The sequence below is a fragment of the Terasakiella sediminum genome (genome assembly GCF_033100395.1).
Taxonomy (GTDB): Bacteria; Pseudomonadota; Alphaproteobacteria; order Rhodospirillales; family Terasakiellaceae; genus Terasakiella.
This window is the reverse complement of sequence record NZ_JAWLVJ010000008.1, coordinates 56123-171465: the sequence shown is the minus strand read 5'-3', so window position 1 is coordinate 171465 and position 115343 is coordinate 56123. Positions and strand designations below refer to the sequence as shown.

Annotated in this window: 108 protein-coding genes, 1 tRNA gene and 1 riboswitch (2 of these 110 running past the window's edge); of the genes, 42 read left to right on the top strand and 67 right to left on the bottom strand. The window is 49.2% G+C overall.

Annotation, left to right across the window (positions count from 1 at the left end; genetic code table 11):
* The 4 genes in view from RYZ26_RS08460 to RYZ26_RS08445 are tightly spaced (at most 31 nt apart) and all read right to left on the bottom strand, a layout consistent with a single transcriptional unit that may run on beyond the window.
* Positions 1-430, bottom strand: partial view of a sensor histidine kinase gene (locus RYZ26_RS08460; protein ID WP_317682754.1) — the 5' end (the start) only. The gene continues 578 nt to the left of window position 1, outside the view; 430 of the gene's 1008 nt are visible here — the first part of the coding sequence; the start codon lies at positions 428-430; its stop codon lies beyond the left edge, outside the window.
* On the bottom strand, positions 430-1458 hold the full coding sequence (locus RYZ26_RS08455; protein WP_317682753.1) for an adenylate/guanylate cyclase domain-containing protein: 1029 nt from the start codon (positions 1456-1458) through the stop codon (positions 430-432). Before RYZ26_RS08455 ends, RYZ26_RS08460 begins: the two co-directional genes overlap by 1 nt.
* Before the next feature lie 31 nt (positions 1459-1489).
* On the bottom strand, positions 1490-1876 hold the full coding sequence (locus RYZ26_RS08450; RefSeq protein ID WP_317682752.1) for a DUF1987 domain-containing protein: 387 nt from the start codon (positions 1874-1876) through the stop codon (positions 1490-1492).
* A gap of 14 nt (positions 1877-1890) precedes the next feature.
* On the bottom strand, positions 1891-2445 hold the full coding sequence (locus tag RYZ26_RS08445; protein WP_317682751.1) for a SiaB family protein kinase: 555 nt from the start codon (positions 2443-2445) through the stop codon (positions 1891-1893).
* Between the two features lie 209 nt (positions 2446-2654).
* Here RYZ26_RS08445 and RYZ26_RS08440 point away from each other — a divergent pair, with 209 nt between their 5' ends.
* Complete coding sequence (locus RYZ26_RS08440; protein ID WP_317682750.1) at positions 2655-9563, top strand: transporter substrate-binding domain-containing protein; 6909 nt, start codon at positions 2655-2657, stop codon at positions 9561-9563.
* Here the strand turns inward: RYZ26_RS08440 and RYZ26_RS08435 are convergent.
* The 5 genes from RYZ26_RS08435 to RYZ26_RS08415 form a co-directional block, all read right to left on the bottom strand.
* Positions 9560-9949: a bacteriohemerythrin gene (locus RYZ26_RS08435; protein ID WP_317682749.1), complete on the bottom strand. Its 390-nt coding sequence runs from the start codon at positions 9947-9949 to the stop codon at positions 9560-9562. The genes RYZ26_RS08440 and RYZ26_RS08435 overlap by 4 nt on opposite strands.
* Positions 9950-9961: 12 nt before the next feature.
* Positions 9962-11233, bottom strand: coding sequence for an EAL domain-containing protein (locus RYZ26_RS08430; RefSeq protein ID WP_317682748.1), 1272 nt, complete (start codon positions 11231-11233; stop codon positions 9962-9964).
* 3 nt (positions 11234-11236) lie between these two features.
* Entirely contained in the window at positions 11237-12469 is a 1233-nt protein-coding gene (locus RYZ26_RS08425) for a hypothetical protein (protein ID WP_317682747.1), read from the bottom strand.
* A 38-nt stretch (positions 12470-12507) separates the two neighbouring features.
* Positions 12508-12873, bottom strand: a complete 366-nt coding sequence (locus tag RYZ26_RS08420; RefSeq protein ID WP_317682746.1) for a response regulator — start codon at positions 12871-12873, stop codon at positions 12508-12510.
* Positions 12874-12956: 83 nt separating this feature from the next.
* Positions 12957-16973 (bottom strand): PAS domain S-box protein, encoded by a 4017-nt coding sequence (locus RYZ26_RS08415; RefSeq protein WP_317682745.1) that lies wholly within the window; start codon positions 16971-16973, stop codon positions 12957-12959.
* A 236-nt stretch (positions 16974-17209) separates the two neighbouring features.
* Here RYZ26_RS08415 and RYZ26_RS08410 point away from each other — a divergent pair, with 236 nt between their 5' ends.
* Positions 17210-18463 carry a diguanylate cyclase gene (locus tag RYZ26_RS08410; protein WP_317682744.1) on the top strand — a complete coding sequence of 418 codons (1254 nt, stop codon included), beginning with the start codon at positions 17210-17212 and terminating at the stop codon, positions 18461-18463.
* A 27-nt stretch (positions 18464-18490) separates the two neighbouring features.
* Here the strand turns inward: RYZ26_RS08410 and RYZ26_RS08405 are convergent, their stop codons facing one another.
* The 3 genes from RYZ26_RS08405 to RYZ26_RS08395 all read right to left on the bottom strand — a co-directional run bounded on the left by RYZ26_RS08405 (position 18491) and on the right by RYZ26_RS08395 (position 19756).
* Entirely contained in the window at positions 18491-18934 is a 444-nt protein-coding gene (locus tag RYZ26_RS08405) for a group III truncated hemoglobin (RefSeq protein WP_317682743.1), read from the bottom strand.
* A complete protein-coding gene (locus RYZ26_RS08400) occupies positions 18931-19395 on the bottom strand; it encodes an RrF2 family transcriptional regulator (RefSeq protein WP_317682742.1) in 465 nt (154 codons plus the stop codon). The genes RYZ26_RS08405 and RYZ26_RS08400 overlap by 4 nt, the downstream gene beginning before the upstream one ends.
* Positions 19396-19510: 115 nt before the next feature.
* Positions 19511-19756 carry a hypothetical protein gene (locus RYZ26_RS08395; RefSeq protein WP_317682741.1) on the bottom strand — a complete coding sequence of 82 codons (246 nt, stop codon included), beginning with the start codon at positions 19754-19756 and terminating at the stop codon, positions 19511-19513.
* Positions 19757-20115: 359 nt separating this feature from the next.
* Here RYZ26_RS08395 and RYZ26_RS08390 point away from each other — a divergent pair, with 359 nt between their 5' ends.
* The 4 genes from RYZ26_RS08390 (at position 20116) to RYZ26_RS08375 (ending at position 22599) form a co-directional block, all read left to right on the top strand.
* A complete protein-coding gene (locus RYZ26_RS08390) occupies positions 20116-20967 on the top strand; it encodes a LysR family transcriptional regulator (protein ID WP_317682740.1) in 852 nt (283 codons plus the stop codon).
* A 121-nt stretch (positions 20968-21088) separates the two neighbouring features.
* Positions 21089-21361, top strand: coding sequence for a hypothetical protein (locus RYZ26_RS08385; protein WP_317682739.1), 273 nt, complete (start codon positions 21089-21091; stop codon positions 21359-21361).
* Positions 21362-21438: 77 nt separating this feature from the next.
* Entirely contained in the window at positions 21439-22035 is a 597-nt protein-coding gene (locus tag RYZ26_RS08380; RefSeq protein ID WP_317682738.1) for a hypothetical protein, read from the top strand.
* 12 nt (positions 22036-22047) lie between these two features.
* The gene (locus RYZ26_RS08375) at positions 22048-22599 is read left to right on the top strand and encodes a GNAT family N-acetyltransferase (protein ID WP_317682737.1); all 552 of its coding nucleotides are present in this window, start codon (positions 22048-22050) and stop codon (positions 22597-22599) included.
* Positions 22600-22863: 264 nt separating this feature from the next.
* Here the strand turns inward: RYZ26_RS08375 and RYZ26_RS08370 are convergent, their stop codons facing one another.
* From RYZ26_RS08370 to RYZ26_RS08340, 7 genes are all read right to left on the bottom strand, one after another.
* Positions 22864-24051 (bottom strand): cation:proton antiporter domain-containing protein, encoded by a 1188-nt coding sequence (locus tag RYZ26_RS08370; RefSeq protein WP_317682736.1) that lies wholly within the window; start codon positions 24049-24051, stop codon positions 22864-22866.
* A 9-nt stretch (positions 24052-24060) separates the two neighbouring features.
* A complete protein-coding gene (locus tag RYZ26_RS08365) occupies positions 24061-24897 on the bottom strand; it encodes a mechanosensitive ion channel family protein (protein ID WP_317682735.1) in 837 nt (278 codons plus the stop codon).
* A gap of 3 nt (positions 24898-24900) precedes the next feature.
* On the bottom strand, positions 24901-25860 hold the full coding sequence (locus RYZ26_RS08360) for a CorA family divalent cation transporter (RefSeq protein ID WP_317682734.1): 960 nt from the start codon (positions 25858-25860) through the stop codon (positions 24901-24903).
* Positions 25861-25926: 66 nt separating this feature from the next.
* On the bottom strand, positions 25927-26205 hold the full coding sequence (locus RYZ26_RS08355; protein WP_317682733.1) for a hypothetical protein: 279 nt from the start codon (positions 26203-26205) through the stop codon (positions 25927-25929).
* Between the two features lie 11 nt (positions 26206-26216).
* Positions 26217-27254, bottom strand: coding sequence for a succinylglutamate desuccinylase/aspartoacylase family protein (locus RYZ26_RS08350; RefSeq protein ID WP_317682732.1), 1038 nt, complete (start codon positions 27252-27254; stop codon positions 26217-26219).
* Entirely contained in the window at positions 27255-28688 is a 1434-nt protein-coding gene (gene rimK, locus RYZ26_RS08345; protein ID WP_317682731.1) for a 30S ribosomal protein S6--L-glutamate ligase, read from the bottom strand. It lies immediately after the preceding gene.
* A 441-nt stretch (positions 28689-29129) separates the two neighbouring features.
* Positions 29130-29204 (bottom strand) — tRNA-Thr (locus tag RYZ26_RS08340).
* 118 nt (positions 29205-29322) lie between these two features.
* Between RYZ26_RS08340 and RYZ26_RS08335 the strand changes: the two genes are divergently transcribed.
* From RYZ26_RS08335 to RYZ26_RS08310, 6 genes are all read left to right on the top strand, one after another.
* A complete protein-coding gene (locus RYZ26_RS08335; RefSeq protein ID WP_317682730.1) occupies positions 29323-29481 on the top strand; it encodes a hypothetical protein in 159 nt (52 codons plus the stop codon).
* A gap of 98 nt (positions 29482-29579) precedes the next feature.
* Complete coding sequence (gene dcd, locus RYZ26_RS08330) at positions 29580-30134, top strand: dCTP deaminase (protein WP_317682729.1); 555 nt, start codon at positions 29580-29582, stop codon at positions 30132-30134.
* 12 nt (positions 30135-30146) lie between these two features.
* The gene (murA, locus tag RYZ26_RS08325) at positions 30147-31442 is read left to right on the top strand and encodes a UDP-N-acetylglucosamine 1-carboxyvinyltransferase (protein WP_317682728.1); all 1296 of its coding nucleotides are present in this window, start codon (positions 30147-30149) and stop codon (positions 31440-31442) included.
* Between the two features lie 14 nt (positions 31443-31456).
* Positions 31457-32125 (top strand): ATP phosphoribosyltransferase, encoded by a 669-nt coding sequence (gene hisG / locus RYZ26_RS08320; RefSeq protein ID WP_317682727.1) that lies wholly within the window; start codon positions 31457-31459, stop codon positions 32123-32125.
* Complete coding sequence (hisD, locus tag RYZ26_RS08315; RefSeq protein WP_317682726.1) at positions 32109-33407, top strand: histidinol dehydrogenase; 1299 nt, start codon at positions 32109-32111, stop codon at positions 33405-33407. The genes hisG and hisD overlap by 17 nt, the downstream gene beginning before the upstream one ends.
* A 182-nt stretch (positions 33408-33589) precedes the next feature.
* The gene (locus RYZ26_RS08310; protein WP_317682725.1) at positions 33590-34660 is read left to right on the top strand and encodes a hypothetical protein; all 1071 of its coding nucleotides are present in this window, start codon (positions 33590-33592) and stop codon (positions 34658-34660) included.
* Here RYZ26_RS08310 and RYZ26_RS08305 read toward each other — a convergent pair.
* From RYZ26_RS08305 to urtA (RYZ26_RS08225), 17 genes are all read right to left on the bottom strand, one after another.
* Positions 34636-35973: a class I SAM-dependent methyltransferase gene (locus RYZ26_RS08305; protein ID WP_317682724.1), complete on the bottom strand. Its 1338-nt coding sequence runs from the start codon at positions 35971-35973 to the stop codon at positions 34636-34638. The two genes, RYZ26_RS08310 and RYZ26_RS08305, sit on opposite strands and share 25 nt — an antisense overlap.
* 9 nt (positions 35974-35982) lie before the next feature.
* On the bottom strand, positions 35983-36882 hold the full coding sequence (locus tag RYZ26_RS08300) for a tyrosine-type recombinase/integrase (RefSeq protein ID WP_317682723.1): 900 nt from the start codon (positions 36880-36882) through the stop codon (positions 35983-35985).
* 248 nt (positions 36883-37130) lie between these two features.
* On the bottom strand, positions 37131-38888 hold the full coding sequence (locus RYZ26_RS08295; protein WP_317682722.1) for an HlyD family type I secretion periplasmic adaptor subunit: 1758 nt from the start codon (positions 38886-38888) through the stop codon (positions 37131-37133).
* Positions 38888-41110, bottom strand: coding sequence for a peptidase domain-containing ABC transporter (locus RYZ26_RS08290; protein WP_317682721.1), 2223 nt, complete (start codon positions 41108-41110; stop codon positions 38888-38890). The genes RYZ26_RS08295 and RYZ26_RS08290 overlap by 1 nt, the downstream gene beginning before the upstream one ends.
* Before the next feature lie 99 nt (positions 41111-41209).
* Positions 41210-42448, bottom strand: a complete 1239-nt coding sequence (locus tag RYZ26_RS08285) for a hypothetical protein (protein WP_317682720.1) — start codon at positions 42446-42448, stop codon at positions 41210-41212.
* Positions 42449-42659: 211 nt separating this feature from the next.
* Positions 42660-43277: an urease accessory protein UreG gene (ureG, locus tag RYZ26_RS08280; RefSeq protein WP_317682719.1), complete on the bottom strand. Its 618-nt coding sequence runs from the start codon at positions 43275-43277 to the stop codon at positions 42660-42662.
* Positions 43274-43966 (bottom strand): urease accessory protein UreF, encoded by a 693-nt coding sequence (locus RYZ26_RS08275; RefSeq protein ID WP_317682718.1) that lies wholly within the window; start codon positions 43964-43966, stop codon positions 43274-43276. Before RYZ26_RS08275 ends, ureG begins: the two co-directional genes overlap by 4 nt.
* On the bottom strand, positions 43953-44417 hold the full coding sequence (locus RYZ26_RS08270) for an urease accessory protein UreE (RefSeq protein WP_317682717.1): 465 nt from the start codon (positions 44415-44417) through the stop codon (positions 43953-43955). Before RYZ26_RS08270 ends, RYZ26_RS08275 begins: the two co-directional genes overlap by 14 nt.
* Before the next feature lie 145 nt (positions 44418-44562).
* Complete coding sequence (gene ureC / locus RYZ26_RS08265; RefSeq protein ID WP_317682716.1) at positions 44563-46272, bottom strand: urease subunit alpha; 1710 nt, start codon at positions 46270-46272, stop codon at positions 44563-44565.
* 3 nt (positions 46273-46275) lie between these two features.
* Positions 46276-46587, bottom strand: a complete 312-nt coding sequence (locus RYZ26_RS08260) for an urease subunit beta (protein ID WP_317682715.1) — start codon at positions 46585-46587, stop codon at positions 46276-46278.
* A gap of 13 nt (positions 46588-46600) precedes the next feature.
* Positions 46601-46903, bottom strand: coding sequence for an urease subunit gamma (locus RYZ26_RS08255; protein ID WP_317682714.1), 303 nt, complete (start codon positions 46901-46903; stop codon positions 46601-46603).
* Between the two features lie 12 nt (positions 46904-46915).
* A complete protein-coding gene (locus RYZ26_RS08250) occupies positions 46916-47782 on the bottom strand; it encodes an urease accessory protein UreD (RefSeq protein WP_317682713.1) in 867 nt (288 codons plus the stop codon).
* A 193-nt stretch (positions 47783-47975) separates the two neighbouring features.
* Complete coding sequence (urtE, locus tag RYZ26_RS08245) at positions 47976-48671, bottom strand: urea ABC transporter ATP-binding subunit UrtE (RefSeq protein ID WP_317682712.1); 696 nt, start codon at positions 48669-48671, stop codon at positions 47976-47978.
* A 3-nt stretch (positions 48672-48674) separates the two neighbouring features.
* Entirely contained in the window at positions 48675-49454 is a 780-nt protein-coding gene (gene urtD, locus RYZ26_RS08240) for an urea ABC transporter ATP-binding protein UrtD (RefSeq protein ID WP_317682711.1), read from the bottom strand.
* 8 nt (positions 49455-49462) lie between these two features.
* Positions 49463-50623 carry an urea ABC transporter permease subunit UrtC gene (gene urtC / locus RYZ26_RS08235; protein WP_317682710.1) on the bottom strand — a complete coding sequence of 387 codons (1161 nt, stop codon included), beginning with the start codon at positions 50621-50623 and terminating at the stop codon, positions 49463-49465.
* Positions 50624-50626: 3 nt separating this feature from the next.
* The gene (gene urtB, locus RYZ26_RS08230; RefSeq protein ID WP_317682709.1) at positions 50627-52240 is read right to left on the bottom strand and encodes an urea ABC transporter permease subunit UrtB; all 1614 of its coding nucleotides are present in this window, start codon (positions 52238-52240) and stop codon (positions 50627-50629) included.
* A 103-nt stretch (positions 52241-52343) separates the two neighbouring features.
* On the bottom strand, positions 52344-53636 hold the full coding sequence (gene urtA / locus RYZ26_RS08225; protein WP_317682708.1) for an urea ABC transporter substrate-binding protein: 1293 nt from the start codon (positions 53634-53636) through the stop codon (positions 52344-52346).
* Positions 53637-54070: 434 nt separating this feature from the next.
* Between urtA (RYZ26_RS08225) and RYZ26_RS08220 the strand changes: the two genes are divergently transcribed.
* Entirely contained in the window at positions 54071-54790 is a 720-nt protein-coding gene (locus RYZ26_RS08220) for a response regulator transcription factor (RefSeq protein ID WP_317682707.1), read from the top strand.
* A 45-nt stretch (positions 54791-54835) separates the two neighbouring features.
* On the opposite strand, the gene RYZ26_RS08215 is transcribed toward RYZ26_RS08220, so the two are convergent.
* The 3 genes from RYZ26_RS08215 to RYZ26_RS08205 all read right to left on the bottom strand — a co-directional run bounded on the left by RYZ26_RS08215 (position 54836) and on the right by RYZ26_RS08205 (position 59628).
* Entirely contained in the window at positions 54836-57508 is a 2673-nt protein-coding gene (locus tag RYZ26_RS08215; protein WP_317682706.1) for a hybrid sensor histidine kinase/response regulator, read from the bottom strand.
* On the bottom strand, positions 57505-58812 hold the full coding sequence (gene urtA, locus RYZ26_RS08210) for an urea ABC transporter substrate-binding protein (protein ID WP_317682705.1): 1308 nt from the start codon (positions 58810-58812) through the stop codon (positions 57505-57507). Before urtA (RYZ26_RS08210) ends, RYZ26_RS08215 begins: the two co-directional genes overlap by 4 nt.
* 105 nt (positions 58813-58917) lie before the next feature.
* Positions 58918-59628, bottom strand: coding sequence for an SDR family NAD(P)-dependent oxidoreductase (locus tag RYZ26_RS08205; RefSeq protein WP_317682704.1), 711 nt, complete (start codon positions 59626-59628; stop codon positions 58918-58920).
* 141 nt (positions 59629-59769) lie between these two features.
* On the opposite strand from RYZ26_RS08205, the gene RYZ26_RS08200 reads away from it, so the two are divergent.
* The 7 genes from RYZ26_RS08200 to RYZ26_RS08170 all read left to right on the top strand — a co-directional run bounded on the left by RYZ26_RS08200 (position 59770) and on the right by RYZ26_RS08170 (position 67118).
* Entirely contained in the window at positions 59770-60357 is a 588-nt protein-coding gene (locus RYZ26_RS08200; RefSeq protein ID WP_317682703.1) for a hypothetical protein, read from the top strand.
* Positions 60354-61691, top strand: coding sequence for an ABC1 kinase family protein (locus RYZ26_RS08195; RefSeq protein WP_317682702.1), 1338 nt, complete (start codon positions 60354-60356; stop codon positions 61689-61691). The genes RYZ26_RS08200 and RYZ26_RS08195 overlap by 4 nt, the downstream gene beginning before the upstream one ends.
* 47 nt (positions 61692-61738) lie before the next feature.
* On the top strand, positions 61739-62182 hold the full coding sequence (locus RYZ26_RS08190; RefSeq protein ID WP_317682701.1) for a Crp/Fnr family transcriptional regulator: 444 nt from the start codon (positions 61739-61741) through the stop codon (positions 62180-62182).
* 1 nt (position 62183) lies between these two features.
* The gene (locus RYZ26_RS08185; protein ID WP_317682700.1) at positions 62184-62513 is read left to right on the top strand and encodes a DMT family transporter; all 330 of its coding nucleotides are present in this window, start codon (positions 62184-62186) and stop codon (positions 62511-62513) included.
* Between the two features lie 131 nt (positions 62514-62644).
* Positions 62645-63448, top strand: coding sequence for a GNAT family N-acetyltransferase (locus RYZ26_RS08180; RefSeq protein WP_317682699.1), 804 nt, complete (start codon positions 62645-62647; stop codon positions 63446-63448).
* The gene (locus tag RYZ26_RS08175; protein ID WP_317682698.1) at positions 63445-64275 is read left to right on the top strand and encodes a lysophospholipid acyltransferase family protein; all 831 of its coding nucleotides are present in this window, start codon (positions 63445-63447) and stop codon (positions 64273-64275) included. The genes RYZ26_RS08180 and RYZ26_RS08175 overlap by 4 nt, the downstream gene beginning before the upstream one ends.
* An 83-nt stretch (positions 64276-64358) precedes the next feature.
* Positions 64359-67118, top strand: coding sequence for a response regulator (locus RYZ26_RS08170; protein WP_317682697.1), 2760 nt, complete (start codon positions 64359-64361; stop codon positions 67116-67118).
* Here the strand turns inward: RYZ26_RS08170 and RYZ26_RS08165 are convergent.
* Complete coding sequence (locus tag RYZ26_RS08165) at positions 67100-68071, bottom strand: sensor domain-containing diguanylate cyclase (RefSeq protein WP_317682696.1); 972 nt, start codon at positions 68069-68071, stop codon at positions 67100-67102. The genes RYZ26_RS08170 and RYZ26_RS08165 overlap by 19 nt on opposite strands.
* A gap of 259 nt (positions 68072-68330) precedes the next feature.
* On the opposite strand from RYZ26_RS08165, the gene RYZ26_RS08160 reads away from it, so the two are divergent.
* Genes RYZ26_RS08160 through RYZ26_RS08150 form a run of 3 tightly spaced genes read left to right on the top strand, consistent with a single transcriptional unit; the run spans position 68331 to position 70326 of the window.
* Positions 68331-68594, top strand: coding sequence for a sulfurtransferase TusA family protein (locus RYZ26_RS08160; protein ID WP_317682695.1), 264 nt, complete (start codon positions 68331-68333; stop codon positions 68592-68594).
* A complete protein-coding gene (locus RYZ26_RS08155; protein WP_317682694.1) occupies positions 68591-69850 on the top strand; it encodes a hypothetical protein in 1260 nt (419 codons plus the stop codon). The genes RYZ26_RS08160 and RYZ26_RS08155 overlap by 4 nt, the downstream gene beginning before the upstream one ends.
* Positions 69847-70326 (top strand): hemerythrin domain-containing protein, encoded by a 480-nt coding sequence (locus RYZ26_RS08150; RefSeq protein ID WP_317682693.1) that lies wholly within the window; start codon positions 69847-69849, stop codon positions 70324-70326. The genes RYZ26_RS08155 and RYZ26_RS08150 overlap by 4 nt, the downstream gene beginning before the upstream one ends.
* Here the strand turns inward: RYZ26_RS08150 and RYZ26_RS08145 are convergent, their stop codons facing one another.
* Complete coding sequence (locus RYZ26_RS08145) at positions 70327-71256, bottom strand: exopolyphosphatase (protein WP_317682692.1); 930 nt, start codon at positions 71254-71256, stop codon at positions 70327-70329. It lies immediately after the preceding gene.
* A 108-nt stretch (positions 71257-71364) separates the two neighbouring features.
* Positions 71365-73062 (bottom strand): hypothetical protein, encoded by a 1698-nt coding sequence (locus RYZ26_RS08140; protein ID WP_317682691.1) that lies wholly within the window; start codon positions 73060-73062, stop codon positions 71365-71367.
* 234 nt (positions 73063-73296) lie between these two features.
* Here RYZ26_RS08140 and RYZ26_RS08135 point away from each other — a divergent pair, with 234 nt between their 5' ends.
* A complete protein-coding gene (locus RYZ26_RS08135) occupies positions 73297-75363 on the top strand; it encodes a HAMP domain-containing methyl-accepting chemotaxis protein (RefSeq protein ID WP_317682690.1) in 2067 nt (688 codons plus the stop codon).
* Between the two features lie 3 nt (positions 75364-75366).
* On the opposite strand, the gene RYZ26_RS08130 is transcribed toward RYZ26_RS08135, so the two are convergent.
* From RYZ26_RS08130 to RYZ26_RS08105, 6 genes are all read right to left on the bottom strand, one after another.
* The gene (locus RYZ26_RS08130; RefSeq protein WP_317682689.1) at positions 75367-76536 is read right to left on the bottom strand and encodes an HD-GYP domain-containing protein; all 1170 of its coding nucleotides are present in this window, start codon (positions 76534-76536) and stop codon (positions 75367-75369) included.
* A gap of 135 nt (positions 76537-76671) precedes the next feature.
* Positions 76672-77286 (bottom strand): hypothetical protein, encoded by a 615-nt coding sequence (locus RYZ26_RS08125; RefSeq protein WP_317682688.1) that lies wholly within the window; start codon positions 77284-77286, stop codon positions 76672-76674.
* 36 nt (positions 77287-77322) lie between these two features.
* On the bottom strand, positions 77323-77871 hold the full coding sequence (locus RYZ26_RS08120; RefSeq protein ID WP_317682687.1) for a YceI family protein: 549 nt from the start codon (positions 77869-77871) through the stop codon (positions 77323-77325).
* A complete protein-coding gene (locus RYZ26_RS08115) occupies positions 77871-78428 on the bottom strand; it encodes a cytochrome b (RefSeq protein ID WP_317682686.1) in 558 nt (185 codons plus the stop codon). Before RYZ26_RS08115 ends, RYZ26_RS08120 begins: the two co-directional genes overlap by 1 nt.
* Before the next feature lie 24 nt (positions 78429-78452).
* Complete coding sequence (locus tag RYZ26_RS08110; RefSeq protein ID WP_317682685.1) at positions 78453-79025, bottom strand: YceI family protein; 573 nt, start codon at positions 79023-79025, stop codon at positions 78453-78455.
* A 137-nt stretch (positions 79026-79162) separates the two neighbouring features.
* Complete coding sequence (locus tag RYZ26_RS08105) at positions 79163-79738, bottom strand: YceI family protein (RefSeq protein ID WP_317682684.1); 576 nt, start codon at positions 79736-79738, stop codon at positions 79163-79165.
* A 127-nt stretch (positions 79739-79865) separates the two neighbouring features.
* Positions 79866-80072, top strand: a riboswitch (cobalamin riboswitch).
* Positions 80073-80170: 98 nt separating this feature from the next.
* Here RYZ26_RS08105 and RYZ26_RS08100 point away from each other — a divergent pair.
* The 8 genes from RYZ26_RS08100 to RYZ26_RS08065 all read left to right on the top strand — a co-directional run bounded on the left by RYZ26_RS08100 (position 80171) and on the right by RYZ26_RS08065 (position 86544).
* On the top strand, positions 80171-80962 hold the full coding sequence (locus RYZ26_RS08100) for a DUF4198 domain-containing protein (RefSeq protein WP_317682683.1): 792 nt from the start codon (positions 80171-80173) through the stop codon (positions 80960-80962).
* 15 nt (positions 80963-80977) lie between these two features.
* Positions 80978-81598: a cobalt transporter CbiM gene (gene cbiM, locus RYZ26_RS08095; RefSeq protein WP_317682682.1), complete on the top strand. Its 621-nt coding sequence runs from the start codon at positions 80978-80980 to the stop codon at positions 81596-81598.
* 3 nt (positions 81599-81601) lie between these two features.
* Complete coding sequence (locus RYZ26_RS08090) at positions 81602-82177, top strand: cobalt ABC transporter permease (protein ID WP_317682681.1); 576 nt, start codon at positions 81602-81604, stop codon at positions 82175-82177.
* A complete protein-coding gene (gene cbiQ / locus RYZ26_RS08085) occupies positions 82174-82962 on the top strand; it encodes a cobalt ECF transporter T component CbiQ (RefSeq protein ID WP_317682680.1) in 789 nt (262 codons plus the stop codon). The genes RYZ26_RS08090 and cbiQ overlap by 4 nt, the downstream gene beginning before the upstream one ends.
* Entirely contained in the window at positions 82955-83632 is a 678-nt protein-coding gene (locus RYZ26_RS08080; RefSeq protein WP_317682679.1) for an energy-coupling factor ABC transporter ATP-binding protein, read from the top strand. Before cbiQ ends, RYZ26_RS08080 begins: the two co-directional genes overlap by 8 nt.
* 181 nt (positions 83633-83813) lie before the next feature.
* On the top strand, positions 83814-85511 hold the full coding sequence (locus RYZ26_RS08075) for a hypothetical protein (protein ID WP_317682678.1): 1698 nt from the start codon (positions 83814-83816) through the stop codon (positions 85509-85511).
* A 2-nt stretch (positions 85512-85513) separates the two neighbouring features.
* Entirely contained in the window at positions 85514-86260 is a 747-nt protein-coding gene (locus RYZ26_RS08070) for a competence/damage-inducible protein A (protein ID WP_317682676.1), read from the top strand.
* Positions 86257-86544: a hypothetical protein gene (locus tag RYZ26_RS08065; protein ID WP_317682675.1), complete on the top strand. Its 288-nt coding sequence runs from the start codon at positions 86257-86259 to the stop codon at positions 86542-86544. The genes RYZ26_RS08070 and RYZ26_RS08065 overlap by 4 nt, the downstream gene beginning before the upstream one ends.
* Here the strand turns inward: RYZ26_RS08065 and RYZ26_RS08060 are convergent.
* From RYZ26_RS08060 to RYZ26_RS08050, 3 genes are read right to left on the bottom strand one after another with little or no spacing between them, the layout of a single operon-like run.
* Entirely contained in the window at positions 86538-86729 is a 192-nt protein-coding gene (locus RYZ26_RS08060) for a hypothetical protein (RefSeq protein WP_317682674.1), read from the bottom strand. The genes RYZ26_RS08065 and RYZ26_RS08060 overlap by 7 nt on opposite strands.
* Positions 86726-87361 carry a 5,6-dimethylbenzimidazole synthase gene (bluB, locus tag RYZ26_RS08055; RefSeq protein WP_317682673.1) on the bottom strand — a complete coding sequence of 212 codons (636 nt, stop codon included), beginning with the start codon at positions 87359-87361 and terminating at the stop codon, positions 86726-86728. The genes RYZ26_RS08060 and bluB overlap by 4 nt, the downstream gene beginning before the upstream one ends.
* Positions 87362-87420: 59 nt before the next feature.
* The gene (locus RYZ26_RS08050) at positions 87421-90744 is read right to left on the bottom strand and encodes an EAL domain-containing protein (RefSeq protein WP_317682672.1); all 3324 of its coding nucleotides are present in this window, start codon (positions 90742-90744) and stop codon (positions 87421-87423) included.
* 243 nt (positions 90745-90987) lie between these two features.
* On the opposite strand from RYZ26_RS08050, the gene RYZ26_RS08045 reads away from it, so the two are divergent.
* Positions 90988-91146, top strand: a complete 159-nt coding sequence (locus RYZ26_RS08045; RefSeq protein WP_317682671.1) for a hypothetical protein — start codon at positions 90988-90990, stop codon at positions 91144-91146.
* A 4-nt stretch (positions 91147-91150) separates the two neighbouring features.
* Here the strand turns inward: RYZ26_RS08045 and RYZ26_RS08040 are convergent, their stop codons facing one another.
* The 4 genes from RYZ26_RS08040 to RYZ26_RS08025 form a co-directional block, all read right to left on the bottom strand.
* Entirely contained in the window at positions 91151-91624 is a 474-nt protein-coding gene (locus RYZ26_RS08040; RefSeq protein WP_317682670.1) for a MarR family winged helix-turn-helix transcriptional regulator, read from the bottom strand.
* Between the two features lie 83 nt (positions 91625-91707).
* Positions 91708-92319 (bottom strand): phenylacetic acid degradation protein PaaY, encoded by a 612-nt coding sequence (locus tag RYZ26_RS08035; RefSeq protein ID WP_317682669.1) that lies wholly within the window; start codon positions 92317-92319, stop codon positions 91708-91710.
* Positions 92320-92424: 105 nt separating this feature from the next.
* The gene (gene paaN, locus RYZ26_RS08030) at positions 92425-94083 is read right to left on the bottom strand and encodes a phenylacetic acid degradation protein PaaN (RefSeq protein ID WP_317682668.1); all 1659 of its coding nucleotides are present in this window, start codon (positions 94081-94083) and stop codon (positions 92425-92427) included.
* Positions 94084-94124: 41 nt separating this feature from the next.
* Positions 94125-94574 carry a flavodoxin domain-containing protein gene (locus RYZ26_RS08025; protein ID WP_317682667.1) on the bottom strand — a complete coding sequence of 150 codons (450 nt, stop codon included), beginning with the start codon at positions 94572-94574 and terminating at the stop codon, positions 94125-94127.
* Between the two features lie 224 nt (positions 94575-94798).
* Here RYZ26_RS08025 and RYZ26_RS08020 point away from each other — a divergent pair, with 224 nt between their 5' ends.
* The 7 genes from RYZ26_RS08020 to paaK all read left to right on the top strand — a co-directional run bounded on the left by RYZ26_RS08020 (position 94799) and on the right by paaK (position 101745).
* Complete coding sequence (locus RYZ26_RS08020; protein ID WP_317682666.1) at positions 94799-95566, top strand: Phenylacetic acid catabolic protein; 768 nt, start codon at positions 94799-94801, stop codon at positions 95564-95566.
* 67 nt (positions 95567-95633) lie between these two features.
* Entirely contained in the window at positions 95634-96437 is an 804-nt protein-coding gene (locus tag RYZ26_RS08015) for an enoyl-CoA hydratase-related protein (protein ID WP_317682665.1), read from the top strand.
* Positions 96438-96440: 3 nt separating this feature from the next.
* Positions 96441-97232 carry a 2-(1,2-epoxy-1,2-dihydrophenyl)acetyl-CoA isomerase PaaG gene (gene paaG, locus RYZ26_RS08010; RefSeq protein ID WP_317682664.1) on the top strand — a complete coding sequence of 264 codons (792 nt, stop codon included), beginning with the start codon at positions 96441-96443 and terminating at the stop codon, positions 97230-97232.
* Positions 97233-98774 carry a 3-hydroxyacyl-CoA dehydrogenase gene (locus RYZ26_RS08005; RefSeq protein WP_317682663.1) on the top strand — a complete coding sequence of 514 codons (1542 nt, stop codon included), beginning with the start codon at positions 97233-97235 and terminating at the stop codon, positions 98772-98774.
* Entirely contained in the window at positions 98767-99204 is a 438-nt protein-coding gene (paaI, locus tag RYZ26_RS08000; protein ID WP_317682662.1) for a hydroxyphenylacetyl-CoA thioesterase PaaI, read from the top strand. The genes RYZ26_RS08005 and paaI overlap by 8 nt, the downstream gene beginning before the upstream one ends.
* Positions 99197-100390: a 3-oxoadipyl-CoA thiolase gene (gene pcaF, locus RYZ26_RS07995; RefSeq protein ID WP_317682661.1), complete on the top strand. Its 1194-nt coding sequence runs from the start codon at positions 99197-99199 to the stop codon at positions 100388-100390. Before paaI ends, pcaF begins: the two co-directional genes overlap by 8 nt.
* Positions 100391-100440: 50 nt before the next feature.
* Complete coding sequence (gene paaK, locus RYZ26_RS07990; RefSeq protein ID WP_317682660.1) at positions 100441-101745, top strand: phenylacetate--CoA ligase PaaK; 1305 nt, start codon at positions 100441-100443, stop codon at positions 101743-101745.
* A 101-nt stretch (positions 101746-101846) separates the two neighbouring features.
* On the opposite strand, the gene RYZ26_RS07985 is transcribed toward paaK, so the two are convergent.
* From RYZ26_RS07985 to RYZ26_RS07945, 9 genes are all read right to left on the bottom strand, one after another.
* Positions 101847-102686 (bottom strand): formylglycine-generating enzyme family protein, encoded by an 840-nt coding sequence (locus RYZ26_RS07985; protein ID WP_317682659.1) that lies wholly within the window; start codon positions 102684-102686, stop codon positions 101847-101849.
* A gap of 155 nt (positions 102687-102841) precedes the next feature.
* Positions 102842-103414 (bottom strand): hemerythrin domain-containing protein, encoded by a 573-nt coding sequence (locus RYZ26_RS07980; RefSeq protein WP_317682658.1) that lies wholly within the window; start codon positions 103412-103414, stop codon positions 102842-102844.
* Between the two features lie 63 nt (positions 103415-103477).
* Complete coding sequence (locus tag RYZ26_RS07975) at positions 103478-104182, bottom strand: ABC transporter ATP-binding protein (RefSeq protein WP_317682657.1); 705 nt, start codon at positions 104180-104182, stop codon at positions 103478-103480.
* Positions 104183-104186: 4 nt separating this feature from the next.
* Positions 104187-104942, bottom strand: a complete 756-nt coding sequence (locus RYZ26_RS07970) for an ABC transporter ATP-binding protein (protein WP_317682656.1) — start codon at positions 104940-104942, stop codon at positions 104187-104189.
* On the bottom strand, positions 104939-105874 hold the full coding sequence (locus RYZ26_RS07965; protein WP_317682655.1) for a branched-chain amino acid ABC transporter permease: 936 nt from the start codon (positions 105872-105874) through the stop codon (positions 104939-104941). Before RYZ26_RS07965 ends, RYZ26_RS07970 begins: the two co-directional genes overlap by 4 nt.
* On the bottom strand, positions 105874-106749 hold the full coding sequence (locus RYZ26_RS07960; protein ID WP_317682654.1) for a branched-chain amino acid ABC transporter permease: 876 nt from the start codon (positions 106747-106749) through the stop codon (positions 105874-105876). Before RYZ26_RS07960 ends, RYZ26_RS07965 begins: the two co-directional genes overlap by 1 nt.
* A 118-nt stretch (positions 106750-106867) precedes the next feature.
* Positions 106868-108037 (bottom strand): ABC transporter substrate-binding protein, encoded by a 1170-nt coding sequence (locus tag RYZ26_RS07955; RefSeq protein WP_317682653.1) that lies wholly within the window; start codon positions 108035-108037, stop codon positions 106868-106870.
* 175 nt (positions 108038-108212) lie between these two features.
* The gene (locus RYZ26_RS07950) at positions 108213-108614 is read right to left on the bottom strand and encodes a hypothetical protein (protein WP_317682652.1); all 402 of its coding nucleotides are present in this window, start codon (positions 108612-108614) and stop codon (positions 108213-108215) included.
* Positions 108615-108644: 30 nt separating this feature from the next.
* Entirely contained in the window at positions 108645-109472 is an 828-nt protein-coding gene (locus RYZ26_RS07945) for a Phenylacetic acid catabolic protein (protein ID WP_317682651.1), read from the bottom strand.
* 370 nt (positions 109473-109842) lie between these two features.
* On the opposite strand from RYZ26_RS07945, the gene paaX reads away from it, so the two are divergent.
* Both paaX and RYZ26_RS07935 read left to right on the top strand, forming a co-directional pair.
* Positions 109843-110814 (top strand): phenylacetic acid degradation operon negative regulatory protein PaaX, encoded by a 972-nt coding sequence (gene paaX, locus RYZ26_RS07940; protein WP_317682650.1) that lies wholly within the window; start codon positions 109843-109845, stop codon positions 110812-110814.
* Positions 110811-112082 (top strand): FAD-dependent oxidoreductase, encoded by a 1272-nt coding sequence (locus RYZ26_RS07935; RefSeq protein WP_317682649.1) that lies wholly within the window; start codon positions 110811-110813, stop codon positions 112080-112082. The genes paaX and RYZ26_RS07935 overlap by 4 nt, the downstream gene beginning before the upstream one ends.
* An 88-nt stretch (positions 112083-112170) precedes the next feature.
* Here the strand turns inward: RYZ26_RS07935 and RYZ26_RS07930 are convergent, their stop codons facing one another.
* The 3 genes in view from RYZ26_RS07930 to RYZ26_RS07920 are tightly spaced (at most 5 nt apart) and all read right to left on the bottom strand, a layout consistent with a single transcriptional unit that may run on beyond the window.
* Positions 112171-114888, bottom strand: a complete 2718-nt coding sequence (locus RYZ26_RS07930; protein ID WP_317682648.1) for a sensor histidine kinase — start codon at positions 114886-114888, stop codon at positions 112171-112173.
* Between the two features lie 5 nt (positions 114889-114893).
* The gene (locus tag RYZ26_RS07925) at positions 114894-115133 is read right to left on the bottom strand and encodes a hypothetical protein (RefSeq protein ID WP_317682647.1); all 240 of its coding nucleotides are present in this window, start codon (positions 115131-115133) and stop codon (positions 114894-114896) included.
* On the bottom strand, positions 115133-115343 hold the 3' portion of the coding sequence (locus RYZ26_RS07920) for a cupin domain-containing protein (RefSeq protein WP_317682646.1). The gene runs 209 nt beyond the window's last position; the window shows 211 of its 420 coding nt (coding positions 210-420); its start codon lies beyond the right edge, outside the window — the gene reads right to left on this strand; it ends in the stop codon at positions 115133-115135. Before RYZ26_RS07920 ends, RYZ26_RS07925 begins: the two co-directional genes overlap by 1 nt.

The window sequence follows — 115343 nt, the reverse complement described above, 5'->3', positions numbered from 1 at the left end:
TCTCTTTCGCGCTTTCCATATATTTCGCCACATCGGATTTACGTGCCTTGGCGTTCTTGATCAGGTTTTCCAGATGGGCCGTTTCTTCTTCAAAGGCACTTGCTGATGTCAGAATGATCCCCAATGGCGTATTTAACTCATGCGCAACACCGCTGACCAACTGCCCGAGGGACGCCAATTTTTCTGCGCGCACCAGTTCCTGCTGGCGGCGTTCCAGTTCTTCTTTCTGCTGGGTGATCTGGTCCTTTGCCGCACGCAGTTTCTGCTCATTGCGATCAGAGTGTTTGATCAACCGCTGGGTCGATTTGGACAGTTTTTTATATTCGGCAAGCAATTCTTTAAACGGGCTCAGGTCCTGATCAATTTCCGCAATCGCTTGTTCGGCCTTTTCAATGACGTCTTTTTCTTTTTTAAAGAGGTCAAAATCCATCAGCTTGATTTCACCTGCATGATCAGGGTTTCCAGCTCTTTCACCACCTCGTCCTTTTCCTCTGCCGGGATTTTGTCGATATCCAACAGGCAGGTCAGGCCACGGCGTTCTTTATGGATAAAGCGGCGGTCCTTGTCGATATCATCATAGATCCCCTTGACCGCATAGGTGCGCACTTCACGCTGAATGCCTTTGACGTGGATGGGTTCACGTTCTTCCGCATCCACAATGTCTTTCACCAAGGCATATGTTTCAGCCGACAGCAAAATGCCATCGGTATCACTGGATTGTTCCAGACGCGCGGCCAGATTTACCTCGCCGCCGATGATGGTGTAATCCATGCGGTGGTCACTGCCAAAATTCCCGACATTGCAATAGCCTGTGTTGATCCCGATGCGCATGCGAAATGGTTTGGCAAAACCTTTGTTGATCCACATGTCTTTCAGGTCTTCCATCTTGCGCTGCATGGCAATGGCCATGCGCACACAAGCCTTGGCATCTTCGATCACTCCGTTGGATTGCGGGTCCCCCACAAACAGCAACATAGCATCACCAATAAACTTATCGATAGTCGCGCCATGTTCCAGCGCGATGGTCGTCATGGCGGTAAAGTATTTATTGAGCAGATAATTCAAGTCTTCGGGCTGAAGATTTTCGCTGGTTGCAGTGAAGTCTTTTAAATCACTAAAAAACACCGTCAGTTTTTTACGATCTGTTTTAAGGCGAACTTCTCGGTCCCCGGAAAAGATAGAGTCATAAATCTGCGGAGAAAGATATTTCGACAGGTTCTGCGAGAGATTTTCCAGCGTCTTGTTTTTATCATCCAGATTATTGGCGAGTTTGTTAAGCTCTGCCTCGTTACGATCACTTAAACGCACCAGACGTTTGGTAGATTTAAAAAGTTTTTCATAGTCTTTCAGCAGCGCCTGATAAGGGGCCTTGGCATCATCTGGCAAGTCATCGGTTTCCAACAGCGCTTTGGCGGCATCAATGATGGCCTTCTCTTTCTTGAAAATTTCAAATGCCATATCAGCCCCCTAAAGCCGAGCGACCGTTAAATCAGACGGCGACTTCCACCAGCTCGAAGGATGCATGTTCCAGGTCTTCGCCGTATTCTTCGCCCAGTTCCAGCATATTATCATCATCTTCTTCGTAAGCCCATTTAATGGACACCTGATTACCCGCTTCGCAGGTTTCGTCAAACAGTTCAAACAAAGCCATCAGAATTTTAGCTGTGGAGCTATTAAAGTAAATCAGTTCAAAGGTAAAAGTGATGTCCTGGCCGGATTGCGCTTCAAAATGGCTTTCCAGTTTTTCCATCACGGGACCGTAAAATTCATTTACATCCTCTGGGTAGGATTCACCGCGTAAAAAGAAAACGTTCTTTTCAAAATCAAAATCTACTTCCGGAGAGCGTTCTGTCGATGCCAGTTTAATGTTTTCCATTTTTCTAATTCTTCTTATACGTAAGCTTTGATACTAAAATAACTGCGTTTCTCTTCAACCGGGATGAAATCAAACTCAAAACCCTTTTTAGCCCGCCTGGCGATATCAATAAAACCGACGCCGGCGCCTTTACTGCCTTCTGGCGTTTCCCCTTTCAGGGTATCTTTATAAAGTTGCTTTAATTCATCTGAATCAAGTTGCTGGATATGGGTCAGATTTTTCCCAAGACGGGCCACATCTTTTTCTTCGATCAGGTTGGAACAGGACACAAAGAACACATCATCCTTGCACCCCACCGTCAGCACCCCAAAGCGCAATTCACGTTTGGAATCACCGGACATGAATTCTTCTTTTTCCGCTGAATATCGAATGACATTTTGCACCTGTTCAACAAACAGCGAGAACACGCTGCGCGCCACCGTTTTATCAGCTTCTTCCAGCTGCAATTTCATTCGGATCGCCTGTCCGATCCCGCTTAAGACATCTTCGGTCAGATAGCCGCTGTAACAGAATAAAATCCCTTTTTCTGCAAGCAGGTTTCTAAATTCGTACATTTCAGATGCAAGCATTATGTACGTCCCTCCTGTTGAAAACGATCAGCCGAATGAGAATCATCTTAAGCCATTCTTATTTATTAGAAAGTTAATGTGACATGATTTTCAACCTTGTGAAAGAATTTTTCTTAACCATAACTTGTTATTAGATACGTTTTTTCTGTGACTTTGAATTGAATCCAAGATAATCTTTTTTGTCCAATCGTTATTCAGGGTTGCTATAGATGACACAAGGTCCGGGTCGAATTCTTTTTGCGTTTGTCTTTTTGCTGGTGTCGTTTCTTTCGACGCTCTCACATGCACAAGAACCCCTTAAGATTGCAATAACTGACAACTATCCGCCTTATAGCGTGATCGGTCCGACGGGTCGTCCCTTCGGCCTGTTTGTCGATATGTGGAAAGAATGGTCCCGCGCCACCGGAACACCTGTTGAATTTGTCATCAGCAGTTGGCCTGACACCATTGAAAACGTGCGTTCAGGCAAGGCAGATATTCATTCCGGCCTTTATCACAATGATCAACGTGCCCAGTTCCTGGATTTTTCAGACCCGATTCATATTGGCCGAACCTCCCTTCATTTCAGCGACCCGGATATAGCGCCCCTTACCCTTGACAAAATGCAAAGCATGACGGTTGGCGCGGTCTCCGGAACCTATCAGCAACGCTTCTTACGTGAACGTTTTCCCCATGTAAAAGTACGCGAATTTCCTGATGCTGGTGCAATGGTTACCAGCGTCATGAAAAATGAAATTGATGCGGTGATTTCAGAATCGGTTGCGATTGAAGCCAGTCTCGCCCGAATGGGCCTGCGCGGTGTCATTCAGGAAGGCGCAGAAACGCTTTTTAAAAACTTTGTCCTGGCAGGCGTTCAAAAAGGACGCAAAGACATTGTTCGTAAAATCAACAACGGCTTTCGCCGCGTTGATCGCAGCCGCCTGGCACAGATTGAAAAACGCTGGCTGACCAATCCGGCTGACTATTTCTATTCCAGCCAGACCCAGACCATTGATCTGTCGGCAGAAGAAGAAGCCTGGCTGCAGGAAAATCCGGTGACCCGCATTGCAGTGACCACCTTTATCGAACCTGTCGATATCACAAATGATCAAGGGCACTACACTGGCCTGAATGCGGACCTGCTGAAGATTATGCAAGAACGCACGGGCCTGACCATCGTGCCGGAATTCTTTGATCAATGGCCCCGATTGGTGGAAAAAACCCTGAATGGCGAAGTCGATGGCGCCATGAGTTTTTCCATCACGCCGGAACGGGCCAAGAAGATCAATTACACCAACGCCTATGCCTATGACCCGGTCGTTGTCATCACCCAAGACGGTGAAGAACGCATCAAAAAATGGAAAGATTTGAACGGCCTGAAACTATCGGCCGGGGAAGGCCTGGCTTATGTGGACGCACTAAAAGCTGATTTTGCAGATAATTTAAGACTGGTTGCCAATGAACGGGCAGGTCTGAATATGGTCAGAGACGGTCTGGTGGACGCCCATATTTCCACCATGATCTTTTTTGGCAATGAACAGAAAGCTACTTTCATCCCGGGACTGAAGATCGCTGCCAGCCGCGCCGAAGAAGGCGGGGCGTTGCGCTTTGGCATTCACAAGAACAAACCTGTTTTGTTCAGCATCATGAAAAAAGGCCTGGCGGCCATTACACAGGATGAACTGACCGCCCTTCGTGAAAAATGGTTGCGTCCGCGCGACCAAAGCGCCCCCAGTGCCGTGTTGCTCAATAGCGAAGAAACCCAATGGCTGAAAACCCATCCCATCACCCGCATTGCCGTGCTGAAAAACTGGGCGCCTTATGACATGCGCGATGAGTCCGGGCGTCACAAAGGCATGCATGCCGATATCCTGCGCCTGATCAACCGCCATTTGGGCACCAATCTGGTCGCCTGGCCGTTTGATACCTGGAAAGAAGCTTATCAAAAAGCTCTGACAGCCGAAGCAGATGGCATTTTGGGGCTCAGCTGGACCAAGGCGCGTGAGACGGATTTCTATTTCTCCACCGCTTATCATTATAAGCCTGCTGATTTTGTCATGCGCGCATCGGATGAGCCCATCAATGAATGGGAAAAGCTGGATGGCAAAACCATCCATGTCCGCGCCAAGGCCTCCCTGATTGACAAGATCAAGGCCGAACTGCCCAACGCCGTCATCAAGCAATTTTCGTCTGAAGAAGCGGCATTGAAAGCTCTGGCAAAGGGCGAAGGTGATGGTTACCTCGCCTGGGTCGGGGTTAGTGAGGCTTTCCTGCGCGACAATGGTCTGCGCATCACCGCCCAAATCGATGACCGCCAGGGGGAATTCACACTAGGTGTAGCGAAAACCAAACCGATCGTCGCCAGCATCGTCCAGAAAGGGTTGAATTCCATCACCCAAAGCGAATGGGTGGAACTTAAAGAAAAATGGCTTATGCCACCCCAAAAGGATGAACTTGGCTTAACAGAAGAAGAGCGCAACTGGTTGGCGGAAAACCCTTCCGTCGAAATCGCCACCATGGAAGCCTGGCCGCCCATCAGTTTTATTGGGCGCAATGGAGAGATTGAAGGCATCAACGCCATTTTGGTTGATACGTTAAATGAAAAATTGAACGGCCTTCTGACCCTGAAACCGGGCCCCTTCAAAGACAATTTCCAGAAGGTCAAAAATAAAGAACTACCTGCCCTTTTAGACATCACGCCCACCGCTGAACGCCAAGCCCACTTTCATTTTACTGAGGCCTATTTCAAGATCCCGCATGTGTATATTGCGCGCGACGATGCGGATTATATCGCCGGGGAAAGTGATTTAAAAGGCAAGGTCATGGCCCTGGAAGAAGGCTTTGGCAACGTCAAATGGTTCAAAGAAAATGTACCCGGCCTGACGATCAAGGAATATCCCGACACGAGCCTTGCTCTGGGTGCAGTGTCGCGCGGGGAAGCGGACGTCTATGCCGGGAACCGTGCCGTCGGTGTGGATATTTTGGAGCGTGAATTTATCAACAACGTCAAAATCCATGGTCGCGTTGGTCGTCCGGTCACAACTTTGGCCATTGGCGTGCGCAAAGACTGGCCGATCCTGCGCGACATTCTGGATAAAGCCCTTGCCAATATCAGTCTGGATGAAAAGTCCAGTATTCATCAGAAATGGATGGCAAAAGCACCGAATTCAGTGCGTGTTACAAACCGCCTGACCCTGAGTGCCGAAGAAAAAGAGTATCAGCGCAAAAACCCCGTCATCCGCGTTCATAATGAAATGGACTGGCCGCCCTTTGACTTTAATCAGGAAGGTCGCCCGACCGGATTTTCAGTTGATTATATGCGCCTGATTGCAGAGAAAACCGGATTTGAAATTGAACATGTGACAGGACCGAGTTGGAGCGAGTTTTTAGGCATGATGCGAGATGGTTCGCTCGACGTCATGGTCAATATCGTGAAAACGCCGGAGCGTGAAAAATACATCAGTTATACCGATCCATACGTCAACAACCCTCCAATGGTGATCACTCGCACCGGATCGGATGTCCAAACATTTGATAACCTCTTTGGCCGCACAGTTTGTGTGCCCAAAGGCTATTTCTATCAAGAAATTATCGAAACCCAGTTTCCAGCCATTTCCCTTGTGCTGACCAAGGATCAAAGTGACTGTTTAAAACAGGTGTCCGCTGGACATGTGGACGCAACCATCGGCGGGCTGGCTGTGCAGGATTATCTGATTAAAAAACTTTTCCTCAGCAACCTTGCTATCGTTTCCACAATCGAATACCCGGCCTTTAGCAACGATCTGCGCATCGGTATCCGCAAAGACCTGCCGATGCTGCAACAGATTTTGCAACGTGCCGTCCAGGATGTGCGCGAAGAAGAAGTCGCCTCCATTCGGGAAAAATGGTTCTCCACCCAAGGGCCTGTCGCCAAATCGGCTAAAACTCAAACAGATGTGATGCAGATCGTTCTGATCGTAGGCGGTATCTCCATCGGGTTGATCGTTTTGTTGATGATCATCCGCACGTTGATCAACCGTCTGGTCAAACGCGAAGTTACAGCCGCCTATCAGTCCCAGGAAGTCCGTGGCACCGGGCTGCTTCTTGTCGCCGTCTTTTTAAGTGTTGTTGTCATTGGGGCCTGGGTGACGGCTGGTAAAACCAACGTTGATTTCCGCAATAACCTGCGGGACCAGTTGGAGACCGTGCGTGACACTACTCTTGAGGCCATCCGCACTTGGGTGGAAAGTGAAAAACGCCACCTGAAAATCATCACCACGGATCAGATGATCGTCGCAAGCGTGGCCGATCTGGTTAAACTGCCACCTGATGCGGAAACCCTGCGCACCAGCGATGCCGTAAGCTTTATCCGTTACTGGTTTAGCAGCCACGAAAACACAGCCCATTCTCACGATTTCGCTGTGCTCTCCCTCAACGGGGTCGTGCTGGCTTCTTCCAAGGATGAGACTTTGGGCAAGCCCCATGTTCTCCAGAAAATGAAGCCCGAACTGGTATCAAAAGCTGCCGCCGGCGCCGAACAGTTTGTTGCACCGTTCCAAACACCGCACATGAACCACGCAAAACCAAATGGGCATAATCAGTCTCATAATATGGGCTATTACCTGATGCCGATATTGGGCAAAGACAAGAAAGTCCTCGCGCTGCTGGCCATGCCTTATAATCCGCATCATGACCTGACCGGGCTGACCCAACTGGGACGTCTGGGCGAAACCGGGGAAACCTACCTGTTTGATAGCGATGGCTTGATGACAACGGACAGCCGCTATACTCAGGACCTGATCGATCTGAGCCTGATTGAAGCGGGACAATCCGCCATTCTAAACCTTCCTTTAAGAGATCCTCTGCATCGCCTGGTTGTTGGGGAGGTGCGTAGCGAAGAAGAACGCAGCAAATTGCCGCTTACCTTGATGGCGGAAGAAGCCTTATCAGGCAAAAGCGGATCAAACATCGAAGGCTATCGCGATTATCGCGGCGTGCACGTTTTGGGAGCCTGGAGCTGGATTCCAGAATATGGTCTTGGGATTGCCACCGAACAGGATGAAGCCGAAGCCATGGCGACGTTTTGGACGCTGCGTAACACCATGTTGATCGTACTGGGCGTGGCCGTCGTCAGTGCCTTGGGGCTAACTGGCCTGTCCGTCTGGATCGGCCAAAGCGCCAACCGCTCTTTGCGCAAGGCCCGCGATAACCTGGAAATTGAAGTGCGCGAACGCACACGGGAATTGAACTTCCAAAAGTTTGCCATGGACCGCCACGCAATTGTCAGTGCCACTGACCCCAATGGCAAAATCACCTATGTGAACGACAAATTTGTGGAAATTTCCGGCTATGATCGTGACACCTTAATCGGGGCAAATCATCGTCTATTGAAGTCCGGCAAACATACCGAGCTGTTCTATACCGAAATGTGGAACACCATTTCATCCGGTGAAGTCTGGCATGGGGAGCTGTGTAACCGCTGCAAAGATGGTCAACTGGTCTGGATGGCGGCTTCCATCATTCCGTTCACCAACGAAGAGGATGAGATTGAACGTTATATCTCCATCCGCACGGATATTACGGAACGAAAAGCTGCTGAACAAAAAATCATGGACAGTGAAAAACGTATCCGCAGCATCATTGAAAATGCGGTAGATGGCATCATTGTCATGGGTCAGGACGGGATCGTTCAGGGCTTCAGCCCAGCAGCCGAAGAAATCTTTGGCTATAATTCTGGCGAAGTGGTCGGCCAAAACATCAAAATGCTAATGCCAGAACCAGATAGAAGTGCCCATGACGGGTATCTGGCGGCCTATTCCCCGGATCGCATCAGTTCGACGGTAGGCAGAAACCGGGAAACCATTGGCCTACGTAAAGATGGTTCGACCTTCCCAATGGATCTGGCTGTCGGTTCCAGCCTGATCCGGGACGAATATATCTTCACCGGGATCGTAAGGGATATCACCACACGCAAAGAAGCCGAAGCCGCATTGAATGAATCCGAAGAACGCAACCGCCTGCTGCTGACATCGGCTGGATCCGGTATCTTCGGGGTGGATACAAACGGTATCATCACCTTTGTGAACCCGCGCTGTATTGAAATGCTGGGCTATAGCGAAGATGAATTGCTGGGTGTGAAAGCCCATCCATTGTTCCATCACACCTATCCCGATGGCAGCCATTATCCGGTTGAAAACTGCTGGATGTATAAATCCTTCACCGAAGGCCAATCATATCGCATTGATGACGAGATGCTCTGGTGCAAGGACGGCAGCCCCATCCCGATTGAATATAACAGCACGCCCGTCTTCAGGGATGGCGAAATCGTTGGGGCCGTGATTGCCTTTAACGATATCTCTGAACGTCTGGAAGCCCAGCGTGAACGTGATGACGCTTTGGAAGTCATTTCCAGCAGTATCAATTATGCCTCCAACATCCAGCGTGCAGTTCTGACAGGCGAAGATATGATTCAGGCGACCATGCAGGATTATTTCGTCCTGTGGGAACCGCGTGACGTGGTTGGTGGCGATATTTACTGGTGTCATATGTGGGGTGGCATGCCGATTGTCATTGCAGCGGATTGCACAGGCCATGGGGTGCCAGGGGCCTTTATGACACTGATTTCCACAGGTGCCCTTGATCGCGCCATGGCAGAGATTGAACCAGGCAATGTGGGACAATTGATCCAGCGCATGCACCAGGTTATTCAGTTTACTCTGAACCAACATGGCAAACAGGGAGAGTCCGATGACGGGCTGGAACTGGGTATTTGCTGTCTGGATACCATTGATAATCAGATTGTGTACGCAGGCGCACGTTTCTCGCTATTTATGGTGCAAGATGGTGAAATCACCGAGTTTAAAGGCACCAAAAGCGGCATTGGCTATCGCAACATCCCACAAGACCAAGAATTTGCCGAAAACCGCATCGCGTTAGAAGGGGCGCAACAATCCTTCTATATGTCCACAGATGGTTTCTTCGATCAAATCGGGGGCCTGCGCCGTCGTATGTTTGGCAAAAAACGCTTCAAGCAGATTTTGCTGGACGCACAAGGCAAACCAATGGCGGAACAAAGAGACATGCTCCACCAGGGTCTGAAAGATTATCAAGGCGATGAGACCCGCCGCGATGATGTGACGATGATCGGGTTTATTCCTTAAGAGCAGGTGGCAAAAGTCTCCTGATCATCAATCATCATGTGGGGCAATAGACGTTCTTCCACCCAATTCAGAAGGATGCGGCCTTTTTCAGACTGAAAACCCAGTGCTTCTTTTTTCCAGACATCCAGAAGCTCTTCTGCGAGGGTCTGATGTTCACGCGCGTGATGCTGCCACCCGGTCGCACCTGCATTTTTGAAGTAAGCTTCTTCATCATCAAAATGTTTTTGGGTGTAGGCCAGCAACTCATCAAAGAAAATCTTGGTGTCTTCAGACTGGTCAATCACCGCATTAAAAAGCTTTTCCGCCAGAATAAGGAGGCGCTTGTGCTGTTCATCGATCATTGCGTTATCGATCACGTAGTCTTCCTGCCAATCAAAAATAGACATAGCGTCCACTCCTTACGTTTTAGCTTTTAGCAGCTGTTTATAAAGATCCAGTGGCTTGACGAGGAAATCATCAATCCCCCAGCCCTCCAGTTCTTCTTCAATGGGGCGACACCCAATAAAATCAAACCCGGCACAGATTGCGGCGACACTCAAACTTACGGTTTGCAGGCCCAACGCATGAGTTTGTAAGCTGGGAACTTGTGATGTCTTGAAAATGAATTTTTCCATATCAGCAATGATATCAATCTCGTCGCGGGTTTCATGAGTCAGATCAACACCGACAGAAACCAGCCCGCCCACACCAAAATCACCAATTTGGTTAAAAGACAGCGGCACCTGCACATATAACCCCTTGCAGTAAGGACGCAAGCGGTTCATGCAGATACACAGATTTTCAAATGTCACCCCATCAGGGATACATTTGATCTCCATTGATACCCGTTCACGCCAGACGGGCGTCAGTTCCCTATAGACCTGCAGAAACTGGGAAAAGCCTTCTTCTTCCATGATGGTATCAAAATGCACAGGCACGAGGATGGAAGCCATGGCATCATGTTCAATAACCCGCACCACCTGATCAACCGCATGGCGCACGGTAACCGCATCAAGCGCATGTTCCATATCATGTCGGCTAAACCGTTCGGACAGGTCTGCCTCATCCAGAATGTCGCCATTTTCCAAATGCCATCTGGGGATACATTCAAAGGTCATGACGAAATTGCGCCGGATATGCCAGATGGGCAGAAAATCAAACGACGCTGTCCCGATCAGAGACACATCTTCCATCTCTTCCAGGAAGATTTCCCCGCTCTCTTCAGCTACGGGCGTGGCAGGGACAGACCGTTCTTCCTGTTGCCCACCGCTGGCTTCAATGCCTGTTTCCCCAATCGCATCGACCTGTAGCAGGTTGATCTTTGATTGGCCCAGTGGTCCGCCCATCATATGGACTGCGATGGTGTTCTTGAGCTTTTCCGCCAGTTCATAAGAGGTATACGCGTGATCACGATGGGCAATCACGATGTAAGAGGACGGATCAAACCCGAAAATCTGGTCATCTTTCCCCAAAATATTCTGAGCTTCACCATTCACAATCGCATTTAAGCTTTCACAGACCTCTTCCCAGATATTTTCGGCAAAACCCTGAAGCTGATCAAAGCGCAGCAACACCACCCCGTTGGCATTATTTGCCAGGGCATCACGTAACATCAGGCTCAAAAGTTTCCAGTAGTCTTTCTTCAAAGGCCCATCGCCATCCTGACCCAGATATTCAATAACCTGTTTCATCGCTTACTCCTTTTCAGAAGTATATTTGGCAACATAAGGATTGCGGATGCTGTAATATTTAACATCGCGCGCACCTTCCTGCACATCCGTGATCGCATAACCATCCACATAGTCAATCCCGGCACAGATGGCTGCCGTTGTCAGGCTGATGGAACGCACCCCATGCACATAGGTGTGCAAACCCGCCTTGCTGGCACTTTCCGCAAAACTTTCCAATTCGGGGATGATGCGCGCTTCAGACCTGCGATCATCATAAAGATCCACCCCGACCGCATGTAGACCAATATGTCTAAAGCCCGTAAAATCGCGATGGAGTGAGCCATATCGTGCCATCACCGCCCGGGAAAAGGGCTTCAGGCTCTGGATCAAATCCTGCAGGCGTGATTGGGGGATGCCATCGGGCAGATGGGTCAATTCCACCACAATCTTATTGCGATAAGGCGCAAGATTCTTCTGACATTGCGCCAACAAGTTCGTCCGCCTGCCTGTTGAAGCCAGTGATTCAAAATGGATCGGCACCGTCAGAAGGGCCGGATTTTTAACCTTTTCCAACTGGACCGCCTCTTTATAAATCCGTTTCATGGTCAAGAGGTCAAGCGCAGCCAGGGCTTCGGGATTATCATCATCATCCAGCGTATTGTAGCTGGAGAAAAATCGCCCATCCCCAATGGCACGCACCGGGATGCAGAAATAAGACGAAATGATCTTGTTTTTCACAAACCAAAGCGGACGGAAGATAAAGTCCACATCGTCATTTATATATTCTGACTTTTCTGTTTTTTCTTCCTTGATCGGGGCGCGCGTCACCTTTTCTTCCCCGTTGTCAATCAGCATGGATGGATCAGCATTTTTATCCCAGGAAAAGCCACCATTTTCCCCGGTGGTCGCCATGGACACCTTGATGGCCTGTTTCTGATCTGGCGAGCCTAACAGACGCTGGGTGATTTCCTGTGCGATCAGATTGATCTTGATCCGCGCACGGGCCTGATCCAGTTCAGCAAAAGCGATCAGATAGCGGACCTCATCCCACAAGCAGTGCACATCATTGTGCTGCAGGCGGTGCTGAACCACGTCTTTGGTGGTGGCATAAATCTGACGCTGCGCACGTTCCCATCGATCCCCGACTTTTTCTTTCACGGGCGTAAGATCAAGCACAAACACACGGCCCTTGCTGGTCGCACTGCGATCCGCCAGAAAATTTTCAAATCGTTTTTGGGTTTCGTTGAGTTCATTCATGGGAAAGCTCCCGTGTTAGGCAGTAAACTGAATACTGCTTAGCCAAGGCATTCTTTAACAGCCGAAAGCAGGTCGGTTGCGGAAAACGGTTTTGCGATCACTTTGTCCGCGCCATATTCCCCGGCCAATTTCAGAAAATCCAGGTTCCGCGTTCGCCCACCACCGGAAATGGCGATGATCTTCAAATCGGGTGCTTCCTGTTTCAGTTCGATAATAGTTTCGACCCCTTCTTTGTGGGGCATGATGATATCGGTGATGATCAGATCAACGGGAGTCGCATGAAAGACGGCCAAACCTTTTTCACCATCTTCGGCTTCCAGAATATTGAAGCCTTCAGATTCCAGAACTTCACGAATGGTGAAGCGTGCCAGCTCTTCATCATCGATTACAAGAATTGTGGTCACTGTCTATATCTCCCTAGATTTTTGTTTTTTTATTAACCATAAGTGTACATTTTAATTTTTTGATTTTATATAGCTTTTTCGACTTACCCCCTGCAAATGGGTAAATAGATCTCAAAGGTGCTGCCCTTGCCATACTTACTGTTCGCAATTATAACGCCTTTATGGGCTGTGACGATCCCATGCACCATCGCAAGCCCCATGCCCGTTCCCTCACCTACAGGTTTGGTCGTAAAAAACGGATCAAAGATACGCCGAAGGGTTTTTTCCTCCATTCCTTCCCCGTTGTCCTTGAAGGAAAGCTGAACATAACGTTCATTGCGGTCCAAACCTTCAAATTTCTTTTGTTTAACTTGCCGATCAAAAAACACCTTTAAATTGATATATAACCTTCCGTTTCTCCCATTTAAAGAGTCGGCTGAATTTTTTGCAAGATTAATAAAGACAGATTGAAGCTGCGCACTATTGCCATGAACCAAAATTTCTTCTTCCGGGATTTTAACAATAATTTCCACGCTGGACGGGATCGTCTGTTTCAACAGATCATGGGTCTGATGCATCAGATCAACAATATCAAGATTTTCAAACGTCACTTCTTCCGTTCTGGAGAATTTCATCAAACGCGCGACCAGATCCTGTGCCTTCTGGCCTGCATCAATGATCTTGCCCATGCGTTTTTCAATTGGACTATCCGGTTCTGCCTGCGTTTTGGTCAGATCCGCAAGCGCGAGGATAGGCAGCAACATATTGTTAAAATCATGAGCGATGCCGCCTGCCATGTTACCCAGTGATTCAGATTTCTGAGCCTGCCACAACTGACGTTCCACTTCTTTTTGTTCTGTCACATCCGTACAAACGCCCTGGAAATGGGTAATTTCACCATTCCCATTACGTCTGACCCAAGTACGATCATCAATCCAGCGCACCGACCCATCCGGGCGTACAATACGATACATCTGGCTGAAGGCATTCATATTGTTTACAACATGGTCTGCGACCTCTCGACCCACACGTTCCAGGTCGCTGGGTTCAATGATTTCAGCGAATTTAATTTTACCACTTTCAAGCTGCTGTTTGCTATAGCCCCATTCGCTGACATTTTCAGACACATATTCCACCGTCCAGTTTTCATCATTTCGCCAGCAAAAGGCGACCGACGGACTTTGGTTCATGATATTTTCAAGTTCCACACGGGCAGCTGTTTCTTCGTCCAGTTCCTGCAAGGCACGCACCTGAATGGTAATATCCATTACGCTGAAAGGAACATTCTTTAAAACATCAAAATCATTGGGCAGAGGGGCAGATAAAATGGCTTCAATCGGATCGCCCATCATATTCTGATACTGGGTGCGCGCTTCCACCTTGGACTTGCCCTCCCACAAACATGTAAGCGTTTTGATAAAAGCATCCTTTGAATTGTCTTTGAAGATAAGATGGAAATCACGCAAGGCATGATCCACATCATCAAAACCAAACAGTTCGACGGTATTCTCATTCACATTGTTGATATGCACACAGGACAAGAAACGATCCACATCATCCGGGTTTTTTCTTAGATATTCATTCAGGTCACTGACACCCTGGGTTCGAAGCCGTTTCAATTCCAGATAAATGTCAGAATAGTCCACATCCCAAAGTGAGATCTGCGCATTGTCAAACAGCTCTTTATATTTGCGGGTATTATTCAGAACTTCCTGGGTTTTCTTGCGCACATCACGTTCAATACGTTTACGACTGATCACCCGCCAGAGATAGTCGGTCAGAATTTCAATAGACGTCACATCCTCATCAGAATAATCCGTTGCTTTATTCCCGGCCCCCAACAAAACGCGTACTTTGTCACCTTCGACAATCGGGAAAGAAATCAACCGTTTCAAATAAGCATGACCTTCGGGTAGCCCTTTCTTCCTGGGATAGCTTTCATAGTCATTAATGATAATATGGGTTCTGCGTCTAAACGCATCTGCCCAGACCCCCGCCTCTCTGATGGGATAATGGGTTTCCAGCTCATCCACATGACAATAAGTCTCCAGTGTCCGTTTTGACCAGGTGACGAGTTCGATGGTTTCCTGATCGTCATTGACGAAATGCAGGAACGAAATATGGCTGTTGGTCAGTTTTTCCACCCAGGCCAAACCAAACTGAAGAATTTCTGTTTCCGTACTGTCATGGATCAGTTCTGAAATTTCACGGATGGCCTGATTACGATTTTCGTCCAACACTTTGGTGGAAACATCCTTGATACTGACCGGGATACTCTTGAAATTCTCCTCATGTTCAGGGATGGGAATATCAATCTGAACCGTAATTAACCTGCCATCAATGGTCTTTTGTTCGGCAACCGCATAGAACGTAGGCTCTTTATTCCAGATGGCAGCCACTTCATCAATAAAGACCTGGACGGAATCTTCAACAAAGGTTTCGGAAATGGAATTATAGAAATGTTCCTTATCCTTGGCGTTAAAGATATTCAGAACTTCGCCATTTACATCATTAATGGTGACCATAGTAGACAGTTGGGCCGCCACATCCATATTCTTTAGCAGATAGTCTTTGATATCGCGGATGCCGAGCCCGCGCAAACGTTCCAGTTCCTGATAAAGGTCATAGAAATTCTCGTCCATCAGGCCAATTTGCGCTTTGTTGAACAGATATTTGAATTTTTTTGAACTGACATCACGCTGCGTAAAAGCTTCTTTCAGTTTGTTTTCTGCATCTTTCTTGATCGAAATATCACGCGCCAGGCCCAAAGCCAGCCATTTGCCGTCTTGACGCATGGATGAAAGCGACAGTTCCACATCAATCTCGCGACCATCTTTATGATTGGCCTTTAATTCAATGGTGCGATTAACCAAGTCCCCTTCGCCGGTTTCCAGGAAATGGGACATTGCGTTACGTGCTGTCGCGACTTCATCAGCAGGGGTCAGGATATCGTGCGGGTCGCGGCCATAAACTTCTTCAAAACTATATCCAAAAATACGTGCCGCTGCCGGGTTCCAGAAAACGATTTTGCCTTTTTCATTCAGCAAAATAATACCATCCAGCGTATTATCTGCAATCAGGGCTGTTCTTTTATTGGCAGCGATCAGTTTTCTATCGCGTTCAATGTCCTGAGTGATATTACGCGAGATGCCGATCAATCCGCTCACTTGCTCATTATCATCCAGAATAGGCGTCAGCTTGGTCTGAAAAACCTGCACGCTCCCTCTGACATCAAAGTCATAGGAATATTGCACTGGCTTCTTGGTTTTGATGGCACGTTCATCATGGGCCATAATCACATCAGCCACACCCACAGAAAACAAATCTTGAGGCGTACGCCCGATCACATCATTCACATCATCCCGTATAAAGGCATAGCCTGCCTGATTAATGAAGGTATATTTACTGTTTAAATCACGTGAAAAGATGATGTCATTGGCATTATGCACAATGGGTTCCATCAGTTCGTTATCGCTTTCGATTTTCAGGATCAGCGGATTGGTAATGTGCAAAAAAGCAAAACTGCCAACAATGATAATAAAGACGGATACCAGCAAAAACTGCACCGCATGGGCGATAAAGGGCTTCTGTATTTCCGCCATATCAATTTTCGCAACCAGCCCTAGGTTCAGGATATTGATCGGGGTATAAGCCGCCAGAACTTCCACACCGCGATAGTCATGGCCGATCATAGTCCCTGTTCTGGCCTTGATCGCCTGATGCATAGGTTCCGCATAAGGAGTGCCCCATTGAACATCATCCGGGTTATCTGCAATGGTATTTACATGACGCATCAGATATCGAATTTTATCACCAACCCGATAAGCGATGGTAAATTCCCCGGTTTCCCCAAATTCAGAAAAACTACTATGGGCTTCCCGAAATTTGATCAGCGTGCGTTCGGTGATTTTCTGTAAATCAAGATCTCTGGTTTCCAGCTGTTCATGGCGCGCAATGGTTTCAATGATTCGGCTGCGCGTGGTGACAAGCTGGCTCAGACGCGCCGATTCAGATTCAATGCTGGAATGATACCAGGTATAAAGCGCCACACCGATGATGGTTGAAGCGGTCAACATCATCAGGGAGGCCAGGAACACAATTGTTTTTACTGTGTAACTCATGGTTTTACACTTACCTGAAAATCAAGAGACTCACACGCTATCATAAAACCCTTATAAAGTCTTGATTTAGCGCAAATTTCATAGCCTCACCTCCCCAATATGGTCCAGACGCACCTACAAGAAATATCTTCATGTGCAAAGATGGTTTTCTCACATTAAATCAAAAATAGATTCCCAATCAGTTACTTTCAGGGGTATCCTTGTGGTGCAGGTCCTCTGCGCGAAGGGTGTGGGACATGAAACACAGATTCTCAATTTCGAAGCTGCTGATCGCGACCTTTATTGCGATCTCCCTGGTCTCTGTTTTCATGATCACCGGTTTTACTACTTACATTCAGACCAATTCGATCCGCGAAATCGCCAAACATGATGCCCATAAACGGGCCGAGCTTGTTTTTGAAAGCCTGTATGCCACCATGCGCGAAGGCTGGACACGTGAAAACATTGATGAAACCATCACCCGCTTTAACACAAAATTGCCGGATATGAACCTGAAACTGGTGCGATCAAAGGCGGTCTCAGATTTATATGGCGAAGATGAAGTTTCCGCCCATGCACGCGCAAAAGACGATTTGATCAAAAAAGTCTTTGCAACCAAAGTGGAACATATCGAAGAACTGGATGATCAGCTGCGTTTCATCTTTCCTGTGATTGCACAGCCTGAATGTCTGGGCTGTCATGCCAATGTGGAAATTGGCGACGTCAACGGCATTATCGAAATCACTTTCCCTACCTCCAGCATCGGGGTACCGCTTGAGTTTGCCATGCAGACCCTGACCATGGTCTTTGGGCTGATCTTCATTACCGTACTGCTGATCACCCTTTTCTGCATTCGAAACCTGCTGGTCACCCCCATCACCCGACTGGCCCGACATATGCAGAACCTGCGGATGAGCCTGCCCGGTGTAGAGCAAAAAAAATCCTTCATCACCGAAGTCGAAATTCTACGCGACAGCTTTACTGATTTGATGGCACACCTGAAAAAGGCCCATCAGGAATTGGAAGATCTGACCACCAAAGACCCACTGACAGGTCTTGCCAACCGCCGCCTGTTTGATGAAGTCTTGACGTCTGAAATTGAACGTGCGCAACGCTATGAACACAGCTTTTCCCTGATCATGATTGATCTGGACAAGTTTAAACCCATTAACGATACTTATGGTCATGACGCCGGGGATTATGTCTTGAAAGACGTCAGCCGGATTTTGAAAGAAAACCTGCGCAAAACCGATTTGCTTGCCCGGGTCGGCGGGGATGAATTCCAGATCATCGCGCCAGAAATCGATATAGATCAGGTCAACGCCCTCGCACAAAAAATCAGCGACAAGATCGCAACCACCCCCATCACCTATAAAGATATCCCCCTGAATGTGGCCTGCAGCGTAGGCTGTGCCAGCTATGGCCCGGATGGCAAAAGTGCGGGGCAGCTGCATCGCTGTGCAGACAAACGCATGTATGATGATAAACAACGACGAAACGCCGCCAGATAAGCTGTTCTCATCGTCTGCTTCCTGATGTCACGCCGACATCCGTTCCTGAGCTTCCAGGAATTCCAGATATTTTTTGACTTCTTCCATATCAAACGGGCGATCAAACATGCCGATCTGCAAACTTTCGGCAATCCGTTCTGCGGCCATGACAAAGTCCTGCTTGCCTGCTTCGGGGCAGACCTCATCCACAGCCTGATAAAACAGTTTCAACCAGATGATAAAGTCTGCGCGTGTTACTGATTTTGCCAGCATCTGATGCTTCAACATGGGACGGCCATTAAAGCGATTGGTCTTAAGAATAATGGAGGACCAGAAGTCACACATGATCCCCAGATGCTTCGGCCAATCCGTGATCTTTTCAGCAAAGATAGGCCCCAATGTTTCATCGGCACGCACCAAATCATAGAAATGATGAACCAGGTTTTTGATATCTTCTTCGCTAACTGCTGAATTTATGTATTTCATATTCATGATTGTAACTCTTTCTCAGGCTTGGCAAGGGTAATCCCCAAGCGGGCCAGCAATTGATCCTGATTTTGTACGATATCGGCCAATGTATATTGGTCCAGCACGGCGAGGAATGCGTTCAAAGCCTCGCCCAGCATGCCCGTCAGGCGGCAAAGACCATCGATCTGACACTGGCTTTTGTTGGGATCAAAACATTCCGCGATGTTAAACCCTTCTTCCACACTGCGCACCACTTCCCCGATGGAAATATCACGTGCCGGGCGGGCCAGAAGCACGCCACCACCACGTCCGCGCCGGCTTTCAATCCAGTTTTCCTTCGCCAGATGATGAATGATCTTGCGCAAATGTTCCTTGGACAAACCATAGCGTTTGGAGATTTCATCAATGGTGCTGATTTCATCGGGTTTGGTCGCCAGATAAATCAGGACACGCAGCGAGTAATCGGTGAATTTGGACAAATGCATGGTGACATGCCTCAGATTATAAATTTCAGCAAGGCCCAAATATATAACGGAGCCGGAGCCAAAACCCACATTAAAATCCACGGCAGCAAAATCTTGCCAGACCGTTTTGATAAATCTATAGCCATACGATTTCTCCCAACCATGTTGTTAAATGATCAGAAAACTGAAACGCACTGAAGAGAAACAGAACAACCAGGCCTGTGCGAAAAGCAAATTTGGCACTCATTTGGATAGACCGCCCCATTTCATCATTCTGCACTTCCTGATCCTTTGACCAACGATGCGCATCATGGATGAAAGTCAACATCACCGCAAACCAGACCACCACCAGCATTTTCACCCCGAAAAACAGATATTCCATAACCGAAACCTCTGGAAGAAATTAAAGATGTACTTTATATACATATTTAAAAATGGATTGTAAATACATTTTTAAAATCCTAACCTACAACAATTTCATCCAAACCCGAATAAACTGCCAATCATGGAGACCATTGTCTTCAAGATCATGAGCATCACTCCAGCAGCGACACAAACTTGCCGCTGCGGCCAGAGACTGTATGAAAAAAAATGCCGCAAACATGAAAAGCAGCATCGCCAGATTCATTTCTCATAAAAGGATATCTCAGCAGCAAGGATCGTTCATGATGATAAGTTGTTTGTTCTTTTGTCTACGTAAAGCTAGATTAGATAGTTGGGCCAACTTGCATCGGTACTCACATGGACATCACACTTGCGAAAACCTTTCTTGCAATCACCGAACTTGGAAACTTTGCCAAGGCGGCTGATCAGCTGTATGTGACGCAATCCACGATCAGCACCCGTGTTAAGCAACTGGAAGACCTGTTGGGGCAGTCTTTGTTTATTCGGTCCAAAGCCGGGGCAACGCTTACACCAGCAGGAGCACAATTCAAACCGTTTGCAGAGAAGATGCTGCTGACGTGGGAACAAGCCTGCCAGGAAGTTGCGCTGCCTACCTCTTTTGAAGCCCGGCTAAGTGTTGGGGTGCAGTTTACACTGTGGGAACGTCTCATGGTCAAGTGGTTGCCATGGATGAAAAAGGCCGTGCCGGATTATGCCATTCTCGCTGATGTTGGATCATCGGAATGGTTAATGCAGCAGTTGGTCAATGGATTGCTTGATCTCGTCATTACCTACACGCCACAAAACCGTAGCGGTTTGGTAATTGAAAAACTGATGGAAGAACGTTTGGTTCTGGTTTCCGATTCCGTTCAAAAATATGGTCCAGATGATAAGAACTACATCTATGTAGACTGGGGACCGGAATACAAAATGGATCACGCATCTGAATTTCCAACCAGTGATATGTCGCCTGTTGCAACAAATTATGGTCCCCTTGCCCTACAATATCTTCTGACAAATGGCGGATCAGCATACCTGCCCATGCGTATGGTTCGGCCATTTGTTGCCGACGAGCGGCTGCATATCATTGATAAAACACCTGTTTTCGGTAGAGCCGTCTATACGGTCTATATGGAAAATGACGACAGCTCCCGTTTTGAAAAAGCCTTGGAAGGCTTACAGCACGTCGCCAGCCTTGAAGAAGAATAGCCATTCTTTAAATTCGATTTTTTCGAAGTGAACCTTCAATATTATTCGCTTTTCAAAACAATTTTAGAAGCAGTAAATGGAGATACAGCCCAATAATGGGCCTTCTTAAATGGAGAAATGAATGAAGACTGGTTTGTCTGCAATGGCTCTTGGTGTTGCAATGATGTTTGGAGCCATTTCTGCGAATGCAGCAGATTTAATCAACGAAGACGAAATCCCATATGCCATCCTTGTAGACGGTGAAATGGAGCTGACTGTTGAAGCTGGATCAGATCTGATGGCCTTTTGCAAACGCTGTACTGTGCAATTGGTAGATTCATTCGAACCACCAGTATCAGCAGATGAAGACTCAACTGTCATCATCAGTCAAGGCAGACTGGTTGTCGAAAAATAGCAACCTTTTCAACAAAACATGAAAACCGTGGGCGGCTTAGAAAATGGGTCGCTCACACCTCCCCTAAAGGTGTCGAAATGTCTTCAATTACAAAATCAAACGACTTCACAACCGCCGTTATTGCGCAAATCCACGCGGATTCAAAATTCAAATGTGGTCGAAGTTATTCTGATATGTTGATTTGGACACGCCTCTGTCGCCCTTTGACAAACTCAGAAATTTTTGCCCTTTTACCAGTAGTCGTACGCACCGTATGGAGCGATGAAGACGCTTCACGCGCACTTTATCAACGTGGTGCGCAGAAGCTGGATACATTCAATCAACAAAACCTAGCGGCAAACCTTGTCTGCTTTCGTCGAACCGACCTACAAAATGATGAAATCACAGAACTTAAGACCCAGCTGGCTGAGCTCTCTCATCAATTCAATTGTTTATCCTATTCTGTTTTTGAGATGATGGATCGCTTAAGCCATCTGGAAAATGAAAACTTTGATCTCAAATCTGAACTGGCTTCAAAAGGTGTGATCTCGAATGCCGCTTCTGTAGAATTTTTGCCCCCCGTTCAAGAAGCAAAAGGACACTTCATCCCGACCCGATTTGGTGAGCCCAAACCACTGACCTGCCAACTCTTCCGCGACACGGAAGATGCCGCACATCCATTATTTATCTTGTAAGGATTTATGGAAATGACACAGATCGTTTCTATTCAATATCAACATGCTGCAACCGATGACATCGGTGACCTGCTCATGCTCGAAGACCTGTGCTTTGGAAGAAAGAAAAGTTACCGCAAACTGCTGAAACGTTTTTTCCAGGCGCAAGTCGCGCGGTGCATTGTTGCCAAGCTGAATGATCGCGTCATCGGCTACGCCTTGACAGTGTTTTCGCCTAATATGAAAACAGCAACCGTCAATGCTCTGTGTGTCCATCCTGTTCACAGAAATCAGGGGATTGGTGAAACTCTTTTGAACTGGGCTGAAATGGACGCCGTTCAAATTGGTGCATCCCAGATCGGAATTGAAATTCAATATGAAAACGACTCTGTACGACATCTTTTGTCTGAAAACGGGTACAGCGAATGTACTGACCCGCTTGTCCTCATCCCAGAGCATACGGATGGTGTCAAAATGCGGAAACGCCTTGCGTCCAGTGACTTTGACAGTGCCATCACAAGCAATGCTGGTGAAACTGAGATGACGGCTCGAAATGCAGATCATTTCGATATTACTTCTCACTAACAGAGGCTTTGACTGGTACGTCCAAAATGTACCAGTCACCCTTCATTTTGTAAGAGATAATAATTCTCATCTCCAGAACGTCTCAAGGCGGCTATTGTCCGTCATAACAACCATGATTTATGGAAAGTGCAACGACAACTTGTGTCATCATTGCATCTAGAAATGCTGTAGCTGGTATTGGGCTAGGTCTTACAATTGCGAAAGCGATTGCCCATAGCATTGGGGGCGATGTCTATTTCAATGATGTTGATGAAGGTTGCGAAGCTATTCTTCACTTGCCGACAAATGAGGACTAACATCAGGACAATATCTTTCCGATAGATATTTTACACCAATGATCCAAGCCGGACTTGCCAAAAGTGTACAGGCAATAATCAGGGTGACAAGTTGATTACCGAAAGTATTAATTACACCACTTTTAAAACCCAATTCGCCAAGTACAAAGCTGAATTCCCCGATCTGGGCCAGCAATGCACCACCATAGAGACTATCTTTCCAAGAGCGTTTAAACAGTCTCAGAATAAAGGTATTCAAAGCCGTATTAAGGAACAGCGCCAGGAAAGCCACCCCCAAGACCGTTCCCGCATTTGCAATGAAGAATGGAATATCAACCAGCAGCCCCACTGATACAAAAAACATGGCAATAAAGATCACCTTAAAGCCAAGGAGACTGTGTTCCACCCAATTGGTGTCTTTGGTTGCATGAATAAACATGCCGCCTACAAAGGCACCCAATGCGGTTGAAAGTTCAAACAGACCGGAAATCAGGGCCAAGCCGAAACAGACGAACAGAGCCATCAGGACCTGCAATTCATGGTTTTTGCGGATGATGTTGCCAAAGGGCAGAGATAAATTCTTCTTGGTCACAACAAAGACTGCGAAACCAACAAGAATGACTGCCCCGATGCCCTGTAAAACCAGATGACTTTCTCCTTCGCCACTACCTGCCAAATAGCCGACAATCAGGATCATAGGCACAACCAAAACATCCTGTGCCAACAGAATTGCCAACACATCCTGCCCTGTTTTGGATTGAAGTTCCCCCCAGTCTTCCAGCAATTTCAGTATCACAGCGGTACTGCTCAACGCGACAACGAAACCCAACAGCACGCTGCGGTTTAAAGGCCAGTCAAATATCTCCCCGATTCCGACGAGAACCAGAACTGTAATGGTAATCTGGGCCAAAGTTCCAATCCCGGCCAGCAACAGATTTGACTTGATCTTGGCAGGTGAAATTTCCATCCCGATAAAAAACAACAACAAGACAACACCAATTGCCCCCAACCGCGTCAGCATTTCAGGGTCAGTGACCAAAGCAAAACCCGCAGGCCCGATAGCAATCCCGGCAATCAGATAACCAATAATTACGGGCTGTTTACTCAATACCCCGATCAAAGAAATCCCCAGCAGAATCAGTAGGATCGTCAAAAACAGAGGGAGAGCTGGGTCCATGTGCATGGCTTATTCTTTCTTTTTGGCATGCCAATCAGCAATGTAATCAGCAGCAGATTCTTTTATGACATTCTCAATCCGCATCGCTGCATTCACAGGGACAAAACATGTAAGCTCTATTTGGATATGGGCATCTTTGAGAAAGGTTACGTGACAATCTGTGAAATTTTCAGGCAAGGTAATGTCTGCCCGTTTCTCAATCAGGGCTTTGTAACGTTTGGCAACTTCACTGAACTCTTCGATCTCAGATGCAAGCTGTGTCATCAAACGCTTTTTCAGTTCACCTGTCGGGACTTCCGGTTGGAGCGTGATGTCGAAGGAATGGTATGTGTAACGTTTATTGAACCGCTCATTCTTCACTGTGGAGGCAAGAAAAATGCTGTTGGGAATGATGATTGTACGTCCTGTGAACTCGTACTGCTTCGCATGAGTTCCAAGTTCTTCCAACGTGGTGGTCATTATATCCTGATCGACGACTTCGCCTCGTAATCCGTTTACTTCAATCCAGTCACCGACCCGGATTAGACCGCCTGTTGATTTCAGGATATAGCCGCTTACGCAAAGGATCAATTCCTTGGTTGCCAGTATGATCGCAACGGCAAATGCGGTTAAGGACAAAGCAAAGGTGCGAAGTGATGGTGCCCAGACAAAAATCAGAGCAATAAGAACGATAAAGAACAATCCATTTTTGACATTCGACTTAAAGCGACGTTTGGTTTCAGCTTCAAATTTCGTCCGACTATCAACCCATCGGTTTGACAGAAACCGCAGGACCAACATAGCCGCGACAAATACCAAGGATGCAAATAATTGATTGCCTGATATTTGGTCTAGAAGTTCCTGCATTTCCTATATCCACTTCAACAGTTTCATTATGCCAAAGGTGATGGCACCAACGCCCACTGACATCAGACAAATAAATAAAAACCCATATTGGCTATTGGCAAAGGGCATGCCGCCCACGTTGGCCCCCATCAATCCGGCAAACAAACTCAGTGGCAACAAGATGGTCGCAACAAGTGTAAGGCGGAACATACTGCTGTTCATTTGTTCTGAATGGGCACTTTTAATTTCTTCCTGCAAGACAGAAGCCCGTTGCCGCAGGTGTTCAAGTTCACCGACCATCGAGCTAATACGTTCAGCTTGGTTCTTTAACAGGGAACGTTCTTTCTTTTTCAGCCATTTGACATTGGCTTCCCATAATTCCTGCAGAACACTGGATTGAGGAATAAGATATTTCTGGAACCCGATCAAGGTGCGACGTAACTCAGAAAGCTGTTCCTGTTGGGCTTGAATGTCTCCACTGACAGATACTTCTTCTATTCCGGTAATTTCTTCGGCAAGTTCTTCCACTTCTTTGGAAAGTTGGTCATTCATGTGTTTTATAAGTCTGGCCAACAGCCCAGAGACCGTTGTCCCCTTAATCCCTTTACTCACATCAGATCGTAGCCTTGTAGCAGATTTCATCTCACGTGTATGAAAAGTGACCAGAGTATTGTGAAACAAAACAGCCCGAAGATTCACCATATCTTCCGGGGTCGCGGACTTGGTTAAATTCACATCGCGAAGGCTGACATAGACATGATCGTCAAAGACATCAATTCGCGGACGCTGTGATGATTGACCTAAAGCTTCTGTGACAGACAGGTCTGGTTTTAGCTGTTCCAGAATGCGAGAGGTATTCGCCTTGTCTTGTGGGTCCAAATCAATCCACAAGATTTCACCAGCATGAGCAGCAACGTCAATATCATCAAAAATAAGCTGGCGTGACGCGCCTGTCGGGGAAATAGCGTAAGCAAAATCAGACATGGGCAATGCCTATCAAAAGTAATCCTGATTTATGATACAGGAGATTTTAGATTCACAAACTGATAACTACTGCTCAGGATCAATTTTCTTCTTTTGAAACAGCTTCTTGGTCCGTTTTTCACCAATTGCCCGACCCGACTTACATGCCTCAAACAGATAGGGCAACATCGCTATTCTGTTTTCTTCCGGAATGATAAAAAGCTGATTGCGAACGACGCGAACGCATTCAGGAAATTCTTTTTGTTTTTCTGACAGAAAGTTCTTCACATTATCTGCAAAAACTATCGATGGAGATACGATGCTAAAGAACACAATCAAAATCAGAAATCGCCAGAACATCTCCATCACTTTCTCTTTTAAATTATCTCATCTTCGTCAAATAAGGGGTCGGCTTCTACATCTTCTTCCATGCTAGAAAGTTTTTCTTCGGCCAACTGCGTCTTCTTGATAATCGCGATATGGAACAAGGCATCACCGGGATTCACGATTGGCAGATTGGTTCTGCCGATTATCACCCCCGTCAGTTCTGAAAGAATTTCTTCTTCGTTATTTCCAAATGGGTCGGCAATAAAGCCAAGCAAATCACCTTTTTTAACCACATCGCCAATTGATTTTACACCTCTGAAAATGCCGCCCATTGGTGAACGAACCCATTTGCTTTTCTGAGACATGATGGACCTGGCAGGTTGAGACTTTTTACTTTTAGCAATCATCCCAATATGGCCCATCACGTTTAGAATACCGCGGACCCCCACTCGAACAGCATATTCATCAAAACGAAGTGCTTCACCGGATTCATATAGTAGAACATTCACGCCGACCTTTGCAGCTGCGTCTCTCAATGAATTTTCCCGCAAAGGAGCTTCCAATGCGACAGGTGCACCAAAAACTCTCGCCAGTTCTGTTATCTCCTCAGAACCACTGTTAAAACGGATTTGAGGAAGATTGACCCGATGTGTTGCTGCAGAGTGCAGATCAATACCGTAATCACACCTTTCTACAATCTCTTTCATAAAAACATGGGCAAGCTGACCTGCCAGTGATCCATTCGCCGCCCCTGGAAAACATCTGTTTAAGTCTCGACGATCCGGCAAATAGCGCGAATGACTGACAAAGCCGAAAGTATTAACGACAGGAACGCACAACAGCGTTCCCTTCATGTGGCTTAATTTGTGGCTACCCAACAAACGGCGAACGATTTCAACGCCAATAATCTCATCCCCATGTACCACCGCACTGACAAACAGTGTCGGTCCATCTCTGCGACCATGAATAATCTGCACAGGAATGTTTGACGGCATATGATTGCTGAATGTACCGACTGAAATATCAATCGTTTTTCTCTCACCTGCGGCAATGAAATGACCGCCAATTTCAAACGGCTTTCGCATCATTTACAATCGCTTCGGCTTAAAAACTTTGGGTGGACGGGCATTCTTCTCGATATGTTCAACAATCATACCCGCAACATCTTTCTTGGTTGCTTCTTCAATACCTTGAAGCCCTGGTGAAGAGTTTACTTCCAGCACCTTCGGTCCGTCATCAGAACGAAGAATATCAACACCAGCCATGGAAAGGCCAAGAACCTTGGCAGCCTTCACCGCAGTGGCGCGTTCCTCCCTGGTCAGCTTAATGAGTTTGGCTTTACCGCCCTGGTGCAAGTTTGCCCGGAAATCACCATCCGTACTTCTTCGTTCCATAGCAGCAACAACCTTGCCCCCAACAACAAAACATCGAATGTCCGTGCCCGCTGCTTCTTTTACAAACTCCTGGACCAGAATATTCGCTTTTAGTCCTTGGAAAGCATCAATAACAGATTCAGCCGCTTTTTTGGTTTCTGCCAGAACAACGCCTTTACCTTGTGTACCTTCCAGAAGCTTCACAACAAGCGGGGCACCACCAGCAAATTTAATCAGTTCATCCGTCGCCTTGGCTGAGTTGGCAAAGCCTGTGCTTGGCATGCCAATACCTGCACGGGCCAAAATCTGGTGAGAATAGAGTTTATCCCGTGAAGCCGTGATAGACGCACCTGAATTCAAACTATAAACCCCCATTGCCTCAAATTGTCGAACCACAGCCGTCCCATAAAACGTAATGGAAGCACCAATCCGGGGAATCACGACATCAAAGTTTTCCAGAGACTTCCCTTTATAGTGAATTTCTGGCCTGTGAGACGTGATGTTGATATAGCACTTGGTCGTGTTAATCACCTCAACCATATGGTCTTTAGCTTCCGCAGCTTCAATCAATCGACGAGATGAATAATTGTCTGGCTCTCTGGTCAGTAAAGCAATTTTGAGGTTTTTGCGGTGCTCTTTAGTGCGTGGCAGCTTGTCATAAAGGTCAGGTGAGAGAATACCCTGAACACAGGATGAATTTGGATCAACAATGATATTGTCTTTAAGGGCGGTTCGGCCAAACAACATGCGATATTGCATCGACTCCCGGTTTGTCAGGGAAATTTCAATCGGCCATTCCTGACCACCAATTTTAACAGGGGTACGAATGATATATCGGAGTTCGGTTTCGCCATTCGAACTTGTAACTTCACGTTGCTCTACCAATTCAGCAGAACAGAATACTGTAATATCAGGACGCTCTGGAACGGGGTGAACACCAAAACGTACACGCTCTTTACCACGAACTTTGTATGGTTCAATCATAAACGAGTGGATCGATGAGGTTTTAGCCCCCGTATCGACCTTTGCTTTTACGGCTGGCAACCCCAAACCAGGTAATTCCAACCATTCTTCCCAACCGACAACCAGCTCTTTATCCTGAACAGCTTCCTGAATTTCCACAGGAATTTGATCATTGTTATTTGCCATAGCATTCATCCATAAAACTTTTATCTCTGCCATTTGCCCACTATTGAGCCTGTTTGCAAACAAAAAATCGGATTGCTTGCTTTTTTATACCCAATGAGTCATTCAACCATTTTTCGATGATAGCACCTTCAGGAAAACAACAACTTGAGTCTTACCCCGCATTTACACTAACTAAAGATTGCGTTCCAGCCTTCATCCTCCAAGGATATCAGAAAGGCCCAAAATGCGTAAGGCCGACTGGACTTGTTCTTTTATTTGTAGACGGTCATAGACACTCTCCCAGAAGTCCCCGCAATATTCCCCGCAGTCGGTCAATATTCGCAAGTTAAATTTTCAGCACGCCTTGGAATGAGGAGAGAGGAGAAAGCTTAACCCGCCAACAAATCATTGATTTAAAATATAAAAATAGCCCCGTAAGGACTATCCTTAGGAGCTTAAAAATGGTGCTGCCGAGAAGATTTGAACTTCCGACCTCTCCCTTACCAAGGGAGTGCTCTACCCCTGAGCTACGGCAGCACATCACGATTGTGTGGGCGCAGCTTATCGCATAGCCATTCGGATCGTTCAAGTTCTTTTTTTGCAAAAATGCACTTTCTCTTGACCCGAATTTCCCAATCAGGCACCTATTATAGCCATGACAAAAGAAATGCCAAATCAAACCAAACAGCGCGCCGATGAAAAGCAGAAAAAACAGGACCGTCTGGCCGAAGCCTTGCGTGCGAATCTGAAACGTCGCAAAACCCAATCACGTGCGCGTAAATCATCGGCAGAAGACAAGCCGAAAGAGGCATAAAATAACGCCTGCTTTTCTTCCCTTGAGCCTTTGTGCAGATTGCTTTAAAAGAGCTTTCGAAATTTCACACACTCGCATCAATTGGGGGAAGACCCGACATGTCCGTATTGCCTGATAAATGGATCCGTGAACGCGCACTCAAAGACGGGATGATTGAACCGTTTGTCGATGGGTTGAACCGCGACGGTGTCATTTCCTATGGCTTGTCTTCCTATGGCTATGATGCGCGCGTTTCCAGCGATTTTAAAATCTTCTCCAACGTTGATGCCGCGACCGTTGATCCCAAAAATTTTGATGATGACTGTTTCATCACCCGGGACCAGGACTGCGTCATCATTCCGCCCAACAGCTTTGCGCTTGCCCATACGGTTGAATATTTCCGCATCCCACGCGACACATTGGTCATTTGTCTGGGCAAATCCACTTATGCGCGTTGCGGCATCATCGTAAATGTCACGCCGCTGGAACCGGAATGGGAAGGTCATGTGACGCTGGAATTTTCAAACACTACCCCGCTGCCTGCGAAAATCTATGCCAATGAGGGCGCCTGCCAGTTCATCTTCTTAAAAGCCGATGAAGTGTGCGAAACCTCTTACGCTGATCGCAAGGGCAAATATATGGGTCAACGCGGCGTTACCCTGCCGAAACTTTAAGGAACAAAAATAATGGACAGAATTCACATTCGTGGTGGCGTTCCGCTACGAGGGTCCATCCGCATTGGCGGTGCCAAAAACGCTGCACTGCCCCTCATGGCTGCGTGCCTGTTGAGCGAAGAAACACTGACACTTTCCAATCTGCCCCATCTGGTGGACATCACCACCATGACACACCTGCTTGCAGAATTGGGCGTGGAAGTCGGCATGAACGGTCATGCGCCCAACGGCGGACATATCGGTCGTGTGTTTGAACTGACAGCCCATGATGTGGGCAAGACTGTTGCCCCTTATGATGTGGTACGCAAGATGCGCGCATCCGTTCTGGTGTTAGGTCCATTACTGGCGCGTTACGGCAAAGGCAAAGTGTCCCTGCCCGGTGGCTGTGCCATTGGCACCCGCCCGGTTGATATTCACCTCTCAGCCCTAGAACAGATGGGCGCGAAAATTGATCTGAAAGAAGGTTATATTGTTGCCGAAGCCCCCGAAGGCCTGCAAGGCACGCACATTACCTTCCCGATGGTTTCGGTTGGGGCGACAGAAAACCTGTTAATGGCAGCCACCTTGGCAAAGGGCGAAACAGTGCTTTCCAATTCAGCGCGCGAACCGGAAATCACCGATCTTGCCAACTGTTTGGTTGCCATGGGCGCGAAGATCGAAGGCATCGGAAGCGATACCTTGCGTGTTCAAGGTGTTGAAAAACTCCATGCTGCTGAATATTCCGTTCTGCCGGATCGTATTGAGACTGGGTCTTACGCGGTGGCTGCCGCCATTACGGGCGGTGACATCACACTGACCGGCACGCGCATGGACCTGATCGAATCTGTGGCTGAGATGATGATGAAATGCGGTGTCAAATTTGAAGAAGTTGAAGACGGCATCCGTGTCTGGCGCGATGGGCCGCTTAAAGGGGTGGATGTGATGACCGAACCTTATCCGGCCTTCCCCACTGACATGCAGGCCCAGATCATGGTGATGATGACGCTGGCTGATGGGGCTTCCATGATCACCGAATCGATCTTTGAAAATCGCTTCATGCATGTACCGGAACTGTCACGCATGGGCGCAGATGTGAACGTCCATGGCCGTTCTGCCATCGTGCGGGGCGTGGAAAAGCTCTCTGGTGCCCCCGTTATGGCAACTGATTTGCGTGCATCCATGTCTTTGGTGCTGGCAGGGCTTGCAGCAGAGGGTGAAACCATAGTAAACCGCGTCTATCATTTGGACCGGGGTTATGAAGCTTTGGAACAAAAACTTTCAGCATGCGGTGCGATTATTGAACGTGAAAAAGGCGCACCCGCAGAATAAGTGGATAAAGACACATGTCTGAACAAGAAAAACTCGTTATTGCTCTGCCCAAGGGTCGCATTCTTGAAGAAGTAATGCCCCTGGTGCAAAAAGCCGGGATCGAACCTGAGCCTGCCTTTTTTGATTCCAAATCCCGCCTGCTGAAATTCGCCACCAACCATGATCATATCGAGATTGTGCGCGTACGTTCGTTTGATGTTGCCACCTTCGTTGCTTTTGGTGCCGCACAAATCGGCGTGTGCGGCGGTGATGTTCTGCTGGAATTTGACTACCCGGAAATTTACGCCCCGCTTGATCTGGATATCGGATACTGCCGCATCTGCGTGGCAGAACCGAAAGACCTGTCTGAAGGCGATGATCCCAGCCGCTGGTCCCACGTGCGTGTCGCGACCAAATACCCCAACATCACCAGCAAGTATTTTGCAAAACGCGGCGTGCAGGCTGAATGTATTAAACTGAACGGTGCGATGGAACTGGCCCCGAACATGGGTCTGTGTTCGCGCATTGTCGATCTGGTTTCCACAGGCTCCACACTGAAAGCCAATGGGCTGGTCGAGGTCGAACAGATTTGTGAAATCACATCGCGTCTGGCGGTCAACCGCACCGCGCTCAAGACCCGCTCAGAAGAGATTAAAAACTGGATCGAAAAATTCCGCGAGGCCGTCAATGACGTTTCGTCTTAAAACCACACAGGCTGATTTCGAAGCCCAATTCACTGCGCTCCTTTCTGCAAAACGCGAAGATGCACCGGACGTGAACAAAATCGTTGAAGATATCCTGATGGATGTCAAAAAACGCGGTGATAAGGCCGTGGTCGAATATACCAACAAGTTCGACCGCATGGATATTTCTACAGATGCGCTTGCCATCACCGCAGATGAAATGGATGCGGAAATCGCTAAAGTTTCTGAGGACGCCATGGACGCGCTAAAGGTTGCCTCAGACCGCATCAAGGCTTTCCATGCCAAGCAACTGCCGGAAGATCTGGACTACACAGACGAAGCAGGCGTGCGTCTCGGCTATCGTTGGAAACCTGTACAGGCCGCAGGCCTTTATGTCCCCGGCGGCACAGCTGCCTACCCATCCTCCGTTCTGATGAACGCCATCCCGGCCAAGGTCGCGGGCGTAGACCGTCTGGTCATGGTCGTCCCCACACCGGATGGGGTGTTGAACCCGCTGGTCATGGCCGCTGCACGTCTTTCCGGTGTAGATGAAATTTACCGCATTGGCGGGGCACAGGCTGTGGGCGCACTGGCTTACGGGACTGAAACCATCAAGCCGGTTGATATCATCGTTGGCCCGGGCAATGCTTTCGTGGCCGCAGCGAAACGTCAGGTCTTCGGCACCGTCGGCATTGATATGATCGCCGGCCCTTCTGAAATTCTGGTCATTGCGGATAATAAAAATGATCCGGCATGGATTGCTGCTGATCTTTTAAGTCAGGCAGAACACGATACAGCCGCCCAATCCATCCTGATTACGGATGATGCCGATTACGCCGAAGCGGTCGAAAAAGCGGTCGAAGCTCACCTGGAAACGCTGCCTCGCGCCGATATTGCACGTAAAAGCTGGGACGACCACGGCGCCTTCATCGTGGTCAAAGACTGGGTCGAAGCTGTTCAACTGACAGACCGTATCGCCCCGGAACACCTGGAACTGGCCGTCGATAACCCCGATGCGCTTGAACAGCAAATCCGCAACGCCGGTGCCGTCTTCATGGGGCGCTACACCCCAGAAGCCATCGGCGATTATGTCGCAGGCCCCAACCACGTCCTGCCCACCGCGCGCTCTGCGCGCTTCTCCTCGGGCCTTGGTGTGCTCAACTTCATGAAACGCAACAGCCTTATTCAGTGTGATGCGGCAAGTTTGAATAATATTGGTCCAGCTGCGGTGACACTGGCCAAGGAAGAAGGGCTGGATGCGCACGGGTTGTCTGTGGCAATCAGGCTGAATGTAGAGCGGTAAATACTAAGTTTCAGATTCAAGAAAGTCCCTGCTCATTCAATATGAGTAGTTTTTTTGTTATCACACACCGTACTTACGTGACTTATCGCTCCAAACACAACTAAAAATTATTGCACCTTAAGAATTCACATAATAGTATGTTATCAAGTTTAGAATGTAATTAGATGTGATAACTACGAATTATGATGATCGATAAAGGCGCTGAACTCTTTTATTTATTATTGGTTTTAAGCAGCATTCTTCTTTTAGGAGGATTTTGGAAAAGATTCCAATCCTCAGCAGATAATTTATTTGATAAATCTCGTTGGCAGCGAATAACGCCACTTGTTATAAAAATTGCTCAAATAGCACTAATTAAGTTTTCTAAATTTCCGCATTTTACATATACAGTTACGCCAAGAGATTTAATGGCCACCCCCTTTGGGGAAACAATGATTATCAAGAATATCTGTCGAGTTGCTCTCTTCCTATTCTTGATTTACGGTTGTTACACTGCAATGATCTTGTTCTTTACTAGAGCTGTAGACCCTAGTTTAATTTCATCTGGTAAATTGGTGCCTTTGGAGTTTCTTCAGGATTGGAAAGAAAGAGTCTTTTTCTCTTCAATACTGATATCAATAAATGTCGTGACAGATACAATTTCACTAGCATTTACTTTGTCAAATTTTTCTTATGCGAGATCACATTTTCTAAGAAAGAACAATCTTAACGCAGCAGGAAGAATTGTATGGGATGGCATAATTGCAACGACCTGCTTTATAGGTTCTCAATTAGTTTCAAACTCTCTTTATCCAATGTCAGTTCATGGTGTTGAGGGCCCAAATTTTGATACTATATTTTCGCTAGAAACTGTTTTTAAACCATATGCCATCGTAAAAAATGTAACGGATCACGGAATTGAATTTTTTGATTTTACTGTTTGCGGGCAATTATTCCTAACTGGCACAGTATTTATGCCAACGATCCTTCTTTTTCTGATTGTCCTTATACTTCTTATAATTAACGTGATTGCTAAATGTATTATGTTTTTATCGGCGAACTTTTCAAACTGCAACGATGCAGACAGAAAAGCTGAGAGAGCAATGATTCTCCCTGATCAGTTAGCAGGAAGGGAATGGAGAAAGGACAATCATGAAGCAAAGAGAATTGTTATGTGTAAAAAACGAGCAGCAAAAGTATCAGGAACTTTTGCATTGCAGTTTTTTTCCGCTCTTTCAGTTCTCTTAGTTTATGATTTATTTTTTAAATCATGATGTGTCATTTTTTTGAAAACGAACTGGCATACATCGTTTGACCGAATATGGCGATGAAATACTGTCTGGAAACTTGATAAATAAAGATGCCAAATTCGTAGATTTCGTTTAACAAGATCATCAAGGGTTTCGGGGTCAAACTGCTCATCATTTGGTTCAAGGTCTTGCAGTAACTTCTCTTCTACAAGTGAGTAACAAGAATCAAATTTTTCTATGAGGTTGGCATCCCACGATTTTAATGTTTGGATATAATTTTCACCATTGTGAATATGTACCGCATAAGGTTGTAAGCCGTTCTTTGCTGCGGCAGATAATATCTCAGCTACTTCCGGAATGTACCCGTTAGGAAAAATATGCTTATCAATCCATTTATGAGGCAAGTTCGGTTCATGGGTAACCATACTGTGTATAAGTGCTATTCCATCATTTTTTAATAATCGGCTAATGTTTTTGAAATAGTCCGAATATCCCAATTTTCCAACGTGCTCTAGCATTCCCACGCTGCATATTCGATCAAAACATTTTTCTTTACTCATAACGTAGTTTCGAAAATCTTGCTCTTGAAAGTTTAATCTATCAGATATGTCTTTATCTAATTTTTCCTTCCATTCATTCGCATATTTGATCTGATGTTTTGCAATAGAAATTCCAGTGATTGTTGCTTTAGTTTCTTCCGCAATCTTGATAGCTGTCGCCCCCCATCCGCAACCAATATCTAAAATCTGTGCATTATAACTTTTTGGTATCTCAAGCCGCTTAATAATTGTTTCTAACTTATATTGTTGTGCTTCATCTAATGTCATATTTTGATTTTTAAAAAAAGCACATGAATAGAGCATGCTTTGACCAATAACTAACTCATAGAACTTATCTACGAAGTTGTAATGGTGCCTTACTTTTAATTTAGATGATTTTTGATATAGGCTTTGGCTAAGATAAAATATTGGCTTTGCGAGCACTGAGAATAATTTTTGTCCAAAACCATTATTAAATTTTGATTTAGTTGATACAAAGATAATAAAATCAGACAACGCTTGGTCCTCGCAAGACCAATTTCCATTTATATATTCTTCACATCCATAATAATCAGGATCTATTATAATTCTAATTAGGGAGCTTAATTTGGGTGGCGTAATTTTAAATGCAGGTTTTCCTCTACCTATAGTCCGTTGTTCATCAGGGAAATTTAAAGTAATTGCTTCTTGGTCAAAATATCTTTCTAATATTCTTGAAACCAACTGTTTTTCCCAATTACTCCAATGGACTTTTTTTCCTTCAAACTTCCATGTTCTATTTAAATCAATCTGATTCATAATTCGTAGTTATGACGTCTTCTTCAATCCCTCCCTTACATTTCCATCCAGCAATGCAGCTTTAAGGCTGTTCTCAGACACATGGGTGTAAATCTCTGTCGTCGATAAACTCGCATGACCCAACAATCTCTGGACGAAGCGGATGTCTACGCCGTTTTCTAACAGGAGGGTTGCGGCGCTGTGGCGGAACATGTGGGGGGTGAGGCGTTGGGTGAGGCCGATTTCTTTGGTGAACTGGTGGAGTTTGCGGCGGATATAGTCAGGCCTCACACCATTGCCGTTTGCGGTGACCAGTAATCTGGCGGACACTTGGGGAATTTTGTCTCGGCGGGTCAGGTAAAAATCCAGCAGGCCCTGCAGCTCATCGCTCAGGATGAAGGCGGTGCGTTCCCTGGCGCCTTTGCCGGAGACCCGGATGGTGCAGGCGCCAAAATCGATATCTTCCAGCTTGATGTTGCAAAGCTCGCTAATGCGCATACCCGTGGCGATCAACAGTTCGAGCGCAAGGCGCAGGGTTTGGCGATCCATACTATGGGCTGGGTCCGTGCGATCCAAGGCACCAAAAACCTGTTTGAGATGGTTCTGGCCGATGTTTCTTGGTAGACGTTTAGGCAGCTTGATCGACAATTTAAGTCCATGAAAAGGCGTCACCTCAATCACCCCTTCTTCTTCCAGCCAGCGGCAAAAAACTTTCACGCAAGCCAGGTGTCGCCGCCGACTGGAAGCTGACAGACCTGCCTGTTGCAGATCGTCCACCCAGTCTTTGATGTGCGAGGCTTCAAGGGCCTCCACTGCCACATCGCGTCTTAAACAAAAGGCCTGAAACTTCGCAAGATCGCGTTCATAAGCACGCAGCGTATGGGCTGAGAGTTCTTTTCTACGACAATTTTGCAGAAACTGTTCCCTCACCTGCTCAAACATTCTTTTTTATCCCGTTGTAAAAGGACAAAAAATGCCTGTTCTTCCTTCTTTTGTAAACTTGCGCTGCTTCATATTATTTCTAATTTTCGTTGAATTTCAAACAATTAGCACAATGCCGAGACAAAATCATAAAGTTATTCAACCTTGAAACGCAGCACAATTCCTCACGTTTCAACAGACCCCAAAAATGATCTTCTACGCACAATTGAAAGACAGAAAACCCCCAAAAAAAGCAATTAAGAGGGTTCTGTAAAGCTGGTTTCAATGGTCCTGATCACCGGATAGATGAAATATGTGATCAGACGACGACGCCCGACACGAATGTCACCCGTCAGCAACATCCCCGGCACCAGTCGGAAATCTTCCGGCAGGTCATGCAGGTTGTTGGCCTGAATTTCTGCGTGGATACGATAAAAAGTCCCCTTATCCCCGGTCAGCGATTCATCGACCGTATCTTCGGAAATAAAGGTAATTTCGCCTTCCAGATCACCATGTTTTTGATAGGGAATGGCATCCAGCTTGACCGACATTTCAGCCCCCGGGAAGAGGTTACTGATGTCACGCGGATCAATGTCGATCTCCACATTCAGCGGCACATTACTCGGCACCAGCGTCATGACGGTCGCACCTTCTTTCACCACGCCGCCTTCATAGAGGTTTTCAAGGGCAATGATCACCCCATCAGCCGGTGCTAGAATTTCGATATTTTCACGCTGACGACGTAACTTGACAAGGCTTTCCGTCTTGCCGTCACGCTCACTCGTCGCTTCGGAAAGCTCTTTACCAATGCCAGAGAACCATTCGCTGACAAACGCTTGTTTCTTGGCTTTCAGAGAATTGATCTCACCACGCAACGTGTTCATCGAGTTCTTGAGCTCGGAAAGCTCTCGTTCCGCAATCAGTCGTTCATTACGCGCCTGCAGATAATTAACTTCTGAGCCGATCTTCTTATCAAACAGTTTTTTACGCGCCGCTTCCAGCTGTCTTTTGATTTTCAGTTGCTGTTCTGCCAAAGCCGCATCGCTGCGCGCAGAATAAAGCTTGGAAGACGCATTTTTCGCATCCTGATCAAAGGACGTGATACGTGACTTATATTCTTCCTGACGATTGAGATAAATATCACGCTGAATCGCGCTTGGAATATCGTCGGCAATTTCCACACCCAACTGGTTCATCTCCGCCTGCAGACGGAATATTTCGGCATCCAGAAGGTCAACCTCCTGTTCTGCGCGGGTGAGATCAGACTGGGCAAAGGTCGCATCCAGCGTGACCAGCACCTCGCCTTTCGTCACCGCCTTACCGACGGTGCTATGAACCGTTTTCACCATGGCGCTACCAGTCGATTGAACTTCAATGGTCGGCACTGTGGTGGTCAGACGACCACGAGCAGAAACCGTGGTATCAATCACAGACAGGCTCGCCCAGACAATAAAGCCGATAAAGACACCGAGAATACCCAAAAAGGACATACTGATAACACGAGGCAGCCCTTGATGCTCCACGGCTTCAGCGCCCGATCTGAACTCATCCACGATAGCTTCATCATCCGGTTTCCAAAGACGCCAGGATTGTTTTTCCTGAGTTTTGGCGGCTTCCACCGTGTCGTCTGGGTCATTGGAAAAAGAACTGCCTTCCAGGCTTTTGTTAGACGTGCGCACATAACTTGCCAGACGGTACATCATGTTCATGGCAACTTCAGGCGTTTTCTTGATGTGGTTCATCAGTGCCTGTTCATCAATTTCACGCACAATCACATCTGTTGCTGCACGGGCTGAAGCACTTCTGGGCGACTTGTCAATCAGGGCCATTTCCCCAAAGAGGGTGCCTTCTTCCAGCTTCTTAAGGGTAATAAACTTCCCGCCGGACAGCTTGCAGACTTCCACTTCGCCAGAGACAATTACATAGGCATAGCTTCCGACTTCACCTTCCTGGAAGATAAAGTCCCCGGCCGCATAGCGTCTTTCATTTTCAGGGAGAGAATTAGGCGTATTCATCAGGCGTCTCCCTTGCTTGTTGTTGTCGGTTGCGCAGCACGTCTACGTGCCCCCCATCCGCGTTTGGCAGGCTGGGTTGGCTTTTGCTCCGCCCCGACCAAATGCAGTTCACGCCTCCACATGGCAGCGTAGGTGCCGTCGTTTTTGATCAGATCATCATGGTTTCCGCTTTCCACCAGCTTGCCATCATCCATCACCAAGATCTGATCACATTCACGGGCATGGGAAATCCGGTGTGCAATCAGGATCAGAGTTCGCCCGGCGGCAATATCCGGCATTTTTTTGCGCACTTCGGTTTCCGTATCCAGATCAAAATGCGCGAGTGCTTCGTCCAAAATCAGAACACGAGGGTTGCGGATCAAAGCGCGCGCCAACGCAATCTTGTGACGCACACCATCTGACAAGTTAACACCACCTTCTTCAATCTCTGTCTCAAAACCTTCGGGCAGCTGATCTACATCTACATCCAAACCAACAAGTTCCGCTGCCCAGGACACACGGGCAGCACCGCAACCAGGATAAGGCTGCATAATATTATCGCGAATGGTCCCACGGAAAAAATGCGGGGTCTGGGTCACACAGCAAACATTATAGCGCAGGTGCGGCAGATCAATCAGGCGCACATCCTGCCCATCGATTTCCACACTCCCTGCCTGCGGTCGAACAATCCCCTGAATCAAGCGAGAGATCGTTGTTTTACCTGACCCTGTTGGTCCAACAATGGCCACTTTTTGACGAGGTTGAATGTTAAAAGTGACATCACTGAGAGATTTGGCTGCATCTTCATAGCCAAAGGAAACATTATGGAAAGAAACATTACCCAAAAAGTCCGGCACCGCACCACGGCGACGCATCTCGCCGCGAGTATTCATAACAGATCCAATGCTATCCACTGCACGGGTTACTTTTTCAACGTCCGTGACAAGAGTAACCAGCTGCACCAGGGGCCCGGTCACTTTACCCGCCAACATGTTCACACCGATCAAAACACCCGCGCTAAGCTCACCAGCAAAGACGAGCTGTACCCCGATAAAAATCACCGCAACGGTCATCAGTTGCTGGAGTGTGGAGCCAATATTCTGGGTAATGGCGTTGGAACTGCCAAGCTTTAAATGCGCAACCGTATGTTCAGAGATTGCATCTTCCCAGTTTTTCTTTTGCACAGGCTCCAAAGCCAGGGTCTTGATGGTTTCAATCCCGGTAATGGAATCCATCAGGATTGACTGCTTGCGGCCATCGGCACTACTGGCGCGTTGCAAACGGCGTTTTTGCAGTTTGGAAGCAATGATTACATTGGCAGAAATCGCCAGTGAGAACAAAATCACCACACCACACAAAAGTGGGCTGTACATAAACAGGATCGGGACAAAGACCAGCAGGGAAGTTGCATCCAAAACCGCGCCAAAGAAGCGCCCGGTCAGGGCTTGTCGCAGGGAAATGGTTTGCTGCAGGGTCTTTGAAACTTCCGGGATTGATCGTTTCTGAAAATAAGTCAGCGGTAGATCAAGCAGCTTGGAAAAGAGCTTGGCATTCAGCCGCACATCCACTTTGCCGGATGCAAACAGCACGATATATTGGCGCAGATAACCCAGAAACCCATTAAACACATAGGCAAGAATAATGCCTGATGTTATGACATAAAGGGTGGAGGTTGCTTCAAAGTTCACCACCTTATCCAGCACGATCATGATAAAGACGGCAGGCAACACCGCAAAGACATGCAGGATCAAAGAAATCACCACCAATTGTCCCATCAGGGATTTATGGCGGAAATAACCGGCCATCAGCCAGGAAAAATCAAACGGGCGGTCTTCATCCATCATATCGTATTTACGTTTGATAAGGATGGCTTCCCCGCCCCAATATTTCAGGAAGGTCGATTTTTCAACGGTCTCAATTTCTGGCGTCGCGGCAGAAGGATCGATAATTTTAACGCCCGCGACTTTATCTGACCCTTCTTCAAAATCCAGCGCGCTCAGGATCACACAGCGTCCATTGCGCAGACGCATCACAATGGGGAATGCGTCTTTCACCTTGTTCAGTTTATCAATGGAAAGATTGGCAATCTTAGCCGTCAGCCCATTTTCCTGTGCAATACGGACAAGCGTTTCGTTATCGGCTTCATCTTCCTGAATATTGAAAGTATGAACCAATGTATCGACGTTAAGATCTATGCCCCGTTGCCGTGCAGCAAGGACCATACTCTTTAATGCAGTGTGCATATTCCCTCAAAAGACCCGTTTGAAGTTATTGGTATTATTGTAGCTATATCAAGCAGGTAAGAAAAGGGAGAACTCATTACAAGTTCTCCCTTTGCTGTTTTAAACGACGTCTGTGTCATCGCCTTCAGGTGGTGGTGGCATATCGCCGCCATCCATGCCGCCTTCTGGTGGTGGCATGTCACCTTCTGGTGCACCATCTGTCATATGCTCGTCATGCGCTGCGCCCATCGCATCATCCATGGCCGCCATCGCAGGATCTTCCGGCGGTGGCATATCACCTTCTGGTGGCGGCGGTGGTGCAGCCGCAAACGGATCACCTGCAGGTGGTGCAGAACCATCATCTGGCGGCGGTGCATCAAAGACAGGTACATCACCATCATCCGGACCCAGAGCAGCGTTGCCGTCACCCCATCCGCCTGTGTCACCTTCCGGTGGAGGCATGTCGCCCTCTGGCGGTGGCATGTCGCCTTCAGGTGGAGGCATGTCGCCTTCTGGCGGAGGCATATCGCCTTCCGGCGGTGGCATATCGCCTTCCGGCGGTGGCATATCGCCTTCCGGCGGTGGCATACCACCTTCTGGCGGAGGCATATCACCTTCCGGAGGAGGCATACCACCTTCCGGCGGTGGCATATCGCCTTCCGGCGGTGGCATATCGCCTTCCGGCGGTGGCATATCGCCTTCCGGCGGTGGCATATCGCCTTCCGGCGGAGGCATATCCCCTTCCGGCGGAGGCATATCCCCTTCCGGCGGAGGCATATCCCCTTCCGGCGGAGGCATATCCCCTTCCGGCGGAGGCATATCTCCTTCCGGAGGAGGCATACCGCCTTCCGGCGGTGGCATACCACCTTCCGGAGGAGGCATGCCACCTTCCGGCGGTGGCAGCTCGCCTGCCGGCGGTGGCATATCGCCTTCCGGCGGTGGCATATCGCCTTCCGGCGGTGGCATATCGCCTTCCGGCGGTGGCATATCGCCTTCCGGCGGAGGCATATCGCCTTCCGGCGGAGGCATATCGCCTTCCGGCGGAGGCATATCACCTTCGCCTGGTGGTGGCCCATCCGGTGCAACAGCGTCCATGCCTGCACTAAAGGCTTCTTCCGGTGATCCACCACCTTCTAATGTCTGATTAAAAGCAGCTTCAAAATCTGCTGCACCCGCTTCGAATTCTTCTTGCGGCATGCCCATTTCTTCTGCCACGCCTGCTGCGGCGTCCATTGCGGCCCCTAAAGCTTCTTCAGGACTAGCGCCCCCATCCATCGCTTCTTTAAACGCTGCGCCAGCTGCATCGGCTAAAGGATCGCCTTCCGGTGGCATGCCACCGTCCATTGGTTCATCTGCCATGTCTATCTTTCCCCGTGCTTGAGTTACAAAACACGTAACGCCCTTCTGGTGATACGTGAGAGTACGTATAAAAAAGGTAGGGATTAAATAGGGGTATTACCAGTGCGCAAAAGTATTATATTTCTATAGTTAAGAGCAACACCTACTATTATTACCAAAAGTTTCATGATTATAATAATTATATAACAAAATTGCCCAATTAACGTGCATTTCAGGCAATTTTTTGAACACCGCCAGATTCTAATATAAACTCGACAATCTCTTTAACGCCTTGTCCTGCCTTAAGATTCGAAAACAAGAAAGGCCGAGTCCCGCGCATACGCTTACTATCAGACTCCATAACATCCAGATTTGCACCTACAAGCGGTGCGAGGTCTGTCTTGTTGATAATCAACAGATCGGAACGTGTAATACCGGGTCCGCCTTTACGGGGAATTTTTTCACCCGCAGACACGTCAATCACATAAATCGTGATGTCTGCAAGCTCTGGTGAAAAGGTCGCAGCCAGATTATCCCCACCGGATTCCACAAAGATCACATCCAGGTTGGGAAATTTATCACACATATCTTCAATGGCCGCCAAATTGATTGATGCATCTTCGCGAATGGCCGTATGCGGACAACCGCCTGTTTCCACCCCTGCAATCCGTTCGGCAGGCAACGCACCCGTTTCGGTCAGGATACGCTGGTCTTCCTTGGTGAAGATGTCATTGGTAATGGCAGCAATATCATACGTGCCCCACATTTCTTTACACAGCGCTTCCAGCAAAGCAGTTTTACCGGAACCGACAGGCCCGCCGACACCGACGCGAAAAGGTGATGTGCTCATGATCTGAATAACCTCGTATATTGTGTTTCATGTTGCATGGATGTCCAGTCGATCACAGGCGCACTGGATCCAATATCTTTAAAATCGGTCTTAAGGGCAGAGGTAGCGGCTTCTTCAACGGCCCCTTCCAACCCCATCAAAGCTTTTTGCCCCGCAGTCTGCCCCAAGGGCACAAGACGAACGCCCGCAGAAATCAGGTTGGCCGCAAAGGCATGCAGGTAGGCGACAAGAGCAGGCTGACAGTCAATATCCTGAAAAGCAGCCACCGCGCCGACGATCACCGGGTAAGCCGCCAGTTGATCTTGTTCTTTCAACAAAGATGCAAACTGTTCCAGTTCAGGTGACGGCATGACGTCTAACAAAATAGTCAGAAAGGCCCGGCCCTGCGCTTCACCTTCCAGCGTCATTTCAGATGTGGGTCGCATGGCGTTGGCATAACTGTTCAGCTCTGCCAACCCGTCAAGATCGCCCTGATCGGCCAGCTCCCAGGCGCGGCAAAAAAACATGCCGTCCGTATGACCTGCGCCAAACAGCAACGCCCCTTCCGTCCAGTTCTGTAAAGTTTCACCAGACGTCACCAACCCGTCTTCGATGGCAAATTCCACGCCGTGAGAATAAGTGTAGGCCCCCACGGGAAAGCTGGGCGACAAATAAGTCATCAGACGCAGGAGACCATTAGTGGTGAGCATGCCCGTGTCCCCCGCCAGCTTTATAAGCCCCCGGTTCCGGGGCAAAGGCCGCCGTTTTCTTTTCACACGCCCCACCCAATACTTCGATCATATGCTCAAGCACATGGTCATAACGCAGGCGCATTTTACCATCTGCCAAAATCTGAATCGGCATATGGCGATTACCGATATGCCAGGCGATGCGGGCAGTGGCCTCGATATCTTTGGGTGTTACCTCCAGCACATCTTCCAGCGCCGCTTTCACCATAATGGTTTTGCCATCTTCCAGTTCCAGCAAATCCCCTTCTGCCAGATAGGTGGCTTGGGCAAGATCCAACAGGAAGTCTTCGCCATTATCTGCTGTCATTTTAATACGGCGACGATGACGATCATCATAAGCCAGCGTCACTGTTGAAATGACGGGCAGAACGGTCGCATCCGGGCTTGCATGGTGAATGGTTGCACGTTTCATTTTAAATTCCTTTTTCCAAAACTGTCATCCCGCACATATTGCGGGACAATCCGTTGAAGCAAAAACGATCAAAACCGAGTTTGCATATTCAGGTTGTCCCGGAATAAATCCGGGATGACAGTTTGGTTTTTGTATTCCCATCCAATCAAAACAGAAAATACCGCTGAGCCATAGGCACTTCGGTGGCGGGCTGACAGGTCAGCACTTCCCCATCTGCTTTTACTTCGTAGGTTTCCGTATCCACTGTGACTTCAGGTGCGTAATCATTGAGCTTCATATCCGCCTTGGAAATATTGCGGCAATTGGCAACAGGCAGGACCTGCTTTTTCAAACCAATAGCCGAAGCGATATCCGCATCTACCGCTGCTTGCGACGCAAAGGTCACGGCTGAATTGGTCAGGGATTTGCCAAAGCTGCCAAACATGGGGCGATAATGAACAGGTTGTGGCGTCGGGATTGATGCATTCGGATCGCCCATGGCCGCGCCAACAATAGTGCCGCACTTCAGGATGATATCCGGTTTTACACCAAAAAACATAGGTTTCCAGAACACCAGATCCGCAAGTTTGCCCACTTCAATCGATCCCACATGATCCGAGATCCCATGGGTCACCGCCGGGTTGATGGTGTATTTAGCGATATAGCGTTTGGCGCGGAAGTTATCGTTGCCTGCGCCATCACCGGAGAGGCAACCGCGTTGCTTCTTCATCTTATCCGCTGTCTGCCAGGTGCGTGTGATGACTTCGCCCACACGGCCCATGGCCTGACTGTCGGATGAAATCATGGAGAATGCACCGAGATCATGCAGAATATCTTCCGCTGCGATGGTTTCACGACGAATGCGGCTTTCCGCAAAAGCCACATCTTCCGGGATATTGCTATCTAAGTGGTGGCAGACCATCAGCATGTCGAGATGCTCATCAATAGTATTGATGGTAAAGGGGCGTGTCGGGTTGGTCGAAGACGGCAGCACATTTGCTTCGCCACACAGTTTAATAATGTCAGGCGCGTGCCCGCCACCGGCCCCTTCGGTGTGGAAGGTGTGGATGGTGCGCCCGTTGATTGCAGCAGCCGTATGTTCCACAAAGCCGGACTCGTTCAGTGTGTCGGTGTGAATAGCAACCTGAACGTCCATGTCATCAGCCACTGACAAACAGGTATCAATCGCAGACGGTGTCGTGCCCCAATCTTCATGCAGCTTGAGACCTATGGCCCCAGCATTCACCTGTTCCACCAGACTGTCGGGTTTTGAGGCATTACCTTTGCCGAAGAACCCAAGATTAACGGGCATGGCTTCGGCCGCCTGCATCATGCGCGCCATATGCCATGGACCCGGTGTACAAGTGGTGGCATAAGTCCCTTCGGCAGGTCCTGTGCCGCCGCCCATCATGGTCGTAATCCCGCTATAAAGCGCATCTTCGATCTGTTGCGGGCAAATCCAGTGGATATGGGCGTCAATGCCGCCTGCGGTCACGATGCGTCCTTCACCTGCAATGGCTTCGGTACCCGGACCGACAATGATATCAACATCGGGCTGCACATCCGGGTTCCCGGCCTTGCCAATTCCAACGATCTTGCCATCCTTAATGCCGATATCTGCCTTGACGATCCCCCAGTAATCCAGAATAAGCGCATTGGTGATGACCGTATCCACAGCCCCACCTACGCGCGTCACCTGCGACTGGCCCATGCCATCACGAATAACCTTGCCGCCGCCGAATTTGACTTCTTCACCGTAAGTGGTGAAATCCTTCTCCACCTCGATCAACAGGTCGGTGTCAGCCAGACGGACACGATCCCCTGTGGTCGGGCCATACATGGCGGCATATTCAGAACGATTGATTTCATAAGCCATGATTTAACCCTCCAGCGGTCCATTGATTTTTGCATTAAAGCCATAGATATCGCCGCTGCCTGCATAGGCCACCAGATTAACCTCGCGCGATTGCCCCGGCTCGAAGCGCACCGCTGTACCTGCCGGGATATCAAGACGGAAACCACGTGCAGCTTCACGGTCAAACTCCAGACCGGAATTGGTTTCATAGAAATGATAGTGACTGCCGACCTGAATAGGGCGATCCCCTGTGTTGGCGACTTTGATGGTTTTTGTTGCGCGACCTTCATTCAAGGTCAATGTGCCGTCGGCTGTAATAACTTCACCGGGTTTCATGATTGACCTCTCTTTATCGAATGGGGTTATGGACGGTAACGAGCTTGGTGCCATCCGGGAAAGTGGCTTCCACCTGGATTTCATGGACCATCTCAGCAATGCCATCCATGACCTGATCGCGGCTCAAAACCTCACCACCATCACGCATCAATTCTCCAACCGTCTTGCCATCACGCGCGCCTTCGACCACAAAATCGGTGATCAGGGCGATGGCTTCCGGATGGTTCAGCTTCACGCCGCGTTCCAGCCTTCGCCGGGCCACATTGGCGGCCATGGCGACCAAAAGTTTATCTTTTTCCCGTGGTGTTAAATGCACTTCTTATACTCCCTAACAATGCCACAGACGCGGCAAAACTGCGTTACGTCCCAAAGCTTTATGTCTGAATGCAGACCAGAAATTTCCAAATGATTTACGAAGCTGATACGGATCCTTCGCCAACCAACGACAGATCAGCAGCCCGTTTACAAAACTCGCGCCCACACGCACGTCTTCTTCCCCTAAAAGAAATTCGCGTGCAGTTTCCAGTAAGCCTTCTGCATCTGAACCTGCATAGACAGCCGTTGCAATGGCGCGCGCCCCGCCAAAGGCAGAGGCATGATTGAGCGGGCGTTGCAGATCATCTTCCATATGAAGGGCATCGGCCCAGATCAGCTTGCCGTCGCGTCTGACTTCCCAAGCTTCGCGCAACAGGCCGTCCTGCACTTCTTCCCCACTGGCCAGACGACCAAAGACGATGATTTCACCAACAAGCGCGGATGCCTCGGGCGCCAAATCCAGCTTGGTGGTACGGCGAAAGCGGGCCTGATCAAACAGGATGCTTTCCTGAGGCAGCCATTCAAGGCACGCCCCATCCGCCACTTTCAAATTCACATTGATCTCGCAATCCGGCCCGCTGGATCGATAGACTTTTTCTGCGGCTTGTGCGGTGACCAGACTTTGCGCGCCTTCATCCAGGGCGATATCAATGTCGTAAATATCCCCGCCGAACAGCCCGCCGCCTGTGGTCACCAAGGCGGCTGTTGGGATATCGCCGCGCGGGAATAGGACTTTTAGCGGGTCACGGTAATAAAGCCGATTAAGCCGGGTTTCCCCATCCTTATGGGTAAAAGACACATCAGCCGCACCATGAATTTCAATGGCGCGTTTGGATGTCGTCGATTTCGGCCCGTTGGAAAATGCCGCAACAGTGGTCAATTGATCAAACCTTCATCACCTGTTTAAATTTTAAGCACAAATCCTGTCTAAATCCGCGCCACTTGCCTTTTGCAGAGACAACCGCAAGGACGGTGCCAGTTTCGACCACCTCACCCGTCATCCCTGCGAAGGCAGGGATCTCCTCGCGGTCCGAATAAAGACTCCTGCCTGCGCAGGAGTGACGGTTTGCGATCTAAACCGTCAGATACCTTCTGACTTCCTCTTCCACCAGATCATCTTTCTCACCCTTCATCACCACTTCGCCGCGATCCATCACAACGATGTAATCAGCCAGTGCATGGGCGAATTCGAAATATTGTTCCACCAGCAGGATCGCCATATCCCCGCGATTGGCAAGCAGACGGATAACCCGTTCAATATCTTTAATGATGGAGGGCTGGATGCCTTCGGTTGGTTCATCCAGCACCAGAAGGCGCGGGCGGGTCACGAGGGCTCTGGCGATTGCAAGCTGTTGTTGCTGCCCCCCTGATAAATCCCCGCCGCGACGCCCCAGCATATCTTTTAAAACCGGGAAAAGTTCAAAGATTTCATCGGGCACATGGCGCAAGGAACGCGGCAATGAGGCATATCCGGTCTTCAGGTTTTCTTCTACCGTCAGAAGCGGAAAAATCTCGCGCCCCTGCGGCACATAGGCAATCCCTTTGGCAGCCCGATCATAAGCCGCCATAGCCGTAATATCATCGCCTTCCAGAACGACAGTGCCGGACTGAATGGCCTGTTGGCCCACAACCGCTTTCATCAGGCTGGTTTTGCCTACACCGTTACGGCCCAACACAGTCGTGACCTTGCCGATCTCGGCCTCAAAAGCAACCGTCTTCAAAGCTTGTGACGCGCCATAATATAAATCTACATTTTCAACTGCTAACATTGATCAACGCCCCAGATAAACTTCGATAACTTCCTGATTATTCTGCACGGTCTCTAGTGAGCCTTCCGCCAACACGTGACCTTCATGCAAAACGGTGACGCGGCTTTCCAGCGCCTGGACAAATTCCATGTCATGTTCGACCACAACAACGCTGTGGTCCTTGGCGATCTCTTTTAACAGTTCCGCCGTCTTCATGGTTTCCGCATCCGTCATGCCCGCGGCCGGTTCATCCACCAGCAACAAGTCCGGTTCCTGCATCAACAACATGCCGATTTCCAGCCATTGCTTTTGCCCGTGGGACAGATTGCCTGCCATCCAGTTGCGTTTTTCTTCCAGGGTAATCTTTAACAGGACCTCATCAATCCGGTCCGCCTCACGACCCGCAAGCTTGAAGAACAGGCTTTCAAAGACCCGGCGTTTCCCGGCTAGTGCCAGTTCCAGATTTTCAAACACTGTCTGATTTTCAAAAACGGTGGGTTTCTGGAATTTTCGCCCGATGCCCAGGTTGGCGATATGAGCCTCATCCATTTCGGTTAGATCAATATCACCACGAAAGATCACATCGCCCGTATCAGGCCGGGTCTTTCCGGTGATGATATCCATCATGGTGGTTTTCCCCGCCCCATTAGGGCCAATGATGGCACGCAATTCGCCTGCTTCGATATAGAAGCTGAGGTCATTGATAGCCTTGAACCCGTCAAAAGCCTTGTTCACGCCATCCACATATAAAATCGTATCCTGAGGAACGACATGTTTATCGGCTGTAGAAATACCTTGCATCATATAGTTCCTTATTCTGCGATTTGTGTTTGTTTGGTTATGGCCGGACCGTCATCTTTTTTCTTGAACCCCTTAAAGGCAGGCACCGTGCCCACAACGCCTTTTGGCATAAAGATGGTAACGACGATAAACAGCAGCCCCAGCATATAAAGCCAGGCTTCAGGCAGAGCCCCTGTGAAATAGGTTTTGGCATAGTTCACAATAAAGGCACCCAGCACGGCACCGTAAAGCGATCCACGACCACCAACGGCCACCCAGATCACAATCTCGATCGACACAGCAGGGGCGAATTCAGACGGGTTAATGATCCCGACCTGCGGCACATAAAGTGCGCCTGCAACACCTGCCAGCATGGCGGAAACCACAAAGACAAACAACTTATAATATTCCACACGATAGCCTAAAAAGCGTGTTCGACTTTCCCCGTCACGCACGGCCAGCAGAACCCGCCCCAAACGAGAAGAAACAATATAGCGACAGATGACATATCCCAGCGCCAATGCCGCACATGTGGCGATAAACAACGCAAGGCGCGTCCCATTGGCCTGAATGTCATAACCAAGGATGTCTTTAAAATCTGTCAAACCGTTATTGCCGCCAAAGCCCATGTCGTTGCGGAAGAAGGCCAGCAACAAGGCATACGTCATGGCTTGTGTAATAATGGAAAGGTAAACCCCTGTCACACGCGAACGGAACGCAAACCAGCCAAAGACACCTGCCAGCACACCCGGCACCAGCACGACCATCAACATGGCGAAGGGGAAAGCATCAAACCCATACCAGTACCAGGGCAGTTCTTTCCAGTTCAGGAATACCATGAAATCCGGCAGGATCGGGTTGCCGTAAACACCACGATCCCCGATCTGGCGCATCAGATACATCCCCATGGAATATCCACCAAGGGCAAAGAAGGCACCATGACCGAGGCTGAGGATACCACAGTAGCCCCAGATCAAATCAACACTAAGTGCCAGCAAAGCAAAGGCGAGGTACTTACCCAACAGACTGACCATATAGGTTGGCACATGAAAGATTGAACTTTCCGGCAAAAACACGTTTGAAAGCGGCACCAGCACGGCCGCTGCGGCCAACAGACCCAACAGGATTTGCCCACCGCGATCTTTCATCAAAAAGCCCAGAAGGACGGATTTTTGTTGTGAAGTTTGTGTCATGACTTAAGCCTCCACCGAACGGCCCTTGAGGGCGAAAAGTCCACGTGGACGTTTTTGAATAAAGAGGATCAGGGCAATCAGAACGAAGATCTTCGCCAAAACAGCACCCGCCATCGGTTCCATGAATTTATTGACGATACCAAGGCTGAAGGCACCAACCACGGTTCCCATGATGTTCCCCACACCGCCAAAGACCACGACCATAAAGCTGTCGATAATGTAAACCTGACCCAGGTTGGGTGACACGTTATCGATTTGCGACAAAGCAACACCTGCCATCCCGGCAATGCCGGAGCCCAGACCAAAGGTCATGGCATCAACCCAACCCGATTTGATCCCCATGGAATTCGCCATCGGACGGTTTTGGGTCACCGCACGCATCTGAAGACCAAAAGATGTTTTGCGCAGGATCAAGGTCACACCCGCCACAACCAGCAGGGCAAACAGGATGATCCAAAGGCGGTTATAGGTAAATTGCAGACCGTTTGAAAATTCGATCGCGCCAGACATCCAGCTAGGTGAGCTTACATCCTGGTTGGTGGGGCCGAAGACCGTACGAACGGCCTGTTGCAGGATCAAACTCACCCCCCACGTCGCGAGTAATGTTTCCAGCGGACGGCCGTACAAGAAACGGATAATTCCACGTTCCATCGCAACACCAACCGAACCAGCCACCAAAAAGGCGAAAGGAATAGCAACGAATAGAGACCAGTCAAAATAGCCCGGCAAGTATGCGCGAAAAACTTCCTGCACCACGAAGGTGGCATAAGCCCCCAGCATCACCATCTCACCATGGGCCATGTTAATCACGCCCATCACCCCAAAGGTAATGGCCAGACCGACAGCAGCGAGCAACAGAACGGAACCGAGCGAAAGGCCGCGATAGAGGTTACCCACATGTTCCCACATAGACAGGCTGCTTTCCACACTATCCAGCGTGGCCTGCGCATCTGCCTTCACCATATCCGGTGCTTTGATGACATAGCTTGTCAGGATAGATCGCACGTCTGGCGTTGGTGTTTCTTTCAAAACAGCCAAAGCACCCAGCAGCGTTTCTTTATCCGTTGATGTTTCCAGTTCAATCGCTGCCTTGGTCAGCAGCATCTTGGATTTAAGGGCGTCATCTTCTTCACGTTGAAGGGCTTGTTCCAGCGTGGGCAGCATACCTGCAGAACGACTGTTAAAGACCGCATCCACCGCTTTTGTGCGTTGGTCGATATCCGGGCTTAACAAGGTCAAACCGCCCAGCAATCCTTTAATAACTTTGCGCACCTTATTATTGACGCGCACTTTTTTCATCCTGGATTTGGCTGTCTGGCCAAGGGCTTCACCGCTATCGGCTTTTTCAATGACGTAAACAGAACCCTGCTTTTGTGCAATCACAATGGTTTTATCTGATTTAAGGGCGTAAAGATTACCGCCCAGCATGGCTTCCAACACAGGGACCGTTCGTTCATGGCCGGAGCCTGCCAGTGTATTAATCGCTTTAATTTTTTTAGAAAAACTTTTGACGTTCAGTGCCGTCACTTGTGCAGAAAAATCATCTGCGGCACTCACCGGAGCTGCCAGTAAAAGGGCAACAGCCAGTATAGAAAAATATTTAAACAACTTCGTCATATGACCCACCCAAAGGAAATGAAGATGAAAATAAAAGGGTCAGCAAATGAAAGGGGGGCAAGGCCGAGTGTGAAAAGCCTTACCCCCCGTTCAGTCGTCAGACTTACATAGCCGCTGCGCCACCGAACTTAGGCTTCTCGCAGTTGCCGCAGACGTGTGGGTACGTCCAGTCAGATGTCAGCTTTGCACTTTCTGGAATGAAATCAGACCATGCATCACCTTTCACAACACCTTCAGTTTCCCATACAGTTTCAAACTGACCGTCTTCCTGAATCTCGCCGATCAGAACAGGCTTGGACAGGTGGTGGTTTGTGTTCATAACCGCAACACCGCCAGTCAGATTTTTAACTTTCTGGCCGTACATAGCTTGACGAACTGCATCTACGTCAGTTGTACCGGCTTGTTGAACGGCTTGTGTCCACATTTTGAAACCAATGTAAGTTGCTTCCATTGGGTCGTTGGTTACGCGCTTGTCGTCTTTGATGAATTTCTTCCAGGTTGCGATGAACTGTTCGTTTTCTGGAGATTCAGCAGACTGGAAGTAGTTCCAGGCAGCCAGGTGACCGACAAGCGGCTTTGTATCCAGACCAGCCAATTCTTCTTCCCCGACAGAGAAAGCAACAACCGGAATGTCGTCCGCAGAGATACCCTGGTTACCCAGTTCTTTATAGAAAGGAACGTTCGCATCACCGTTTACGGTAGAGATCACAGCCGTCTTTTTACCAGCAGAAGCGAATTTCTTCACGTCCGCAACAATGTTCTGCCAGTCAGAGTGACCAAATGGTGTGTAGTTTTCCATGATGTCCGCATCAGCAATACCTTTGGAGTTCAGGTAAGAACGCAGGATCTTGTTTGTTGTACGTGGGTAAACATAGTCAGTTCCCAGAAGAACGATACGTTTTGCAGAACCGCCGTCCTCAGACAACATGTAGTCTACAGCCGGGATGGCTTGCTGGTTAGGGGCAGCACCTGTGTAGAAGACGTTACGAGAGCTTTCTTCGCCTTCATACTGTACAGGGTAGAACAACATGCCGTTCAGTTCTTCAACAACAGGAAGAACAGATTTACGCGATACAGATGTCCAGCAACCGAATGTCACATCCACACCTTCTTTCTCGATCAGCTCACGCTGTTTTTCAGCAAACAAAGGCCAGTTGGACGCAGGGTCAACAACAACGGCTTCAAGCTTCTTACCAAGAAGACCACCTTTTTTGTTTTGTTCTTCAATCAACATCAAAACAGTGTCTTTCAATGTTGTTTCAGAAATCGCCATGGTCCCGGACAGAGAGTGAAGAACACCAACCTTGATGGTGTCAGCGGCGTTGGCTGCCGTGCCAACCATAGCTGTTGCAGCGATAGCACCAGCGCTCAAAATCGTTTTAAGTGAGAATTTCATTTGTAATCATGCCTCCTGGCGTTGAAGTGAACTGCCCCACAGTATTCAAAAGGCATGCCAAAGTAATTAAATCATTGATTTTATTATATTTTGCATTTTACAATAATTTTCAGGCATCTAAAATAAATTAAATTTGACTGTTTTTTGAACAATAAACATTTCATTTTTTAGACATGCGCTTTATTTATTGACATATAAAAACATTAAGTATAATCGAGAGACATTCTTTTCTGATTTATTTCTATAGTTTTTCTTATTTTTTACTTGTTATCCACCTTTTATTTCTCTTTCTTTTCTGCAGCGCACAAACGGGATATGGCCATCACAAAAGTTATCCACATATCTTGTCCGAAAAATTTCCGAAAATGGGTCGGCCTTGCGCATTTTTTTGAAAGGCTGCACCATAGGGAATCGGATCACTTACGGAGGAAGGCATGAGCCAGAAACGGGTTCTTATCGTCGAAGATGACGGGGCTGTGCGCGATTTAATTGCCGCAATTTTAGGCAATGCCGGTTTTCTGACCGAAACAGCACCCGATGGTTTCTCCATGCAGCTGGCCCTGGAAAAAGCCCCCTTTGATCTTTTATTGCTGGATTTGAACCTGCCGGACAGTGACGGGCTGGAACTGGCGCGCACCCTTCGCAGTCGCAGCCAGATGGGAATCATCATCGTTTCAGAACGTGGGGAGCCGGAAGAACGTGCCAAGGGTCTGGAAATCGGGGCTGATGACTATATCGCCAAACCGTTCTTCCCGCGTGAACTGCTGGCGCGCGTACGAAATGTGTTAGACCGCACGCAAGGCAATGATGATTTACTGGTGCAAAGCGACAATGTCGTCATGTTTGCCGGATGGACGCTGGATAAAACCAACCGCCTGCTGATCAGCGCCGATGGCACCAGCCCGACTTTGACGCCTGCGGAATTTGACCTGCTGGCATTCCTGGCAAGTCATCCCAACCAACTTCTCAGCCGAGATGCATTGGCTGAGGCTGTGCCTGAAATGGGAACGGATAGTGGGGAGCGCGCAGTGGACATTCTCGTCAGCCGTCTTCGCAAAAAAATCGGGGATGAGAAAGGGGAGAACCAACTGATTGAGACCATCCGCGGTCATGGTTATCGGTTTAATTCCCATGTGAAACATTCGGTGGGGTGAGAGATTCCTGCCTTCGCAGGAATGACAAGTGTTTGATGAAGGCCGTCATCCCTGCGTAGGCAGGGATCTAGAGTCCATCCACCCCTTCATCGCCTCAATCGACACCTCTACCAGCCCTGCTAGTTCTTCCCCCGGTACTACACGGTCTTTCTCTACCGTTTTCGCAAAAACTCGCAACTTGACCATCCCATACGTCCCTGACACCCCGGCCAGCTTATGGGCATGTTCCGCGATTTCGTCAGCATCATTCGCTGCCATCAAATTCCCCAGATGTTCACGCACGGAACTTTCCGCCTTTTCGATCAAACTGACAATCTCTTCTGCAGGCAGTACTTCGCTCAACTGATCCAGATATTCAGAAGAAAAAACATCATCTGCAACGACATCTTCCCGAACAATCTGAACCACAGACCGCCCCTCAAAGCTGCGAGACAATGCCCGGCGCAAGGCATCCGGCACAATGGGTTTTGCAATCACATCACGCGCACCAGCGGCCAAACAATCTTTCACATCATCGGGCATCAGGTTTGCGGTGACGGCCAGCACAGGGATTTTCCAGTCGTTATGAACTTTATCGATCACCTCAAACCCGCTGATGCCCGGCAGGCGCAAGTCAGTCAGAACCATATCAACAGGTTCAGCTTTTAAAACCTCAAGGGCTGCTTCGCCGCTTTCGCTGGAAAAGACATCATGACCGTCCTGACGCAACAGGCCTGAAAGCACCCGGCGGTTAATCGGTTCATCTTCCACAATCAGGATGCGCAAGGGTTCGATATGTTCCACATCATCCTGTTCAATCTCATCTTCCGCGCTAAGCTTAAACGGCAGGGAAACGGAAAAACACGCCCCCTCACCTTCCCGGCTTTCAAGCGTAATCTCCCCATCCATTCTTTGAGCAAGCCGTTGGGAAATCGCCAGACCCAACCCGGCCCCGCCATAGCGTTTGGATCGTCCCTCCCCCAATTGGGAAAAGGGTTGGAAAAGCTTATGCTGTTCTTCCAGTGGAATACCAATACCGCTGTCTTTCACCTTAAAGACAAGTTGGACGACACCGTCTTCCTGATAATCCACATCCAGCGAGACGTTGATACGCCCCTCTGCCGTAAATTTAATGGCATTGCCTGTCAGGTTTAACAGAATTTGGCGAAGTCGTGCCGGGTCCCCTTCCACAGATCGCGGCACATCAGCAGCAATGGTAAGATCATATTCCAGCCCCTTCATTTCAGCAGATCGACGCATTAAAGCACTGAGGCTTTGCAGCAAAGTATCCGGGCCAAAACTGCGCACATCCAGATCAAGCTTGCCCGCTTCAATCCGTGAAATATCCAGCAGGTCATTCAGCAGATCACTTAAGGCTGCGCCACTTTGATGGAGTGTCTGGACATAGTCACGCGCCAGCGGCCCCATCTCCTGACTTTTCAGCAGTTCCGCCATGCCCATCAGACCATTCAGCGGCGTTCTGATTTCATGGCTCATCATCGCAAGGAATTCTGTTTTTGCTCGGGTCGCCTTTTCAGCCTCATCCTTGGCTTTGCTCAGTTCCGCCGTGCGTTCATCCACCATGCGGCGCAAGCCCGTCTGGTAAGATTGGATACGTTGGCTCATAACGTTAAACCCCTTGGCAAGGGAATTGATCTCCCACGCGCCACGTTCCGGCACCATGTCGGCTTCCCCACGTTCAGACAGATTACGCGCAGCGACTTCCAGCTGGCGAATGGGCGTGGTGATCGCACGTGCCATCAGGGTGGAAACCGCAATAACCAAAAAGCCCATGACCGATAAAAACACAATCCCCATGTTGCGCAATTGGGTGATCGGGGCAAGCCGTTCTTCCACATCCACCTTGACCACTAAGGCCCAGCGGAAAGACGGCACATAACGCCAGGCAGCAATCACTTCTTTATCGCGATAATCTTTCAACAACTTCACATCGCGCTCCCCCGACAAGGCACTTAAAAACGGGTCCTTAAATTCCCCTGTCAGGCTGCGATCAAAATTTTCCGGGAAACGTGCCGGGCCAAACAGCTGGACATTCTGTTGATCAAGCCCCGCAACCATGGTTTCCCCCGTGCGACCCAGACCAGAATAATCCCCAATGATGCGAAACAAAGCTTCGCGGTTTAACCGCAATGCGGCAACCCCCAGCACATATCCGTTTTTCAGGATGGGGGCAGCGACAAATCCAGAAGGCGCAATAGAAGATGAATCATTGGCGAAATCTGAATTATGCGGCTCCAACAATGTGCGTGCACGATCAAAAGCACTGGCAAGCAAATGGAAATCGGCCTGCTTTTCATGCAGGTCAATCCCGACCATTTCGTCACGCACGGCGGCAAAAACGATCTTGCCGGACGGGGAGATTAAAAACAGATCACTGGCTTCGATATTGTCATTATAACTGCGCAATTCCTGCCCCAAAGCCCCAAGCCCATCATCCGGGGTCATGCTCAAACGTTCCATCGACCGTGAGACCACAGATGAATTTGCCAGCACCTGCACTTCTTTCAAAGTATCACGCGCAAAAGCTTCCACCCGTTCCACCTTGTTATCGGCAAGCGCGCTTAGACTGCGCGAAATTTCGTCATGCAGCTGGTCTTCCACCCCTTTATAATACTGCCAGCCGATGAGAAACAACGGCAGGAGACCCAGCAGTACAAACATGCCACCAATTTCGGTCGATAAGCTAAAGGGTCGAGACGTCTGTTTGGGTTCCATCATGTACGTCCCTCGGCCTCCCACTGACCACCCCAACCTTCAAACAGGTTGCTGAGGAATTCTTCCCACTTGGCCTTGGCAAAAAAGCCGGGGTACGGAACCGGGCGAACCGGACGTCCACTGTCCCAGATCAGATCGAAATTCCCATCTGTCCTCACCTGCCCGATCAGGACCGTGCGCCAGGTATGCTGGGTGTTGGGATCGATATAAACAATGCCGCTGGGGGCATTCAGCGTCTGCCCCAACAATGCATCGCGAAAGCCACGATATTGAATGGACCCACTTTCTGCAACGGCTTGCGCCCACATAAAGACACCGAAATAAGCAGCCTCCATCGGGGCAGTGGTTACTTTATCCTGACCAAAACGAGCACGATATTTGGTCACAAACTCTTTGTTCTTCTCACTCTGAATCGTCTGAAAGTAATTCCGTGCGGCATAATCTCCTGCCACTAGATCCGGCCCAATCACCTGCACTTCAGATTCCGCCAGACTAAAAGACATCACCGGGATATCATCAGTACGCACCCCTTGTTCACGCAGTTGCTTGTAGAACGCAAGATTGCTGTCTCCGTTAATGGTATTAAAGATAATGTCCGGCTGCTTTTCCTTGATATCGTCAATGATGCCTTCAAACGCTGTCCCACCCAGCGGAATATAAGACTCCCCCACAATCTGGGCATTGAGGGCGGACACCTGCGTCTGGATGATCTCATGGGCGGTGCGGGGAAAAACATAGTCAGATCCCACCAGATAAATCCGCTTACCGATATTGTCGATGGTCCATTTGGTTGCCGGGATGATCTGCTGATTGGGTGCGGCCCCGGTGTAAATAATATTGGGCGATTGTTCCAACCCTTCATACTGCACCGGATAAAACAGCACGTGATCCAGTCGTTCAAACACAGGTTTCACGGTCTTGCGGCATGCCGAAGTCCAGCAGCCAAAAACGGCGGACACCTGGTGATTACGGATCAAATTTTCCGCCTGATTGGCAAACACATCCCAGTTGGAGCGCCCATCCAGCAGGATCGCTTCGACCTTGCGCCCCAAAACACCGCCACGACGGTTAAGTTCTTCCACCGCCAGCAAACTTGCTTCCGCCACCGACCGTTCACTCAACGCCATGGTCCCGCTTAGGGAATGAAGCACACCCACCTTGATCGGCGTTTTCTTCTGCACCGTGCCCAGCCCAAACATGTAAGGGGCAATCAAGACCAGGGTCAAGCCCAGGATCGCCGCCATCACCGCGATCAGATAATAACGGTGACGTTCCCCAAAAACTTTGTAGCGCACAGAATCGAGCATGCCTTAAACTTCATCAATTTGCATAAAAAACAAACAGAAATTGACCCAAACAAGGGCCTTATCTGCCTAACTTTTATTACAGCAAAAGAAGTGCCACTTTTTTAGTCAGGGCTGAATTTCCTGACCATCCCAGGCAAATATACGCCCTGTGTCTTTAGGGCTACGTGCAAAAATCACCTCCAGCAATTTCCCTGCTGATTTTTCAGGGCTGAATAATTGATGGTCCGGCACATTGGATTGAAATGGCTTGGAAAGGGTTGTATCGACTGTCCCGGGGTGCAATACGATTACACAGGCTTGCTTGTTTTTACGTTCAGTCTCAATGGCCGCGCATTTGATCATCATATTCAGCGCGGCCTTGGAGGCACGATATCCATACCAGCCACCCAGTCGATTATCCGAAACACTGCCGACACGGGCTGAAAAAGCCGCCAGCAATGACCAGTGCTTCCTGTTAAGGCGCGCTAAGGCATATTTCATGATCAGGCTGGGCCCGATGGTGTTAAGCATAAAATACTGCCCGAGCCTGTCCGCATCCAGATCACGCAAACTCTTTTCTGGATAAAGCCCTTGATCATTTGACAACACGCCAGTTGCAATCAACACCATATCCAGCGGACCTTCCACCATTGAAAAGGCACTTTTAATCGAGGTTTCATCCGCTAAATCAAACGAGAATGATTGAACCTTTGCGCCTTCAAACAACACAGCTTGACGTGATCCCGCAAAGACCTGATCAACGTCTTGCCTGTCTGCCAGTTGTTTCACCAACGCGGAACCTATGCCGCCACTGGCCCCAAAAACCATCACTTTCATCTGATCATCCTTCCTGTTTGTTAGTTTCTGTACGTCCTACAAACAGGCGCAGATCATTTGGTCCCATTGATTTACGTGGAAAAACGCCCAACTGATCTATCAGAGCTTCAGTTTCGTATAAAAGAAAATGAGGAGATCACCATGACAGATGACACACAGGATAAAATCATTGATGCCTTTTTGGTTCTGGCAAAGGACAGGGCCGTTCATCACATATCTATCGCAGATATCGAAAAGCAGGCAGCGCTTGAAAAAGAGGCCACCGACCACAATTTCACCTCCGTCTTTAACGTGGTCGATGCTTATCTGAACAAAATCAATCTTCAGGTCGTCACCAGCTATACCTATGATCCGGAAGATACGGTGCGTGAACGTCTGTTTGATCTGTTGATGCAGTATTTTGATGCGCTTGATGCCCATAAGGAAGCAGCCCTGAATATTGAACGTGGTTTTTGTGCACGTCCCCTTGAACTGCTGAAACGCAGATCGGAAATTCACAACCTCTTCCATGAAATGCTGGATGTGACCAAAGCAACGTCACACCGCTGCCGCACACCGTTTAAAATCAGGGGGCTGGAAGGGATTTTCCTGATGACCTATCACGTCTGGAAAAAGGATGACACCGAAGATATGGCAAAGACCATGGCCGCCCTTGATAAGCATCTGGCTAACGCGGAAAAATGGGCGGAAAAACGCAACCGCTTCACCTGGTGCCGGAGTGCTGCATGAGAGAAGACAATCGTTTTTTACAGCGCGTCAAACGCTATGGCCATGTCGGCATGTCGGCCGGAAAAATGGCAACCACCTTTGCCGGACAACGCCTGAAATCCAGCGACATCTTCACCCAAACAGCCGCACAGGAACTGCGCAAAGCCCTGGGTGGTCTGAAGGGACCAATCATGAAGGTTGCCCAGATCATGGCCACCATCCCGGATGCCTTGCCTGAAGAATTTGCAAAAGAACTTTCCCAACTGCAATGCGACGCCCCACCCATGGGCTGGCCCTTTGTCAAACGCCGGATGAACAAAGAATTGGGAGCAAACTGGCAGCAACGCTTTAAGCAGTTTGATCGGGACTCCAGCTATGCCGCTTCCTTGGGCCAGGTCCATCAAGCACGCAGCCTTGAGGGTGAAAAACTGGTCTGCAAGCTTCAGTACCCGGATATGTCCAGTGCGATTGAAGCCGACCTCAATCAATTAAAACTGATGTTTTCCATCTATCGCCGCTACGACAAAGCCATCGATACCACCAATATTCTGGCAGAACTTTCTGAACGGCTGCGCGAAGAACTGGATTATACCCGCGAAGCCAAAAGCATGCAGATTTATGGCGAGATGTTATCGGGTGAAGAGAATATCCATGTCCCGACCCCAATTCAGGGCCTGTCAACCGACCGCTTGTTAACCATGACATATCTACCCGGCAATCCGCTGATTGAAACGGCGGAGAAAAGCCCGGAAATTTGCAACACCATCGCAACTTCCCTCTTTAAAGCCTGGTACATCCCGCTTTATCGCTATGGTATCATCCATGGCGACCCCCATCTTGGGAATTACACGGTGCGCGAGGATGGATCGGTTAATCTGCTGGATTTTGGCTGCATTCGTTTTTTCAAGGCAGATTTTGTCAGCGGCATCATCGATCTTTATAACGCCATTCGCACCAATGATAAGGACAAAGCCATCCATGCCTATGAATCCTGGGGTTTTGAAAACCTGTCCCACGACATCATTGATATCCTGAATCGCTGGGCACATTATATCTATACCCCCTTGCTGGAAGACAAAACCCGGCACATCCATGACAGTGACAATGGTCTTTATGGCGCCAAGGTCGCAAATGAAATTCATCAGGAACTGAAAGAACGTGGTGGTATCCGCCCCCCACGGGAATTTGTCATGGTGGATCGTGCTGCCATCGGGCTTGGCAGTGTCTTTATGCGCACAAGGGCCGAAGTCAACTGGCACCGCCTGTTTCATGAGCTGATAGATGACTTCAACGCCGAGACTCTGACAGCAAACCAAAAGCAACTTTTGGATAAAGTGGACTTGACCCTTACGTAAGAAGCAACGATAGTCATTTGCAACTAGAAAAACGTGAGGGACCATCGATGATTCTGGAAGCATTTGAAAAAGCATTCGTTGAACTTTCCAAACCGGAAATTGAACTTCTGGCAGAAAAGTCACGTGACTATATTTATCAAGACGGTGCCAAACTGATGCAGGAAGGCGAAGACCACCGCCAGATCATGGTTATCATCGACGGGGAAGTCCGCGTTGTTGTTCGAAAAGACGAAGACGGCAAGGAAACCGAACTGACCACGCCATTGACCTCTGGCGCAACCGTTGGGGAAATGTCCTTTGTCGATCATGGCGGGGCAAGCGCAACGCTCGTTGCCAAAGGGGGTGTGGTGGTTCAGGCCATTGATCACGAACTGGTGCAGGAACTGGCCAACAAAGATGCAACATTTCTGCAGCGTTTCTATCATTCTTTGCTCATCACCGTGATCCAGCGCCTAAGATTGCTGGATATCAAGATGTCCTATATGGGTTAATATGGCTTATCTCTATCTCGCCATCGCCATTTTGGGTGAAGTCATCGCCACAAGTGCCCTGAAAGCATCGGAAGAATTTTCAAAGCTGGGCCCAAGTCTTATTGTGGTTGTGGGATATGCCACGGCATTTTACTTTATGACACTGACCCTTCGTACCATCCCGGTTGGCATTACATATGCCATCTGGTCCGGGATCGGTATTGTTTTGGTCACGGTCGCGGGTGCCTTTCTTTACAAACAAATCCCTGATATTCCAGCTATAATCGGCATCACCTTCATTGTCGTCGGCGTCGGGATCATCAATATTTTTTCTAAAAATATCGGCCACTAATTATCAGCACTGATAGAGTGTCATAAAATTTCAGCCTTTTCGTCATGAAAGCTTCACGGCGGTGAAACATTCCTGAACGAGTGTCTATGTAATTTATTTTTTACATAGATTAACGATCAGTGATGAGACCAATGACGCAATTAAATGAAACTACCCTTGATGTCCGTTTGGCGAAAACCGAAGACGACGTGCGCGCTGCCCAGCGTCTGCGCTATCGCGTTTTCTTTGAAGGCATGGGTGCTGTTCCGGATGACGAAGTTGCCAAGGCCAAGCGTGATTTTGACCGTTTTGATGACTATTGCGACCATCTTCTTGTTGTTGATTGCGCCAAGGAAGAAGCTGGTGAAGAATTTGTTGTCGGCACCTACCGCCTGTTGCGCCGCTCCGTTGCGATGCTGCATGAAGGCTTTTATTCCGCCGATGAATTTGATCTCAATCACCTGCAGAACTATCCCGGTGAAATCGTTGAGTTGGGCCGTTCCTGCGTGGACCCGGATTTCCGTGGCAAAGCAGTGATGCAGCTTCTGTGGCGCGGCATTGCAGAATATATCACCCAGCATAATATCTCGTTGATGTTTGGCTGTGCGAGCTTCCCGGGCACGGACCCGAAAGCCATGGCAAGCGCGCTTTCCTACCTTTATCACCACCACAGTGCGCCAGAAGAATGGTCCCCAAAAGCGCTTGATAATCGCTATGTGGACATGAAACTTCTGAAGAAAAAACAGATCGACAGCCGCCAGGCCTTACGTGAAATGCCACCGTTGATCAAAGGTTACCTGCGCGTCGGTGGTGTCATCGGTAACGGTGCTGTCATCGATCATCAGTTCAATACAACAGATGTGTGTTTGCTGGTGGAAACCGGCAATGTGACCGGGCGTTACCAACGTCACTATCTGCAGGAATCTGCCGACATTCAGAATCAGGCCAACACATGAAGCCGTCTTTAACACGCGGCATCATTCGCGCCATCCTGTTTCTAAGCTGGACCCTGTTGCTGGTACCGCCTTATCTGGTGCTGTTTATGCTGGGTCGCTGGATCAGACGTCCGTTTGTCAGCCTGTGGCATCGCGGTGTCTGTGCCATCATCGGAATGAAAGTTAACCAACATGGAACACCTTATGAAGGTCAAAGAGTATTGCTGGCTGGAAACCATATTTCTTACCTGGATATCCCGCTACTAGCGTCTTGTTATGACATTACCTTTGTTGCCAAAGCAGATGTGGCAAGCTGGCCGTTGTTCGGTTTTCTTGCCCGCATCGCGCAAACCGCCTTTATTGAACGCAAACCCTCCAAAGCGCGCGAACAGAAAATTCAGTTGCAGCAGCGTATCATGGATGGAGAACGCCTGATGATCTTCCCGGAAGGCACAAGTTCCAAAGGTGAAAGCGTACTGCCCTTTAAAAGCTCGCTCTTTGAAATGATCATGGAAGATCATATCCGCACCGATTGTGCCATCCAGCCCGTGACCATCTCATTCAACAAAAAAGCAGATGGCGATATCCTTAGCAGCCAGGAACGCGACTCCTTTGCGTGGTACGGGGATATGACGCTCTTGCCGCATCTGTGGCATGTGTTCTGTATCAAAGGGGCCGAGGTTGACATCATCTTCCATGCCCCCGCCATGGCCCATGATTTTGCCGATCGCAAAGAAGCCTCTGCCTGGGCAGAAACACGTGTTGGCAATGGGTTAGCCAGCTTGTTGCACATCAAACAGCGTGAAGTTGAAGAACTTTCAGATAATCTCAATCTAATTGTTTCATAAATTTTGTGGTTAATTTCTTTAAAATTGTTAGTAAAGTGAGCTATCATATCCACTGTCCGCAGTTTTAAAGAGAGCCTTCTTCCTTGTCCTATAAAGATTTACGCCATTTTATCGACCGCAGTGAACTCGCCGATTTCGAGCTGGTCCCGTCCCCGACGTGGATTTTCGATCTGGGGAATTACAAATTTTGGTGGTGTAATCAGGCAGGTCTGGACTTCTGGGGCGTCAAAACCGTTCAGGACATGATCGACAAGGATATGTCCGGCGACAGCGACGGCACACGTCGCCGCATGGAACAGGTTTACGACAAAGCCGCAACCCTGGGCGAGTCGACCGAAAGCTGGACAACTTATCCCAATGGCGTGCCCAAAACCGTTTATATGCGCCAACGCGCGCTGTTGCTTGGGGAAGAAAAATCCCAGGGCATCATGGCTTTCTGTACCGAAGAAGTTGATCTGGGGAAAGAACCGGAAAATATGATGCTGGTGGAGGCCACGCGTTATACATCCGTTATCATCTCCATCTTCACTGCGCGCGGGGACCTGCTGCGTCAAAACCCGTCAGCATCTGATATTTACGGGCAGGAACTAACCAGCAATGAACAGACCCTGCCCCTGTTTGTGCGCCGTTTCCATGACATTCAGGAAGGTCAGCGTATCTTCACCAAGGCCTGTGATCAGGAAGGCACCCATGGTGACTTTTTAATGCAGACCAAATTCGGCCCACGCAAACATGCCGTTGATATACGGGTCACCCGCAACCCGTTAAACGGGGAAGTCAACTATATCGTCACCGAAGATGACCTGACCGAACGGGTGCGCATGGAAGCTGAACTGCGCAGCGCAAAAGAAAAAGCTGAACAAAGCGACATGGCCAAAAGCCAGTTTCTGGCAAACATGAGCCACGAAATCCGCACACCGATGAATGCCATCATCGGATTGAGCCATTTGACAGCCAAAACCGATTTGAGCGACCAGCAAAGCGACTATCTGCGCAAAATTGATGTCTCAGCCAAAAACCTTCTCGGGATCATTAATGATATCCTTGATTTCTCAAAAATCGAAGCCAAGAAGATGGAGCTGGAAAAAGTTGATTTCTCACTGGAAGACAATTTTGAAAACCTCAGCAACCTTGTCTCTCTGAGTGCGGAACAAAAAGGGCTGGAACTGCTGTTTTCCATCGCAACGGACGTACCCAAAACCCTGCAGGGTGACCCGCTGCGCCTTGGGCAGATTTTGTTGAACCTGACATCAAATGCCATCAAGTTTACCCAGGATGGGGAAGTCATTGTTTCAACCCTGGTTAAAGAAAAAACCGAAGACACTATTACACTGGAATTCACAGTTTCGGATTCTGGTATTGGCTTAAGTGATGAGCAGATCGCCAATCTGTTTCAGGCCTTCAATCAGGCGGATAATTCCAACACCCGCAAATATGGTGGCACGGGCCTGGGCCTGACGATTTCCAAGCAATTGGTGGAAATGATGGAGGGTGAAATTTCTGTCACCAGCGCACCAGATGAAGGCAGTACCTTTACCTTCACCGCGAAATTTGCCTATCAGGACGATCAGGTGGCGGAACGCAAAGCCCTGTCGCGCGACATGTATTCCATGAAAGTACTGGTGGTGGATGACAGCAATGCATCGCGCGATATCCTGAAAACCATGCTGACCCACATGTCCTTTGATGTTCATGCGGTGTCAAACGGGCTGGATGCCATTGCCGAAGTGGAAAAAGCCATCTCCATGGGTTCACCTTACGAATTTATCGTGATGGACTGGCGCATGCCCAATATGGATGGCTTGCAGACCGCTCAGCAGATTTTCAAAAACCGCCAATCGGTCTTCCTGCCCAAGATCATTATGGTAACGGGACAGGCAGGCAAGGCATCCTCCCTTAAGCTGGATGATACGCCGATTGATGTGTTCCTGCAAAAGCCTGTGGGTCAATCATCGCTGTTTGATGCGATCATGAAAAGCTTCGGTCAGGAAATCATGCTGGATCGTCCGCGTCGTAAAAAGAAAGTGGAAAGCCCAGCCAAACTTGAACTGGCAGGCACCCGCGTTCTTCTGTGCGATGATAACGAGATTAACCGTCAGGTCGGTCAGGAAATCCTGCAGGGTGCAGGTATTCTGGTTGATATGGCCGAAAACGGTAAAGAAGCGTCTGACATGATTTTGGGTGAAGCCGATACCCATTGTTATGATGCGGTGTTGATGGATATCCAGATGCCGGAAATGGATGGCTATGAAGCCACAGGCATTATCCGTGCAGATGCCCGCTTCAAGGACTTACCCATTATCGCCATGACCGCCCACGCCATGCGCTCGGAACATAATAAATGCATCAGCGCAGGCATGAACGATCATCTGACCAAACCGGTAGAACCGGATCATCTGTTTGAAACACTAGCCAAATGGATCAAGACTCGCCCGCGCAAAACGTTTGAACAGAAACCCATCACCCTCAAACCCACCCCAAAAGATCAGGTAAAATTACCTGCAACCATAGACGGCATTGATCTGGATGGCGGGCTGGAACGTCTGGGCGGTAACAGCAAGCTTTATCGAGAACTGCTGGAGATTTTCAAACGTGATCGCTGCGATCTGGTGAAAGACATCAAAAAAGCTCTGTCTGAAAATGACAAGGATACGGCGCGACTGATTTCCCACAGCATTAAAGGTGTGGCAGGTGCCATTGCCGCCAAGGATATATACGATTCATCGCGCGAACTGGAAGATGCGTTGGTGCGTGGCCGCACAGAGATTACCCCGCTGGTCGCCCGTCTGGAAAAAGCTTACGATGTAGTACTCAGCGCGATCAATCAGCTGGATGCGCCATAAAGACCCACTTTATTGCGCCCTGTCTGTTTCGCCTGATAAAGGGCTTCATCCGCCATTTCAATCAACTGGCCCGGTTCCATATCCGGCTTGGGGATCAGGCTGACTGCACCGACACTCATAGTCACACGATCAGATGTCAGGCTGGATTTATGTTCCAGCTTCAGATCAAAGATGGCCTGGCGCATCCGTTCAGCCACCCGCATTGCGCCTTCTGCTGTCGATCCAGGCAGAATCACCGCAAATTCTTCTCCGCCATAGCGTGCTGACAGATCGGTTGGGCGCAGGGCCTGATCACCCACAACTTTTGCCACATCTTTCAGGCATTCATCGCCTTTCTGGTGACCGTATGTGTCATTATAGGGTTTGAAATGATCCACATCACATAGCAACAGAGACAGATGTTCCCCTTCGCGCTGCGCATGGAGCAAGTCAGCTTCCAATGAAATATCAAACGAGCGACGATTAGCCAAATTGGTCAGCCCGTCTTTATGGGCCAGACTTTGCAGGGCTTCTTCAGCACGTTTTTGTTCTGTCATATCGCGCAAGGTTTCAACCACTGCGATCATATTGCCATCATCATCATAAATCGGTCCGCAGTTGATCGCGAGGTACAGACGTTTCGAAGCCCGTGGCATCACTGCCCAGTTTTCGGCGCGAAATCCGACAAACAGATCATCCTTGACCGAATGGGCGGCATAGAGCTCTTCGATATCATTCGTGCGTTCCTGCAAAACAAGGTCCGCCAGACATTCACGTTGTTCTTCGTAAAACGCTTTCCAGTGATCTTTCGTTCCAAGCACTTCCTTGGCGGAAACATTGGTCAGGCGTTCACAGGCATTGTTCCAGATCATGACGCGCCCTTCCGGGTCCAACACAAATGTTGGCACCACCAAATGCTGCATCAGTCGAATGGCGAACTGGTGCTCTGTATTTGTCACACTGCCTTTTGACACATGCCTCTCCCGCGAAAACCACCAACCTGTTTCATAATAATACTTTCATTGAAGTACGTTTCTTAGTTGCAGATATCCTAATGGAGGCTTAGATATGGATCAATCATAGATTACGCCAATCTCACATATAATTCCCACAATGAACCAACCTTGATCACCATCAAGGAAGGTAATTCTATTTCTAAGGCAATCTGGCAAAATGACAAAGCAGACACCCATATCCCCCCCCTGTGATGGGACGATCCCTGATAGATGGCAAATGCCTGAAATTGAAGGTCGGATCACGCCGATCACCAAGGGCTATCGCATTGATTTCATCGGCCTGAAATCGCCAGCACCGCTGGTCGGAACCCTAAAGGCTTTGTCAAAACTGGAAGATGGTTTTCATCTTGAAGGGATATACCCCCAGTACCCCATCCATCTCTTTCCCGCATTGCGCGAAGAGGGTTGGCTGTGGGAAGTCATCAAGACAGAGGGCGAAATCACCCATCTAAAAATCTTTAAAGAGGGGACCAATTCATGATGGGCGCGGGCATCCCATTTGGCGCGGAACAACGTCTGCTGCCGGAATGGCTTCCCCTGTCCTTTTTTGGATTTGCCCTTTTATGCCTGCCACTTGGCTGGCTGATCGGATTTATTCAGGCTGATGTGCTGGCTGACTTTTCAGGTGGATTTGGCCCTGTGCTTGCCATGATCCATATGTTCACCATCGGGGTCCTCATGACAACGGTATTGGGCGCATCCCTGCAGATGCTGCCTGTGGCAACCGCAACCGTAATGTCCAATCCCCAGCTTGTCATCAGCATTCTGGTCCTGCATATACTGGGGACTTATGTCCTGCTCGGTGGTTTTGCCCACTATTTTGCCGATATCGCCACCATGGGATCAGCACTGATTGTCACCTCCAGCCTGATTTATGTCTATGTACTGGTGAAAATTTTATTCAATACCCAGGATATGGACCACATCCGCCGCTATGGCAGTATGGGCGCCTTTGCGCTTTTGATTGTCGTTACACTTGGTTTTTCCATGATCCTGCAATGGGCGGACGTTTTTGACCTGCCGCCGCTTAATCCGGCTTGTCTGCATGCAGGGTGGGCTGTCTTTGGCTTTATGGGGTTTCTGGTTTTCGCCTTCAGCCGCATCATGATCCCCATGTTATGTGTCAGCGATAAAACCAACGATAAACTCGCCACCAGTGCCTTTATAACCGCCATTGCCGCCCTAACTTTCTGGTCGCTGGAAGCAGCGCCTTTGGCCCTGATCATGGCGACCCTCACCACCTGCCTGCATGTTTATGAAATGTGTGGCATTCTAAAGGGGCGCTTGATGAAACGATTAGGGCCGGAATGGCAATTGATCCGCTTTGGCTGGGTCATGATGCCTGTCAGTCTGATCTTACTGCTGGGGGCATCTTTATTTGAAAGTGATTTTCCTTTGCTGCAAATCGGTGTTCTGGCGGCAATTCTTGGTTGGCTGTTGTCATTTATTTTAGGGGTTTTACAGCGGATCATTCCGTTTTTACTATCCATGCAGATCGCGCGCAAAACAGGCATGCCGGAACTGCCCAGCAAGCTTGCCCATGAAAAGATGCTAAAATTCATCTCCCCACTGCATATCACGGCTGTGCTTGTGATGGCAGGCGGGATTGCCCTAAACCATGTCTGGATCATCCGGGGGGCGACCCTTCTTGGGATCGCATCCGGATTGCTTTTTATTTCCTTTTTTATAAGCGCCTTGAAGCGCAAACGTCTGAGTTTGGAGAAAATGACACCATGAGACTTTCCGAAATTTTACACCAGGAACATAAACGCACATTAGTCGTTCTGGATGAACTGGATGGCTGGCGCGGCAAGCCCTGCCCGACAGATCTGTCAGAGATTTCCAAACTGCTGAATGACCTGATTGACGTGGCCCAAAGTGATATCACCGATCATTACGCCTTTGAAGAAGGTCACCTTTTTCCCATCCTGCGCCAAAACGGTGCGGAATTCATGACCAATATGCTTGCAGGGGAACATGCAATTATCCGTCCGATTGCGCAGAATGTTTCAAAATTGGCCCAAGCAGCATTAAAGGATGGCTTTACAGAAGAAAGCTGGACGGAATTTCTGGAAAGCAGCTTTGACTTTATCGGCCATGAGACCTTCCACATCCAGAAAGAGGAAATGGGCCTGATCAACGCGCTCAACAATCTGCTTACACCCGAAGACGAAGCACCATTAATCGAGATTTATAAATCTGGTGAACAGTAATCAACCGTCAGCGGTGATTTGAGCACTCAATTCTTTGAGAACCTCATCCACGCGGTCATTTTCAATGCGGCATGTGCCCACCTGACGGTGACCGCCCCCACCATATTTCAACATCAACAGCCCGACGTCCGTGTTGGATGAACGATCCAGCAATGATTTACCGGTAGCGAGCAGACATTTTCCCGGTTCAATTTCCGGGATGATCTGAATGGAGATATTGCATTGTGGGAAAATCGCATAAATCATAAAGCGGTTTCCGGCAAACATCTCTTTTTCTTTGCGCAAATCAAACACGACCAGATTATCGTGAATTTCCGTACAACGTTTGAGCTGTTCTTCAAACAATTCTTCGTGCAGCGTATAAAGGTGAAGGCGTTCTTCCACATCGGGAATTTTCAGGATTTCTTCGACCGGGTGATGACGGCAATAAACCATCATGTCTTTCATGAATTGCTCATGAGAAATCTTGAACGTGCCGAGACGATCCAGCCCTGTGCGCGGATCCAGAATAAAATTCAACAGCACCCAAGGTTCCGGCGCCAGAATATCTTCTTCGTTATACTGCGCCGCATCTGCCTTATCGACGGCAGCCAGCATATCAGTGGAGATCAGCGGAAAGGCGTCTGCCCCACCAAAATGATTGTAAACCACGCGCGCAGCAGACGGCGCATCGGCATCGATCACCAGATTGTCGCGTTCCCCCACACGTTTGACCTCACTTGCGTGGTGATCAAGACACAAATGGGCTGCTTCCACATACGGCAGGTTGGTCAGAATATCATTGGGGCCGACAGCAAAATTACCGTCCTGGATTTCTTTTGGTTCGGCGAAAACAATTTCGTCCACCATTTCAAGTTCAAGAAGCAACGTACCTGATACAACGCCGTCAAAGTCAGCACGTGTGACGAGGCGGTACTTTTGGTCAGTCATCTTTTCGGCTCCTGTCGAATTCTTATCCAGGCGTATCTTCGCCCTAGGTGATTGTAGTGTATGTTTAAAATGACAGTTTGTACACTAATTTACGCACAGACTTGCGACCTAGCTCTTGAACCCGGCTTCCGCCATCATTTTATAAAAATCACGGATCATGATTTCCTTTTTCTTGGGGTCCGGTTCATGGGCTGTGAATTTCTCGATAAAGCCCGCCCCTTTTAAATGTTCAACCACCCTGGACTGGGCCAGCGACATGGCATGCCCATGTGCCCACAACACGCCGGAGCCGCAGAACTGCACCATCCGCACCGCGCGGTCATGCAAAGAAGCATCCGGGTTATCCAGCTTGTCGATCAATTTGGTATCGATCAGGTACTTTTCCACAACCCGGTCCAGCGTGGACAACAGTCGTTTCTGCATAGCATCATCCACATTTGATTCTTCGACCAGCACATGCAGGTCCTTCAAACACATCAGCCGTTCTTTGGGCCCATTGCCGTCCCCGCAGAAATCCGTAATCATCTTGGCATTGTTGCAGATCATGGACAGGCTCTGTTCAATCACATCCGGATGACTTTCCCCAAGCGGGGCATCATAAAGCGCCAGAAGATAAGGCAGGCGTGAGGCCCCATCTGGCAGCAGATCAAGCAACCATTTGATAGACAGACGTTCACCACTTTCGCCCCCCTGTTTCATAGAACGGCCATAACGACGCGACAAAGCCTCTGCCATATCAGCCCCACCCGTCATTCCGCTTGGGAAGGCCAGACGTGCAAAGAGCGCCATAAATTCAGCTTCTTCAGTAGAGGGATCATTGCGGGCCAGTGGCTGTTTGCCCGACAGTTGACGCAGGATAAAATCAAACAACATATCACGCGTGCTCATCAGTCGATCCTGCGAGAACAGGCGGCAAAACGCCATTACAGCTTCCGGTGCCGCGCCATTTGGCGTGACCTTCTTGCCATCCACCCAATCCAGCAATGTCGAAATGGCTGATGCGAGATTTCGTTGCGGGCCGAGCATATCCTGAATAAGCGTGGCAGAAGACATAATCTCTGCCAGGATGCTATCCAGTTCAAATTCCAGCTCTTTGCCCTTATCGGTTTCCAGCCAGCCAAGCACGAGACCCAATTTACCTTCCACACTGCGGTATTTCAGCAAGGTCTTGCACATCAGCACATGAAAAGCCATTGGCTTGTTGATGGAGGCTGCAGCCTGGTCAATTTCGACAAGATCTTCGCTGTCGAAGCCCTTGAAAGTTTTGGTCTTTTGAATCTTCAGCACGTCATCCATGATGGCTGAAATCTCTTCAAAGATGGCATCACGGCGCGTACGGGAATCGCCGCCAGTGTCTTTTGCCTGCAATGTCGCGATACGGTCAATCGCGGGAGAACTCAGATCGCCACCCATAAAGCGCTTGGCACGATCATGCGAATAGATCAGTTCTGACGGGATCATCCCTTCGCGATCAAAATACTGGCGCAGCAGACGGCTCATGGTGATCCGCGCGCTCAACCCCAGATAATCATCACGGTGCGCACAAGGCGGAGCTTCGTCAATATTTGCCAGGCGAACAGGTGTTGTGCGTGGACTTAGGCGTTGTTCGCTCAGGACTTTTTCGACTTCGTTCTGATCAGCGCGGGTCCAGACACGGACCAACTGCACGCCAAAATATTCCGGATTGTCATCTTCGGCAAATTCTTTATAGGCACGTTCCGCCATCTTCTTGTCGGGGAAGACTTTTTCCACAAACCAGCGGTCTTGATCATTCAATCGAACTTCGAATTTCGTGCGTTCACCCATGATATCTCTGCGCTTCTCTATACCGTTTTTAAAGCATTCTCGCGATGCTCTTCCCACTCAAGGTTTTATCTTAAGCAGATATTCAGAAAGATTCCACGAATTTTGTCATTAAACCGTACCGCAGCAAAATTAATAAACATGTCTGAACACATTAATGTGATCGCAGTTGATTAGTTCTTTCAGACAAGTCGTCGCATTGTATTAGCCAGCAATGATCAAGGAATAGAGATAAAAATGTCCCAAAGACGTACAACCTCCCTTCAAACGAAACTCACCCTTTCTTTTGCCGCCCTGTGTGGTCTGATTCTGATCAGCCTGGCGGTAACGATTTACAAAAGTAGTCAGGTCGATCAATCGGTCAGCACGATCGTGGATAAAAGCATCCCTGTCGCTTTTGCCGAAGGCCAATTGGCATCCGAAGTCAATGCCAGTATGGCCGCCCTTCGCGGCTGGGTACTGACGGCAGATGAAACGTTTAAGGGACAACGCGCCAACCTTTGGGTGCGCATCCACAAAGATATCAAAAAACTGGATAGCCTTCTGGGACAGGATAAAGCCTGGCTGAAGCTGAAAAAGGACCTGCTGGCATTTCAGGTTGCCCAGACAAAGACTGAAAACATGGCCCATAGCGCAGATGATCTTCCGGCCACCAAATTGCTGAACACCAAGGTCACCCCGCTGACAGATGGCATGCTGTCCAGTATCTCCCAGGTCTATATTGAAGAAACAGGCCGTGAAGCCACACCGGAAAGAAAACAAATGCTGGGCCAGATGGGCGATGTGCGCAGTGCCCTGGCTGTGGTGACCGGCAATGTGCGCGCCTATCTTCTAACCGGGGACAAACACTATTCAGATCAATATACTGCCGTTTGGGGCTGGGCCACAGGGCAGCTGAAAAAGCTGGAAGCAAATAAAGCTGCCCTGAGTGCAAATCAGGCCAAGTTCCTGAAAGAGTTTTCCGACTCAGCCGCAGCGGTTACGCCATTATTTTCCGAACTGGTGACGCTTCGCAGTGGGGAGAACTGGAACCAGTCGCGCAGCCTTCTGGTCAATGAAGTGATCCCACTGGCCAGCACCATCCTTAAACAACTGAGCGATGAAAAAACAGGACTGGTGGTCCAGAAACGTATGGAGATGGAACAGGGAGGTAAAGATGCGGTTGAAGCCGTCTGGGATTTGACCAATACATCATACCTTCTGGCTTTTGTGGGGGTCGGATTGAGCGTTGTCCTGGTGATCCTGTCGGTTAAAACCATTGTTACCCCGGTGCGCAACATGACCAACGCTATGACCTTGCTGGCAGAAGGTCAGGAAAATGTCGATATTCCGGACCTGGATCGCGGTGATGAAATCGGCGAAATGGCAAAAGCCCTGCAGGTCTTTAAAGAAAACAGCGAAGAACGCCTGCGTCTGGAAGCGGCCCAAAATGCAGATCAGAAACGTCGGGCTGAACGCGCCAAACGGATTGAAGAACTGAGCCACAATTTCGATAAAACCATTCGCGACGTACTGGAAAACACAGCCTCTGCAACATCACGCATGCAGGACAGTGCCCAATCCATGCAATCCACAGCGCGAACTACACTAGAACAAGCTCAATCGGTTGGTACAGCGTCTGAACAAACCCAAACCAACGTGCAGCATGTGGCCTCTGCCACCGGACAGCTTTCAAGCTCATTTGCGCAAATCAGCGAGAATGCAACCTCTTCTGTGGCCGCCATCAATGATGCCATTGAAAAGGGCGAAAATGCGTCGCGCACCGTCAATTGGATGTCCGAAGCTTCTGCGCGCATCGGCGAAGTAGTCAATATGATTGAAGATATTGCCGCCCAAACCAACCTGCTGGCGCTAAACGCCACCATCGAAGCCGCCCGTGCTGGCGAGGCTGGCAAAGGCTTTGCGGTTGTGGCAGGTGAAGTGAAAAACCTTGCCAATCAAACCGCACGCGCCACGCAAGAAATTACCGAACATATCGCGAGCATGCAGGAAACCACCGATCAGTCGGTCAGTGCCATCAAAGATGTCTGTGAAACCATTTCAAATGTCGGACAACAGGCGGGCACCGTGCGCGATACGGTGGAACAGCAATCCATCGCAACGCAGGATATTTCTGCCAATGTAGATGATGTGGCGCAAAATTCCGGTGTGATTTCAGGGAACATCAAGACCGTGGAAGGGGCCGCGACCCAGACCAATGAAGCTGCAAGCAACGTTTTGGAAGCCGTCCATGATGTATCAGCGCAGGCAGATGCGCTGAAGTCACAGGTGGAAACATTCCTGACGAATTTGAAGACGGCTTAAGCCTTAATGAACAGTGGCAGCTGGTTTATCAAAGGCCAGCTGCACGACCTGTTTGAACAATGCAAGAAGGAAGGGATCGATCTGCCCTTCCATTTTTTCCAACACCTTGATGGATTGTTCAAAACTGAAGGCAGGCTTGTAGGGGCGCTTGTCAGTTAAGCCACAGAATATATCTGCAATGGTGGAAAGCCGTGCCAACTCGTTCAATTCCTTGCCCTTCAGGCCACGGGGATAGCCAGATCCATCCAATTTTTCGTGATGCTGTTCAGCAATCACTTTAATGCCTTCGCCCACATTTTCTGTTTCTTCCAGAATATTGTGTGAATAGAGCACATGTTTTTTCAGCTCTTTCATCTGGGTTTTATCCAGATTTTCAGGCGTATTCAGAAGGTCCTGACGGGTAGCAACCTTACCCACATCCATCAACATACCGCCTGTTGTGATGGTCAGAAGCTCATCCCCCTTAATGCCAATGGCTTGCCCCAGCAAGGACATCAGGGTCGCCACTTTTACGGAATGAACATAGGTGTGATTGTTGTGATCTTTGACATTTTCAATCAGGGTCGCAGCATTGCCATCCAGCACTTCATCCATCAAAGGTGCACAACTTTCCTTATTGTCGCACATGTTCAGCGGATGGCCTTTTTTGACCTTGGTTTCAATGGCGCGGAAATTACTGGCAGAATTTTGCAAGGCCTGTTTCTGACGTTCCGGCAAACGTTTCCAGCGGTCTTCAATAGGGCCATCGACCAGCTTGCCTGCCGCATCACGCAATTGGGATTTCAGGAATGGGCGTTGCAGGTAATTCACCCGACACGCCATACGCACGGTCTTTTTGAATTCGTCTTCTTCCACCGTACCTGTCAGCAACATCGGTACATCCTGCAGCCGTTCTTCCTGTAGCTTCACTTTTATAAATTCGCGAGAATGACGAACCATCAACTGATAATCCAGCACAATCACCCCAGGTGTCACCCCTCTACGCAAGGCAAGAAGGGCCGCATCGGTCGATGAATAGAAATCTACTTCATAAACACTTTGCAGGGCAGAGACCACTTCGGTCCGGAATTTTGCCGAAGCGCAAATAACCATGGCGCGCACCAGCCCGGGTCTTTTGGATTTATCCAAAGACGCATGCCCATAGGTCGCATGTATTTGTGTAGGCGTTAGCATTGTCAGACAACTCATATATTGGAAGGCGTGCTGACTATTCTGGTCGCACTCTGCACCCACAATTATATGGCATGTTACACAAATATTTCAATACTAATGGAGTATCACGAAAGTGATTTACTATACTTTCGTATATTAATGTTGAGTCTCTTGAGACTTTTCTTTCAATAAAAGCAATGCCTTCATCGCATCTTCCACCACCGTATCACGCTCATCAATTTCTTCGATTAAAGCATCGCGCATGTTGTCGCTATAGTCCGACCATTCAGAGATATCCTGATAAAGCGCGTTATACGATTCGGCCTCATCACTTAAACCATCGATTAAAGCAGCCGTGGCAGAGGGCATTTTCATGTCATCCTGGCCACCCCAGAAGCCTTCGATAAAGCCCGCATCAATTTCTTCCACGCGCGTCATCAACAGTTCCTTGGCGTCTTCAATCGTGCTGATTTTGCCGCGTGCGCTCAGGACTTTTTGACCAGCGCCCGCCATCTTTTCCATGCGGCGCCACAGGCCCATAAAGGTGGAAAAGAAGGTTTCGGCCTCATCTTTGGTGACGAACCTTGGGAATTTATCTTCCTCCCAGAAACTGGCAACAACCATGACCGGCAGCAAATCTTTGTTCGGACTGGCCAGCGCGCCACACACCCGCATGCGCACAACATAAAAAGGTGTCTGGCTTTTATATTGTTCCAGAAACTTGGCAACACCTGCATCACCGATATATTTGCTGAGCTTCTTGGAGGCCATGATAAATTCCCACATTAATAAAAAGTGGCGGTGAACCTATTGGGCATCGGCCTTCAAGTCAAAGAAAATACGCACGTCATCCCCAACAACCGTACTGGCTGCCCACTGGCCCTGACCAATCCCAAAGGCAGTTCTGGAAACCGTCACTTCCCCTTTGGCATGAGCTGTCGTGCCATCAATTTTCAAACTAAAGGGCAGGCTGACTTCTTTTGTCACACCACGCATGGTCAAATCAGAAATCGCGACATATTCCCCTTCTCCTTTCTTTTCAATCAGTTTGGTCTCAAAGAAAGCTTCCGGGTGGGCAGCCGTGTTGAACCAGTCCGGATTGACGATATTGGCATCGCGGTCCGCACTTTGGGTATCGACACTTTTGATTGCGATGGTGATTTTGACCTTACTGTCGGCCAAAGCATCCGGGTCAAACTTGATTTGGGAATTGAAGGATTTGAAGCCCCCTTCAAATTCCGCGCCTGCCTGTGTGGCAAAGAACCCAAGCTTGCTGTTGTCGTTATTCACGGCCCAGTCTGTCGCAAGGGCAGGACTGCTGATCAAAACCATCAAAGCTGTAACAAGGCGCAGCATTACTGGTCTCCTTTATGGAAAGGCAACATACGGGTTAGCACGTCATCTTTGTTGATGAAATGATGTTTCAGGGCAGCGGCCACATGCAGGGCGATCAATCCCAAGATAGCCCAGGCCATGATGCCATGAAATGTTTTCAGATTTTCAAGCGCCGCTTTGGAAGGCTCGATCAGGGCAGGCAGAGTAAACCAGCCAAAGACACTGACCGGGAAATTCGCTGCCGAGCTCATGGCCCAGCCGGAAATCGGCATAATCAACATGACCGCATAAAGCGCAATATGGGAAAAATGCGCGCCCAGACGTTCATGAACAGGCATGTCTTTGGGCAGGTCCGGTGTCGGGTTGATGAAACGCCAGATCAGTCGCAAAACAGCCAATCCCAAAACAAGGATCCCGATGGATTTATGAATGGCGATCTGTTCAAACATTTCCGGTCCCAAAGGCAGACCTGTCATATAAAAACCGATCACATAAAGGGCGATAAAGCCAAGGACCATGATCCAGTGGAAGCCTTTGGCGATTGTGCCAAAAGAATGATATGTGTTGCGCATCGACATGGCGTTTCTCCTCACACGCAGGTCTTATTTGACCTGTGCTTCCGTTTCAATGCGGATGGTCACTTCATCACCCACCGCTGGCACATAGGTTGTCATGCCAAAGTCAGACCGTTTAATCATGCCTGTGGCTGAAAAACCAACAGCTGGCACTTTCATCATCGGGTGATTGGCTGATTTATTCAACGTCACATCCAGGGTCACTTCCTTGGTCACACCCAACAGCGTGAAATCACCAGTGATCTTACCTGTCTTTTCACCTGTTACAGCGATGGATTTGCTTTTAAAGGTCATGGACGGGTGTTTCGCAACATTGAAGAAGTCAGCAGCTTTCAGGTGCGCATCCAGCTTATCAACATCGGTATCTACACTGTTTACATCAATAGTCACATCAACGGAGCTGTTTTCCGGCTTGGCTTCGTCAAAGATCAAGGTGCCATCAAAATCCTGAAATTCCCCCTGAAAATTGGAAAAGCCCAGGTGATTGATATAAAACTCAATCGACGTATGTGATTTATCAAACGTATATTTAACCGGTTCGGCTTGCGCAGCCGTTGTAAAACCAAAAGCAAGAGCAACTGCGAGAAGTGTCTTTTTCATAAGTGTCATCCTGTAAAAAAGTAAGTAATTCATGGCCTTAAGATAGACCGTGCGCATTCAAACAGAAAGAGCTGAGAGTGAAAGAGATTGTTTCCAAAATGCAGACAATAAACACATTACTGCCATAATTAAGCAGATTATTCAGCCATCGCTTCGGTTTCAATCCGGATAGTGACTTCGTCAGAAACCAGCGGGATATACCGGGTCATTCCAAAATCTGATCGATTGATTTTCCCTGTGGCTGAAAAGCCAACGGTCGGTACTTTCTTTAAGGGATGGAGCGCTGCTTTGTTCAAGGTGGTTTCCAACATGATATCCTTGGTCACCCCATGCATGGTCAAAGCCCCCCAGATATGGCCCTTATTTTCGCCAACCACTTTAATGAATTTACTTTTAAAGGTAATGACGGGAAATTGTGCGGCATCAAACACGGCAGCTGATTCCAGATGATTATCAAGTTCCTCCACGTCGGTATCGATACTGTGAGGATAAATGGTGATATCAACGGAGCCTTCTGTCGGTTTTTCTTCATCAAACACAATCACACCTTTGAATTTTTGGAATTCCCCCTGAAAATTCGAAAAGCCCATATGGTTGATATAAAACTCAATGGAAGTATGGGACGTATCAATAATGTATTTTTTGGACGCCGCATGGGATGGCGTTGCAAAAAGCCCGATAACAAAGGCAAATATAATTAATCTATTCAGCATTCGATGTGCCTCTGTTGGTTTTATTTTCGTTTTCTATCAAAAAGATAGTCTGAATATATCTGAAAATAAAGGCCAAACACAAAAGTTGTTCGCCAACACAACCATTGACTCGTCCGCCCCTCCCATTCTAAAAGAGCCTCATGGTTCCCCAAGGGCAAGAGTCTAGGGGATTAAAAGGGAACATGGTGAGACGTACCCATCAGGGATCAAGACCATGGCTGCCCCCGCAACTGTAAGCGCAAATGTGCCGTCAACATGCCACTGGTAAAACCGGGAAGGCTGACGGGGCGAAAAAGCGCAGAGCCAGGATACCTGCCATACCAAGAAGATTGAGCGGGGTGGCTCATGGTTAAATTCACCATACACACACCATCAAACCATCACTCCGCTCGGTTTAGACATTTTTAAACTTGATCGAGGGGATCTATAAAAATGCGTATATCGCTTTTTTCTCTTTTCGCTGCTGCTGCACTTCTCCTATCACCTGCAGCACAGGCACACTTCCAACTGATTTACACTCCTGACAGCAACCAGGCCAAAGCTGGTACTGTTCCACTGAAACTGATTTTCTGGCACCCAATGGAAAATGGCCACGCCATGGACATGGGCAAGCCAGAAGAGTTTTATTCTGTCTTTAAAGGTAAAAAGACAGACCTGATGGATACCTTAAAACCCATCACGTTCAACGGCACATCCAATTCGGCCAAAGCCTATGACGGCACTGTAAAACTGAAACGTAACGGCGACTATGCACTGGTGACAGTCCCTGCGCCTTACTATGAAGAAAGTGAAGACATCTACATCCAGCAAATCACCAAAGTGTTTATCAACAAAGGTGAAACACCATCTGACTGGGCAGAACCTGTTGGTCTGAAAACAGAAATCCTGCCGCTGAACAAGCCTTATGGTGCTGTTGTTGGTTCCACATTTACAGGCGTTGTTCTGAAAAACGGCAAGCCTGCTGCGGGTGTAGAAATTGAAATCGAACATATGGTTGCTGAACCTGATATGAAAGCAAACAAACCATCCTCTGATGCGTCTTCGGCCGTACCAGGTGGGGCAATTGCTGTTGTGTCGGATGCGAACGGCCAGTTCACATTTGGCATTCCTAAAGCGGGTTACTGGGGCTTTGCGGCCTTGGGTTCCGGGCCGGACACAGAATTTAAAGGCAAAGAACTGTCACAGGACGCTGTCCTGTGGATTCAAGCCTTTGATCTGAAATAAGGGTAGGATGTAATCATGCACGTTGTAGACGGTGCCCTCTCAAACGATGTTGTCATTGCCGGCGGTGTTATCGCAGCGGCTGGCATCGGCTGGGGCCTTCGCAAGATGGATATGGAAAAAATCCCCGCAGCCGGAATGCTGGCCGCCACTTTCTTTGTGGCATCTCTCATTCACGTCCCGATCGGGCCCAGCAGTGTGCATCTGATTATGAATGGATTGGCCGGACTTCTGTTAGGATGGATGGCCTTTCCAGCCCTATTTGTCGGATTACTGCTGCAAGCCATCTTCTTTGGCTATGGCGGCGTCACCGTTTTGGGTGTCAATACGGTCGCCATCGCGCTTCCCGCTGTTGCCATGCATTACCTCTGTCGTGCGGGCATTCAAAGCGAAATCAAGAAAGTCGCCATGATTTGGGGGGCTATTGCCGGGGCAGGTTCCATCTTTAGCACGGCTCTGTTAGTGACCCTTGCTTTGGCGATTACGGGTGAAGCTTTTATCCCGGCGGCCAAACTGGTTGTCATTGCCCATCTGCCTGTTATGGTGATCGAAGGGTTCCTGTGCGCCAGTGCCATTGCGCTGATCCATAGGGTGAAACCTGAACTGCTGCGCAATTTCTCTGCCGTGCAAGGAACATAAACCATGCGTCACATCACAATTCTCAGCCTTCTTCTCTCCCTTTTACTGATCCCACAGGCCTTTGCCCATAAGGTGGTGGCATCCGGCTGGACAGATGGACAGGATATCGAAGGCGAAGTCGGATTTTCCAATGGCGATATGGCGAAAAACGGCACCATTGTTGAAATTTATGACCTGAATGATCAAAAGATCGGCGAAACTGCCGTCACCGATGACGGTCTCTTCCGTTTCACCCCGAGCAAAGCCATTCCACATAAATTTGTCGCCAATCTGGGCGCAGGCCATGTGGCACAATTTGTCATGGGTGTAGATGAACTGCCGGAAGGTCTGGCAAAAGCTGGCGGTACTGCCCCAACTTCCACACCAGCAGCTACTGTCCAAACAGCGGCATCTTCTGACATTGCACAAATCGTTGCCAAGGCAGTGCGCAAAGAAGTGCAGCCGCTTCGAAAAGAAATTGCCTCTTACAAAGAAAAGAACGACCTTCAATCCATTCTGGGCGGAATCGGTTATATCCTCGGCCTGACCGGGATTGTTTTTTACATCATGGCGCGACGCAAAGAAAAGAACAACACATGAGCCAATATGGCCCCAACGTATCAAACACCATGCGTGGACGTGGTCAGGCTGATCTGAATACCTGGATCGCCCGACTGGACCCGCGTGCCCGTGTTGTTGCGGCCTTTTTGTTTGCCTGTTGTGTCATCAGCATGGATAGTTTCATCGCCCTTGGTCTCGCCATGGGCACGGCGATTTTCCTGCTGACTTTTTCCGGTCTTCCCGCAGGCAGCACCATAAAGAAAGTCATCACCATGGATGGCTTTATCATCTTTCTGTTACTGATGCTGCCCTTCACCACACCGGGGGAAGTCTGGTTTTCCATCGGTCCACTAGATGCCACCCATGAAGGTGTCTTTAAGGCCCTTGAAATCGCACTGATTGCCAATGCGGTTGTCATGACCCTGCTTGCCTTGGTCGGCACCATTGATGCCATCAGCCTGGGCCACGCGCTGAACCGTCTGCATGTCCCGGAAAATCTGGTGCATCTGATGCTGTTCAGCGTTCGATATATCGATGTGTTGAAGGTTGAATATTTCCGCCTGCGCAATGCCATGCGCGCGCGCTGTTTCAAGCCGGGAAATAATTTACACACTTATCGTTCCATCGGGTATCTTCTGGGCATGATGCTGGTGCGCAGCCTGGAAAGGTCCGAACGCATTCTGGCTGCAATGAAATGCCGGGGTTTTCAGGGGAAGTTTTATCTTCTCTCAGACTTTCACTTTCAGCGCCGCGACCGTGTGTTTAGCCTGTGCGCTTTTTGTTTTCTCATTTTCCTTCTGTGTGTGGAATTTTACTATGGATAAGCTTATTGAACTCAAAGACATTCATTTCGCCTATCCCGCCCATCCACCAACCCTAAACGGCGTTGATTTCACACTGGAAGCAGGCGAACGCATCGCCATTAACGGTCCCAATGGCGCAGGTAAAAGCACGCTGTTTCATATCATGGTCGGGCTCAATCAGCCGACACAGGGTGAAGTCATTGCCTTTGGGGAAAAACGATCCAAAGAGGCTGATTTCAAAGACGTGCGCCGTCGTATCGGCCTGGTGTTTCAGGACCCGGACGATCAGCTGTTCTGCCCCACAGTGGCCGAAGACCTGGCTTTTGGTCTGTTGAACCTTGGCAAGGCGCAAGAAGAAGTTCTGCAAATTGTGGAAGATACCCTGCACAACATGCGCTTGGGCCACCTGCGCGACCGTGCTACCCACAATCTGTCAGGTGGCGAAAAACGTCTGGTGAGCCTCGCGTGCGTGCTTGCTATGGAACCGGAAGTTCTGTTGCTGGACGAACCCACCAATGCCTTGGATGAAGGAACGCAAGAACGACTGATCGAGATTCTAAACGATCTGCCACAGGCCCTGATCCTGATCTCCCATGATGCACATTTTCGTCGCAAAATCACCAAACGCTATCTGACGTTGGAAGACGGCCACCTAATCAGGTCAGAACCCAAATGCAAACATGCGGTTTAAGGTATAAACTTGAACGGTTTATGCAGCCAACCTAAGTATTCCTCTGTATCGAATTTGTTAACCTTTCTGATATAATTTACATCTGTTGACATAGGTGTGCGTGCAGACCATTGCATTTTCAATCATTTGTTCGTACATTTGCCAACAAAATGGTAACAAATAACCCGAGTACGGTCCTATCGTGTCAGAAGCAAAACCAGCCGATTTTGAAAAGGTCGAATTAACGACCGCCATGACAGAATTATCTTCGCTTAAACCTGAAGAAGGCAAAGCGGCAATGATGACTCAGGTCGATGGTGCGGCCCAGCGTGTGCTCAAGGTTCTTGCCGAAGGTGACCCGGATGCCTTGCAAAAAGGCACGTACCTGACGCAGATCCGCTTTGTTCTGACCATCATGGAACAATGTAAGGAATTTCGCGACGGCCAGTTCACCCGTCTGGTGCGCCAGCGTGCCGAAGAAATTATGACCGGGTTGGAGAACCTGCCCAAACGGTCCAAAGAACTAAAAGAACAGAAAAAACGCGAAGCCGCCGAAGCCAAGAAAAAAACAGCCGACGCCAAAAACGGTGGCGCTTCAGATAGCGGCAGCGACGATGATGAATATGAAGTCGGCCCAGACGGCAAAAAAAGAAAGAAAAAGAAAAAGCCGAAAGAACCGGAATTCCCGTACGAGCTGGCAGAAAAAATCTGTATTCAATCTGTTGTGCGCCACTTTGATTCCAAACTGGATGTTTTGCGAAGCACGCACCTTTATGGCCGTCATTCCATCAATGATATCGGGATTGCGCCGCTGTTCCTGTATTCCATCGAATTTAGCGTTCTGATCGAGGATGCCATCAAGGCCCTGATCATGGACAGCCGTGAAATTTTGACGCGCCGGGTTTATAACGAAACCGACCCGGAAGCGGATGAAGAAAAAATCCGCTCCGTCCTGCGCGATAAACAACGTCCTTTGTTAGAAGTTGTTGAGTCTGGTTTCTCTGGTTGGGGATCGTCACAGACCGAAGCAGCCAAACGCGCCGCCCAAGGCGATGGCCCGAAGAAAAAAGGTGGCAAGCAGGAAAAGAAAGGCGGCTTGTTCTCCAAACTGTTAGGAAAAGAGAAAAAGGCTGCCCCTGCCCCGAAGAAGGCCGGACCGAAAAAGAAAGAGACCTGGGAAAAGGTCATGGACATCTTCAAGGAAGCCGAAGCCAGAGATGAGCTTTTCTTCCCGAAAACGTTCAATTTCTCCATTCTGTCTTATCTGTCCAACATGCGTGAAAACCTCTTTAAAGGGGAAGTCGAACGGATTATCCAGATCGCAGAACAGGCATCCCAAGGTCCTAACGCCAAGGGTGCTGTGGCCCGTGCGTTGGAGCAAAGCTTCAAAAACAATGATCAGAACTTCTTTGAAATGCTGATCCTGAACCTGCTTTACACCAAAAATGCTATTGGTCTGGATGAAGTGCAAGGTGCCTGTATGGGCCAGAAACTGGATGAAGGCCGCCTGCCGCTGTCCGTTCCTGAAATGGGTCGCCGCCCGATCACTTATGCCAATCAGATCGTGAAACTGCTGAAAGCCAAAGCAGAACCGCGTGTGCTGCAAAATTGCCTGGAACATTTCTTCGAAGCCATTCTGGTACTACACCTGATCAAGTATGAAGCTGACTTCACCAAAGCCTCCCAAGTGCTGGAAGGTGAAAAAGCCAACTTGCCCAAACCGCTGCAAGGGGTTGTGGATGGGATTCTCGCCCTGATTGACCGTGTGATCTTTGCACGCCAGCAAGCCCGTGAGACCGGTGAAGATACATCGCGCAATACACGCGATAACATTGAACATACCATTGGTAAATTCATGACCGCCTATAAAGGCATGCATGAAAAAATGTCCCAAGAATAAATATGACAAAATCCGTTACGGCCTGCATCCTTATCATCGGTAACGAAGTCCTTTCCGGGCGCACAAAGGATGTAAACCTGTCCTTTTTAGGCACAGCCTTAAATGAACTTGGCATTCAGGTTCGCGAAGCCCGCGTCATCCCCGATGTGGCCGACACCATCGTTGAAACGGTAAATTACGCGCGCAAGACCTATGACTATGTCTTCACCACAGGTGGAATCGGTCCGACCCATGATGACATTACGTCTGAATGTGTGGCGCGCGCCTTTGGTCTGGATTTCGGCCATAACGCGCAAGCGGTTGCCATTCTGAAAAGCCACTATAAGCCGGAAGATTTAAATGAAGCCCGCCTGCGCATGGCCCGCACCCCAAAAGGCGCGATCCTGATTGAAAACCCGATTAGCAAGGCACCGGGTTATCAGGTGGAAAATGTTTTTGTGCTGGCGGGTGTACCCAAGATCATGCGCGCCATGTTTGATAACCTGAAAGACCGTTTAACGGGTGGGGCGACTGTTCTTTCCCAGACCGTCACCACCAATCTGGGCGAAGGCATTATTGCTGGACCTTTAAGCGATATCCAAACCCGATTTGAAGATATCGATATCGGAAGCTACCCATATTTTAAGGAAGGCAATTTCGGCGTCAGTCTGGTGATGCGATCAACCGATGAGGCCCGCATTGATGAATGCAGCAAAATCATCAAAGACATGGTTGAAAATCTGGGCGGAAAGCTTATCTCTTCATCATGAAAAAGCCTTTAGAAAACCTCCATTGGACAGCACAAATCACCCTGACTTTTCTGTTGAAACATCTGGTTTCAGGTGTGTTTGGCGGCTTTGTGTTTGGTACATTGCTGTTGTATTTCGATGTCAGCAATCTCTGGACCCTGATTTCAGGCACGTCTGATGGCTGGCTGGTGGTCATCATGCTTTATAGTGGCCTTGCACTTACCTTTGGCAGTATCGCCATGGGATGGGGGATTTTCAGCCTGGCTCAGGAACGTGACGAACCCGTCGATAAGACCTATTACTGATCACGCTCGTTACGAAATGCAATGATCACACCTGCCCAAACCGCGATGGGCAGCAAAAACATCGTGTTGTTCAACCAGTGTTCTTCCTGACCTTGCGTAAACACCACCACAAAGGAAATCCACACAATTGAAAAGATGGCCGCCACCAGTTGCCAGAACCGTCTTGTTTTAAATTTCTCATTCATCGTGTCAGTACCGTTCTTGAAAAAGGCAATCGTTCTTGCCAGCCTGTGCGCACCAGTTCCGGCACGTCATGTTCTGCTTCCGGGTAGCCGATACAAAGATATGCGATCAACTCCCAACTGTCTTCCTGAATATCCAGAATTTTTTTCACCGTTTCCGGCTCAATGATTGATACCCATCCCAAACCAATCCCTTGCGCCCGCGCACTCAGCCACAATGTCTGAATGGCGGAAACGACGGAATATTTAAGAGTTTCCGGCATGGTTTTTTGCCCCAGACCCTGCCCCACCTTGGTTTCTGTCGCACAGAAAACAGCAACATGGGCCGGCGCATCATCCATCCCGGACAGTTTAAGCGCAGCATAGCTTTGCGCCTTGTCCCCATCATAATCTTTCAGCGCGTCCTGATTACAGGCTTCAAAATTATCACGCACGGCTTTTCTGCGTTGTGCACTTTCAACCTTCACAAATCGCCAGGGCTGGCTATTACCCACAGATGGGGCAAGCGTTGCAGTTTCCAGCAATTGATCCAGCAACCCATCCGGCAGTGCATCAGTTTTAAAATGGCGTTCATCGCGGCGCCATTTAAACAGATCGTCTAATTTTTTTTGAAAAGCATCATCAAAGGTCGGCATAAAAACTGTGGGTCCCTGTGTTTATTGTTATAAACTTTATAAACCGACCGGATCACAGGTCAAGCATTCAGCGTGTTACAAAAGTGGTGAAAGCCTTTTTCATCCACAGGTTTGCTATAAAAATACCCCTGAATGAAATCACAGGCCTGCCTAGTGACAAAATCTTTCTGCAACTGGCTTTCCACCCCTTCGGCCACCACCTTGATCCCCAGTTTATGGGCCATGACGATGATGGCTTCAACCAAGGCGGCATCGCCCTCATCACTCTCAATATCCATGATGAAGCTGCGATCAATCTTTAAAACATCAAACGAGAACCGTTTCAAATAGTTCAGCGAAGAATATCCGGTGCCGAAATCGTCCAGTGCCACCTTGAACCCCTGAGCCCTGATGTCTTCCAAAAGCTTGGCTGCCCCTTCCGGGTCCTGCATCACCAGTGTTTCGGTAACTTCCAGCGTCAGAGAAAGGGGGGAAACGCCAGCCTCATTCACCACCTGCATCAAATCTTGCAACAGGTTTTCATTCTGCAACTGACGGGTAGACAGATTGACCGCCACACGCACATCCTTCATTACCGGGTCATGTTGCCATTTGTTGACCTGGTCACAGACCTGCCGCAAAACAGAATCCCCGATCATGTTGATCAGCCCGGTTTCTTCGGCAATCCCAATAAAATAGCCCGGTCCAATCAGGCCCCGACGCGGATGTTCCCAACGCACCAAAGCTTCGCAGGACACAACACGTCCGGTTTTCACATCTACAACGGGTTGGTAATGCACGACAAATTCATCGCGTTCCAGCCCCCGGCGCATATCGCCTTCCAGGATCATCTGCTGGTGGGCTTCTGCGTTCATTTCCGAGGTAAAGAAACGGAAGTCATTGCGTCCGCCTTCCTTGGCGCGATACATGGCCGTATCGGCATTACGCAATAGCAATTCAAGTTCTGCCCCATCATCAGGGAAAACCGTAATCCCGACACTGCCGGACACAAAGATTTCATGGCCAGAAATGTTAAATGGTTCGGCCAACGCCGCCAAAACCTTGCGTGCAACCTTTTCCACATCAATCGTATGTTTCAAGTCCGGCAAAACAATGGTGAATTCATCGCCGCCCAGCCGTGAAACCGTATCTGTTTCGCGTACACATTTGGAAATCCTGACTGCGGCTTCTTGCAACAGCATATCCCCGGTATTGTGGCCCAGTGTGTCATTGACCCATTTAAAGCGGTCCAGATCCAGAAACATCAGCGCGACCTGCGTATCCTGACGCTTGGCGCGCATCATGGATCGACTTAGGCGATCCAGAAACAGGTTGCGGTTGGGCAGGTTGGTCAGCGCGTCATAATTCGCCTGATGACGGATCAGTTCTTCTGCCTTCTTGCGTTTGGTGATGTCGCTAAAGACCGCCACATATTGCGAAACATTTTTGTCCGGATCATAAACGGCCGAGATCGACAGCCATTCCGCATAAAGGTCGCCATTTTTGCGTCGGTTCCAGATCTCACCTTGCCAACGCCCGGTCTTTTGCAGCTGCTTCCACATGCGGTTATAGAATGATTTATCGTGACGCCCTGAGCTCAAGAACCCGGGGTCACGGCCCAGCACTTCCTGTTCGCTATAACCCGTCACATGGGTAAAGGACGGATTGACCGCCTGAATGCGATTTTGCAGGTCGGTCACCACGATGGCTTCGGATGTGGTATCAAACACAGTCTGGGCCAGACGCAGTTCATTTTCTGACAACTTGCGTTCAGTAATATCCATCACCGCACCGACAATACCGGCCTTGCCATCGGGACCAATGAAACGGGCTTTATGAGCAACAACATGGTGGGTACAATCGGACCGGTTAAAGGCATCTTCCACAACAGCATTGCCGCCAGTTTCTAACAGTTGCGCATCCACATGGGTGAATTTTTGACTTTCCTGCGGATAGAAATCTTCCATCTTGCGCCCGATGATCTCATCCTTGGGCTGTTCAAAAAAATCAGCCATCGCCGTGTTGCATCCGGCATACAGCCCGTCAGCCCCCTTGTAATAAATCGGCGTTGGCACCGCATCGATGACCGTCTGCAAGAACTCCGCCTGATCGTTGATGGATTGAACCTGTTTGTAATGTTCAATCGTCACCCCAGCCAAAGATACGTTTTTTTTCATAAACTCATGGCTTTTAAGTCGATCTTTCTCACTGATCTGGTCTGTGAAAAAGGCACAAAAAGCACCGATGATCGTTTGTTTGGATGAATAGATCGGTTCTGTCACGATATCGGCCATGCCCGCGCTTTCCATCCAGGTGCGTGCAAGACAGGTATCACAAGACAAATCCCCTTCATCATCAAGCAGAAAGCCACATGATCCTCTAACCAGATGGCAAGTCTCATCGATCCCGGTGTTGCGCAGTTTCAAGACAAAATCAGCGGGTAAATTGGGCGCACTTTCGAGATGGAACTTACCTTGATCTGTCACAGAGAAAATCGCGAAATAAGCCCCGATTTTCTGATCTTCCAACGTCAGCGTCAATTCATCCAGCACCGTTTCCAGTGGGCGCAACTTCGCGAGTTTCTCCAACGTGCGATGTTGGCCTGCGACAAAACTTTCAGCGCGATGACGATCGGATATATCGTGAATGATCGAATAAAGATGTGCCTTACCATCAACATCAAGCGGACCGGAATGGACCTCCACATGTCGGATCGACCCGTCGGCCACTTGATGCTTAAAATAAAAGTGCGTACGGCGTTCTTCCTTTGCCAACGCCATTTCAGAAGACACTTCTTCAGGGCTCAGCGTATTAATATCACTGATCTTTTTATCAAGAAGGTCTGAAAGATCATATCCGTAGAATTCACAAGCGGCCTTATTGGCATCAACAATTTTCCCATCTTCCGGATCAATGATTAAAAAGGCAGCCTGACACCCCTGAAACAGCTGGCGGTATCTTTTTTCACTTTCCTCCAGCGCAGCATGAGTCTGTTTCATCTGTTTTTCCAAACCATGCACATGAAGCGCACGAAGAACACCACGTTCCAATTTATCGAAAAATTTCTTACCCTTGGTTTTCTTGATAAAATCCAGCGCACCTGATTGCATGGATTCAATCACCAACTCCTGATCACTGGCCCCGGTCAACATGACAACGGCAACATCAATGCCATCTGCGCGGATTTCTTTTAACATCTCAAGTCCGCTGATGCCCGGCGACATGTAGTGGTCCAGGATCACCAGATCAAAGGGCTTTTCACGCAAGACAGCCATGGCTTCATTGGCACTGGCACAACTTTCCACAGCGTAATTTTTCTGTTCGAAAAAATACGCGACCAGTTTCAACATGACCGGATCATCATCGACGACCAGAATGGAAGCTTCTAGTTTTTTTTGAGACATCTCTTTACGTTTGTTTCCCAGGCGTATTTTGTTTCTTTTTGCCGCCACTGTTTTTCGTGACGTTCCATAGATGCAAGAAAGTTTGATAATATGAAAGCAATATTACACGATCGCTCACGGGTTTTATATGTATCTTTCCGTAGTATGAGAAATTGATCCTGATCGACAAGAATAAGACTTGAAAACCACACCACACCCTGTGCACAATCAGGTCCAGATATTTACAGCATCGGAGATTTCATCATGCCTTTTCAACTTCTTCTGCCCTGGCTGGCCATGCTCCCCATGATTTATGGCAGCACATTGATCGGCGTTCCGATGTTTCTGGCGATCTTCATCGCAGCCCTTGGCCTTTCCGCCATGCATATCTGTGACACAATGTGTTCGAAAGAAGAGACTTAACGCCTTACGACAAAGACGCCGCGCGTTTGGACAGTTTGTGCAAAATCTTGTCCAGCGCGGCATATTCTTCAGTTGAAAGCGATGCGCTGACATCATCTTCAAAGTCCAGCGCCAGTTTGCCTAGCGTGTTAAAGACTTCACGGCCCTTTGGCGTCAGGGTCAACAGGCTGCGGCGGCGATCCACCGTATCACCTTCGCGCGCGATCCATTCTTTCTTTTCCAGGCGGGAAACCGCGCGGGAGACCTGCACCTTGTCCAGATGGGAATGGGATCCGATTTCATGGGCGCTTTGTGGTTCCTGATGACCCAGATTTGCCATCACCCGCCATTCGCCGATAGACATGTTATATTCCTGAGAATAGCGCTTGGCGAAGCCTTCGCTCATCATATGAGCAATCACGGCCATGCGATAAGGCAAATACTGATCCAGAATTAAGTCCCGCTGGACATCATCTTCATCATCATCACGCAGTAACATCGCTATACCCTTGACCCATTTTCAACCAACCGTTCTTTTATAACGTCTAGAGATGGTTTTGTGCAAGTGCGAGAAGATATTCTTTAGCTTTTCGTTTCAAACAAGGGCTTCACATCGCCACACGGCATGCGTCCGCGATTTTCTTCCACCTCGCGCAGAGGAACGGCGGGTTTCATGGTGGTGAGGGAGCGAACGGCCAGGTCCTGATATTCCTTGGTCCCAGCCCGTTTCCAGGCGAATTCCTCATCTGAGACTTCGCGCATGACTTTTGCGGGCATACCACCGATCAGGGATCGTTTCTCAAATTTTTTGCCCGCACGCACAAAGGCAGAGGCCGCGACGATACATTCCGGGCCAATCTCTGCTCCGTCCATAATCACCGCATTCATGCCGACCAGCGCATCTTCGCCGATAATGCAGCCATGCAAGACGGCACCATGTCCGATATGGCCGTTTTTCTTTACAACCGTATCCGTGCCCGGGAAGCCATGCATCACGCAGGTATCCTGAATGTTTGATCCTTCTTCCAGAATCAGACGTCCGAAATCCCCGCGCAGGCAACAGGCGGGCCCCACATAAACGCCCGGCCCAACGATCACATCGCCAATCAGGATGGCGTCGGGATGGACAAAAGCGGTTTCATCAATCACAGGGACGATTCCGTCGATTTCATAGACTTTGGGGGACATGGGCATGGTATTTGGTCCTAATCTCTAAATAGCGTCATCCCCGCGAAAGCGGGGACCCAGCAGAAGGTTTTCTAGGTTCCCGCTTTTGCGGGAATGACACAAGAGGAAAAATCAACGACGGCTCTGCATCACACGGAAACGACCGGACACGAAATTGCCATCGGTCAAAGCCGCGTTGGCTGCCGGGTTCGCACCTGTGGCATGGAAATCAGAAAAGGCAGCTGATTGGTTTACAAAAACACCACCCGTCAGGTTGATCGACAGGTTCACGCCCGCATCAAGGGCTGCTTCTTCAACTGCTTCAATCACGTTTTCATGTTTGGAATAAAGCCCCAAGGTAATCGCACCATTTTCAGAGATCGTCTGACCCATCTTGGCGATACTGTCTTCGGTATTTTCCGTTGCGATCAAAAAGACGATGGGTCCGAAAACTTCTTCGGAATATTTTTCAACATCTGCCCCATCCAGCTTGATGATAACAGGGGTGTGGCATTGGGTGCCTTTAAACATGGGATGATCAATCTGTGTTGTATCCAGTACAACATCGCCCATCTTTTTGGCCTCTACCATACGATCAAGAATAGCTTTGTTCTGAACTGCACCCAGAACTTCCACCGCACGTTCCGGCACACTGAGGAATTTTTCAACACCGCCTGCGATGGCAGAAGCCACATTATCAAAGCTCATTTTCTCGCCATTGACCTCAATCCCGTCTTTGGGGATGAAGATATTTTGCGGGGTGGTACACATCTGCCCGGAATAGAGAGAAAAGGTGAAAGACAAGTTGCGCGCAATCCCTTTGATGTCATCAAAGTCGTCAATAATGATCGCATTCACGCCAGCTTTTTCCGTATAGACCTGTGCTTGTTTGGCGTTGTCTTCCAACCAGTTCCCGAACTCGCTGGACCCGGTAAAGTCAATCACACGGGTATCTTGGTGCAATGCAAATTCTTTGGTGATTGGAGCCTCCAGCGTATCAACCGCCAGACAGACAAGGTTCGGATCAATCCCAACTTCGCTCAAGACTTCGCGGATGACACGCACGGTAATCGCCAAAGGCAGAACTGCGCGCGGATGAGGTTTTACGATCACCGCGTTGCCTGTCACCAATGAAGCAAACAGGCCAGGATAACCATTCCATGTCGGGAAGGTCGCACAGCCAACCATCAAAGCAACACCACGCCCAACAGCGGTATACTTCTTGGTCATTTCCAGTGGATCATGCTTGCCCTGCGGTTTCACCCATTCGGTTGTTTCCGGATGACGCGCCATTTCGGCATAGCCATAGGCCACGGCTTCCAGACCACGGTCCTGCGCATGGGCACCACCTGCTTGAAAAGACATCATGAATGCCTGACCTGTTGTATGCATCACAGAAAAAGCGATCTCAAAGCTTTTTGCATTTAACCGTTCCAGAATTTCCATACAAACGCCCGCACGACCCTTTGCCCCGAGCTTACGCCATGCTGGCATGGCTGCTTTGGCAGCACGCATCATACCTTCAACATCCGGTGCCGGATACTGAACGTTCAGTTCCACACCAAAGGGGCCATCTTCTGCACCGACTGTGCCGCCAGAGGTTGGCTGGTCAATTTCAAACGTCTTGCCAAGATGCGACTGAAACGCCTTGATCCCGTCATCCTGTGCGGTCTCGCCATAGCTGCGCGGACTTGGCATTTCTTTATAGCCGGACCAGTACCCCCGCGTTTTGGAAGCTTCGATGGCTTGTTCCAGTTTTTCCTGATGACGTTCAAATAGCTCGAGGCTCATGACAATATTTCCTGTTAATGAATTCTGTTGTGTTCTTGTTCTTAAAGAAGGGACAGCCACTCTTTGACCCAATCAATGGCTTCTTCATCGGGCAACGGTTGGGTACAGGCATCCACTTCCAGACGGTCGCCAATGCGTTTTGCCCCGCAGGCCGTAAAGACCGCATCCATATCCTTGCCCGCCTGACAGAAAGTATCTGAATAGGTCTGATCGCCCAGCGCAATCACACCATATTTCATATGCGACAAATCCGGTGTCTCTTCTTTCATGGCGTCATGCAGCGGGATGATATTGTCCGGCAATTCGCCCAGCCCGTGGGTGGAACAACTTAAGATCACGGTCTCATGACCTTCCAATGCGTCCAGCCCGTCGTCAAAATCTTCGACGATTTCCACAACATGGTCCAGGCGGCTCAATTCATCATTCAGCGCTTCAGCCACCATTTGGGCATTTCCGGATTCTGTCCCTACAAAAATGACAATGTCGGTCATGGTTTCACTCGTTCTTTTTAATCTTTAAGCCTGTGTTTCCCTTAATAAGCTGCCGCTTGTGCACCCCTAAAAAAGGACCCTGTGTATTTCTTTTAACATTATTGTTTGAATATTTCTAATTTTTTTGATACTAAATTTATAGAAAGTTGTCTAGTTTTGTATCGTATTTAATTTGATACAGTCAAAACGACACCAAAAAACATGCCTTTGACAGTGAGGAAACCATGACCAAGAACGAAGATGCTTTATTGGCACGCATTGCAAATAACGAAAAACTGACAGCGCAAGATGACCTAACCCCCGGATATCGTGGGGAATTGCGCCGCTTGATGGTTGCCTTTGTCGATTCTGAACTGGCAGGTGCAGCAGGTTTCGTCGATACCATCAACAAGGCACCCGGCATGCGCGAACGCTGCACGGCCTCGCGAATCGTTTCTGAAAAATTTGATCACGCCCAGCAGGTTCTGGAACTTCTGGAAGAATTTGGCGTCAACACGGACCTTTATGTCCAGTCCCACCCATGGGATGCGCGCCTGTCACGCACCATTGACCTGGGCAACCGCCGCATTGGCGGGGACAAACGTCTGAACGTGCTGCACTACCCCTACGAAGGCTGGCTGGACAGCGTGGTCATGAATATGCTGATGGGGCTTGCCTCCTGCATTCAGCTGGAAGAGATCTCGCACTGTTCCTACACGCCGCTTTCCTCCGTTATGGGGCAAATTTCTGCGCGCGAAGGCGAACATGCAGAATTGGGGCGCAAAGGCCTGACCAAGGCACTTGAAAACGGCTACAGCCTTGAAGCAGCACAAGCTAGCGTGGACTACTGGTACCCGCGTGTTGCTGCCACTTTCGGCAGCACCGATTCCCAACGATTTGAACAGGATAAAGCCTATGGCCTGCGCAAAACACCGAACGCCGATCTGCTGGCAAAATGGGAAACACGCATTGCGGAACAACTGGCCCGTATCGGCCTTGAAGCCCGCACCTGATTAAAACTTATCATTTTCAAACGATACTATTTATTTTTTGTATCACGTTTATGATTGAGAGAATAAAATGAGCGATAATACGCCCCCCTACCTGGAAGGATGTGAGGATATCCGGACTGTACTTGATGCAGACCATGTCCTCACCATCACCCTGAACCGCCCGAAGGCACGAAATGCCCTTCGCACCCAGTTGCTGGGCGAAGTGGCTGCCGTACTGATCAAAGCCACATCCGACGACGATGTCCGATGCGTTGTTTTGACGGGCGGGCCAAAGGTCTTTGCGGCAGGCGCTGATATTACAGAGATGGCGGATAAAACCCCTGTCGATGTGATGAATGATCCGCGCAGTGGATATTGGCGCACCATCCGGGACTTCCCCAAACCCATGATCGCGGCCATCAATGGTTTTTGTCTGGGCGGCGGAAATGAACTGGCCATGCATTGCGACATCCTGATTGCAGGCAGCAACGCACAATTTGGTCAGCCTGAAATTAATCTGGGCATTATCCCCGGGGCCGGTGGCACGCAACGGCTCACCCAATTGATCGGGAAATCCAAGGCAATGAAGCTGGTGCTGTCTGGTCAGTTTATGAATGCTTTTGATGCGGAACGCGCAGGACTGATTGCAGAGGTTTGTGAGCCGGAACTGACCATCGACAAAGCAATGATGCTTGCTAAAACAATTGCCACCAAGCCGCCAGTTGCTGCGCGCCTTGCCAAAGAGTCCGTTCTGAAAGCAAGTGATGCACAACTGACCGAGGGCATTGCCTATGAAAGAAAATCTTTTGCAACCTTGTTTGCAACCGAAGACAAACAGGAAGGCGTCGCTGCCTTCATGGAAAAACGTAAACCCACATTTAAGGGACGCTAAGAAATGAGTTATGAAACCATCCTTTTCGAAAAGAAAAACGGATACGCCAAAATCACACTGAACCGCCCGGACGTGCTGAACAGCTTTAACGAAGTCATGCATCTGGAACTACGCGAAGCGTTGAAAGACAGCCAGAAAGATGATGGCGTGCGCGCGATTTTGCTGACAGCTGCTGGTCGTGGTTTCTGCGCAGGCCAGGACCTGGGCGACCGTGCGGTCACGGGTGATGAAGGTCCGCGTGACCTGTCCCAAACCATTGATAAATTCTATAACCCACTGGTGCGCCTGATCCAATCCATCGAAAAGCCGGTGGTCTGTGCCGTTAACGGTGTGGCCGCAGGTGCCGGGGCCAATATCGCATTGGCTTGTGACATTGTTTATGCGGCGAAATCAGCGAGCTTCATTCAGGCCTTCTGCAAGATCGGGTTGGTGCCAGACAGCGGCGGGACATGGTCTTTGCCTAACCTTATTGGCATGGCACGCGCCAAGGCTTTGGCTATGCTGGGCGATAAAATCCCGGCAGAACAGGCCGAAGAATGGGGCATGATCTGGAAATGTGTCGATAACGATTCATTGGTTGAAGAAACCGAAGAACTTTGCGCAAACCTCGCCCAGCAACCGACCTATGGCCTGGGGCTGATCAAACGCGCGATGAACGCCGCGCCCACAAATACCATGGATCAACAACTTGATCTGGAACGCGACTTGCAAAAGCTGGCAGGTTTCAGCGATGATTACAAAGAAGGTGTGAATGCCTTCCTTGAAAAACGCAAACCAAACTTTACAGGTAAATAAATGTCAGCTCTTTCTTCTACAGATACAGTCGCGGTTATTGGTGCAGGAACCATGGGGGCAGGCATTGCCCAGGTGGCAGCCAAGGCAGGCCATCCGGTCCTGCTGTTTGACGCCATGGATGGGGCCGCACAAAAAGGGCTGGATCTGGCCGCCAAAGGGTTGGACAAGCTGGTTGCGCGCGAGAAAATGACGCAAACAGATCGCGATGATCTGATCAACCGCATCACCGTGGTCAACAGCCTTGCTGATCTTGCCCCTGCCAAGCTGGTTGTGGAAGCCATCATTGAAAATCTGGAAATCAAACAGGATGTGTTTGCTCAGCTGGAAGAGATTTGTTCAGATGACACCATTCTTGCATCTAATACGTCATCCATTTCATTAACGGCGATTGGTGCGAAACTGAAACATTCCAACCGTTTAGTGGGGATGCACTTCTTTAACCCCGCACCGATCATGAAGCTGGTGGAGGTTATTTCCGGGCTGACAACTTCAAATGAAGTAGCACGTTGCATTTACGAAACGTCACTGGCCTGGGGTAAAAAACCGGTCCATGCCAAATCCACACCGGGCTTTATCGTCAACCGCGTGGCACGCCCCTTTTATGCCGAAGCTTTACGTGTTGTGGAAGAAAGCACAGCGGACGTCACCACCATCGACGGCATCATCAAACAGGCAGGCGGTTTCCGCATGGGGCCTTTTGAATTGATGGATTTGATCGGCCATGACGTAAATTATGCGGTAACCACCACCGTCTGGTCCGCCTTTTATAATGATCCACGTTTCCTGCCATCCCTCGTTCAAAAAGAACTGGTGGATGGGGGCTTGCTGGGGCGCAAAACCGGACGTGGTTTTTATGATTATGCAGATGGTGCATCTAAGCAAGAAATCCAGACGGCCCCCAAAGGTCTGAAACCCTCCAAAATCATTGTGGAAGGTCATATGGGTGCTGCCGAAGTGCTGGTGGAACGTATGGTCAAGGCTGGCCTTGATGTTTACCGCGTAGAAGAAGAAGACAGTGTGGTGGATCGCATCACGGTTGGTCACACACATCTGATGCTGACCCCGGGCATGCTGGCAACCGAACTGGAAGCATCCCTTCCATTTGAAGATGACAATGAAGCCCTGGTTCTGTTTGATCTGGCGATTGATTATGCCACAACTGAACGCATCGCCCTTGCACCGTCAGAACGTGCCGATGAAGAACATGTGGCTGAGGCTTGCGGGTTCTTCCAAGCATTGGGGATTAAGGTTTCCGTTCTGGATGACGTGCCCGGCCTGATCAATGCGCGCACCATCGCCATGATCGTGAATGAGGCAGCCGACACGGTTTATAAACAGGTCTGCACCATCGAAGATGTCGATCTCGCCATGCAAAACGGTGTGAATTACCCGAAAGGCCCACTGGCCTGGGCGGATGAAATCGGACCGGACTATATCTCGGCAGTGATTGAAAACCTTGCGCGCACCTATGGGGAAGATCGCTATCGCGTTTCGCCATTGCTGCGTCGGAAAGTAAACGCGGGGGCATATTTCCATGACTGAGATGACCCCGCAACAACTGGCTGAAGCCACCCATGCAGCCATGTATGAAAATGATTTCAAGGCTCAGGAATTGGGTATTGAGATTGTGGAGATTAAACCGGGCTATGCCCGTGCCACCATGACGGTGAAAAAATCCATGCTGAATGGCCATGGCGCAACCCATGGCGGATCGACATTCAGCCTGGCCGACACGACCTTTGCCTATGCCTGTAACACTTATAACAAGGTCACTGTGGCCTCAGGCTGTGACATCACCTTTTCTGCCCCGTCCCATGAAGGCGACGTTTTGACGGCAGAAGCAAAAGAAACATTACTGATGGGACGATCCGGCATTTACGACGTGACCATCACCCGCCAGGACGGCGAGGTTGTCGCCCTTTTCAGGGGGCGATCAAGAACAATATCAGGGGAAGTAATCAAAAATGACTGAGGCTTATATCATCGATGCCATCCGCACACCCATCGGCCGTTATGGCGGCGGCTTATCCGGCGTACGTGCAGACGATCTGGGCGCCGTGCCCATGCGTGAATTGATGACACGCAACCCGGATGTGGACTGGTCACTGGTGGATGATGTGATCTATGGCTGCGCCAATCAGGCGGGTGAAGACAACCGCAATGTGGCGCGCATGTCATCGCTTCTGGCAGGTCTGCCCACAACGGTGCCCGGCACGACTGTGAACCGTCTGTGCGGGTCTGGCATGGATGCGGTCGGTCTGGCGGCGCGTTCCATCAAGGCAGGGGATTGTGACCTGATGATTGCGGGCGGTGTGGAAAGTATGTCGCGCGCGCCCTTTGTCATGCCGAAAGCAGAAACCGCTTTTTCTCGTGCCAATGCCGTCTATGACACCACCATCGGCTGGCGGTTCGTCAACAAACTGATGGAAAAAGAATACGGCATCGATTCCATGCCGGAAACGGCAGAAAATGTCGCAGAAGATTTCAACATCAGCCGCGAAGATCAGGATGCCTTTGCGCTACGGTCTCAACAAAAGACCAAAGTCGCACAGGACGGCGGCATTTTCGCTGAAGAAATCGTACCCGTCACCATCCCACAACGAAAGGGTGACCCGAAAATCGTTTCAAGCGATGAACATCCACGCGGCGATACGACCATTGAAACGCTATCAGGTTTGCGCGCCCCGTTCCGCAAAGGTGGCAGCGTGACAGCAGGCAATGCATCCGGCGTCAACGACGGTGCCTGTGCCTTGTTGCTGGCATCAGACAAAACAGGGTTAAAACCGCGCGCCCGAGTGGTTGCCATGGCGACAGCCGGGGTAGAACCGCGCATCATGGGCATTGGCCCGGCACCAGCTTCACAAAAGGTGCTGGCAAAAGCGGGGCTGACACTCAACGAAATTGATGTGATTGAACTGAACGAGGCCTTTGCCTCACAAGGACTGGCTGTCCTTCGTGAACTGGGTCTTAACGATGATGATCCGCGTGTAAACCCCAACGGCGGGGCCATCGCCCTTGGTCACCCCTTGGGCATGAGCGGGGCACGTTTGATCACCACGGCGCTTTATCAGCTGGAACGCACGAATGGACGATATGCCCTTTGCACCATGTGTATTGGCGTGGGTCAAGGCATCGCAACCATTATTGAACGACTATAAAAAATAAAAGACGTTAAAAGATACAGGGAAGTCTGGGAGGACTAAAGGAAATGCAGAAAACAGATGTGCCTTTATTAGGCGAATTAGACCCGATTGAAAAAGCAAGCGTGGATGAACTGCGCAGCCTGCAATTAAAACGGATGAAATGGTCACTGGAACATGCTTATCAGAATGTATCCTATTACCGCGCCAAATGTGTGGATGCCATGGTGCACCCGGATGACCTGAAACATCTGGATGATCTGGCGAAATTTCCGTTCACGACCAAGGAAGACCTGCGCAAGGCCTATCCGTTTGACAGCTTCGCTGTCCCCATGGAAGAAGTGGTGCGTGTCCATGCCTCCAGCGGAACGACAGGCAAACCGACCGTTGTGGGTTATACTAAACAAGACCTGAAAGTCTGGGCAGGTGTGGTTGCCCGTTCCCTTCGTGCAGCAGGTGTGAACCACCATGACCGCGTCCATGTGGCTTATGGATATGGCCTGTTTACAGGCGGTCTTGGGGCGCACTATGGGGCAGAAGAACTGGGTTGCACCGTCATCCCCATGTCTGGTGGTCAAACAGAAAAGCAAGTCCAGCTGATCCGTGATTTTGATCCAGACGTCATTATGGTGACACCATCCTACATGCTTGTCATTGCTGATGAAATGGAACGTCAAGGCCTGGACCCACGCGAGATCAAGCTGCGTGCGGGTATTTTCGGTGCAGAACCCTGGACCAACAAGATGCGCGATGAAATGGAAAGCCGTCTGGGCATCGACTGTCTGGATATTTATGGCCTGTCCGAAGTCATCGGCCCTGGTGTGGCACAGGAATGTCTGGAAACAAAAGACGGCCCGACCATCTGGGAAGATCATTTCTATCCAGAAATCATCGACAAGGAATTCAACCCCATCGCGGATGGTGAAATGGGGGAAATGGTCTTTACGTCCCTGACCAAAGAGGCCATGCCGGTCATTCGTTATCGCACCAAGGATTTGACCCGCCTTCTGCCGGGCACGGCGCGTACCATGCGTCGCTTTGACAAAATCACCGGACGATCTGATGACATGATGATCATCCGGGGTGTCAACGTTTTCCCAAGCCAAATCGAAGAACAGGTCTTACGCGATGAACGTCTAAGCCCGCATTACCATCTGATCCTGACCCGTGATGGTCATCTGGATAAGCTGGCGGTACAGGTGGAACGACGCGAAGATGGCAGCAGTGATGATGACGAGATCAAAAAGAAACTGTCCCATCACATTAAATCCTATATCGGGATTTCCACCAAAATTGACGTTTTGGAACCGGGTGCCATCCCGCGTTCACAAGGCAAGGCGGTTCGGGTCACCGATAACCGACCAAAAGAATAAAACCTCCTCCCCTGTTCCCCGGCGAAGGCCGGGGCCTCTTCAAGACAGAACTCTGATTTTGAGAGGCCCGGCCTTCGCCGGGAAACGGGGATTTTTTTATCCTATAGCCCCTGATCCTGACCGTCACGCGCAACTCTAAAGCCGATATCGTTAAGCGGGATATCCGGGTTCCAGCCTTCCCGGTTGGAACTGCGCAACGACCAGGCATTTTCCAGCCAGGATCCACCCCGGATAACCCGGTGGCAACCTTTATTCCCCACAACTGCTTTTGGGTAATGACCTTCAAAGCGACGATAGGCATCTGCCCAGTAACAATCCTGCGTCCATTCCCAGACATTGCCCAGCATATGATGCAGACCAAAGGGGTTGGGCGGCATGCTATAGACAGGGGCCGTTGCATCATACTGATCCTGACAGTCAGTCAGGCAATTGGCGATATGACCGGGTAATCCTTCGCCCCACCAATATCGATTTAACGTTCCCGCCCGTGCAACATATTCCCATTCCCCTTCGCTTAGCAGGCGATAAGACATGCCTGTTTTTTTACTGATCCATTCCGTATAGGCCAAGGCATCGCGCCAACGCACACAGACGACCGGATGATTTGCCATCTGATCAAACCCCGGATTATGCCAGTTTGCCGTTTTACGTTTGAGAAAATGGCCTTCAAATAACCCAGCGCAGGCTTCCGCCAGTTTGTAATCGGGCTGATCCTCCAGAAAAGCAGCAAACTGCTGACGGGTGATTTCACCCACAGAAACAGAAAAGCTTTTCAGGATGGGCACGAGAAAGGCACCACCGTTTTTGGCGCGTTCATCATCATGCCCCACATTGGGGATCGCCCCCATATAGAAATGCCCGGGCTTAATGCGCACCATCACAGGGCAGTTTTGACAGGCCTGACCATCCTGCATGACATCCTGAAAAATCTCCTGCGCCATCCCCAATTCAGGGCGACTTAAGGATGCAAGACATATCAGTGCAATTATGTATAAAAAACGGGTCATCCTTTTCATATAGGGAGTAAAAAGACAAAAAAAAGCCGGTACCGATGAAGGTACCGACTGAGGTCACGCCTATGGGTCGTTCGTGATTTCTAGCGTCTTCCGCCGCCAAGGCCGATCGGGGCCGGGGCAAGGAAGGTAATATCGGATAAAAGCTTTCTGAATTTGCTTTTGGGTACATCACCAAAAACAGGGTCTTCATTTTCATTAAAGGCCGCATCAATCGGCGCCCAGTCCTCTTCTGTCAGGACTTTTTCTGCCAATGGCATAATGACATTATCTTCCAGCTTCATATGTTCACGGTGCGCCTGAAGATAATCTTTCAAGGCATCGATCACTTTTTCCACCTGACCGGGGTGCTTGTCCTTCATCGCCTGGAAATGAACTTCCAGCTTCTGGCGATGTTCGGTGCCTTGACGGTGCTGTTCTTCCAGTTGCATGATCACGTCGTTGACCTCGGACGTTTTCTTAAGCAGTGCCGGGAAAAGATATTTATCTTCTTTCGGGTGGTGCATGGTATCAAGGAATTCCTCGATATAGGACATGATCTTTTCAAACAGTTCATAATCCACATCATCGGGGCGAAGGCGCCCGGATTCCAGATCAAGCACAAGCTGGTTCAACACATGCAAAACCGTGTTCAGGCTCAGGTGTTCCCGCTTCATTATATCAATTGCTCTAGGCATAGCTCACCCTTCAATTCAAATCATTATGATCGCAAATATGCGTTAAATTCCCAGATAAGCTGCTTTCACAGTCTCATCATTCAACAGATTGTCCCCGGTGCCTGTTAACGAGATTTTACCCGTTTCCATGACATACCCCCGGTCCGCCACCCGCAAGGCAGCCGTTGCGTTTTGTTCCACCAGGAAGATGGTCACACCCTGTTCTTTCAATTCTTCCACGATGGCGAAAATTTCCATCACCAACACGGGCGACAAGCCCATGGAGGGTTCATCCAGCAAAAGAAGACCCGGACGTGACATCAAGGCACGCGCCATGGCCAGCATCTGTTGCTGACCACCAGACAGCGTGCCAGCTGCCTGATTGCGCTTTTCTTTCAGGATGGGGAAACGGCCATACATCTGTTCCAGATCAGCCGCGATTTCGGCCTTGTCCGATTTGGTATAGGCACCAAGGCGGATATTGTCTTCAACCGACAAGGCGGTAAAGACCTGACGTCCTTCCGGCACTTGCGCGATACTTAAGCCAACACGTTTTTCAGCCGCCATGGATGTAATATCCTGACCTTCAAAACTGACAGTGCCATCTGTTGCAGGTTGCAAGCCGGAGATGGTGCGCAGCAAGGTCGTCTTGCCCGCACCATTCCCGCCAACGAGGGCAACCAGCTCCCCTTCGTTGACTTCTAAAGACACACCATGCAGGGCCTGAATACGGCCATAGTGACTGGTGAGATTATCAATTTTCAACATGTCCTTAGCCCCCCAGATACGCCGCGATAACATCAGGATTATTGCGCACTTCGTGTGCGGTGCCTTCTGTCAGTTTGCGTCCATAATCAAGAACCAGAATATGATCGGAAATTTCCATCACCATCTTCATATCATGTTCTACCAAAACAACCGTGATACCGCGTTCTGCCACTTTCTTGATGACCTCATCAATCTCGCGACTTTCCGCCGGGTTCAGACCTGCTGCCGGTTCATCCAGCAGCAAAATCTTCGGCTTGGAGGCCAGCGCGCGTGCGATTTCCAGACGTTTCAGCGCGCCATAAGGCATGCTTTCGGTGTCCGTGTCCGCATAGTCTTTAAGCCCAACAAAATCCAGCAGTTCCAGACAGGTTTCGCGACAATGGCGATCCCCGTCCTTGATGGTCGGCAGACCAAAGAAAGACGATAAGAAACTGCGGTTCAGGTGCAGGTGTGCACCCACCATCACATTTTCGATCGCTGTCATGTTAAAGAAAATCTGCAGGTTCTGGAACGTGCGACTCATGCCGCGTGCAGCCAGTTCGAACGGTTTAAATCCAGTGACGCCTTCATCATCATAAAGTACACTGCCGGATGTCGGCGTATACACCCCGGTGATCAGGTTAAAGAGCGTGGTTTTCCCCGCCCCGTTTGGCCCAATGATGGAATGGATGGTGCCAGGATTGATGGTAAAAGACAGATCATCGATGGCTTTGACACCGCCAAATTCGATGGACAGATTGCTTACTTTCAACAAAGTCATGACTTGTCCCCCTTCTTAAAGAGGTCGGCCAATGTGGGCACCAACCCTTTCGGCAGGAAGATCATAGTCAGCATCAAAATCAGACCAAAGACCAGATGTTCAAAATCATGCAGGAAGGTCAGAACCTGTGGCAGGATCGTCAGGATTGCCGCGCCAATGACCGCCCCGAATGTGGAGGCCATCCCGCCAAAGACCACCATCACCACCAGTTCGATGGAATGGAAGAAGCCTGCGATATCCGGGGTGACGAAGTTGGAATAATAAACCCCAAGGCTACCGACCACACTGGCAAAGACACCGGAGACCACAAAGATCAAGACTTTATAGTGCGTGGTATCCACACCGACAACTTCAGCCGCCACTTCCGATCCATGAACCGCACGTAACGCACGACCGATGGGGGAATGGATCAGGTTGAGCGATGCCCAGACACTGAAGATCAGCAGACCACCGATCAGCCAGTACCAGTGGATCTGATCCGTCATAAAGGACAGGCCATCCACATACATGCCGTCCGGCCCACCGGTATATTGATCTTCGGTATTGATCACGATGGAAATAATGATCCCCATCCCCAATGTCGCCATGGCCAGATAGTGACCTTTCAGCTTCAAAATCGGTCGCGCGATGACAAAGCACAGCAAGCCTGTAAAGACCGCAGCCGCCACCATCGCAACCAGCGGGTCCCATTCCTGGTTCATGGTCAGGATGGCACTGCCATAGGCGCCAAGTCCCACGAATGCCCCATGACCGAGACTGATTTGCCCGGCATAACCGATCAAGAGGTTCAGCCCGATACAGACAATAGCGTTAAAGAAAATCAGGATGGCAATTTCGATTTGGAAAGCATTATCCAGGAACAGCGGCAGAATAGCGATGATCGCCATCAGGATCAGGATACCGCCTGTTCTGGGTGATTTTAGATTTGTCATTATACGCGCTCCGTCCCGGTTTTGCCGAACAGACCGCTCGGTTTAAAGAACAGAACCAACAGGATCAGGACAAAGGCAACCGCGTCTTTATATTCAGACACCCAATAACCTGCGCCCATAGCTTCGGCGATCCCGACGATCATGCCGCCAGCCACGGCGCCCATACCATTGCCAAGCCCACCAAGAATGGCTGCGCAGAAGCCTTTCAGACCCAGCATGATACCTGCTTCAAAATTCGTTAAGGTAATCGGCGCAACCAGGATCCCAGCCGCCGCGCCCAGGGCTGCAGACAGACCAAAGCTGATAAACAACACCAGGCGTACGTTAATCCCCATCAGTTGGGCTGCATCCCGGTTGAGCGACGTTGCGATAATCGCTTTACCCATCATGGTGCGTTCAAAGAAATAACGCAGCGCCAGAACCAACAGGACAGTGACGCCCAACACCCACAGACTTTGCGGCAGGATCGTTGCCCCACCAATATGGATGGGTTCATCCCCGCTAAAGGCCGGAATGGCATGAAACTCTTTACCCCAGACCACCTGCACCAGACCGCGCATCACAATAGATGCCCCGATGGTGATAATGATCAGAGTTACGACCGAAGCACCGCGTGCGGGTGCGATGGCAAACCTTTCCAGCCCAAAGCCAAACAGGGTGGTCAGCGCGATGGCTGCCAAAATCGCAACCGGCATGGGCAGACCAAGGCCTAAGAAAAAAACCGTGCCCATCCCGCCCATCATGACAAATTCGCCCTGGGCAAAGTTGATCACGTGAGACGCGTTATAAATAATGGAAAATCCCAATCCGACCAGCGCATAAGTCGCGCCAAGTGTCACGCCGGAAAATAGAAATTGTAGAAATTCTGCACTCATTTCTGACAATCTTTCGTGTAGATACAGTTCACCTGTTGTTTCCTATACCCCATAGAAAACATCTCGGCATTTCTTGCGAGACGGGAGTGACGCTTAAGTCACTCCCAAACGCTTATCGTTATTTAACGATTGTCCAGTCACCGTTTTTGATTTCCAGCATTTTAAACGCTGAAAGATCAAGACCAAGGTGATCTTTTGCAGACATGTTCACAACACCACCGGTGCCAACATAGCCGCTTGTTTTTTCAATCTCGTCACGAACAGCAGATTTATCTGTGCTGCCTGCGCGAACGATCGCAGCGACAGCCAGTTGCAGGCCGTCATAGGCGTGCCCACCGAATGTGGAAACAGACCCGCCATACGCTTCGGAATAAGCTTTGGAGTAAGACTGAACAACGGGCTTTTGTGGATCATTGTCATCCAGCATATCAGCAACCAACAAAGCAGCAGCAGGAAGACGAACGCCTTCAGCAGCATCGCCTGCCAGTTCGATATATTTACGTGACGCTACACCATGTGACTGATAAAGCGGCGCTGTCATACCCAGCTGGTTATAGTTCTTGGTCACAATCGCAGGACCCTGACCGAAACCAGCGTTTACAATCGCCTGTACGCCATCCACACCTTTGATCTTTGTCAGCTGTGCTGTCATGTCCGTATCTTTTGGGCCGTAAGATTCAGAAGCTGCAATGTCAATGTTGTAAGCCGGGGCAAGTTTTGTACATTGGCCTTTCATGGACTTGCCAAAACCACCTGTACCAGAAATCATGGCGATGGTTTTCAGACCACGGGCTTGCAGATCTTCAAAAATTTTACCGCAGGCCATTTTATCTGTGTGTGGTGTCTTGAAAACCCAGCTTTTCACAGGTTCAACAATCGCAACCGCACCTGCAAGCGAGACAAACGGGATTTTGGCTTTTTGTACGATCGGCACAACAGCCATAGTCGCACCGGATGTAGAACCGCCCACGATGACATCAACCTTATCCTGACTGACCAGACGTTTCACAGCCGTGATCGCTTTTTTGGAATCAACACCAACGTCATATTGAACCAGTTCGATCTGACGACCCAGCACGCCGCCCCCCTTGTTCAGTTCGTCAATATAGAGTTCCAGTGTTTTCAGTTCCGGATCACCCAGAAAAGATGCAGGACCCGTTACAGAAAGGAACGTCCCGATCTTGATCGGATCAGCCGCATTCGCGTCCGTTACACCAAAAGAAACCGCACTGGCAACCATCCCCAATGCAGCAATTGTCTTCTTAAGTCCGTTTTGACGTGAAGTCATAATCTCTTGCCTCCCATAGACAATATTGTTGAACGTTATTAGTCGTTTATTTGTTTGCTCGCATGATTAATTGTTCATGCTTTTAATTGTTTCAATTGAAACTAAGAAAAGAAATACTCATCGTCAAGAAAAATTAGCAATCCCTGTTAGATGAGTATCTCTTGTTCCTTGTTTTTTACGCCGCGTTTTCCTTCAGCAAAGCCTGCACTTTCTCACGAGCTTCACCGAAATCTTCCACGCTATGTTCATAACGATCACGCGCCACGGCATAATCTTCCACCAGGTCCGTATTGATACTTTCCTTGAAGATACTGACATGAAGGCGTTCACATGCATCCAGATAGTGATCCGCCAGCAAACGCACTTTCATATAATCCTGTGCCGCCTTTTGATGATCTGCATTCAAATCATCATAGGCAGGAACCTGACCTTCCGGCAGCGGGAAGTCTGCGCGCAGCAGGTTCCACATTTCAGCCCAGTCATCACGGGTTTCTTCCCCTTCAAAATGGACATAGCCGAATTTGGACAGCACACTGCGACCGTTGGAGAAAAGTGTATTTGGTAGTTCGGGAATCATGTGTAACGCCTCCGTAAATCTTATCTTGAGTTAGCTTGCAGCTTTGGAAACCTGAACATCAAGTTCAGCAGCTTCGTAACCGACACGCATGTCGTAATCAGCTTCAACGCCTTGTGGCATTTCCAGCCCGACTTCTTTCAGGCGCGACTCCAGCAGTTCCAGATATTCTTCCTGCAATTCTTCCGGCTTCTTCACTTTGATGCCGTACTCATAGTATTTGTCAAACATGGCAGATTGCTGTTCACCCGGCTTAGATGGACGACCGTAGAAACCCAGACCAACTTTCATGAATTTTTCAATACGTTTCTGCATGAACTGACGTGTTTCTTCCCCGCCAAATTCGATGCAGCGCTTGGAAGCCCAGACGCCGAACGCCAGGTGGCCGTATTCTTCTTTATGGATACGCACGTTTACACGCGCCCATGGCAGGTAAGAACATTCACGATACTGCCCAAGGAAGGCAACAGCCGCCGGTGTTACAACGGTTGAGAACAGCGCAACATCTTCCCAGCATTCAAACAACTTGGACCAGTTCTCTTTACGGAAACCGTTAATCACAGTCACCTTTTCAGGATCAGGATTGTCCGGGTTTTGCACAAGGTGCTGCAAACGTTCATCCACATTTACACCCAGATCAGACATCAGGTTCCAGACATAATAGCCGTGACCCATTTCTTCCATCACCTTTTTCGACAAACGATAGGCTTCTTCAGGACGCGGGGCGAAACGCATATTTTCAGCCACACGCTGTGCGCCTGCATATTCAGAATCTGCCTGAAAGCTCATCAGATTGAGCAAGAGCTTTTTGTACTCTTCCGGCAGTTCATCCCCTTTATCGTAAGTCTTCCAGTTAGCCATTGGCTTCCTCCCACTGTAAAAAATCAATATTCAGGTGCTTTAAGCGGCCCGAAATTTATTATATGACACACTTAATGATTCTTTTAATAGATTATTGTATCATTTTAATTTCGTCAAACGGTTTTTCTTGCCCTTTCCAAAAGCAGCCATAAAACCCATATAAACCCTTATATATTTCAAGCTTCTACAATCTGAAAAAATTATTTCATTTGATACGTTACATAATATGTTACACTTTTTATCGTGACATAGTTAAAAACGGTAACTATTATAGCCTGCGGTGGAGATAACGCTGAAATCAACGGCTGCATGTGCTATGACTGTGGCTTAGATTTCCTCCCCCAAGCTTAAGGACAAAGGCCGAAGACCAATGACCAGAAACAGAAAAATTCATGATGCAATCATTGATTTACGCGACAAGACAACCTTGCGCGCCAAGTCATTATTGGTGACTGTTTATGGTGACGCGATCCTGCCCCATGGCGGATCGGTCTGGTTGGGCAGCCTGATTAATCTGGTCGAACCCCTGGGTCTGTCTGAACGGATGGTGCGCACTGCCGTCTTTCGTCTTTCAAAAGATGAATGGCTGACCTCCAACCAGATTGGACGACGCAGCTATTATAAACTGACCGAAATTGGACGACGTCGGTTTGAAACCGCGCACCGTCGCATCTATGCCTCCCCACAAAAGTCCTGGAACGGGGAATGGCTGATGGTCATTGCCAATAAATCCAACCTGACGCAAGACGTGCGCGATCAGTTACGCAAAGAATTCGAATGGCTTGGTTTTGGTATTGTATCGCCCAACGTTTTTGCCCATCCGGCAGCCGACATCCGTGCGGTGCGTCAAATCATTCAGGATTTAAATGTAACCGATCAGGTGGTCACCATGGCCGCACGCGCAGATCGCCAATCCGGCACAGCACCACACCGTAATATGGTGCACAGCAGCTGGGATTTGGATCTGCTGTCCAAGGATTACAATAATTTTCTGGAAGCCTTCCGCCCGCTTTATCATGCCTTAAGCAGCGAAACGAACATCGATCCGGAAAGCGCCTTTTTGGTACGCACCCTTTTGATCCATGAATATCGCCGCATCATGCTGCGCGACCCCATGTTGCCGGATGAACTTCTGCACACAGACTGGCCCGGTTCTACCGCCGCGTCCCTGTGCGCCAATCTTTATCGTCTCTGCACCCCAAGTGCGGAGAAACATCTTGAAAGCCTGCTGGAAACAGCAGAAGGGCCCCTGCCCGATGCCAGCCCCTATTTCTTCAACCGCTTTGGCGGTCTGGAAGGCATTGTCGAGGCGGCCCCAAATGAGGAGATCGTCACCCTATGAGTGCCAAAATCGCCATCATCGGTTCCGGACCCAGTGGATTCTATGCCGCTGACACATTCGCCAAAAAACTGAAAGGCTGTCAGATCGACATTATTGACCGTCTGCACACGCCCTTTGGGCTGGTGCGCGCGGGCGTTGCCCCGGATCATCAGGGCACCAAAAATGTCACCCGTCAATTTGAACGCACCATGCAAAATGACAATGTGCGCTTTGTTGGCAATGTAGAAATCGGCCGTGATGTCAATTTTGCAGAACTCAAAGACCTTTATGACATCGTCTTCCTCGCCATCGGGGCGTCTAAAGATCGCAAGATGGGCATTGTGGGTGAAGATTTGAAAGGCGTTTATGGCTCCGCTGAATTTGTCGGCTGGTATAACGGCCATCCGGATTTCGTCGATCTCGCCCCGGTTCTTGGCCCAAAAGGTGTCGTTATCATCGGCAATGGCAATGTGGCTATAGATATCGTACGTGTGCTCGCGAAATCTTCTGATGAAATGGAAGGGTCCGACCTTTGCGTTCACGCAGAAGAAAAAATCCGCAGTGCCAATGTTGCCGACTTTTATATGGTGGGTCGTCGGGGGGCTGCACAAGCGGCCTTTACGCCATCAGAAGCGAACGAGCTGGGCCACCTTCAGGAATGTCACCCGGTGATCCTGAATGATGACCTGACAGAAACACCTGTCGATGACGATCCAAAAGCCTTGAAGAACAAAGAAAAGAATCTTGAAATTCTGAAAGAACTCACTGGTGCAGAACGCGGCAGCAAAGACAAAACGCTGCACATGCAGTTCTGGGCCAAACCGATTGCCATTCTTGGTGATGACCGTGTGACAGGCATCAAACTGGAACGCACCCATCTGGTCGATGGTAAAGTGCGTGGTACGGGCGAAACCTTTGAGATTGAAGCCTCATCCGTCATTTCTGCCATCGGATACGAAACCGCGGCCTTTGAAGGTCTGCCCATGGACGGCACCATCGTTAAAAATACCGACGGTATTGTGACTCCCGGTGTCTATGTCTCCGGCTGGGCAAAACATGGCCCACAAGGCACCATCCCGACCAACCGTAAAGAATCCATGGAAATGGCAAAACGCGCCATTGAAGATTTTGCAGACGCCAGCGACAAGGAAGGCCCGGCGGGTCTGGACAAGCTCCTGTCTGAGCGCGGCGTCATGTCGGTTGATTTCGATAATTGGAAAGTACTGGAACAACAAGAAATAGATGCCGCGCGCGAAGGCCGCGTGCGTGAGAAGATTGTTTATTTTTAGTTGCTCTGTACTCCCGTCACCCCTGCAAAGGCAGGGGTCTCACCAGCGCTGAAAACAGATTCCTGCCTTCGCAGGAATGACGAGATATCTACGTCTGCGCGCGATCACTTAACGGCACGGTAAAATAAAAGGTTGCACCTTCGCCAAAGGTGCTTTCCACCCAGATTTTGCCGCCCAGATGCGCAATGATGCGCTGACAGATGGCAAGACCAAGGCCAGAACCTGTCGGGTTGCCTGTGCCGATCTGTTTGGCCTGATAGAATTTTTCAAACACCAGTTCCAGTTCATCTTCATGCAGGCCAGGGCCAAAATCTTTCACACTGACGCGCACATGATCGCCCATATCTGTCAGTCCGATATGAACTTCGCCGCCTTCACCCTTGTAGATTTTCTGGGCATTGGAAACCAGATTGATGATCACCTGCGTCAGCTTGTCTTTATCTCCCATCACAAGGGAGAGATATTTCGGCACGTCCACCTGTAGTTTGACATTATCTTTCTCACATTCTTTTTCCAGCGTTTCAACGCCATGCTGGATAACCTCGCGCATTTCCACTTCGCCAATGTCCCAGGTCTCCCGACCGGATTCAATACGTGCAAGGTCCAGCACCTGATTGATCAGACGGGTCAGGCGTTCACATTCTTCAACCATCACGCCTAAGAACTGCTGGCGTTGGTCAAACTGTAAATCCGGATTGGCATGCAGAATTTCAGTAAAGCCACGAATGGAGGTCAGTGGCGTGCGCAGTTCGTGCGCCACATGTGATAAAAATTCATCCTTCAAACGGTCCAGCTGACGCAACCGAGCATTTGCCTGTTTCAGTTCCGCCGTTGCTGCTTCCAGCGCATTGGATTTCTGTTCCAACTGATGGGAATATTCAATGACGTGAGACGCTTCATCCAGGATTTCCAGCATTTCATCCAGACTGGCCCCTTTACCTTTTACCACAGACGCCACCAGCACACGGGCAGAGGCTGACCCGATAGCACCTGCCAGTAAACGTTCACAAAAACGCACTGTATAAGGTTCCGCCATCACCCAATGCTCCGTATCGATCTCTCGCCGGATCGCATGTTCACTAAAAGCCGTCAGCGTGGCATTCACCCCGATGTAACGTGCCGTCAGATCACGCAGTTCCTTGACCCGAACCTGTGCACCCCAAAAGCCTGCGGATTGGTTCAGCGCATTCTGTCGATCCACTTCCACAAACAGGGTAGCCTGAATACGTTCAATAGCACTGGGTCGATCAAACAGGGAAACCAGAATATACATACCAATATTGGCGATCATGGACCAGAACATGGAATGGGTGATCGTGTCTGATTCTATCATCCCAAAAAGCGCATAGGGTTTTAAAAGCGCGATGCCCAGCGGGCCATTTTCTACAAAGGAAATCGGCAGCCAGCCGGATAAGGCGAAGGAGGGCAGAACCAGCGTGTAACCCCAAACCATAAAGCCTGCCAGCAACCCGGCGATGGCCCCGCGTTGAGTGCCCCCTTTCCAGTAAATCCCACCCAGGATCACAGGCGCAAACTGGGCAGCCGCAGCAAAGGAAACGAGACCGATGGTCACCAGTGCATAAGATTCCCCGATCAGGCGATAATAAAGAAACCCCATCATCAGGATCATCACAATTGCCATACGCCGGATGAGCAACAACAGCATGCTCATATCCCGGCGTTTTTCCAGACGTTCCTTGAAATAACGCAGCAGGATCGGCATCACCAGGTCGTTACAGATCATGGTCGAAAGCGCAATCGCCGCCACAATCACCATGCCTGTGGCCGCAGACAACCCGCCGATAAAGACGAACAGAGCAAGCCAGGGATTTCCTTCTGCCAGCGGTAAAGCCAGAACGAACGTATCCGCATCCACCCCGCCATCGGTAAAATAAAGCAGACCGCCCAAGGCAATCGGCAGCACAAACAGGTTGATCAACAACAGATAGAGCGGGAACATCCAGATGGCATAATTGAGATGACGTTCATCATTATTTTCAACCACGATCACCTGAAACTGGCGCGGCAGAAAGATTGCAACCACCATGGCGAGGATACCCAAGGTAATCCAGTTACCTTCAGCATTGCTCATGGTTAGAAGGCTAGCTAAATCTTCATTGGCAGCGGCACGGGAATAGATGTCAGACACCCCGTCAAACATGCCATAACTGACAAAAAAACCCACCGCCATAAAGGCCAGAAGCTTGATCACCGATTCAAAGGCAATGGCGGTCACCATGCCTTCATGCTGCTCCGTCACATCGATATGACGAGTACCAAACACAATGGTAAAGGCCGCCATGAGCAAAGCGACATACAACGCCTTGTCATCCCACAAACCGTCCGGCGTGACCTGAGATGTTCCAACCAACACATTATAACTCGACCAAACGGCTTTCAGCTGCAACGAGATATAGGGCATGATCCCGACCACCGCGATAACCGTCACCAGCCCACCCAAAACGTGGCTTTTCCCGTAGCGCGAAGAAACAAAATCGGCAATAGAGGTAATGCGATGCTTGCGGCTGATCCGCATAATCTTACCGATCACAAACCAGCCCAACAGGAATGTCAGCGTCGGCCCGAGATAAATCGGCAAAAACCCGACCCCGGTGGAGGCCGCACGCCCCACACTGCCGTAAAAAGTCCAGGACGTACAATAAACCGCAATAGATAAAGCGTAGATGGTTGGATTTTTGAGAAGGCTTCGACCCTGTTCGGCCCTGCGATCCCCCCAATAGGCAATGGCAAACAAAAGGCCGAGATAGGCCGCAGAGGCGACAAAGATGGTAATATTACTGAGCATGACTGTTAATCTTCCTCCAGATCAACAGGTTCCGGCGCATCCATCTGTCGTCGGACCACCAAAACAGCCGCTATAAAAATCAAAGCAACCCAGACACCAAACAGATAAAGTAACAAAACAGGCACACCCAAAAGGGTCGCATCCGCCCCGCGATCAAAAATCGCGATCAACCCCGGGCTGAACAAAAGAATACCGAGCAAACACAGCCCAGCCAGCCTTTCTCTTGTGATGCCCGGTCGTAACATTACTTTGGCTCCCACCCAGGTTCGGCCATTTCAAATCCTTCAAACTGAAAGGCAGGCGAAACCGTGCAGCCCACCAAAGTCCACGCCCCGCAGGATTTAGCCGCCTGCCAGGCATCTTTAGGGACAACGCCTTGGGGACGTTGTCCTTTTTGGATATCGTTACCCAAAAGGACAGTGTCGAGCTTTTTTTCATCTAGGCTGATAAAAAGC

Bases quoted from the DNA above. Each gene is read 5' to 3' on its own strand.
- cbiQ (WP_317682680.1), top strand. From the start codon at position 82,174: ATGAGCCAATATGGCCCCAACGTATCAAACACCATGCGTGGACGTGGT.
- RYZ26_RS07935 (WP_317682649.1), top strand. From the start codon at position 110,811: ATGAGTGCCAAAATCGCCATCATCGGTTCCGGACCCAGTGGATTCTAT.
- paaI (WP_317682662.1), top strand. From the start codon at position 98,767: ATGACTGAGATGACCCCGCAACAACTGGCTGAAGCCACCCATGCAGCC.
- urtE (WP_317682712.1), bottom strand. From the start codon at position 48,671: ATGTTAGCAGTTGAAAATGTAGATTTATATTATGGCGCGTCACAAGCT.
- RYZ26_RS08105 (WP_317682684.1), bottom strand. From the start codon at position 79,738: ATGCTGAATAGATTAATTATATTTGCCTTTGTTATCGGGCTTTTTGCA.
- RYZ26_RS07950 (WP_317682652.1), bottom strand. From the start codon at position 108,614: ATGATTCCCGAACTACCAAATACACTTTTCTCCAACGGTCGCAGTGTG.
- murA (WP_317682728.1), top strand. From the start codon at position 30,147: ATGGACAGAATTCACATTCGTGGTGGCGTTCCGCTACGAGGGTCCATC.
- RYZ26_RS08135 (WP_317682690.1), top strand. From the start codon at position 73,297: ATGTCCCAAAGACGTACAACCTCCCTTCAAACGAAACTCACCCTTTCT.
- RYZ26_RS08290 (WP_317682721.1), bottom strand. From the start codon at position 41,110: ATGCACACTGCATTAAAGAGTATGGTCCTTGCTGCACGGCAACGGGGC.
- urtA (WP_317682705.1), bottom strand. From the start codon at position 58,812: ATGCTCGATTCTGTGCGCTACAAAGTTTTTGGGGAACGTCACCGTTAT.
- RYZ26_RS07975 (WP_317682657.1), bottom strand. From the start codon at position 104,182: ATGTTGAAAATTGATAATCTCACCAGTCACTATGGCCGTATTCAGGCC.
- RYZ26_RS08040 (WP_317682670.1), bottom strand. From the start codon at position 91,624: ATGTTACTGCGTGATGATGATGAAGATGATGTCCAGCGGGACTTAATT.
- bluB (WP_317682673.1), bottom strand. From the start codon at position 87,361: ATGCCGACCTTTGATGATGCTTTTCAAAAAAAATTAGACGATCTGTTT.
- RYZ26_RS08285 (WP_317682720.1), bottom strand. From the start codon at position 42,448: ATGGCAGATGAACCAATGGACGGTGGCATGCCACCGGAAGGCGATCCT.
- hisD (WP_317682726.1), top strand. From the start codon at position 32,109: ATGACGTTTCGTCTTAAAACCACACAGGCTGATTTCGAAGCCCAATTC.
- RYZ26_RS08195 (WP_317682702.1), top strand. From the start codon at position 60,354: ATGAGAGAAGACAATCGTTTTTTACAGCGCGTCAAACGCTATGGCCAT.
- RYZ26_RS08065 (WP_317682675.1), top strand. From the start codon at position 86,257: ATGAAAAAGCCTTTAGAAAACCTCCATTGGACAGCACAAATCACCCTG.
- RYZ26_RS08260 (WP_317682715.1), bottom strand. From the start codon at position 46,587: ATGAAACCCGGTGAAGTTATTACAGCCGACGGCACATTGACCTTGAAT.
- RYZ26_RS08115 (WP_317682686.1), bottom strand. From the start codon at position 78,428: ATGTCGATGCGCAACACATATCATTCTTTTGGCACAATCGCCAAAGGC.
- RYZ26_RS08450 (WP_317682752.1), bottom strand. From the start codon at position 1,876: ATGGAAAACATTAAACTGGCATCGACAGAACGCTCTCCGGAAGTAGAT.
- paaX (WP_317682650.1), top strand. From the start codon at position 109,843: ATGACCAGAAACAGAAAAATTCATGATGCAATCATTGATTTACGCGAC.
- RYZ26_RS08015 (WP_317682665.1), top strand. From the start codon at position 95,634: ATGAGCGATAATACGCCCCCCTACCTGGAAGGATGTGAGGATATCCGG.
- RYZ26_RS08125 (WP_317682688.1), bottom strand. From the start codon at position 77,286: ATGGCCTCCAAGAAGCTCAGCAAATATATCGGTGATGCAGGTGTTGCC.
- RYZ26_RS08360 (WP_317682734.1), bottom strand. From the start codon at position 25,860: ATGTCTGATTTTGCTTACGCTATTTCCCCGACAGGCGCGTCACGCCAG.
- RYZ26_RS07955 (WP_317682653.1), bottom strand. From the start codon at position 108,037: ATGACTTCACGTCAAAACGGACTTAAGAAGACAATTGCTGCATTGGGG.
- RYZ26_RS08375 (WP_317682737.1), top strand. From the start codon at position 22,048: ATGACACAGATCGTTTCTATTCAATATCAACATGCTGCAACCGATGAC.
- RYZ26_RS08295 (WP_317682722.1), bottom strand. From the start codon at position 38,888: ATGAATACGCCTAATTCTCTCCCTGAAAATGAAAGACGCTATGCGGCC.
- RYZ26_RS08045 (WP_317682671.1), top strand. From the start codon at position 90,988: ATGCCTTTTCAACTTCTTCTGCCCTGGCTGGCCATGCTCCCCATGATT.
- RYZ26_RS08130 (WP_317682689.1), bottom strand. From the start codon at position 76,536: ATGCTAACGCCTACACAAATACATGCGACCTATGGGCATGCGTCTTTG.
- RYZ26_RS08380 (WP_317682738.1), top strand. From the start codon at position 21,439: ATGTCTTCAATTACAAAATCAAACGACTTCACAACCGCCGTTATTGCG.
- rimK (WP_317682731.1), bottom strand. From the start codon at position 28,688: ATGGCAAATAACAATGATCAAATTCCTGTGGAAATTCAGGAAGCTGTT.
- RYZ26_RS08395 (WP_317682741.1), bottom strand. From the start codon at position 19,756: ATGGAATATCTGTTTTTCGGGGTGAAAATGCTGGTGGTGGTCTGGTTT.
- RYZ26_RS08350 (WP_317682732.1), bottom strand. From the start codon at position 27,254: ATGATGCGAAAGCCGTTTGAAATTGGCGGTCATTTCATTGCCGCAGGT.
- RYZ26_RS07925 (WP_317682647.1), bottom strand. From the start codon at position 115,133: ATGTTACGACCGGGCATCACAAGAGAAAGGCTGGCTGGGCTGTGTTTG.
- RYZ26_RS08445 (WP_317682751.1), bottom strand. From the start codon at position 2,445: ATGCTTGCATCTGAAATGTACGAATTTAGAAACCTGCTTGCAGAAAAA.
- RYZ26_RS08180 (WP_317682699.1), top strand. From the start codon at position 62,645: ATGACGCAATTAAATGAAACTACCCTTGATGTCCGTTTGGCGAAAACC.
- RYZ26_RS07965 (WP_317682655.1), bottom strand. From the start codon at position 105,874: ATGACAAATCTAAAATCACCCAGAACAGGCGGTATCCTGATCCTGATG.
- RYZ26_RS08275 (WP_317682718.1), bottom strand. From the start codon at position 43,966: ATGCTCACCACTAATGGTCTCCTGCGTCTGATGACTTATTTGTCGCCC.
- RYZ26_RS08005 (WP_317682663.1), top strand. From the start codon at position 97,233: ATGTCAGCTCTTTCTTCTACAGATACAGTCGCGGTTATTGGTGCAGGA.
- RYZ26_RS08415 (WP_317682745.1), bottom strand. From the start codon at position 16,973: ATGAGTTACACAGTAAAAACAATTGTGTTCCTGGCCTCCCTGATGATG.
- RYZ26_RS08080 (WP_317682679.1), top strand. From the start codon at position 82,955: ATGGATAAGCTTATTGAACTCAAAGACATTCATTTCGCCTATCCCGCC.
- RYZ26_RS07985 (WP_317682659.1), bottom strand. From the start codon at position 102,686: ATGGCGCAGGAGATTTTTCAGGATGTCATGCAGGATGGTCAGGCCTGT.
- RYZ26_RS07945 (WP_317682651.1), bottom strand. From the start codon at position 109,472: ATGGCTAACTGGAAGACTTACGATAAAGGGGATGAACTGCCGGAAGAG.
- urtD (WP_317682711.1), bottom strand. From the start codon at position 49,454: ATGATGCAAGGTATTTCTACAGCCGATAAACATGTCGTTCCTCAGGAT.
- RYZ26_RS08270 (WP_317682717.1), bottom strand. From the start codon at position 44,417: ATGAAACGTGCAACCATTCACCATGCAAGCCCGGATGCGACCGTTCTG.
- RYZ26_RS08310 (WP_317682725.1), top strand. From the start codon at position 33,590: ATGATGATCGATAAAGGCGCTGAACTCTTTTATTTATTATTGGTTTTA.
- RYZ26_RS08200 (WP_317682703.1), top strand. From the start codon at position 59,770: ATGACAGATGACACACAGGATAAAATCATTGATGCCTTTTTGGTTCTG.
- RYZ26_RS08335 (WP_317682730.1), top strand. From the start codon at position 29,323: ATGACAAAAGAAATGCCAAATCAAACCAAACAGCGCGCCGATGAAAAG.
- RYZ26_RS08185 (WP_317682700.1), top strand. From the start codon at position 62,184: ATGGCTTATCTCTATCTCGCCATCGCCATTTTGGGTGAAGTCATCGCC.
- urtB (WP_317682709.1), bottom strand. From the start codon at position 52,240: ATGACGAAGTTGTTTAAATATTTTTCTATACTGGCTGTTGCCCTTTTA.
- RYZ26_RS08220 (WP_317682707.1), top strand. From the start codon at position 54,071: ATGAGCCAGAAACGGGTTCTTATCGTCGAAGATGACGGGGCTGTGCGC.
- RYZ26_RS08205 (WP_317682704.1), bottom strand. From the start codon at position 59,628: ATGAAAGTGATGGTTTTTGGGGCCAGTGGCGGCATAGGTTCCGCGTTG.
- paaK (WP_317682660.1), top strand. From the start codon at position 100,441: ATGCAGAAAACAGATGTGCCTTTATTAGGCGAATTAGACCCGATTGAA.
- RYZ26_RS08430 (WP_317682748.1), bottom strand. From the start codon at position 11,233: ATGAAACAGGTTATTGAATATCTGGGTCAGGATGGCGATGGGCCTTTG.
- RYZ26_RS08355 (WP_317682733.1), bottom strand. From the start codon at position 26,205: ATGGAGATGTTCTGGCGATTTCTGATTTTGATTGTGTTCTTTAGCATC.
- paaG (WP_317682664.1), top strand. From the start codon at position 96,441: ATGAGTTATGAAACCATCCTTTTCGAAAAGAAAAACGGATACGCCAAA.
- RYZ26_RS08435 (WP_317682749.1), bottom strand. From the start codon at position 9,949: ATGTCTATTTTTGATTGGCAGGAAGACTACGTGATCGATAACGCAATG.
- RYZ26_RS08120 (WP_317682687.1), bottom strand. From the start codon at position 77,871: ATGCTGCGCCTTGTTACAGCTTTGATGGTTTTGATCAGCAGTCCTGCC.
- RYZ26_RS08155 (WP_317682694.1), top strand. From the start codon at position 68,591: ATGATGGGCGCGGGCATCCCATTTGGCGCGGAACAACGTCTGCTGCCG.
- RYZ26_RS08150 (WP_317682693.1), top strand. From the start codon at position 69,847: ATGAGACTTTCCGAAATTTTACACCAGGAACATAAACGCACATTAGTC.
- RYZ26_RS08305 (WP_317682724.1), bottom strand. From the start codon at position 35,973: ATGAATCAGATTGATTTAAATAGAACATGGAAGTTTGAAGGAAAAAAA.
- RYZ26_RS08060 (WP_317682674.1), bottom strand. From the start codon at position 86,729: ATGAATGAGAAATTTAAAACAAGACGGTTCTGGCAACTGGTGGCGGCC.
- RYZ26_RS08455 (WP_317682753.1), bottom strand. From the start codon at position 1,458: ATGGCATTTGAAATTTTCAAGAAAGAGAAGGCCATCATTGATGCCGCC.
- RYZ26_RS07970 (WP_317682656.1), bottom strand. From the start codon at position 104,942: ATGACTTTGTTGAAAGTAAGCAATCTGTCCATCGAATTTGGCGGTGTC.
- RYZ26_RS08365 (WP_317682735.1), bottom strand. From the start codon at position 24,897: ATGCAGGAACTTCTAGACCAAATATCAGGCAATCAATTATTTGCATCC.
- RYZ26_RS08405 (WP_317682743.1), bottom strand. From the start codon at position 18,934: ATGAATATGAAATACATAAATTCAGCAGTTAGCGAAGAAGATATCAAA.
- ureG (WP_317682719.1), bottom strand. From the start codon at position 43,277: ATGAGCACATCACCTTTTCGCGTCGGTGTCGGCGGGCCTGTCGGTTCC.
- RYZ26_RS08390 (WP_317682740.1), top strand. From the start codon at position 20,116: ATGGACATCACACTTGCGAAAACCTTTCTTGCAATCACCGAACTTGGA.
- RYZ26_RS08410 (WP_317682744.1), top strand. From the start codon at position 17,210: ATGAAACACAGATTCTCAATTTCGAAGCTGCTGATCGCGACCTTTATT.
- RYZ26_RS08190 (WP_317682701.1), top strand. From the start codon at position 61,739: ATGATTCTGGAAGCATTTGAAAAAGCATTCGTTGAACTTTCCAAACCG.
- RYZ26_RS08100 (WP_317682683.1), top strand. From the start codon at position 80,171: ATGCGTATATCGCTTTTTTCTCTTTTCGCTGCTGCTGCACTTCTCCTA.
- RYZ26_RS08385 (WP_317682739.1), top strand. From the start codon at position 21,089: ATGAAGACTGGTTTGTCTGCAATGGCTCTTGGTGTTGCAATGATGTTT.
- urtC (WP_317682710.1), bottom strand. From the start codon at position 50,623: ATGACACAAACTTCACAACAAAAATCCGTCCTTCTGGGCTTTTTGATG.
- RYZ26_RS08145 (WP_317682692.1), bottom strand. From the start codon at position 71,256: ATGACTGACCAAAAGTACCGCCTCGTCACACGTGCTGACTTTGACGGC.
- hisG (WP_317682727.1), top strand. From the start codon at position 31,457: ATGTCTGAACAAGAAAAACTCGTTATTGCTCTGCCCAAGGGTCGCATT.
- paaN (WP_317682668.1), bottom strand. From the start codon at position 94,083: ATGAGCCTCGAGCTATTTGAACGTCATCAGGAAAAACTGGAACAAGCC.
- RYZ26_RS08140 (WP_317682691.1), bottom strand. From the start codon at position 73,062: ATGGGTGAACGCACGAAATTCGAAGTTCGATTGAATGATCAAGACCGC.
- RYZ26_RS08370 (WP_317682736.1), bottom strand. From the start codon at position 24,051: ATGGACCCAGCTCTCCCTCTGTTTTTGACGATCCTACTGATTCTGCTG.
- RYZ26_RS08425 (WP_317682747.1), bottom strand. From the start codon at position 12,469: ATGAATGAACTCAACGAAACCCAAAAACGATTTGAAAATTTTCTGGCG.
- RYZ26_RS08110 (WP_317682685.1), bottom strand. From the start codon at position 79,025: ATGAAAAAGACACTTCTCGCAGTTGCTCTTGCTTTTGGTTTTACAACG.
- RYZ26_RS08400 (WP_317682742.1), bottom strand. From the start codon at position 19,395: ATGCATTTGTCCAAATTCACCGATTACTCGCTGCGTGTCCTGATTTAT.
- cbiM (WP_317682682.1), top strand. From the start codon at position 80,978: ATGCACGTTGTAGACGGTGCCCTCTCAAACGATGTTGTCATTGCCGGC.
- RYZ26_RS08050 (WP_317682672.1), bottom strand. From the start codon at position 90,744: ATGTCTCAAAAAAAACTAGAAGCTTCCATTCTGGTCGTCGATGATGAT.
- dcd (WP_317682729.1), top strand. From the start codon at position 29,580: ATGTCCGTATTGCCTGATAAATGGATCCGTGAACGCGCACTCAAAGAC.
- urtA (WP_317682708.1), bottom strand. From the start codon at position 53,636: ATGAAATTCTCACTTAAAACGATTTTGAGCGCTGGTGCTATCGCTGCA.
- RYZ26_RS08020 (WP_317682666.1), top strand. From the start codon at position 94,799: ATGACCAAGAACGAAGATGCTTTATTGGCACGCATTGCAAATAACGAA.
- pcaF (WP_317682661.1), top strand. From the start codon at position 99,197: ATGACTGAGGCTTATATCATCGATGCCATCCGCACACCCATCGGCCGT.
- RYZ26_RS07980 (WP_317682658.1), bottom strand. From the start codon at position 103,414: ATGAAGCGGGAACACCTGAGCCTGAACACGGTTTTGCATGTGTTGAAC.
- RYZ26_RS07960 (WP_317682654.1), bottom strand. From the start codon at position 106,749: ATGAGTGCAGAATTTCTACAATTTCTATTTTCCGGCGTGACACTTGGC.
- RYZ26_RS08070 (WP_317682676.1), top strand. From the start codon at position 85,514: ATGACAAAATCCGTTACGGCCTGCATCCTTATCATCGGTAACGAAGTC.
- RYZ26_RS08035 (WP_317682669.1), bottom strand. From the start codon at position 92,319: ATGCCCATGTCCCCCAAAGTCTATGAAATCGACGGAATCGTCCCTGTG.
- ureC (WP_317682716.1), bottom strand. From the start codon at position 46,272: ATGGCTTATGAAATCAATCGTTCTGAATATGCCGCCATGTATGGCCCG.
- RYZ26_RS07930 (WP_317682648.1), bottom strand. From the start codon at position 114,888: ATGCTCAGTAATATTACCATCTTTGTCGCCTCTGCGGCCTATCTCGGC.
- RYZ26_RS08175 (WP_317682698.1), top strand. From the start codon at position 63,445: ATGAAGCCGTCTTTAACACGCGGCATCATTCGCGCCATCCTGTTTCTA.
- RYZ26_RS08090 (WP_317682681.1), top strand. From the start codon at position 81,602: ATGCGTCACATCACAATTCTCAGCCTTCTTCTCTCCCTTTTACTGATC.
- RYZ26_RS08160 (WP_317682695.1), top strand. From the start codon at position 68,331: ATGCCTGAAATTGAAGGTCGGATCACGCCGATCACCAAGGGCTATCGC.
- RYZ26_RS08440 (WP_317682750.1), top strand. From the start codon at position 2,655: ATGACACAAGGTCCGGGTCGAATTCTTTTTGCGTTTGTCTTTTTGCTG.
- RYZ26_RS08025 (WP_317682667.1), bottom strand. From the start codon at position 94,574: ATGACCGACATTGTCATTTTTGTAGGGACAGAATCCGGAAATGCCCAA.
- RYZ26_RS08215 (WP_317682706.1), bottom strand. From the start codon at position 57,508: ATGATGGAACCCAAACAGACGTCTCGACCCTTTAGCTTATCGACCGAA.